The organism is Streptococcus sp. SG2 (genome assembly GCF_030439925.1).
GTDB lineage: Bacteria > Bacillota > Bacilli > Lactobacillales > Streptococcaceae > Streptococcus > Streptococcus gordonii.
This window is the reverse complement of the sequence record NZ_JAQFJD010000002.1, coordinates 460,959-576,301: the sequence shown is the minus strand read 5'-3', so window position 1 is coordinate 576,301 and position 115,343 is coordinate 460,959. Positions and strand designations below refer to the sequence as shown.

Annotated in this window: 111 protein-coding genes and 2 pseudogenes (1 of these 113 only partly in view); 18 read left to right on the top strand and 95 right to left on the bottom strand. The window is 40.7% G+C overall.

What is annotated here, in order from left to right:
- The first annotated feature begins 126 nt into the window (after window positions 1–126).
- Window positions 127–543 (top strand): HIT family protein, encoded by a 417-nt coding sequence (locus tag PCY09_RS06585; RefSeq protein ID WP_045772933.1) that lies wholly within the window; start codon window positions 127–129, stop codon window positions 541–543.
- 10 nt (window positions 544–553) lie between these two features.
- Window positions 554–856, top strand: a complete 303-nt coding sequence (locus PCY09_RS06580; RefSeq protein WP_125369385.1) for a hypothetical protein — start codon at window positions 554–556, stop codon at window positions 854–856.
- Between the two features lie 47 nt (window positions 857–903).
- Here PCY09_RS06580 and PCY09_RS06575 read toward each other — a convergent pair whose 3' ends face one another.
- The 5 genes from PCY09_RS06575 to PCY09_RS06555 all read right to left on the bottom strand — a co-directional run bounded on the left by PCY09_RS06575 (window position 904) and on the right by PCY09_RS06555 (window position 5,307).
- Complete coding sequence (locus tag PCY09_RS06575) at window positions 904–2,115, bottom strand: LCP family protein (protein ID WP_061601475.1); 1,212 nt, start codon at window positions 2,113–2,115, stop codon at window positions 904–906.
- Between the two features lie 6 nt (window positions 2,116–2,121).
- Window positions 2,122–2,646, bottom strand: coding sequence for a GNAT family N-acetyltransferase (locus PCY09_RS06570; RefSeq protein WP_061601476.1), 525 nt, complete (start codon window positions 2,644–2,646; stop codon window positions 2,122–2,124).
- The gene (gene tsaE, locus PCY09_RS06565) at window positions 2,646–3,092 is read right to left on the bottom strand and encodes a tRNA (adenosine(37)-N6)-threonylcarbamoyltransferase complex ATPase subunit type 1 TsaE (RefSeq protein WP_061601477.1); all 447 of its coding nucleotides are present in this window, start codon (window positions 3,090–3,092) and stop codon (window positions 2,646–2,648) included. Before tsaE ends, PCY09_RS06570 begins: the two co-directional genes overlap by 1 nt.
- Before the next feature lie 82 nt (window positions 3,093–3,174).
- Window positions 3,175–4,599: an NCS2 family permease gene (locus PCY09_RS06560; RefSeq protein WP_045634230.1), complete on the bottom strand. Its 1,425-nt coding sequence runs from the start codon at window positions 4,597–4,599 to the stop codon at window positions 3,175–3,177.
- A 108-nt stretch (window positions 4,600–4,707) separates the two neighbouring features.
- Window positions 4,708–5,307 carry a DUF1361 domain-containing protein gene (locus PCY09_RS06555; protein WP_061601478.1) on the bottom strand — a complete coding sequence of 200 codons (600 nt, stop codon included), beginning with the start codon at window positions 5,305–5,307 and terminating at the stop codon, window positions 4,708–4,710.
- 160 nt (window positions 5,308–5,467) lie between these two features.
- Here PCY09_RS06555 and PCY09_RS06550 point away from each other — a divergent pair, with 160 nt between their 5' ends.
- Window positions 5,468–6,280, top strand: coding sequence for a Cof-type HAD-IIB family hydrolase (locus tag PCY09_RS06550; protein ID WP_008808534.1), 813 nt, complete (start codon window positions 5,468–5,470; stop codon window positions 6,278–6,280).
- Window positions 6,281–6,429: 149 nt separating this feature from the next.
- On the opposite strand, the gene ilvA is transcribed toward PCY09_RS06550, so the two are convergent.
- The 7 genes from ilvA to PCY09_RS06515 form a co-directional block, all read right to left on the bottom strand.
- Window positions 6,430–7,680, bottom strand: a complete 1,251-nt coding sequence (gene ilvA / locus PCY09_RS06545) for a threonine ammonia-lyase IlvA (RefSeq protein WP_046165127.1) — start codon at window positions 7,678–7,680, stop codon at window positions 6,430–6,432.
- A 186-nt stretch (window positions 7,681–7,866) separates the two neighbouring features.
- Complete coding sequence (ilvC, locus tag PCY09_RS06540; RefSeq protein WP_008808531.1) at window positions 7,867–8,889, bottom strand: ketol-acid reductoisomerase; 1,023 nt, start codon at window positions 8,887–8,889, stop codon at window positions 7,867–7,869.
- Between the two features lie 65 nt (window positions 8,890–8,954).
- Window positions 8,955–9,431, bottom strand: a complete 477-nt coding sequence (gene ilvN, locus PCY09_RS06535) for an acetolactate synthase small subunit (protein ID WP_048778851.1) — start codon at window positions 9,429–9,431, stop codon at window positions 8,955–8,957.
- Entirely contained in the window at window positions 9,424–11,124 is a 1,701-nt protein-coding gene (locus PCY09_RS06530) for an acetolactate synthase large subunit (protein ID WP_046165126.1), read from the bottom strand. The genes ilvN and PCY09_RS06530 overlap by 8 nt, the downstream gene beginning before the upstream one ends.
- 471 nt (window positions 11,125–11,595) lie before the next feature.
- The gene (locus tag PCY09_RS06525) at window positions 11,596–12,282 is read right to left on the bottom strand and encodes a Bax inhibitor-1/YccA family protein (protein WP_008808528.1); all 687 of its coding nucleotides are present in this window, start codon (window positions 12,280–12,282) and stop codon (window positions 11,596–11,598) included.
- Window positions 12,283–12,299: 17 nt separating this feature from the next.
- A complete protein-coding gene (locus PCY09_RS06520) occupies window positions 12,300–12,791 on the bottom strand; it encodes an HD domain-containing protein (protein WP_012000029.1) in 492 nt (163 codons plus the stop codon).
- A 44-nt stretch (window positions 12,792–12,835) separates the two neighbouring features.
- A complete protein-coding gene (locus tag PCY09_RS06515) occupies window positions 12,836–13,576 on the bottom strand; it encodes an RNA methyltransferase (protein ID WP_061601480.1) in 741 nt (246 codons plus the stop codon).
- A gap of 68 nt (window positions 13,577–13,644) precedes the next feature.
- On the opposite strand from PCY09_RS06515, the gene PCY09_RS06510 reads away from it, so the two are divergent.
- A complete protein-coding gene (locus PCY09_RS06510; RefSeq protein WP_008808525.1) occupies window positions 13,645–13,923 on the top strand; it encodes an acylphosphatase in 279 nt (92 codons plus the stop codon).
- A gap of 76 nt (window positions 13,924–13,999) precedes the next feature.
- Window positions 14,000–14,932: a membrane protein insertase YidC gene (gene yidC / locus PCY09_RS06505; protein WP_046165123.1), complete on the top strand. Its 933-nt coding sequence runs from the start codon at window positions 14,000–14,002 to the stop codon at window positions 14,930–14,932.
- A gap of 656 nt (window positions 14,933–15,588) precedes the next feature.
- On the opposite strand, the gene greA is transcribed toward yidC, so the two are convergent.
- The 14 genes and pseudogenes from greA to nrdR form a co-directional block, all read right to left on the bottom strand.
- On the bottom strand, window positions 15,589–16,071 hold the full coding sequence (gene greA, locus PCY09_RS06500) for a transcription elongation factor GreA (protein WP_008808523.1): 483 nt from the start codon (window positions 16,069–16,071) through the stop codon (window positions 15,589–15,591).
- A 97-nt stretch (window positions 16,072–16,168) separates the two neighbouring features.
- Window positions 16,169–17,812: an endolytic transglycosylase MltG gene (gene mltG, locus PCY09_RS06495; protein ID WP_185760611.1), complete on the bottom strand. Its 1,644-nt coding sequence runs from the start codon at window positions 17,810–17,812 to the stop codon at window positions 16,169–16,171.
- A gap of 63 nt (window positions 17,813–17,875) precedes the next feature.
- A complete protein-coding gene (locus PCY09_RS06490) occupies window positions 17,876–18,376 on the bottom strand; it encodes a GNAT family N-acetyltransferase (RefSeq protein WP_125396907.1) in 501 nt (166 codons plus the stop codon).
- A 3-nt stretch (window positions 18,377–18,379) separates the two neighbouring features.
- Entirely contained in the window at window positions 18,380–18,889 is a 510-nt protein-coding gene (locus PCY09_RS06485; RefSeq protein WP_125396906.1) for a GNAT family N-acetyltransferase, read from the bottom strand.
- A 12-nt stretch (window positions 18,890–18,901) separates the two neighbouring features.
- Complete coding sequence (gene murC, locus PCY09_RS06480) at window positions 18,902–20,233, bottom strand: UDP-N-acetylmuramate--L-alanine ligase (RefSeq protein ID WP_125396905.1); 1,332 nt, start codon at window positions 20,231–20,233, stop codon at window positions 18,902–18,904.
- Window positions 20,234–20,389: 156 nt separating this feature from the next.
- Window positions 20,390–21,040, bottom strand: a complete 651-nt coding sequence (locus PCY09_RS06475; RefSeq protein WP_125396904.1) for a cystathionine gamma-synthase — start codon at window positions 21,038–21,040, stop codon at window positions 20,390–20,392.
- A 51-nt stretch (window positions 21,041–21,091) separates the two neighbouring features.
- Window positions 21,092–24,181: a DEAD/DEAH box helicase gene (locus PCY09_RS06470; protein ID WP_125396903.1), complete on the bottom strand. Its 3,090-nt coding sequence runs from the start codon at window positions 24,179–24,181 to the stop codon at window positions 21,092–21,094.
- A 326-nt stretch (window positions 24,182–24,507) separates the two neighbouring features.
- A pseudogene (gene engA, locus PCY09_RS06465) lies at window positions 24,508–24,693 on the bottom strand (ribosome-associated GTPase EngA); the annotation flags it as partial.
- Between the two features lie 2 nt (window positions 24,694–24,695).
- Window positions 24,696–25,034 (bottom strand): hypothetical protein, encoded by a 339-nt coding sequence (locus PCY09_RS06460; protein ID WP_125396902.1) that lies wholly within the window; start codon window positions 25,032–25,034, stop codon window positions 24,696–24,698.
- 47 nt (window positions 25,035–25,081) lie between these two features.
- Window positions 25,082–26,392, bottom strand: a complete 1,311-nt coding sequence (gene der, locus PCY09_RS06455; RefSeq protein WP_105026264.1) for a ribosome biogenesis GTPase Der — start codon at window positions 26,390–26,392, stop codon at window positions 25,082–25,084.
- A gap of 42 nt (window positions 26,393–26,434) precedes the next feature.
- The gene (locus tag PCY09_RS06450; protein WP_125396901.1) at window positions 26,435–27,151 is read right to left on the bottom strand and encodes an NADPH-dependent oxidoreductase; all 717 of its coding nucleotides are present in this window, start codon (window positions 27,149–27,151) and stop codon (window positions 26,435–26,437) included.
- The gene (gene dnaI / locus PCY09_RS06445) at window positions 27,148–28,047 is read right to left on the bottom strand and encodes a primosomal protein DnaI (protein ID WP_125396900.1); all 900 of its coding nucleotides are present in this window, start codon (window positions 28,045–28,047) and stop codon (window positions 27,148–27,150) included. The genes PCY09_RS06450 and dnaI overlap by 4 nt, the downstream gene beginning before the upstream one ends.
- Entirely contained in the window at window positions 28,048–29,202 is a 1,155-nt protein-coding gene (locus PCY09_RS06440) for a DnaD domain protein (protein WP_105026261.1), read from the bottom strand.
- On the bottom strand, window positions 29,203–29,676 hold the full coding sequence (nrdR, locus tag PCY09_RS06435) for a transcriptional regulator NrdR (protein ID WP_012000014.1): 474 nt from the start codon (window positions 29,674–29,676) through the stop codon (window positions 29,203–29,205). It abuts the gene before it with no gap.
- 178 nt (window positions 29,677–29,854) lie between these two features.
- Between nrdR and PCY09_RS06430 the strand changes: the two genes are divergently transcribed.
- Together PCY09_RS06430 and PCY09_RS06425 are read left to right on the top strand one after the other, a co-directional pair.
- Window positions 29,855–30,271 (top strand): hypothetical protein, encoded by a 417-nt coding sequence (locus tag PCY09_RS06430; protein ID WP_012000013.1) that lies wholly within the window; start codon window positions 29,855–29,857, stop codon window positions 30,269–30,271.
- A 149-nt stretch (window positions 30,272–30,420) separates the two neighbouring features.
- Window positions 30,421–30,837 (top strand): hypothetical protein, encoded by a 417-nt coding sequence (locus PCY09_RS06425; protein WP_046165112.1) that lies wholly within the window; start codon window positions 30,421–30,423, stop codon window positions 30,835–30,837.
- Between the two features lie 142 nt (window positions 30,838–30,979).
- On the opposite strand, the gene PCY09_RS06420 is transcribed toward PCY09_RS06425, so the two are convergent.
- The 6 genes from PCY09_RS06420 to PCY09_RS06395 all read right to left on the bottom strand — a co-directional run bounded on the left by PCY09_RS06420 (window position 30,980) and on the right by PCY09_RS06395 (window position 38,741).
- Window positions 30,980–31,795 carry an endonuclease/exonuclease/phosphatase family protein gene (locus PCY09_RS06420; RefSeq protein WP_125369375.1) on the bottom strand — a complete coding sequence of 272 codons (816 nt, stop codon included), beginning with the start codon at window positions 31,793–31,795 and terminating at the stop codon, window positions 30,980–30,982.
- Between the two features lie 17 nt (window positions 31,796–31,812).
- Window positions 31,813–34,005, bottom strand: coding sequence for a PTS transporter subunit IIBC (locus PCY09_RS06415; protein ID WP_046165110.1), 2,193 nt, complete (start codon window positions 34,003–34,005; stop codon window positions 31,813–31,815).
- A 359-nt stretch (window positions 34,006–34,364) separates the two neighbouring features.
- The gene (locus tag PCY09_RS06410) at window positions 34,365–35,054 is read right to left on the bottom strand and encodes a response regulator transcription factor (RefSeq protein WP_012000010.1); all 690 of its coding nucleotides are present in this window, start codon (window positions 35,052–35,054) and stop codon (window positions 34,365–34,367) included.
- A gap of 12 nt (window positions 35,055–35,066) precedes the next feature.
- Window positions 35,067–36,491, bottom strand: a complete 1,425-nt coding sequence (gene gndA, locus PCY09_RS06405) for an NADP-dependent phosphogluconate dehydrogenase (RefSeq protein ID WP_061601492.1) — start codon at window positions 36,489–36,491, stop codon at window positions 35,067–35,069.
- Between the two features lie 135 nt (window positions 36,492–36,626).
- Window positions 36,627–38,108, bottom strand: coding sequence for a flotillin family protein (locus PCY09_RS06400; protein WP_061601493.1), 1,482 nt, complete (start codon window positions 38,106–38,108; stop codon window positions 36,627–36,629).
- A gap of 102 nt (window positions 38,109–38,210) precedes the next feature.
- Window positions 38,211–38,741, bottom strand: a complete 531-nt coding sequence (locus tag PCY09_RS06395; RefSeq protein WP_045505786.1) for a DUF177 domain-containing protein — start codon at window positions 38,739–38,741, stop codon at window positions 38,211–38,213.
- A gap of 97 nt (window positions 38,742–38,838) precedes the next feature.
- Here PCY09_RS06395 and PCY09_RS06390 point away from each other — a divergent pair, with 97 nt between their 5' ends.
- Both PCY09_RS06390 and PCY09_RS06385 read left to right on the top strand, forming a co-directional pair.
- Complete coding sequence (locus PCY09_RS06390) at window positions 38,839–39,708, top strand: Rgg/GadR/MutR family transcriptional regulator (protein WP_061601494.1); 870 nt, start codon at window positions 38,839–38,841, stop codon at window positions 39,706–39,708.
- 339 nt (window positions 39,709–40,047) lie between these two features.
- Window positions 40,048–41,283: an MFS transporter gene (locus tag PCY09_RS06385; protein ID WP_125396899.1), complete on the top strand. Its 1,236-nt coding sequence runs from the start codon at window positions 40,048–40,050 to the stop codon at window positions 41,281–41,283.
- Between the two features lie 151 nt (window positions 41,284–41,434).
- On the opposite strand, the gene PCY09_RS06380 is transcribed toward PCY09_RS06385, so the two are convergent.
- The 4 genes from PCY09_RS06380 to PCY09_RS06365 all read right to left on the bottom strand — a co-directional run bounded on the left by PCY09_RS06380 (window position 41,435) and on the right by PCY09_RS06365 (window position 48,971).
- Window positions 41,435–46,168 carry a glycoside hydrolase family 70 protein gene (locus PCY09_RS06380; RefSeq protein WP_125396898.1) on the bottom strand — a complete coding sequence of 1,578 codons (4,734 nt, stop codon included), beginning with the start codon at window positions 46,166–46,168 and terminating at the stop codon, window positions 41,435–41,437.
- A gap of 63 nt (window positions 46,169–46,231) precedes the next feature.
- Window positions 46,232–47,125: an XRE/MutR family transcriptional regulator gene (locus PCY09_RS06375; protein WP_081105994.1), complete on the bottom strand. Its 894-nt coding sequence runs from the start codon at window positions 47,123–47,125 to the stop codon at window positions 46,232–46,234.
- 381 nt (window positions 47,126–47,506) lie between these two features.
- Entirely contained in the window at window positions 47,507–48,400 is an 894-nt protein-coding gene (gene htpX, locus PCY09_RS06370; RefSeq protein WP_008808500.1) for a zinc metalloprotease HtpX, read from the bottom strand.
- 1 nt (window position 48,401) lies between these two features.
- Complete coding sequence (locus tag PCY09_RS06365; RefSeq protein ID WP_012000000.1) at window positions 48,402–48,971, bottom strand: LemA family protein; 570 nt, start codon at window positions 48,969–48,971, stop codon at window positions 48,402–48,404.
- Between the two features lie 215 nt (window positions 48,972–49,186).
- Here PCY09_RS06365 and PCY09_RS06360 point away from each other — a divergent pair, with 215 nt between their 5' ends.
- The 3 genes and pseudogenes from PCY09_RS06360 to rsmG all read left to right on the top strand — a co-directional run bounded on the left by PCY09_RS06360 (window position 49,187) and on the right by rsmG (window position 51,880).
- Window positions 49,187–49,789, top strand: coding sequence for a TetR/AcrR family transcriptional regulator (locus PCY09_RS06360; protein WP_061601497.1), 603 nt, complete (start codon window positions 49,187–49,189; stop codon window positions 49,787–49,789).
- A 13-nt stretch (window positions 49,790–49,802) separates the two neighbouring features.
- Window positions 49,803–51,088, top strand: a pseudogene (locus tag PCY09_RS06355) (MFS transporter).
- A gap of 78 nt (window positions 51,089–51,166) precedes the next feature.
- Complete coding sequence (rsmG, locus tag PCY09_RS06350; protein WP_045634254.1) at window positions 51,167–51,880, top strand: 16S rRNA (guanine(527)-N(7))-methyltransferase RsmG; 714 nt, start codon at window positions 51,167–51,169, stop codon at window positions 51,878–51,880.
- 75 nt (window positions 51,881–51,955) lie between these two features.
- Here rsmG and PCY09_RS06345 read toward each other — a convergent pair whose 3' ends face one another.
- The 4 genes from PCY09_RS06345 to PCY09_RS06330 are packed head-to-tail and all read right to left on the bottom strand — an operon-like array spanning window position 51,956 to window position 56,115.
- Window positions 51,956–52,816, bottom strand: coding sequence for a CPBP family intramembrane glutamic endopeptidase (locus PCY09_RS06345; protein ID WP_061601499.1), 861 nt, complete (start codon window positions 52,814–52,816; stop codon window positions 51,956–51,958).
- A gap of 18 nt (window positions 52,817–52,834) precedes the next feature.
- Window positions 52,835–53,671, bottom strand: coding sequence for an energy-coupling factor transporter transmembrane protein EcfT (locus PCY09_RS06340; RefSeq protein ID WP_011999995.1), 837 nt, complete (start codon window positions 53,669–53,671; stop codon window positions 52,835–52,837).
- Complete coding sequence (locus PCY09_RS06335) at window positions 53,658–55,343, bottom strand: ABC transporter ATP-binding protein (RefSeq protein ID WP_048777453.1); 1,686 nt, start codon at window positions 55,341–55,343, stop codon at window positions 53,658–53,660. Before PCY09_RS06335 ends, PCY09_RS06340 begins: the two co-directional genes overlap by 14 nt.
- 10 nt (window positions 55,344–55,353) lie before the next feature.
- Entirely contained in the window at window positions 55,354–56,115 is a 762-nt protein-coding gene (locus tag PCY09_RS06330) for a nucleoside phosphorylase (RefSeq protein WP_048777452.1), read from the bottom strand.
- Window positions 56,116–56,330: 215 nt separating this feature from the next.
- On the opposite strand from PCY09_RS06330, the gene PCY09_RS06325 reads away from it, so the two are divergent.
- The 3 genes from PCY09_RS06325 to PCY09_RS06315 are packed head-to-tail and all read left to right on the top strand — an operon-like array spanning window position 56,331 to window position 58,869.
- A complete protein-coding gene (locus PCY09_RS06325) occupies window positions 56,331–56,957 on the top strand; it encodes a GTP pyrophosphokinase family protein (RefSeq protein ID WP_061601501.1) in 627 nt (208 codons plus the stop codon).
- A 3-nt stretch (window positions 56,958–56,960) separates the two neighbouring features.
- Window positions 56,961–57,647, top strand: coding sequence for a response regulator transcription factor (locus PCY09_RS06320; protein WP_061601502.1), 687 nt, complete (start codon window positions 56,961–56,963; stop codon window positions 57,645–57,647).
- Window positions 57,637–58,869 carry a cell wall metabolism sensor histidine kinase WalK gene (locus PCY09_RS06315; protein ID WP_061601503.1) on the top strand — a complete coding sequence of 411 codons (1,233 nt, stop codon included), beginning with the start codon at window positions 57,637–57,639 and terminating at the stop codon, window positions 58,867–58,869. The genes PCY09_RS06320 and PCY09_RS06315 overlap by 11 nt, the downstream gene beginning before the upstream one ends.
- 152 nt (window positions 58,870–59,021) lie before the next feature.
- Here the strand turns inward: PCY09_RS06315 and PCY09_RS06310 are convergent, their stop codons facing one another.
- From PCY09_RS06310 to PCY09_RS06125, 38 genes are all read right to left on the bottom strand, one after another.
- Window positions 59,022–59,930: a DUF4299 family protein gene (locus PCY09_RS06310; RefSeq protein WP_061601504.1), complete on the bottom strand. Its 909-nt coding sequence runs from the start codon at window positions 59,928–59,930 to the stop codon at window positions 59,022–59,024.
- Between the two features lie 150 nt (window positions 59,931–60,080).
- Window positions 60,081–60,701 (bottom strand): DJ-1/PfpI family protein, encoded by a 621-nt coding sequence (locus tag PCY09_RS06305; RefSeq protein WP_061601505.1) that lies wholly within the window; start codon window positions 60,699–60,701, stop codon window positions 60,081–60,083.
- A 425-nt stretch (window positions 60,702–61,126) separates the two neighbouring features.
- Entirely contained in the window at window positions 61,127–61,486 is a 360-nt protein-coding gene (locus tag PCY09_RS06300; protein WP_061601506.1) for a TfoX/Sxy family protein, read from the bottom strand.
- An 8-nt stretch (window positions 61,487–61,494) separates the two neighbouring features.
- Window positions 61,495–61,911 carry a VOC family protein gene (locus tag PCY09_RS06295; RefSeq protein WP_125396897.1) on the bottom strand — a complete coding sequence of 139 codons (417 nt, stop codon included), beginning with the start codon at window positions 61,909–61,911 and terminating at the stop codon, window positions 61,495–61,497.
- Window positions 61,912–61,967: 56 nt separating this feature from the next.
- A complete protein-coding gene (locus PCY09_RS06290; protein WP_125396896.1) occupies window positions 61,968–62,771 on the bottom strand; it encodes a helix-turn-helix transcriptional regulator in 804 nt (267 codons plus the stop codon).
- A gap of 239 nt (window positions 62,772–63,010) precedes the next feature.
- The gene (locus PCY09_RS06285) at window positions 63,011–63,997 is read right to left on the bottom strand and encodes a rhodanese-related sulfurtransferase (protein ID WP_002898096.1); all 987 of its coding nucleotides are present in this window, start codon (window positions 63,995–63,997) and stop codon (window positions 63,011–63,013) included.
- 127 nt (window positions 63,998–64,124) lie between these two features.
- Complete coding sequence (locus PCY09_RS06280) at window positions 64,125–64,613, bottom strand: DUF6773 family protein (RefSeq protein WP_125396895.1); 489 nt, start codon at window positions 64,611–64,613, stop codon at window positions 64,125–64,127.
- A gap of 9 nt (window positions 64,614–64,622) precedes the next feature.
- Window positions 64,623–65,300 carry a CPBP family intramembrane glutamic endopeptidase gene (locus PCY09_RS06275; protein WP_125396894.1) on the bottom strand — a complete coding sequence of 226 codons (678 nt, stop codon included), beginning with the start codon at window positions 65,298–65,300 and terminating at the stop codon, window positions 64,623–64,625.
- A complete protein-coding gene (locus PCY09_RS06270) occupies window positions 65,297–65,782 on the bottom strand; it encodes a DUF6773 family protein (protein WP_227250341.1) in 486 nt (161 codons plus the stop codon). The genes PCY09_RS06275 and PCY09_RS06270 overlap by 4 nt, the downstream gene beginning before the upstream one ends.
- 231 nt (window positions 65,783–66,013) lie before the next feature.
- Window positions 66,014–66,208 (bottom strand): helix-turn-helix transcriptional regulator, encoded by a 195-nt coding sequence (locus PCY09_RS06265; protein ID WP_020992784.1) that lies wholly within the window; start codon window positions 66,206–66,208, stop codon window positions 66,014–66,016.
- The gene (locus PCY09_RS06260) at window positions 66,192–66,389 is read right to left on the bottom strand and encodes a hypothetical protein (protein WP_045634269.1); all 198 of its coding nucleotides are present in this window, start codon (window positions 66,387–66,389) and stop codon (window positions 66,192–66,194) included. Before PCY09_RS06260 ends, PCY09_RS06265 begins: the two co-directional genes overlap by 17 nt.
- Window positions 66,390–66,527: 138 nt before the next feature.
- Window positions 66,528–67,088 (bottom strand): ECF-type riboflavin transporter substrate-binding protein, encoded by a 561-nt coding sequence (locus PCY09_RS06255; protein WP_060553018.1) that lies wholly within the window; start codon window positions 67,086–67,088, stop codon window positions 66,528–66,530.
- A gap of 23 nt (window positions 67,089–67,111) precedes the next feature.
- Window positions 67,112–67,957: an S-adenosyl-l-methionine hydroxide adenosyltransferase family protein gene (locus PCY09_RS06250; protein ID WP_082307170.1), complete on the bottom strand. Its 846-nt coding sequence runs from the start codon at window positions 67,955–67,957 to the stop codon at window positions 67,112–67,114.
- Between the two features lie 187 nt (window positions 67,958–68,144).
- Window positions 68,145–69,572, bottom strand: a complete 1,428-nt coding sequence (locus tag PCY09_RS06245; protein ID WP_125396893.1) for an ATP-binding cassette domain-containing protein — start codon at window positions 69,570–69,572, stop codon at window positions 68,145–68,147.
- Window positions 69,533–70,213 carry an energy-coupling factor transporter transmembrane component T gene (locus PCY09_RS06240; protein WP_045772885.1) on the bottom strand — a complete coding sequence of 227 codons (681 nt, stop codon included), beginning with the start codon at window positions 70,211–70,213 and terminating at the stop codon, window positions 69,533–69,535. The genes PCY09_RS06245 and PCY09_RS06240 overlap by 40 nt, the downstream gene beginning before the upstream one ends.
- Window positions 70,210–70,806 (bottom strand): MptD family putative ECF transporter S component, encoded by a 597-nt coding sequence (locus tag PCY09_RS06235; protein ID WP_060553022.1) that lies wholly within the window; start codon window positions 70,804–70,806, stop codon window positions 70,210–70,212. The genes PCY09_RS06240 and PCY09_RS06235 overlap by 4 nt, the downstream gene beginning before the upstream one ends.
- Complete coding sequence (locus PCY09_RS06230) at window positions 70,803–72,473, bottom strand: amino acid ABC transporter ATP-binding/permease protein (RefSeq protein WP_061601515.1); 1,671 nt, start codon at window positions 72,471–72,473, stop codon at window positions 70,803–70,805. Before PCY09_RS06230 ends, PCY09_RS06235 begins: the two co-directional genes overlap by 4 nt.
- Entirely contained in the window at window positions 72,463–74,226 is a 1,764-nt protein-coding gene (locus tag PCY09_RS06225; RefSeq protein ID WP_125396892.1) for an ABC transporter ATP-binding protein/permease, read from the bottom strand. The genes PCY09_RS06230 and PCY09_RS06225 overlap by 11 nt, the downstream gene beginning before the upstream one ends.
- A 123-nt stretch (window positions 74,227–74,349) precedes the next feature.
- Window positions 74,350–75,042 (bottom strand): methionine ABC transporter permease, encoded by a 693-nt coding sequence (locus tag PCY09_RS06220; RefSeq protein WP_096754740.1) that lies wholly within the window; start codon window positions 75,040–75,042, stop codon window positions 74,350–74,352.
- 1 nt (window position 75,043) lies between these two features.
- Window positions 75,044–76,108: a methionine ABC transporter ATP-binding protein gene (locus PCY09_RS06215; protein ID WP_125396891.1), complete on the bottom strand. Its 1,065-nt coding sequence runs from the start codon at window positions 76,106–76,108 to the stop codon at window positions 75,044–75,046.
- Window positions 76,101–77,474, bottom strand: coding sequence for a M20/M25/M40 family metallo-hydrolase (locus tag PCY09_RS06210; protein WP_125396890.1), 1,374 nt, complete (start codon window positions 77,472–77,474; stop codon window positions 76,101–76,103). Before PCY09_RS06210 ends, PCY09_RS06215 begins: the two co-directional genes overlap by 8 nt.
- A 123-nt stretch (window positions 77,475–77,597) precedes the next feature.
- Window positions 77,598–78,461 carry a MetQ/NlpA family ABC transporter substrate-binding protein gene (locus PCY09_RS06205; protein ID WP_046165078.1) on the bottom strand — a complete coding sequence of 288 codons (864 nt, stop codon included), beginning with the start codon at window positions 78,459–78,461 and terminating at the stop codon, window positions 77,598–77,600.
- Window positions 78,462–78,494: 33 nt separating this feature from the next.
- On the bottom strand, window positions 78,495–79,334 hold the full coding sequence (locus PCY09_RS06200; protein WP_301556699.1) for an amino acid ABC transporter substrate-binding protein: 840 nt from the start codon (window positions 79,332–79,334) through the stop codon (window positions 78,495–78,497).
- 206 nt (window positions 79,335–79,540) lie between these two features.
- Entirely contained in the window at window positions 79,541–80,674 is a 1,134-nt protein-coding gene (locus PCY09_RS06195; RefSeq protein ID WP_125396889.1) for an amidohydrolase, read from the bottom strand.
- 110 nt (window positions 80,675–80,784) lie between these two features.
- Window positions 80,785–81,894, bottom strand: coding sequence for a DUF4352 domain-containing protein (locus PCY09_RS06190; RefSeq protein ID WP_125396888.1), 1,110 nt, complete (start codon window positions 81,892–81,894; stop codon window positions 80,785–80,787).
- Between the two features lie 121 nt (window positions 81,895–82,015).
- Window positions 82,016–82,732 (bottom strand): YebC/PmpR family DNA-binding transcriptional regulator, encoded by a 717-nt coding sequence (locus PCY09_RS06185; RefSeq protein ID WP_011999961.1) that lies wholly within the window; start codon window positions 82,730–82,732, stop codon window positions 82,016–82,018.
- Window positions 82,733–82,961: 229 nt separating this feature from the next.
- A complete protein-coding gene (locus tag PCY09_RS06180; protein ID WP_125396887.1) occupies window positions 82,962–83,792 on the bottom strand; it encodes a hypothetical protein in 831 nt (276 codons plus the stop codon).
- A gap of 70 nt (window positions 83,793–83,862) precedes the next feature.
- On the bottom strand, window positions 83,863–84,954 hold the full coding sequence (locus tag PCY09_RS06175) for a nucleotidyltransferase (protein ID WP_061583342.1): 1,092 nt from the start codon (window positions 84,952–84,954) through the stop codon (window positions 83,863–83,865).
- 1 nt (window position 84,955) lies between these two features.
- A complete protein-coding gene (locus PCY09_RS06170) occupies window positions 84,956–85,690 on the bottom strand; it encodes a class I SAM-dependent methyltransferase (RefSeq protein WP_045505701.1) in 735 nt (244 codons plus the stop codon).
- A gap of 75 nt (window positions 85,691–85,765) precedes the next feature.
- On the bottom strand, window positions 85,766–86,131 hold the full coding sequence (rsfS, locus tag PCY09_RS06165; RefSeq protein ID WP_125396886.1) for a ribosome silencing factor: 366 nt from the start codon (window positions 86,129–86,131) through the stop codon (window positions 85,766–85,768).
- Window positions 86,132–86,140: 9 nt separating this feature from the next.
- Entirely contained in the window at window positions 86,141–86,644 is a 504-nt protein-coding gene (locus PCY09_RS06160) for a cysteine hydrolase family protein (RefSeq protein WP_125396885.1), read from the bottom strand.
- On the bottom strand, window positions 86,641–87,240 hold the full coding sequence (gene yqeK, locus PCY09_RS06155) for a bis(5'-nucleosyl)-tetraphosphatase (symmetrical) YqeK (RefSeq protein WP_125396884.1): 600 nt from the start codon (window positions 87,238–87,240) through the stop codon (window positions 86,641–86,643). Before yqeK ends, PCY09_RS06160 begins: the two co-directional genes overlap by 4 nt.
- Window positions 87,237–87,869 carry a nicotinate-nucleotide adenylyltransferase gene (locus tag PCY09_RS06150; protein WP_061597263.1) on the bottom strand — a complete coding sequence of 211 codons (633 nt, stop codon included), beginning with the start codon at window positions 87,867–87,869 and terminating at the stop codon, window positions 87,237–87,239. The genes yqeK and PCY09_RS06150 overlap by 4 nt, the downstream gene beginning before the upstream one ends.
- 28 nt (window positions 87,870–87,897) lie before the next feature.
- A complete protein-coding gene (gene yhbY, locus PCY09_RS06145) occupies window positions 87,898–88,209 on the bottom strand; it encodes a ribosome assembly RNA-binding protein YhbY (RefSeq protein ID WP_002896287.1) in 312 nt (103 codons plus the stop codon).
- A gap of 107 nt (window positions 88,210–88,316) precedes the next feature.
- A complete protein-coding gene (gene yqeH, locus PCY09_RS06140; protein WP_061601522.1) occupies window positions 88,317–89,423 on the bottom strand; it encodes a ribosome biogenesis GTPase YqeH in 1,107 nt (368 codons plus the stop codon).
- Between the two features lie 2 nt (window positions 89,424–89,425).
- On the bottom strand, window positions 89,426–89,953 hold the full coding sequence (locus PCY09_RS06135) for a YqeG family HAD IIIA-type phosphatase (protein ID WP_061601523.1): 528 nt from the start codon (window positions 89,951–89,953) through the stop codon (window positions 89,426–89,428).
- Between the two features lie 174 nt (window positions 89,954–90,127).
- Window positions 90,128–90,817, bottom strand: coding sequence for a hypothetical protein (locus PCY09_RS06130; protein ID WP_227250342.1), 690 nt, complete (start codon window positions 90,815–90,817; stop codon window positions 90,128–90,130).
- 43 nt (window positions 90,818–90,860) lie between these two features.
- Window positions 90,861–91,556, bottom strand: a complete 696-nt coding sequence (locus tag PCY09_RS06125) for a hypothetical protein (protein ID WP_227250343.1) — start codon at window positions 91,554–91,556, stop codon at window positions 90,861–90,863.
- Between the two features lie 194 nt (window positions 91,557–91,750).
- Between PCY09_RS06125 and PCY09_RS06120 the strand changes: the two genes are divergently transcribed.
- Window positions 91,751–92,377, top strand: coding sequence for a TVP38/TMEM64 family protein (locus PCY09_RS06120; protein ID WP_046165068.1), 627 nt, complete (start codon window positions 91,751–91,753; stop codon window positions 92,375–92,377).
- Window positions 92,378–92,436: 59 nt separating this feature from the next.
- Here PCY09_RS06120 and PCY09_RS06115 read toward each other — a convergent pair whose 3' ends face one another.
- From PCY09_RS06115 to PCY09_RS06065, 11 genes are all read right to left on the bottom strand, one after another.
- Window positions 92,437–93,348 carry a DMT family transporter gene (locus PCY09_RS06115; protein ID WP_061601524.1) on the bottom strand — a complete coding sequence of 304 codons (912 nt, stop codon included), beginning with the start codon at window positions 93,346–93,348 and terminating at the stop codon, window positions 92,437–92,439.
- Window positions 93,349–93,446: 98 nt separating this feature from the next.
- Window positions 93,447–94,493, bottom strand: a complete 1,047-nt coding sequence (locus tag PCY09_RS06110) for a 2,3-butanediol dehydrogenase (protein ID WP_125396883.1) — start codon at window positions 94,491–94,493, stop codon at window positions 93,447–93,449.
- Between the two features lie 231 nt (window positions 94,494–94,724).
- Window positions 94,725–95,018, bottom strand: coding sequence for a hypothetical protein (locus PCY09_RS06105; RefSeq protein WP_061601526.1), 294 nt, complete (start codon window positions 95,016–95,018; stop codon window positions 94,725–94,727).
- 93 nt (window positions 95,019–95,111) lie between these two features.
- A complete protein-coding gene (gatB, locus tag PCY09_RS06100) occupies window positions 95,112–96,545 on the bottom strand; it encodes an Asp-tRNA(Asn)/Glu-tRNA(Gln) amidotransferase subunit GatB (protein ID WP_061583333.1) in 1,434 nt (477 codons plus the stop codon).
- Window positions 96,545–98,011: an Asp-tRNA(Asn)/Glu-tRNA(Gln) amidotransferase subunit GatA gene (gene gatA, locus PCY09_RS06095; RefSeq protein ID WP_061601527.1), complete on the bottom strand. Its 1,467-nt coding sequence runs from the start codon at window positions 98,009–98,011 to the stop codon at window positions 96,545–96,547. Before gatA ends, gatB begins: the two co-directional genes overlap by 1 nt.
- On the bottom strand, window positions 98,011–98,313 hold the full coding sequence (gene gatC, locus PCY09_RS06090; RefSeq protein WP_005591696.1) for an Asp-tRNA(Asn)/Glu-tRNA(Gln) amidotransferase subunit GatC: 303 nt from the start codon (window positions 98,311–98,313) through the stop codon (window positions 98,011–98,013). Before gatC ends, gatA begins: the two co-directional genes overlap by 1 nt.
- A gap of 203 nt (window positions 98,314–98,516) precedes the next feature.
- A complete protein-coding gene (gene aspS / locus PCY09_RS06085) occupies window positions 98,517–100,253 on the bottom strand; it encodes an aspartate--tRNA ligase (protein ID WP_061601528.1) in 1,737 nt (578 codons plus the stop codon).
- Window positions 100,254–100,655: 402 nt separating this feature from the next.
- A complete protein-coding gene (locus PCY09_RS06080; RefSeq protein ID WP_061601529.1) occupies window positions 100,656–101,213 on the bottom strand; it encodes a cysteine hydrolase family protein in 558 nt (185 codons plus the stop codon).
- Entirely contained in the window at window positions 101,213–102,001 is a 789-nt protein-coding gene (gene codY / locus PCY09_RS06075) for a GTP-sensing pleiotropic transcriptional regulator CodY (RefSeq protein ID WP_008808441.1), read from the bottom strand. The genes PCY09_RS06080 and codY overlap by 1 nt, the downstream gene beginning before the upstream one ends.
- Window positions 102,002–102,287: 286 nt before the next feature.
- Window positions 102,288–104,936 carry an SEC10/PgrA surface exclusion domain-containing protein gene (locus tag PCY09_RS06070; protein WP_227250344.1) on the bottom strand — a complete coding sequence of 883 codons (2,649 nt, stop codon included), beginning with the start codon at window positions 104,934–104,936 and terminating at the stop codon, window positions 102,288–102,290.
- A gap of 379 nt (window positions 104,937–105,315) precedes the next feature.
- Window positions 105,316–106,530: a pyridoxal phosphate-dependent aminotransferase gene (locus PCY09_RS06065; protein WP_008808439.1), complete on the bottom strand. Its 1,215-nt coding sequence runs from the start codon at window positions 106,528–106,530 to the stop codon at window positions 105,316–105,318.
- 389 nt (window positions 106,531–106,919) lie between these two features.
- Here PCY09_RS06065 and PCY09_RS06060 point away from each other — a divergent pair, with 389 nt between their 5' ends.
- On the top strand, window positions 106,920–107,372 hold the full coding sequence (locus PCY09_RS06060; protein ID WP_011999938.1) for a universal stress protein: 453 nt from the start codon (window positions 106,920–106,922) through the stop codon (window positions 107,370–107,372).
- A 37-nt stretch (window positions 107,373–107,409) separates the two neighbouring features.
- On the opposite strand, the gene PCY09_RS06055 is transcribed toward PCY09_RS06060, so the two are convergent.
- A complete protein-coding gene (locus PCY09_RS06055) occupies window positions 107,410–108,801 on the bottom strand; it encodes a Cof-type HAD-IIB family hydrolase (protein ID WP_045505670.1) in 1,392 nt (463 codons plus the stop codon).
- A gap of 63 nt (window positions 108,802–108,864) precedes the next feature.
- Between PCY09_RS06055 and PCY09_RS06050 the strand changes: the two genes are divergently transcribed.
- Window positions 108,865–109,827, top strand: coding sequence for an asparaginase (locus PCY09_RS06050; RefSeq protein WP_061601532.1), 963 nt, complete (start codon window positions 108,865–108,867; stop codon window positions 109,825–109,827).
- A 248-nt stretch (window positions 109,828–110,075) separates the two neighbouring features.
- Here the strand turns inward: PCY09_RS06050 and recG are convergent, their stop codons facing one another.
- From recG to secA, 5 genes are all read right to left on the bottom strand, one after another.
- Complete coding sequence (gene recG, locus PCY09_RS06045) at window positions 110,076–112,091, bottom strand: ATP-dependent DNA helicase RecG (RefSeq protein ID WP_125396881.1); 2,016 nt, start codon at window positions 112,089–112,091, stop codon at window positions 110,076–110,078.
- 72 nt (window positions 112,092–112,163) lie between these two features.
- A complete protein-coding gene (gene alr, locus PCY09_RS06040; RefSeq protein ID WP_125396880.1) occupies window positions 112,164–113,270 on the bottom strand; it encodes an alanine racemase in 1,107 nt (368 codons plus the stop codon).
- The gene (gene acpS / locus PCY09_RS06035; protein ID WP_061412083.1) at window positions 113,260–113,622 is read right to left on the bottom strand and encodes a holo-ACP synthase; all 363 of its coding nucleotides are present in this window, start codon (window positions 113,620–113,622) and stop codon (window positions 113,260–113,262) included. The genes alr and acpS overlap by 11 nt, the downstream gene beginning before the upstream one ends.
- Before the next feature lie 115 nt (window positions 113,623–113,737).
- Window positions 113,738–114,769 carry a 3-deoxy-7-phosphoheptulonate synthase gene (locus tag PCY09_RS06030; RefSeq protein ID WP_125396879.1) on the bottom strand — a complete coding sequence of 344 codons (1,032 nt, stop codon included), beginning with the start codon at window positions 114,767–114,769 and terminating at the stop codon, window positions 113,738–113,740.
- A 22-nt stretch (window positions 114,770–114,791) separates the two neighbouring features.
- A protein-coding gene (secA, locus tag PCY09_RS06025; RefSeq protein WP_008808430.1) for a preprotein translocase subunit SecA crosses the window boundary here: on the bottom strand, window positions 114,792–115,343 show its 3' portion. The gene runs 1,965 nt beyond the window's last position; 552 of the gene's 2,517 nt are visible here — the last part of the coding sequence; its start codon lies beyond the right edge, outside the window; the stop codon is at window positions 114,792–114,794.

The window sequence follows — 115,343 nt, the reverse complement described above, 5'->3', positions numbered from 1 at the left end:
TTCTGGTATAATATCTGTATTGTGGGTACTGCTCTTGAGCCAACAAGACGTCTCCTTTTTAAGACGATAAGCTCAGTATTGCAGTCTCCTCTATTATATCAAAATCTAGCCAAAGAGGTGCATTTTATGACAGATTGTATTTTTTGTAAAATTATTGCAGGAGACATCCCTGCGGCTAAAGTCTATGAAGACGAAGCCGTCCTAGCCTTTCTTGATATTTCACAAGTAACGCCTGGTCACACACTTGTTGTCCCAAAGCAACACTTTCGTAACCTTCTGGAGATGGACGGAAGCAGTTCTAGTCAACTCTTCGAACGTGTGCCTCAAATCGCCCGTAAAGTTATGAAGGCAACTGGTGCAGCAGGCATGAATATCATTAATAATAACGAAGAAATTGCTGGCCAAACTGTTTTTCATACCCATGTTCATTTAGCGCCACGCTATGATGAAAATGACGATTTAAAACTAACCTTTGTTGCTCATGAACCTGACTTTTCTGAACTAAGTCGCTTGGCAGCAGAAATTTCTCAAGCTATAGATTAGGAGGCTTAAAATGAAATTATCTAACCTCTTCCTCTTTACTGGAGCAGCCATCACTAGTTACCTACTGGTAAAAAATCGTGAAAGCATTACAGACGAAATCAGTGATACTGGCCAACTATTACACAAAGCACAAGACAGTCTATCTGAAATCCAAGCTAACTTAAGTTACCTAAGAGAGCAAAAAAGCACACTGGAAGATATAAGCAAAGACCTCCAATATAAGATCAATGTTTTTAATCAAGAAGCGCAAGCAAGATTTTCTGAAATTCAAGATATTTGGGAATCTTCTCCTATCAAACAAAAAAATAATTAGAATCAAAAAGAGTCAAGTTTTCATACTGAAAGCTTGACTCTTTGTTCTTATTGCGCTTCTGTCCCAGTTGTAGTAGATTGTTCCTGGCCAGTAGGCGTTGCCGTTGCCGTCTGATCCACTGAACTAGGTGATGTAATTGTATTCCCCTGACTGGTACTAGCCGGAGTTGAATAAGAGTAAGTATTATTTGAATAAGTCGTTTCTGTGTCCGTCGCATCCGATAAGGACGAAGAATAGCCGGCAGAAGAACTTGTTGAAATTCCACCACTTCCATCTATTTCATCATACAAGACTGCATTCGTCTCTAATTTTGACAAAGTACTTAATCCAAGTGACTTACGCAAGAGATTTTGCATTTCTAACAAGTGGTCTCGTGTCACGATTTGGTAACTTCCACCATCAGCTAGAGTCGCATCTTCGCCTCGTAATTGCTGGCTATCAATTCGTCTGAATGCATCCTTGTAGCCCAGAAGCTGAGGTATACTTCCAGATGTTAATTCAATATTGGTTTGCATATTTGAACTAACAGCCTTCAAAATAGCTTGATAGTGACTCACGCTATTTAGACTGAGAACCTTCTCAACAACTTTTTTGATAACTTCACGTTGGCGTTTTTGACGACCATAGTCTCCTTCTGGATCTTGATAGCGCATCCGAGCGTATACCAAGGCTTGGTCCCCATTAATCTTTTGAACACCCGGCTCAATCTTAGCTGTGTATTCTGGTTCATTTTCTTCGATAGAAATCGGAAAATCAAAGGTATTATTAACTGTAATGCCCCCGACAGCATCCACCAATTGAACAAGGCCCTTCATATTAATCAAAACATAGCGATCGATATGAATATTCATCATCTCCTGGATAGTGGAAATAGCCAACTTAGCACCGCCTGAAGCGTAGGCTGAGTTTAATTTTGCCTCAACTGTTTCACCATCTTTATCCTTAAATTTGGTAAGAATATCTCTTTCCAAACTCATCATAACTGTCTTCTTAGTTGTTGGATTGACGGACAGTAAAATCATACTATCACTATTTCCAGCCCATGTATCTTCACGCGAGCCACTACCTGTATCCACTCCCATCAGGAGAATCGTCATAGGTTTCGTAGCAGAGATAACATCTGTTTCTCCTCCCAGACTCTTATAGGTCTTCGAGAGTTCTCCAGTAGACTGATCATAAATAGTCCAGGCATAGGCCCCCACTCCCATGACTGTCACCAGCAATAAACTTAAAAACATTAATAAGGTCTTTTTAAACATATATTTTTAATCTATCAGTTTTCCCATGAGGTAAACATCTAGAAATTTCCCTTCGTTTAGATAGGCTCCACGTTTTTGTAAGCCTTCAATCTCAAAGCCTAAACTTTGATAGAGATGCACTGCTCGTTCATTTCTTACTTGCACACTTAGAGCCAATTTGCGAATCACACCAGACCGGCTAGCCCAATCAATGGCTTCCTCCATGAGAACCCTACCCAAACCTTGGTTCCAATATGATTTTCTTACAGCAATGAACAGATCACCAATATGGCAAACACGCGCATGACGATCAGCAGTAATATTGATTAGTCCGGCCAAGTTTTCATCTAGGAAAGCCAGAATAGAAATTCGATTTTCCAAGGAAGCCTGCAAGTCTAAAAATTCAGCCATTTGCTGCACACTCATCATGACTCCCTCATCGTCCAAAGTCGTATAATCAGACTCTTGACCAATCTGGCTGAGAAAGTCAATCAGAAGTTCCGCATCACTAGCTTCAGCTTCCCTCAATAGCAAATCATATTCTCTCGGCATTAATGGATTTCGCTTTCTATCTTTTGCAAGAGACCCTTTGAAGCTTGTCCAACAGCCTCGAACAAAATCCGCCTTCCGTCTTCTTCTTTGACAAGCTGAATCTTCAGGTAATCTTGTGGCAAACTATCTTCCAAAAGCTCTCCCCACTCGATAACAGTAACACCATCACCAAAGAGGAAGTCATCTAGGTCAATCGAATCGGGATCTTCTCCAATCCGGTAAACATCCAGATGATAAAGTGGCAACCGTCCTTCGTACTCTCGAACAATGGTATAGGTAGGACTCTTGATCATTTGCCTAATATCCAAACCTTGAGCAATCCCCTTGGTCAGGGTTGTTTTACCAGCCCCCAGATCGCCCGATAAAATCAGCACATCTCGTGCTTGAAGTAAGCGGCCTATTTTCTGACCAATAGCAATCAGCTCATTCTCATTATGACTAAACATAAGTCTTATTATACCAGAAAAAATTTTTTCATGCATAAAATCGCAACATAAAAAAAAAGCTGGATAAATCCAACTTCTCTGATTATTTTGCCAAAGCCAGACTCACGAAGTTCAAAATGAATAGAGCATCCAAAATCCAAATCATAGTATGAACTTCTTTGGCTTGTCCCTTTACTGTTTTAACCAGAGCGTACATGATAAAACCAGCTGCGATACCATGAGTAATGCTGTAGCTGAATCCCATGAATATTGAAGTGAAGAAAGCAGGGATTGCTTCAGTCAAATCATCCCATTCGATGTTTTTCAGACTACCCAGCATCATAATTCCAACAACAATTAAAATCGGAGCTGTCGCAACAGTTGGAACGATTGCTAAGAGAGGGCTAAAGAAGCTAGATATAGCAAAACAGATTGCTACGACTAGAGCTGTCAGACCAGTTCGTCCTCCCGCTCCAATACCTGCTGCTGACTCTACATAAGTAGTAACGTTTGAGGTTCCTGCAATAGCCCCAATAGAAGTACCAATCAAGTCTGAATACAAAGCCTTATCCAGCCTCTCAGATTCATGGTTTTCTCCAGAACTTGCCACAATTCCAACCTTTTCACCTGTACCGATTAGGGTTCCGATTGTATCAAAAATATCTGTCAAGGAGAAGGCCAAAATAGCCATAAATGTCTGAGGTAAACGAGCCGTATCAGTAAAGAGAGCACCTAAACCTTTTGGACCAATTGCTACACCAAAAATTTCTCCCAACTCTTTAAAGGCAGTACCAAGATTATTTTGACTCAAGTCAATTAAGGATAGGTTTACCAAACCAACAGAAATGGCAACCACAGTTGTAGCAAAGATGGATAGGATAACTCCACCCTTAATTCCTTTTACCACAAAAAAGACAGTAATCGCTAAACCTACCAAGGCAACTAAAACAGCAGGGTCATTAAAAGCAACTAGGCCTGGTGTAGCAGATGAGTTAGCGGTGATAGCTGATTGAGCTTTCTCTACACTTTCGCCAGCAACTGTATAAGTCCCTGGATCAATAGAAAATTTCAATAAGCCTGCATTTTTAATCCCTACATAAGCTAAGAAAACACCAATACCTGCTGAAATTGCAGCTCTTAAGGATCCTGGAATAGACTCAATAATGGTCTTCCGAATCTTGGTCAAGGTAATAATCAAAGAAATGATTCCACAGATGAAGACCATTCCCAGAGCTTCCTGCCAAGTATAGCCTAAACTAAAGACAACTGTAAAGGTGAAAAAGGCATTCAGACCCATCCCAGGTGCTTGTGCGTAGGGCAGATTAGCATAAAAGGCCATCATCAAGGTACCAGCCACAGCACCAATAATCGTTGCTAAAAATACTCCTTGTGCTGGCATACCAGTTTGAGATAGCATTGCTGGATTGACAAAGAGAATATAACTCATCGCAAAAAAGGTTGTTAATCCAGCGAGAATTTCTGTACGAACGGTCGTACCATTCTCCTTTAATTTAAAAAGTTTGTCCAATTCATATCTCCCATCTATAGACAAAGATTTTAGTTCGTTTTAAACGAACAACGAATCCATTATAACAAAAAAACATTCACCTTTTCAAGACAAATGTTTATATTTTTATTATTTTTTATCATCTCTTGCCATAAAAACCAAACTCATAAATTGAATAAATGTAAATCCCAGAATAAAAAACAATCGTTCCCTTTGAAAAGTCGCTAGTAATTTCTCAACTACTTGACTGGGATTATTAATTAAATCCCAAGTATTTAAGCGGTCATAACGACCAATATAAATTGCTAGACTAGAGATAAAAGAGAGGCCACCCGTTACGATTAAGTCCAGCCACCAAGTTAATCTCAAACGTTCTTTAATAATGATCCAACTTTCAATTCCACAGTATACACCAAATAAGATGCTTGGAACAAAAGCCATAAACAAGTGCAAACTGGTCTTATTCCACAAGGTATCTCCAACCCAATGCATATGAACAATATCAGTTATCATATAAAAAGTATTGGGATAAAAGACCAGCCAAAGGATGAAAAATACAGGAAATAACCAGGCCTGTTTAAAATAACGAGTCAAAATAGCAAAATCATAAGCAATCAAAGCCAGCATCATATTCCAGACTAAGTCAGGGCCTGACTTAGTTATTCCTTCCATGTATACTAACAAGGAAATCAATAGAAAAAATAAATGAATCATGAAAATTTTACGCATACAAGAAAACTCCTCACTTAGAAATAAAAAGTCCGACCAGATGCAATTGTTCATTACAAGCATCTGACTCGACCTTTGGAAGTACATTATAACACAAATCACTACCATTAAACTTAAAATCTGCTATAATAGGAACTATCATACATGAAGAGGATTTAACATGGCGCATAAAATTATTGCTGTAGACCTTGATGGTACTTTGCTCAATTCGCAAAGCCAATTGTCAGATTTTACTAAAGAAACCATAAAAAAAGTAGCTCAAAAAGGACATAAGGTAATCATTACAACTGGTCGCCCCTACCGCATGGCTCACCAGTACTATGAAGAATTGGGGCTGGATACTCCTATGATTAACTTCAATGGCTCTCTAACACATCTACCAGGTAAGAAATGGAAATTTGAAAAATCTTTGACAGTCGATAAATCATATCTGATTGATATGGTTGCTCGAGAAGAAGAAATTGAAGCAGACTTTATTGCCGGTGAGTACCGCAATAAATTTTATATTACCAACACTAACGAAGAAATTGCCAATCCTCAATTATTTGGCGTAAATGCTTTTGTTCCCGAGAATCAGTTTAACCCTCAGCTCGTCACTAAGAATCCTAGTGTCATTCTCTTGCAGACACGAGCAGAAGATAAATATGCCCTAGCCGATCAAATGAGTTCATTTTATCAACACGAGCTGACCATCAATACCTGGGGCGGACCACTCAACATTCTTGAATGTACTCCCAAAGGAGTCCATAAAGCTTTTGCCTTGAAGTATCTTTTAAATATCATGAATGCTGACCGTAAAGATTTGATTGCTTTTGGTGACGAACACAATGACACTGAAATGCTAGAGTTCGCTGGTACTGGCTATGCTATGAAAAATGCTAATACTAGTCTTCTGCCTTTTGCTGATCAACAACTGGGGCTAACAAACGATCAGGACGGTGTGGCCCATGAACTAATGAGATTATTCCTTTAAGCCTCTAACCTATAAATAAAAATCAACACCACAAGACAGAGATTTTGTGGTGTTTTTCAATGTTCAAAAAACTTAGAAGATCAAAAAAGATCTGGCCTTGTATGCAACAAAACCAAACCTTCCTTTCCTAATCGTAATCAAAGACTCAATCAGACTAAGAGGTTATACAAACTCTCATTACCATGAAGATTAATGTATCCAGGGTCGAACTCTGATAAGCGTGAAAGCAAAGCTTCATAATCATTCTTATCGCCCAGAGCAATACCGATTAAAACCGGACCTGTTCCCTTGTTGGCACGTTTTATATATTCAAAACGCGTGATATCATCATTGACACCTAAAATGTTATTCACAAATTCTCGAAGAGCTCCTGGGCGTTGCGGGAAATTAACCACAAAATAGTGCTTAATCCCGTCATAAATAAGAGCACGTTCTTCCATTTCCTGCATCCGGTTGATATCATTGTTTCCCCCTGAAATAATGCAGACAACATTTTTGCCTTTGATTTCTTCTTTCATTACTTCTAAAGCTGCAATAGAAGCTGCACCTGCTGGTTCAGCAATGATCCCTTGTTTGGAATACATATCAATCAAGGTCTCTGAAATCAGGCCTTCATCCACACCAACCAGTTTATCAACATATTTACGAGCTACTTCATAAGTTGATTGCCCAACCTTTTGGACAGCAATTCCGTCCGCGAATTTGTCAATTTCCTCTAACTTAACTGGCTCTCCATGATCAAAGGCGGCTTGCATACTCTGAGCACCCGAAGCCTCAACCCCAATCACTTCCATTCCAGGTGCAACATACTTAATATAAGTTGAAACTCCTGAAATCAGACCTCCCCCACCAACTGGAACGAAGATCTGATCAAAATCAACACCTTCCTCTTGGGCTTGTTCATGGATTTCGTAAGCCACCGTTCCTTGACCGGCCTGAACATTAAGATCATCAAAAGGATCAATAAAGGTCAGTTTTTCTGATTTGGTAAATTCTTGTGCGGCCTTAGCAGAGGCATCAAAGGTATCTCCTACCAACTTAATGGTTACATAATCGCCACCAAAAAATCGCACTTGTCCAATCTTTTGCTGAGGTGTCGTAACAGGCATAAATATAGTCGCCGGAATTTTCATCTCATGGCAAGTAAAAGCTACTCCCTGCGCGTGATTTCCCGCCGAAGCACAGACCACTCCTCTTTTTTTGTCCTCTTCAGATAGCTGGTGAATGGCGTAATACGCACCACGAATCTTAAAAGAGCGTACCTTTTGCATATTTTCGCGTTTCAGATAAACAGTCGCCCCATATTTTTCAGATAAATAACGGTCAAAGTCCAGTGGAGTCCGTTCAACTACATTTTTTAATACTTGATGGGCTTTAAAAATATCTCTAGCTGCAAGCATACAATTCCCTTCTTTATGTATTATCCTTGTAAGCGTGGAAATCAATTAACCACACCAAAGCCAATCCCAGCTGTTACCATTTTTTTAACAAGGAATCTGGCATCATTAAATACAGCAAGTTTTCATTTGATAAGAAAGGAGGCAGGAAATTCATTTCTCTGCCCCATCTGTTTCTTTCTTTACCGATTAGTTGTAGATTTTAAATGCGTCGTCGTCATTTTTACCAACAAATGGCATTGCTTTACGCAATTCAGCACCTACTTTTTCGATTTCAAGGTTGGCTGCTTGTTCACGGTAAGCAGTGAGTTTTGGACGGCCAGCCTTGTAGTCATTTACAAAGTCATTTGCAAATTTACCATTTTGAATGTCTGCCAAAACAGCCTTCATGTTTTCTTTGACTTGCTCAGTAATTACACGTGGGCCTGATACGTAATCACCGTATTCAGCAGTATTTGAAATTGATTGGCGCATTTTTTTGAATCCACCCTCGTAGATCAAGTCAACGATCAATTTCATTTCATGAAGAACTTCAAAGTAAGCCAATTCAGGAGCGTAACCTGCTTCTGTCAAGACTTCAAAACCTGCTTCGATAAGGGCAGTCAAACCACCACAAAGAACAGCTTGTTCACCAAAGAGATCTTCTTCAGTTTCTTCTTTGTAAGTTGTTTCAAGCAAACCAACACGAGCTGCACCAACACCTTTACACCAGTCCATAGCAATGTTTTTCGCATTTCCTGTTGCATCTTGGTAGACTGCATAAAGAGCTGGAACACCAAATCCTTCTTCAAAAGTACGACGAACCAAGTGACCAGGACCTTTAGGGGCACACATAAAGACATCTACATCAGCAGGAACTTTGATAAATTCAAAATGGATATTGAAACCATGGGCAAATCCAACTGCATTACCAGCTTCCAAGTTTGGAGCGATTTCTGCTTCGTAGAGTTCTTGTTGAATTTCATCTGGCGCCAAAATCATGATGACATCAGCCAACTTAGCTGCCTCTGCTACTGTGTAAGTATCAAAGCCATCTTCTTTAGCCTTATCGAATGACTTACCAGGGCGAACACCGATAATCACATCATGGCCTGTATCACGCAGATTTTGTGCATGAGCATGACCTTGTGAACCATAGCCGATTACGGCAATTTTCTTACCGTCAAGCGCTGCTACTTTTACATCTTTTTCGTATTCCATTTGAACTGCCATAGTTTTTCTCTCTTTTCTATTTTTTATTGCCTTATAGGCTGGTTTAACAAATTTAAGTAGGATTTTTAATCACGGGTAAATCCAGTTGCACCCGTACGAGCGATATTTTTGATCCCATATGGCCGAATCACTCGCAATAAAGCTTCACTCTTTTCAGCATTTCCAGTCATCTGGATAGTGATTGAGCTTGGAGCCACATCTACTACCGTTGCACGGAAAGGTTGGATAATGGCTAGGATCTCTGCACGCTTCTCAGCTGGAGCTGAAACCTTAACCAGAATCACTTCACGCTCTAAGTGAGGACGGTCTGTGATATCACGAACTCGAATCACATCAATTTGACGATTAAGCTGCTTGATAATCTGCTCTACTTCTGCCAATGAGGCCACATCAATGATGATGGTGATACGTGATACTTCAGGATTCTCCGTCGTTCCGACTGATATACTCTCAATATTAACCTGACGTCTGGAAAGAACACCAGTGAAGCGATTTAGAACACCCGAACGGTTTTGGAGTTTAGCGGTCAACATTCTACGCATGGAACTTCACCCCCAACATCTCATGATTGCTCTTACCAGCTGGTACCATTGGCAAAACGTGCTCCTTACGAGAAATGTCCACCTCGATAAACATTGGTATATCTTCCTTCAGCACTTCCAAATCCTGAGCAATAGTCTCTGGATTGTCAAATTTATAAGATTTAACACCATAGGCCTGAGCCATGAGCTGGAAATCTGGCAAAGTATCAAAGACTGACTCAGAGGTACGACCATCATAGAAAGCTTCCTGCCACTGCCGCACCATTCCTAGTGAATGATTGTTTAGCATGATGACCTTAATCGGAACCTTATAGATATTGAGAATAGCCATCTCTTGGTTTGTCATTTGATAGCCACCATCACCAACAAAAAGAATAACCTCCTTTTCTGGGTTAGCAATCTTGGCACCAATAGCAGCAGGAACTCCAAATCCCATGGTTCCTAAACCACCAGAAGTAACCAATTGACGCTCGTTTTGATAAGGATAATATTGAGCTGCCCACATTTGGTGTTGCCCTACGTCTGTGACAACAATGGCATCCCCATTCGTCAACTCACCGATGCGTTCAATTACCGCCTGAGGCTGAACTACGCGCTCCTTCTTATCATAAGACCGAACACGATTCTTGTCCTTCGTAACTTTTTCAATCCACTTTTCAGTATTGTTATGAACTGTTGGCTCTGCTAGAAGCATCTGTAAAGCTTTTTTAGCATCGCCCACTACAGGAATATCTGCACTGATAATCTTACCAATCTCAGCTGGATCAATATCGATATGAGCAACCTTGGCATTCTTAGCAAAAGTCTTAGGATTTCCTGTCAAGCGGTCATCAAAACGACAACCGATGCTAATCATAAAGTCTGTTTCTGTCATGGCAATGTTAGCCGCAAAGGAACCGTGCATACCCCCCATCCCAAGAAAAAGTGGGTGGCTCGTTGCAATAGTCCCTTGACCCAAAAGGCTGGTCACAACAGGAATTTGATAGCGTTCTGCAAATTCATTTAATTCTTTAGAAGCTTCCGCGTAGCTGATACCACCACCTGCCAACAATACTGGTTTCTTAGCTTTAGATAATTGTTTCAAGATTTTCTTGATCTGCATATCATTAGGAACAAGCGTTGGTTGGTAACTTGGTAAATTCACCTCTGGAGAATAGATGAAGTCTGTCTCCAAGGCAGATACATCCTTAGGCAAGTCAATGACGACTGGACCAGGACGACCAGTTGTTGCAATATGAACAGCTTCAGTGATAATTCGTGGAATATCAGCCGTCTCACGTACCTGGTAATTGTATTTGGTAATTGGCATCGTAATACCAACAATATCCGCCTCCTGAAAGGCATCCTTCCCAATCCCTGCTCGAGCAACTTGTCCAGTAAAGACTAAAAGAGGAACGCTATCGCTCATAGCATCTGCAATCCCTGTAATAGCATTTGTTGCTCCAGGTCCACTAGTGACAATGGCGACACCCAACTTTCCAGTTGATTTGGCATAACCTTCAGCTTCATGCAAGCAACCTTGCTCATGACGACCTAGAATATGACGAATGCCTTTAAAATTATAAATCGCATCATACAAAGGCAAGACTGCACCACCAGGATAACCAAAAACTGTGTCTATACCAAGTTCTAACAAGGTTTCTAAAACCAGTTCAGAACCATTTTTAGGTTCTTTTAATTTGATTTGCTTCACAAGTTCCTCCCTCATAGATAAATTCCGAATTGTCAAAAAATTCTAACTTCTGCTACCAATAATAACATTTTTCCCCAATAAATCAAGAAAAAAGTAGCTATTCTTTTTATTTTTTAATAAAGCACAGAAGCAAGTCTCACATCCTAAAAGTCTTTATAGATATATCTCTCAAGCTCTTAGTCCTATCTTGACATCACTTTTTTCAAAAACGTATACTTTATGTTACCATTTTTCACCATAATGTCAAGGAATTTTCAGAAAATTTAGTATTTTGGGACAGATTGTTTTTTCACAAACTTTGATTTGCCCCTAGTTAAAAAATTCTAAAACCACTAGACTCCTTCCCCTACACACAAAAAAGAGTCAGGACTAAAAACTAGTCCTAACTCTATTATTCATATAACAATGAGAAAGATTTCCCCTCATACAGTATGGAATTCTCTACGCAAGCAGAAATTCATTTTTCATTAATTAGTCGTTTCGACCAAATAAACGAAGAAGGCTGAGGAAGAGGTTAATAAAATCAAGATAAAGACTCAAAGCAAGAGATACTGCCCAGCCATTTTCAACTTGACCATTTGACCGTTCATACACGTAACGAATCTTTTGATTATCCCATGCAATCAAACCTGAGAAGATGATAACACCTGCGATACTAATCAAGAAGTCAAAACTTCCATTTCTTAAGAAGATATTCACAACACTAGCAATAATCAAACCAAACAAGGCAGCTCTCAATGCTCGTCCCATTCCAGAAAGATCTTTCTTAGTCACCTTCCCAATAAAGGCCATCGCAAAGAACATAGCTGATGCCGTTACAAATGCAGATAAGACAGATGATTGAGTATAAAGGGCAAGAACAATACTCAAGGTAAAGCCATTTAATGCAGAATAAACTAGAAAGAGTGGTAAAGCTGCAGGGCTATTTTTAACTGCCATACCAGAAGCCGCAAAGACTAAAATAAGTTCAGCAGCAATAGCCACATAGAATATCCAAGTAGAGCCCATCAATACAGACACAATAACTGACTGAAACATACTCAACATCAGTGCCGACACTATCGCTGAAATTCCAAGTCCGACTCCAACAAGAGAATAAATTTTTGCATAAAAAGTATTGATGCCACTTGCATCTTGAATGATTGTACGATTGTTCATAACATCTCGTCTCCTTTTTAATTCTTTAACATCTTACGATGAAATAACTTTCGATTACGAATCTTTTGTCTCCACGGAGAGGTTGCTTCTTTGATTGCCCAGTATTTATCAACAAGAGTTACAATATAAGCTTCCTTGTAACGGGGTGGCGCAATTGTTAAGCCCCACATATGCTTAATGATAATATCCTCTTCGACTTTATTCAATTTGGTTAGCTTCCGAGCATTTCGAACCGCCAAACGGGGATGAACCCAAGCATGGCTTTTCTTAAATTTAGTCACCCGCCAATCATAATAGAACAAATCATGAAGAAGAGCACCTCTAGCTGTACTGCGCTTATTCCAGCCCAATTTTTTCGCAATCTTATAACTAGTATAACTTACATTGATAGAATGTTCAAGCCGATTGGAATGCAAATGATGTGGAATACCCTTCAAGCGCTGGACGCTGGGCTTCTCAATCAAATGTCCCACGTAGGCCATAAATTCATCATCATTTTGATAAGGCATAGAATCACCTCCATTTGCCTTTATTATAACCTAATTCCTAAATTTTAGCTTAAATAAAAGATCAGAATTCCAGCTGCTACCGCCACATTTAAACTTTCAGCCTTCCCCTTCATAGGGATATGAACTAACTGATCAGCTGCAGCTTCTATCATAGAGCTAATCCCCTGTCCTTCATTGCCCATCACCAAGATAAAGTTTTTGCTCCCCTTTAATTTTTGGTAATCGATTGAATCATCAGAAAGGGTAGAAGCAAGAATAGGAAGATCTGATTTTTTTGCCAAGTCAATCAAGTCAGCTGTTGCTAGACGATAGATTGGAAGATGAAAATGACTCCCCTGCATGGACCGTAAGGTCTTCAGATTATACAAATCAGCCGAATGTTCAGAGATAAAAATCCCATCAAAACCTGCTGCATCTGCAGTCCGAATAATCGTCCCTAGATTCCCTGGATCCTGAACATCTTCTAGAAAAAGATATTTCCCTGACAGTTTCTCTGGCAAGACTTCTTGTTGGAGCCTAACCTCGGCAACAATTCCTTGCGGGGTCTTACTATCAGCTAAATCCCTCAGTAAGTCAGGGCTCAACCAATTTACTTGTTCACATTCAGACAGGCGATCTGCATATTCTGGCAAAGCAAAAATAGAGATAACTTCAGCTCCACTTGAAAGAGCCTCTTCAAACAAATGCCAACCTTCTATCAAATAGGAATCTGTTCTGTATTTCTTTTGATGGAGTTTTTTAGCTTTTTTTACCACATTATTAGCTTTAGAGGTTATAATATTCATAAGAATAGTATAGCATAAATTTTAAGAATAAAACTCATGCTCAAGTCGGATATATAAAGGAGGCTGACATGCAAAAAGTTAAAATGATTGCTCAAGGACGGGTCCAAGGAGTTGGTTTTCGCTGGGGGGTCTATTCCCTTGCTTTAGAAATCGGTGGCATTACAGGTCGTGTATGGAATAATGAGGATGGGACTGTCAGTATTCTTGCCCAGGCAGACAGCCCTGCTTCTATGGCTAAGTTTATTCAAGAAATCCGAAAAGGTCCTACACCATTTTCTAAGGTAAGCTATCTGGATGTAACAATGGCCAATTTTGATTCTTTCTCAGATTTCAAAATTTCAAATTAGGTCTAGGGAACTATTGTATATTTAAGAAAAAAACAGTAGAATAGAAAGGTATCATTTTAAAAAGGAATATAGAATCGTGAAAACATTTAAACGTTTATTATTTTCAGGAATGGGCTTAACCCTTCTTCTGATTCTCTCTGGTTGTGTCCAGACCAATAAACAAGGTCAACCAACAGGTCAAGGCTTTGTTTATCAATTCTTGGTTGCTCCTATGAGTCAAGTCATCAAATACTTTGCCAGTGATTTAGGCTTGGGCTTTGGTCTTGCTATCATTTTGGTAACAGTTATCGTCCGCTTGATCATTTTGCCTCTTGGACTTTATCAATCTTGGAATGCAACCTATCAGTCCGAAAAGAGAAATTATTTAAGTCCAATTTTCACTCCTATCAATGAGCGCATGAAAAATGCGGAAACTCAGGAAGAGAAATTAGCAGCCCAACAAGCTTTAATGGCCGCTCAAAAAGAAAATGGACTCAGCATGTTAGGCGGTGTTGGATGTTTACCTCTCTTAATCCAAATGCCTTTCTTCTCAGCACTCTTTTATGCAGCTCGCTACACTAAGGGAATTGCGGAAAGTTCATTCTTAGGAATCAATCTTGGTCAACAAAGTATGATTCTTATAGTTGTCGTCGGAGTTCTTTACTATGTTCAATCACTTCTATCACTCGTTGGACTAGATGAAGAACAAAAAGAACAAATGAAGAAAATGATCTATGTGAGCCCACTCATGATTGTCATCTTCTCCCTCACTGCGCCAGCTGGAGTTACTCTTTACTGGGTAGTCGGTGGTTTTGTTCAAATCTTGCAACAGTTCATCATTAACTTCTTTATCCGCCCTTATATGAAGAAACGGGTAGCAGAGGAGTACGAAAAGAACCCACCTAAAACCATGTCAGCCAATGCTTATTTGAAAGACGTTACACCAAAAGCAAACCAGGCTATTGATAACCGTCCTAACAATAACAAAAAGAAAAAGAATCGTAACGCTGGCAAACAACGTTCAAGATAAAGAAAAACCTTTCCGTTAGTAGCGGAAAGGTTTTTTCTTTACACAAGTCCCTGACTGGATGGCATTGTCTATAGATACCCCAAAATGGTAAGTAATTTCCTTTTTTTAAGCGAGAGAACTATTAAGAAAATTGTCGATTCGACTAGCGACCACTAAGAATTGACCCGATCCTAAAAAGAAGTGGGGTTAGCGTCTTTTTACCCTAATACTTGAAAATACGATACCTAGATTTCTTCCAATAGCATAAAGCCCCTTTACAACAAGTTCTTCTCTTTATTGATTGTATTTGATTAAGACAAGCACACCGGAAGCAAGTACCGTTAATAGGCTAAAGGCGTTTAACTTTAAAGGACTGATCTTATAAAAGCAGGATAACAGCAAAAGAACGCCATTACTGAGGATTAGTAAACGATAAAATTCTCCCTGTATTTGTTGCCACTTTTTTAGCGAAGAAAAAGCCGTAGGAAAACGCAGGCCTATAGCTGCATTTCGACTCGGAAAATATCTATTGAGGATCCATAAAATAAGTGAGAACAAGAAGACAAGCTTGACTAGCATCAGCATCCCTTTCGTTTAATCTTTTTTCAGGAACATTATACTCTTTTTATGTGAAAGTTCAAGACAAAAAAAAACGAGCAGAAGCTCATTTTTTAGAGTTATTTGGTTTTTTCAACCTTAAGAATTTTAACATCGTAGCTTCCAACTGGCGTTTCAACAGTTGCGATATCCCCTTTTTTCTTACCAATCAAAGCTTGGCCAATAGGACTTTCATTTGAAACCTTACCGGCAAAGGCATCTGCACCAGCTGAACCTACAATGATATAAACCTCTTTTTCAGTTTCACCGACTTCTTGAATCGTTACAGTCTTACCTATTCCTACTTCATCTTTAGCAACTGCATCGCTATCTACAATTTCTGCATAGCGAATCTTAGTTTCTAAACTTGAAATTTGACCTTCTACAAAGGCTTGTTCATCTTTAGCTGCTTCGTACTCACTGTTTTCAGACAAGTCACCGTATGAGCGAGCAATTTTTATTCTCTCTACTACCTCAGGTCGACGGACCAATTTCAATTCTTCTAGTTCTTTTTCTAGTTTTTCCTTTTCCGCAAGGGTCATTGGATATGTTTTTTCTGCCATTTTTATTTTTATCTCGTTTCTATAAAATCTTTAAAATAAAATTGAGGGTGGACACAACAAACTAATAAGCCTTAGAGTTCTGTCCCACTCCCAATTTTTAATTTGAACTGCTTGATTGTGTTAATTTGCTATTGACATGCTCTTCAACATTTTTTGCATGCTCTTCATAAGTTGTCGCGAAGTAGACTGTTCCAGTCTCAGTATTGGCAACAAAGTAAAGGTAATCTGTCTTGTTTGGATTAACAGTTGCTTCAATCGCTGAAAGACTTGGACTATCTACAGGTCCTGGCATCAAACCTGGATTTTTATAAACATTAAATGCTGAATCAATATTAGTATTGATCGCCGCATCTTCTGCTAAGGTCGTTTTTTTGCCAAGTTTGCCTTCCGCATAAAGAATCGCAATATTACTTTGAAGTGGCATACCTTGGTTCAAACGGTTATAGAAGACACTTGCAATATTCTTACGGTCTTCATCCGTTGAGCCTTCTTTTTCAACTAAGGAAGCCAAGGTCAGAACATCATTCACTGTTAGATTTTTACTTTCTAACACTTCGTAATAGGTGCTCAACTTGCTATCCATAGTTGCCAGCATTTGATCAATCAGAGTTTCTGCTGTTGTGTCACTCGTGTAATTATAGGTTGCTGGGAAGAGATAGCCTTCCAAACGGTATTTGACCCCACTATCCTTGGCCGGAAGACCGCTCAGTAATTTAGGATATTTGGCTACCATTTTGCTAATAAAGCTTTCATCCTGTACTTTGGATAGAAAATCCTTCGCACTAATGGATACTTTTTTATTACCACTTTTCTCAACCGCTTCAGCTATTTGATTCAAAGTATATCCTTCTGGGACAACTACCTTGCCAAGAGTTGGTGGCTGAGGAGTATCAGTCCCACCTTTTTGCAAAGCTTTCGCAATGGTGTCTAAGTCCATACTCTTTTGAAGATTATAGTAGCCAGATTGGAAGTTAGCATAGCTCTTAAACTTACTGTAGTAATTGAAGACTTGACCGCTCTTAATCAGTCCTTTCTTCTCCAAAATCGAACCAATTTCCTTAGCACTTGATCCGGCAGGAATCTCAAGAGTTATATATTCAGTATCATTAGCATTAACTGGCTTTAAAGCGGAATCAATATAGCTGTACACAAAGGCACCTGTCACTGCCAAAGTAACCAACAAGAGGGCAATAATCGTCCATACAATTTTTTTAGCTACATTGTTTTGACGTTTTTTCTTATTAGCTTGTCTTTCTTTTGCAGAACGAGACAAGGTTTCCTTAGATGTCAGATCATCTCTTCTATATGTCGCAGTCTTCGCCAATGGCTCTTCTTTTGACACGTTTGGTTCCTTTGATTGGTTTTTATAGGAAACCTTTACTGGAACTTTAACGGATTCAGGCTCATCCAAATAACTTTCTGATTTTTGCAAAGCCGTTGTCTCAGATTGACTTTCACTTGCTGAATCAGCTGATAAAGAATCTTTTCCTAGAACCTCAGCTAGTGAAGAATCTCCCTTCTGCAGTAGTTCAGATAGAGAAGGATCCTCTTTGGTTCTTTCTTCCGCCAATGCTTTATCTACTTGTTCAGATAGAGAAGGACCTTCTTCCTGGGAAGATACTTCATTTTTTTGAGAGTTAGCAAACTCTTTTAAAATCTGCTCTTTAAAGCTCAATTTTTTTTCGTTATCTTGTGAATTTTCAGTCAAAAATTTGACCTCCTTCTTCATAATCCTTAACATTATATCTTAAAACTTTGATAAATGCAATAAGATTAGGCTTTCTTTCATAATATATTAAACTAATTAGTCCTTAGAAGAAACTTCCCAGACCATATCATACCAAACCTCATCTGCATAAGTTGACTTAGACAGTCCATGATTCCTAAAGCCATGCCTTTCATAATAGGCCGTTAAATAATCATGACAGGTCAGATTGATGCCATCACGTCCATTTGAAATGGCGATTTCTTTCATTGCTTCCAGAAGCCTACGACCAACCCCCATACTCTGAGCTTCTTTAGAAACCGAGAGACTGGTTATTGAGATATAGCCCCCAGCTTGATGGCTGAAATCTTCAATCTCCATTGTAAAGGAGATATCCAAGAGGTAGCGTTCAGGTCTCACTGGACCTTCAAGAAAGCCTAAAATCTGATTACCTTTCTCAGCAACAAGAAATGTTTCAGGTAAGAGTTCGATGTGCCTAGCCAACAATTCCTGACTCATAGCCTCTTCAGGACTAAAATTTTCACATTCAATCTTGTAAATGGCAGGTAAATCCGTTAAGTCAGCAGTCCTTATCTTCATGATTTACTCCTTAAAATAGGGATTCTCCCAAATCATCTCAATGTGTGGTTCATCTCCATAAGTAGTCTCAAAAATTCCTGAGTCAGAAAAACCATTCATGACAAAATAGGAAAGCAAATGATCCTTACAAGCCAGATAGATTCCTTGGTTTTGAAGATCAACTACTACTTCCTTCATAGCCGCAAGCAAGAGAGTACCAACTCCCTGACCCTTGAAATCTGGATTAATCGAAAGTCTCTGAAGAAATATGAAGTTAGATTTGTCTAAATTTCTCATTCCCTTGACTAGGCAATCTGCTGACTGGTGATGTGAAGAAACCGCTGACCCAATGATGTAGCCAGCGATTTCTCCATTCAAATCAGCGATTAAAAAAGTATTTGGAATCTTTTCAATTTGTTCTTTTAGTTTCTCAGGGCTAGTAGCTTCTTCTCCCAAGAAATTGGCTTGCTCAATCCGAACTATTTCCTCCAAATCAAGCAAGTTGGCCTGTCGAATTCGCATTGGTGATTCCATGACGACTCCTTCTTATTGAACATTGCTAGTCAAATTAGACAAGAGACGTTCAAATGAATATTCATAGGTCTGGATATCTCCAGCTCCCATAAAGACATAGACAGCATTGTCATGGTCTAAAAGTGGAGATACATTATCCACACTTACAACCTGAACACGTTTAACAATTTTTTCAGCCAGGTCTTCGACTTTAACATCTCCATGATCCACCTCACGAGCTGAGCCGTAGATTTGAGCTAAATAAACGGCATCCGCTTGATTCAAAGCCTCAGCAAATTCATCTAAAAGGGCAATAGTTCGAGTGAAGGTGTGCGGTTGGAAGATCGCTACGATTTCCTTGCTTGGATATTTCTGACGAGCTGCATCTAAAGTCGCAATAATTTCAGTTGGGTGATGAGCAAAATCATCAATAATGACAGTGCCATTAACAACCTTTTCAGTGAAGCGACGTTTTACACCAGCAAATGTTTTCAGGTGTTCTCTGACCAAGTTCAAGTCAAAACCTGATACATACAAGAGTCCAATAACAGCTGTCGCGTTCATAATATTATGACGTCCGAAAGTCGGGATGTGGAATTCACCTAACTCTTGACCACGGTAAGAAACTTTAAAAGTAGAACCTGTTGTTGAACGTAGCAAATCATGGGCAACAAAATCGTTTCCCTTTTCAAAGCCATAATAATAAATCGGTGCTTCTGACGTGATACGACGTAATTGCTCGTCCTCTCCATAAATGAAAAGCCCCTTAGTAATTTGCTTTGCATAATCATTAAAAGCGTTAAAGACATCTTCTAGACTAGTAAAGTAGTCAGGATGGTCAAAGTCAATATTCGTAATAATAGAGTATTCTGGATGATAAGGCATGAAGTGGCGCTCGTACTCATCAGACTCAAAAACAAAGTACTTAGCACCTGCTGAACCGCGACCTGTTCCATCTCCGATCAAATAACTCGTGTCGGTAATGTTGGATAAGACATGAGAGAGAATTCCTGTTGTAGAAGTCTTTCCATGGGCTCCGGCCACTCCAAAACTGACAAAATCACGCATAAAGCTACCCAAAAATTCGTGGTAACGTTTATAGCTAATTCCGTGTTCATTTGCATAGGCAATCTCTACATTATTATCTGGACGAAAGGCATTGCCAGCAATGATTTCATAATCAGCCTGAATGTTCTTTGGATCAAAAGGCAGAATTTTTATCCCTGCCTGCTCAAGTCCTCTTTGAGTGAAATAGTATTTGTCCACATCACTCCCCTGAACCTTGTGGCCCATTTGGTGCAACATCAAAGCCAAGGCACTCATACCTGAGCCCTTAATTCCGATAAAATGATAGATTTTTGTCATGAGTATGATTCTTTCCTTTCCTGTTGAGGGAGTCCTCCCCCAAACTCCGAATAATTCAAATGCCTCTTAAAAGCAAAACGAAGAAACTAGAAAGCAGACGCTCTAGTTAAAAATTTAGCTAATAATCTTCTAGATAGATATTAAGGTCTATTGCTACTAAGCTTGATCAAAGCGTGTCAAATTCAATTCAGCCGCAACTTTATTTTCTTTTTTATCGCGCAACTCTTTTTTATTGTAGACTTGGCTAGTCTTCAAAAAATCATAGTTGTTTTTCTTTTCAGTCTTTGGCGTTTCGACTTGGACAACTGGCTCTACAGATAAATCAGCTACAATATAGTCTTCTTGCTTCAAGTGCTGACCATATTTTGCAAATTCACCTGGGTTTTCTTTTTGGAAAAAGGCAGTTGGCTGAGTTTTTGTCGCCGTATACTTCCGCGCGGAAAAGCCGATTCTGCTACGGTGTTTTTTTGAAACGGCATCACTGGTCAAGTAGGAAGCAGAGCGTTTCTTTTTCAAATCAGCTCTAGCCTCTTCTCTTGCCATCTCGGCATAACTTTTTTCTTGAACTTTAGGCGAGATGGATTGATTCACCTTGTCGGCAATTACTTGTTTTCGTTTTTCTGACTGTGAAGATGGAATAGGCTGAGCTACTGTTTTACTCGACGAAGAAGAATCAGCAAAAGTCTTCTCCTGATAGTCACCTTTGATATTACTAATAAAGTCAAATTCATCATAGAGATCCATATGAGGAACTTCTGAAAAAATTGCTTCGTTGTCAGAGATTAGAGGAAACTTGGTCTTTGTCATGCTTTTTTCCTTTCAACACTTCATTATAAACTATTCTGGTCGATTTGAAAACTATTCTATTGAAATTCCTAGGATTTCTCGGATATCTGCTAGCGTCAGACTTGAGCGTGATTCCGTTCCATCCAAAATAGTAGAAATTAAATTTTTCTTACTTTCCTGCAACTCTTGAATTTTTTCTTCTATAGTTCCACGAGTAATCAGGCGATAAACTTCCACATTTCTCTCCTGCCCCATTCGATGCGCTCGCCCAATCGCTTGGGCTTCAACAGCTGGATTCCACCAAAGGTCAACCAGAATAACGGTATCAGCACCTGTCAGATTGAGACCTACACCACCAGCTTTTAAGGAAATTAGAAATGCATCCTTTTGACCATCATTAAAAGCGGTTGTCATTTCTTGACGATCCTTAGCCGGAGTAGAACCGGTTATTTTATATGATTCCATTCCAAGACTTTGAAGTTCCTGCTCAATCAGATCTAACATACCTCTAAATTGAGAAAAAATCAATACCCGATGATTGCTGGAGTGAATTTGTTCTAAAAGCTCTCTCAAACTATCTAGTTTTCCGCTATCCCCCTGATACTCATCTAAAAAGAGAGCAGGAGTGTCGCAGATTTGACGCAGGCGCATGAGACCAGATAGGATCTCTATCTTATCTCGGTTCAGTTCTTCATCCGTTGCAGAACGCACGCGTTCCTGCATTTGCTGCAGTTGTGCCAGGTAAATCGCCTTTTGACTATCCTGTAAGTCGTTTCGATAAACAACTTCTGTCAGATCAGGCAACTCTTGAAGAACATCTTCTTTCTTCCGACGCATGATAAAGGGTTGAACATAACGCGCTACCAGATCTGCTGGCATTTTTAAAAATTCCTTTTTAGCAGGTAATAAACCAGGGAGAACAATTTGAAAAATAGACCACAATTCGCCCATATGGTTCTCAATTGGCGTCCCAGATAAGGCAAAAGTATTTTTCACCTCAAAATTTCGTAAATGCTGAGCAATCTTCGTTCGATCATTCTTCATGACCTGTGCTTCGTCTAAAATCAGATAATCAAAGCTCAGACGGCCATATTCTTCTACATCCTGACGAAAAGATGCATAACTGGTAATCATCACCTGATGTTTTCCATCTATTATATTATCTCGAAGAGGCTTGGGCCCATAGACAACTGCTATATCCAAATGTGGAGCAAACTTACCAAATTCATCCTGCCAGTTGTAAACCAGGCTTGACGGTGCCAAGATCAAAGCATTTTTAGACTCTCTTAATACTGCCGTCAAAAAGGCAATAGTTTGCAAGGTTTTCCCAAGCCCCATGTCATCTGCTAGTATCCCTCCAAAGCCATAATGATTAAGCATGCTGAGCCATTTTACTCCCAGCTCTTGATAATCTCTCAATTCGGCTTCAACCTGTAAGGATGGTAGTTGAAATTCTTCTGGGTGCCTCAGATCATAAGCTAACTGTCGAAATCCTTCTGAGAAAGAAACATTTTCTTGATCTTCTAGGATATCTGTCAGCTGAAGGGCAGCCAAACGGTTAGTCCTTATCTGACCCCCCTTTAACTTTTTGGCCCTTAATTTTTGCAAGGTTTGACTTACTTTTTTAGTCTCTTCATCAAAAACCAATACCTTGCCTGATTGACTGACAAAATAATCACGAGATTCAAATAGAGCAGATAAGGCATCGTCCACTTCCGCTGGGGCAATATTGGCAAAATCAAAACCAATTTCCAACAGGCTTCCTTTTGTTTCAATAGCGATCTTCGGTTTTTCTACCTGATAAAGAGCTAATAAACTAGGGCTAATCCCTACTCTTCCTAAGAAGCGGAATTTTTCCATGGTATGAGTAAAAAAAGTGTAGACATCCTGAGGCAATAAAGCAGGTCTACGACTTTCAAAAGCTGCTTCAAATCCTGCTTGTAGTAAAGTTTGAAACACCTTTTGTTCCATTCTAAAATCGCTGGCAAAAGGAAGGTTATCTAGTTCTTCTTGACTAGCTACAGTTAGAGATTCGTAGACAAAGACAAGCTTAGCTTCAATCTCACCTGAAGCCAGCAGATCAAAAGAAAAATGAGGCTGAAACTCATGAATCATGAGTTCTTTAGGTGCTGATAAACTACCCATTTTCTTGAATTCTAACAGACTAGTAGCCAGTTTACCTTGATCAGAACTATCAAATTGCAGACGTTTTTTCCTGTCTGAATCTATAGGCAAATCTCTCAGGGCGGCCAGTATACGTTGCTGCTGATGATTTAGTTGAAAGAAGGTATCTCCATAAAATAGGAATTCACCATTGTATAAAAGTTTATAGTACTGCTCAGAAATCACAAGCTCTAAGTAATCAGCAGACTCCTCTAGTTCAAAGGAGAAAATGCCCGCATCTTCATGCAAATCTTGGAAAAAGACCTGCTGGAAATCAAAGACACTATACGCCAAATGGAAACTGTTTAACTCCATCAATCGTGTCACTCCCTCTTCGAGCAAAGAAGCAGGAAAGGCTATATGTCGGCCAGCATTTTGAAAAATCAAAGAATCATCCTTAGTCGTCAAGAATCCCCGTAAGAACATTAATAGGTCTTGACTAGGTCTGTCAAATTCCTCAAAACGAAGGGGTTCAAAGTAGCTTTTACCAATCTGGTAAGGAGCTTCTTTTTGGATAGTTTGTAATAAAGCGCGAATATCCCTTACCACATAAGATTTCTCATCCGGTAAACGACTGAGACGCAAAGTCCACAAAAATTCTCCTGTATATGCATCTTCTTGGCCAACTGCTGATAATTTGTACTTAGGATTTTCTTGATCCAGCGGTAAAATCTTATCTAAAAAGAGACTCCCAAATGAAACCTTTCCTTGTGTCTCTTGCTGACTCGTTTCCTCCAACTCCAACTTAGCCAATACTTCCTTGCCTTCTGCATCATTTTTTAGGAAATACTCTAGTCCAGCTAAATGGGCGCAATATTGTTTTTTCTGGAAAAATTCACAGGAACAGAATACAGCATCATCAGCCAAACTGTATCTCAAATTATAGTCTGAAACTCGACTATAGATAATCCGATTTTTGACTTCACTAATGCTGATTTGACCTTTTTCATAAAAGCCTATTCCCTCAGTTCGAATTTTCCCTGGAATTAATTTCGCCATACTTACCACCTTATGTTTATCTCTTCATTATACCATAGTTTTCAGGCAAAGAAAAAAGTAAGCCTTTTTGCTTACTTCTTTTGTTCTAAACAATTTAATAATCAAACCGATTCTTGATTCTTATTTTTGCTTTTTTGATGGCCAAAGCCTTGATAAATAGTTGCGAGATCCAGTGACTCTATTCAAAACATCATTCCTCGACAACCTTCATAGCTTGGCCAGTAAAATAATTTCTTTGAAACTCAGACACCCCAAAAAATGTAAGGGTCAAAATTAATGTTCTACCAAAAAAGCCATGAACCATAAAACTAGAGGAGCTCTGCCCCCTATTTTCTCTTCCTTGCAATCAAGTGAATCGGGGTTCCTTCAAAGACAAAAGCCTTGCGGATTTGATTTTCCAAGAAACGTAGGTAAGAGAAGTGCATGAGCTCTTCTTCATTGACCAAAATGACAAAGGTCGGAGGTTTTGTCGCTACTTGGGTCGCATAGAAAATCTTGAGACGCTTGCCCTTGCTTAATCCGCTGTACTTTGGGACGAATTTTTCACTAAGAAGAAACCTATTATACCATACAGCGATACCACTAGAATAATCTTAAACAAAGACCATAACATAAACAAAAATAGAATAGATTTCTCATGAAAACTATAATAACTTTCACTAAAATAGTATCCTAGCTCTTGTACTTCAATTCCACCGAAAAAAAGTTGCCCAAGCAGAAGAAAGAAGGCCAGTAAATAAATAGTTGCAAGCGTCCAAAAAACTATATTATTCTCTAGATATCTCCTTAATACCCAAACTAAAAGCAGGATTACAGACAAAAAAATTATTGTAAAAAATTCAAAATATGACATTTTCTGTCTCCTCACAGTGAAAATAGGAATCGCTAGAATTCCAACCCCTACTTCCGCTTCCTTGCAATCAAATGAATCGGGGTTCCTTCAAAGACAAAGGCCTTGCGGATTTGATTTTCCAGGAAACGTAGGTAAGAGAAGTGCATGAGCTCCTCTTCATTGACAAAGATGACAAAGGTCGGTGGTTTGGTCGCTACTTGGGTCGCATAGAAAATCTTGAGACGTTTGCCCTTGTCAGTTGGTGTCGGATTAATCGCGATAGCATCCATGATGACATCATTGAGCACCGCTGACGGAATACGGGTATTCTGACTCTGACTGATTTGCTTAATCATGTCCGGCAGCTTATGGAGACGCTGCTTGGTCAGAGCAGAGACAAAGATAATCGGCGCATAAGACAGATACTGGAACTGGTCACGAATATTCTCTTCCCAGTCTTTCATGGTATGATTGTCTTTTTCCAGTGTGTCCCACTTATTGACAACGATGATTATTCCTTTTCCTGCTTCATGGGCGAAGCCAGCGATTCTCTTGTCGTACTCACGAATTCCTTCTTCAGCATTGAGTACCATCAGAACAACATCCGACCGGTCAATCGCCCGCATAGCCCGCATGACAGAGTATTTCTCTGTGTTTTCATAGACCTTACCTGACTTGCGCATACCAGCCGTATCGATCATGGTAAACTCCTGACCTTCACTGTCCGTAAAGACTGTATCAATAGCGTCACGCGTAGTACCGGCAACAGGACTGGCAATAACACGCTCCTCGCCCAAGATGGCATTGATCAAGCTAGACTTTCCGACATTAGGACGACCAATCAGACTAAACTTAATCATATCAGGATTTTCTGCCACTTCTTCATTTGGCAGATTTTCAACGATAGCATCGAGAACATCCCCTGTACCAATCCCGTGGACTGAAGAAACCGGGAATGGATCGCCCAAGCCCAGCGCATAGAAATCAAAAATCTCATTACGCATTTCGGGGTTGTCCACCTTGTTGACTGCTAAAACAATCGGCTTATGGGTCTTGTAGAGCATGCGAGCCACATACTCGTCCGCATCCGTAATACCTTCCTTGCCAGATACGACAAAAACGATGACATCTGCTTCGTCCATGGCGATCTCAGCCTGGTGTTTGATTTGCTCCATAAAAGGCGCGTCAACATCGTCTATTCCGCCCGTGTCAATAATACTAAACTTACGATTAAGCCAGTCTGCTGTCGCATAAATTCGGTCGCGGGTCACCCCTTCGACATCTTCCACAATGGAAATCCGTTCACCGGCAATCCGATTGAAGAGCGTTGACTTGCCGACATTGGGACGGCCGACAATGGCAATAGTTGGTAAGGCCATGTTTTTCCTCTTTCATTCTTTAGGACAGAGCCAGACTCCGTCCTATTTTTCTAATTTCTTTTCTTTGAATAGTTGATCAATAGCCTGATTTGGCTCCTGACCAAATTGAGCAGCTAGGCGCTGACTCCAAGTTTCCTTAGCTCGCTCGCCGGCATATTCAGTCTGAACGCGGTCATAGGCTTGAATAATGGAATCATCCTGTTCACGATATTCTTCCTCAAAGACCACTGCTTCATAAGGCAAACGTGGCTTAACTGCATGGTTCTGGTTGGGAGTCCCCAGAGCAATCCCAAAAACCGGGTAAGTGTAGTCTGGTAATTTAAAAAGCTCCGCTATTTGACTGGCAGCATAACGAACCAGTCCAATGATTACTCCGCCATAACCCAAACTTTCAGCTGCTAAGAGAGTATTTTGCCCCGCCAAAGCGGCATCTACTGAGCTAATCAGGAGATTCTCTGTCCCTTCAGGGTAAAATTCCTCCGTATGCAAGCAAACACCCTTTTGAGCTCGATTAAGGTCGCCAACAAAAAGCAGGAAGGCCGAAGACTGCCGAATGGCTTCTTGGGGCACCAAGTCAAAGAGGGCTTCTTTTTTCTCTTTGCTCCGCACCACAATGATAGAATAAGACTGGAAATTTTTCCAGCTGGACGCTGCCCGCCCCGCATCAATGATGGCACGTAATTCCTGATCCGAAATCTGCTCCTCCGTAAAGCGGCGGACAGACGTATGAGCTTTCATCAAGTTAATTGTTTCATTCATCGGCGGTTCTCTCCTTCTAGGCGCACCTCCTGAGCCAGAAACTTAATCCTCTCCATAACCCGCTTGGCCTGCCAAGTCTCATCGCCATTCTTAGAGCTGGCAAAGTGACGCTCCAAATCCGCAAAACTAAAGTTAGAAGTAAAGAAAGTTGGCAGATTTTCCTGCATGCGGTGCTGTAGAATGACCTGCAAGATCTCATCACGCATCCAGGGGCTAGACTGTTCTGCACCGATATCGTCCAAAATCAGAACTTGAGCTGTCTTGACCTGGTCAATCTTCTCCTTTACCAAGCCGGAACTGATTGCATTCTTAACATCCAAAACAAAACTTGGATAGTGGAGCAAAGTCGTTGAAACACCGCGTTTTTCTGACAAATCATGCGCCAGAGCAGCCATCATGTAGCTTTTCCCGACTCCAAAATCTCCGTAAAGATAAACAGCCTTCTGATAATGAGGAAACTCAGCAACAAAGTTGGTCAACAGTTCAAAAGCTTTATAGCGACCAACATCATCGAGATCTACCTGTGCCAGACTAGCTTCCTTGAGGCTACTTGGCAGATTGATCAGGTTAAGCCTACTTTTAATCGCTTCATTCTTTTGCTGCTCGACTAGCTCAGCTGTTTCCTCATAAGAAACATCCGCATAGCCTGCATTTTTTATCAAAATCGGTTTGTAGCCTTTAGCAATATAGGCTTCATCTCCCAGTAGAAATCGATTTCGTTCACTGATGTACTGATTGAACTTCGAGATGCTACGGGAAATTTCAGATTGACTAAGTTTCTCCTGTTGGATAAAATCCGCTACGTCAGGATCTTCTACGATTTGACGGACTAACTCCTCATAGTTGAATTGGCGGGCAGGATTTTTATGTGAAAGGGTCTCTCCAATCTTTTCCATTTAGTCACCTCCTTGTTCTAATTTAGCAAGCAAGCGGCGTTTTTGCTCCTCAAGCTCGGCCTGCTTCTCTGCACTCGTTTCATTTTTATAATCCGGCTGGCTCCAGTCAGGAACATTGCTTTTAGCAACTGGCTGGCTAGATTTAGCTGGTCTGCTCTGGATTTGCTGATTGCGCTCGCGAATTTTCATCACAGCTTCTTCAGCACTAGTCACCTTTTGATAGGCAAAATCATTGGCGACTTTTAGAGCGTACTTCTCATTTAGATTGGCTGAATCAACCTTATTTAAAGTCAGAAGTAAGACAATATTGATGACCTCATCTAAAAGACCTAACTTAGCCAAGTCCAATAAAAGCTGTCTTTCTGATTGGGTAATTGTTGCCTGACGCTTTTTTTTAAGCTCTGCTAAGAAAAGCATTGGCACCTTACTTTTGGCAGCGCGGATTATGATTTGTTCATCCTGAGTAAATTTCTCATCGACACGTTTTTGAGCCAATTTTTGCTTCATACGCTTGACAGAAATAACATGTGAAATCGCGGTTTCTCTAGCCAAGACATAGGTTTCATACCAGGTCCAATTTTGTTGCTCAGCAATAGCAAACAAATCTAGTAAATCTTCTTTTTCATCAGCAAAACGTAAATTTTCCTGAGCCATTCTTCGCTTAAAGTTAGTCAGATCAAAGTCTGCTTGCTTCTTCTTAATCACTCCGACTTCATCTTCCACATCAAAGACTGTCGATAATTTCCTGGCCAAAGGTTGTCCCTGAGGATGACTTCCCATTAAAGCTTCAACTGCCGTTTCCCCTATTTTCTTTTCTAAAAGTCGTTTGTAAACGTTATGCTGGAAAAATTCATCCGCCGAAAGCAAACTAAAAAGTTTGATCTGATAAGTTGACTCTCCTTGATAGAGTTCTAGCAAGTTCATGGCACTTAAGCGTTCAAAGCTCGTCTTTAAGACTTCCATTCCCATATTCAGATGATTCAAAATATGACCAAATGTATAGGCCTGATGACCGTTGTCCCAAAAAGCCAGACAGTACAGATAGAGACTGACTGCTTCTCGACCAATAATCGGCAGATAAAGACGGATCAGATTGTTTGTATCTTGACTAACCAGATTGTTTTTCAAATAAGAAAACTGATCGTTTGGCCTCATCTATTCTTCTCTCTTCTTTTTTACACCCTTAGTAATTTGCTGGAGCAGACTTTCTAATTCACCAACATCTTTAAAACTACGATAAACACTGGCGAAGCGAACATAGGTAATCTCATCCAATTCTGCTAGTTCATCCATAACAAGATTCCCGATAAAGTCACTGCTAATTTCATTATCACTGCTACTTCGTACTTTCTGTTCAATACGATTGACCAAAGCTTCTATCTCATCGCTTGAAACCGGACGCTTCTGAGCTGAGCGAATAATGCCATTAAAAATCTTGTCTCTTGAAAATTGCTCACGTGTCCCGTCCTTTTTGACGACGACCAGGGTTCTTTCTTCTACCCGTTCATAAGTTGTAAATCGATGCTGGCAATCTTCGCATTCACGACGGCGACGAATAGTATTTCCATCCTCAGCTTGACGGCTATCAATAACACTGGATTTGCTCCCGCCACATTTTGGACAACGCATACGATTTCCTCCTCAAATCTTAATACTCTATTTTACCATAATTTTGCCCATAACAAAAGTAAGGCAAATCTAAATTAGTACGCAGAAGAGTTAAAAGTATTTCCCCTACATTTCATACTTAAAAAAAGAATTCACTTATGTTATAATGCTAGAAAATTCTCTTGGTATAGGAAAAACAATGAAAAAAAGAAAAATGCTCATCCTTGCAATCGCATCAGCTCTTATCATTGGAGGAACAATTGTGGCAGTCAAAAATAAAGATTTATTCGGTGGAATCGCTCAACAAAAATATCAAAGCACCAAAGAAAAGCAATTGGCTTATCTAAAGGAGCATGAAGAAGAGATTAAAGAGTTTGTAAAATCTCAAAATCCAAAGATAGAATCGGTTCAAATTGATTGGGAACAAACACAATGGGATCAGATAGGAAATGGAACGCCCCAAGGTGGAGGTGATATTGTTCAAGTTTATGGAGGCTTTAATAATATAGCAAAGTCAAGCTGGAGTGTTATTATTAGAATTGAAGATGGAAAAATTCTAATTAATTCTATTGGAATTGGTAGTCCTTTACGTATTGGGGGTAAGCTTTTTGAGTAATAGCAATTTAAAAACATTTGATAATTTTTATGCGGATTTGGCTTATCTCCTCGTTTCATAGTGAACAAGAATACTTTGTGAAAGTATTTTTTTTATACTTTTATGCTAAAATAATAGTAAGAACCTATCGCTCGCTAGGAGGAATTACAATGAAAAAAAGAAAAACACTCATCCTTGCAATCGCATCAACTCTTATCATAGGAGGAACAATTGTGGCAGTCAAAAATAAAGATTTATTCGGTGGAATTGATCATCAGAAATATCAAAGCACCAAAGAAAAGCAATTGGCTTATTTGAAGAAGCATAAAAAAGAAATAGAAGATTTTGTAAAATCTTTAAATCCTAAAGTGGAATCTGTTCAGATCAATTGGAATGAAACCAAGTGGGAAGAAATTGGAAATGGTACACCGCAAGGAGGAGGTGAAGTTGTAATCGTTGGAGGTAGCTTCAATAACATAGAAGGATCGACATGGCAAGTCATGTTTGAAATTAAAGATGGACAAATTGTTTTTGATACCATGATGCAAGGAAGCCCATTGCGAGTAGGAGGTAGAATTTTTGACTAATAGTAATTTAAAAACCTTTGATAATTTCTCCCAAAATGATATTCTCTTATATAAAAAAGTTCCAAGTTGAACTGAAACTCGAAAGTTAGACTTTTAAGCTAACCTCGCTAGTACAGTTCATTTAACTTGGAACTATTTTTTTCTAAAATTTTGCTTCTACTTCTAAACCGAAATGGTCACTGACAACAGGGGTTTCCTTTCCGTCAAAGACCACGGAAGAGCTTTCAATTTGGATGCCTTGACTTGTAAAGATATAATCAATCTTCAGAGCGTCTTGGTTGCCATCCCAGCCAGCAATTTCGCCTTCAACTGTTGCCCTACCACTAATCTTTTGAGCAACCTTATGACTATCCTGCAATTTGAGTGGGCTCTTTAAAATATGCTGATATCCTTCGTAATCGACAGGATTATTAAAGTCACCCATGAGGACCAGAGGAGTTTTGACCTTGAGAAGCTCTTCTTCAAGCTTTGACCACTCCCCTTGGAAGCCCTTGTCCCACCAAGATAGATGGCAAGAGGTGATGGTCATCAATTTACCCTCTACCTCAGTCTCCACTAACAAGACCTTGCGAGTGTGGTAATCCCTAGGATCATTCTCTTCAGAGACCAAAATTTCTTTAGGAGCTATCGGTTTTCTGGACAAGATTGCCACACCTTCATTGTAAATGTCAAAACCGATATGATTATAAGCCCAAGACCAATGATAGTCCAGTCCTGCTTTTGCCAATTTTTTTACTAGACAAAGGGCAAAGTGATCCTGATGAATCGAAATCGCTCCTTCAACAGCCTGATAGAAAGGAGCCTGAACAACCTGTTCAGACTCCATTAATTGATTGACTTCCTGCAGGCAAATGACATCATATTTTTCTTGAAGAATACGTTCTGCAAGCTGATTTAGCTTGGTTTCTTGCTCTTCTTCCATCCAACTATGAGTATTTAATGTCAGGAATTTCGCCATGATTTCTCTTTTCTATTTTACAATTCAACCTTAGCAACAACTGTCTTAGCAGATGCTTGACCAAGTTTTTCTACAGTCACAGACTTGATAGCTGCCGCATTTGTGAAGACCACAACTGTTGAAGTTTCACGACCAGCTGCCTTGATAGCTTCCAAATCAGCTGTCACAAGTAAATCACCTGCAGCAACCTTTTGGCCTTCTGAAACATGAACTTCAAATGGTTGACCTTCTAAGCTGACAGTGTCTAAGCCGATGTGAACCAACACTTCTAAACCATTATCTGTCAAAAGACCTAAAGCATGTTTCGTAGGGAATACGCTTGTTACAGTACCAGAAACAGGTGAGTAAATCTTACCATTTTCTGGCTCAACAGCAAATCCATCTCCCATCATCTTTTGTGAGAATACTGGATCTTTAACATCATCAATTGCGATGACTTGACCATCTGCAACAGTTTCTACTTCTTCTGTTACACCTTTGTAGGCAACTTCAGTAGCTGCTGATTCTGCTTTTTGGCTAGGAAGAGTTTCAGGAATCACTTCACCAGAATCCAGCAAGTCTTGGATATCAGATTTAAGAACGTCAGCTTTTGGTCCATAGATAGCCTGAACACCTTGACCTTTCATAACCAAGCCCATAGCGCCTTCAGCTTTCCATTGCTCTTCAGTTCCAACTTTTTCAGCATCCTTGACAGTCACACGCAGACGAGTCATACATGCATCTACGTCAACGATATTAGCACGACCACCCAGCAGATTGATAACATTGACTGCTTGAGATGCTGCTGCAACCTTGCCACTGCCAGCTTCTGCTGAAGATGATTCATCTGATCCATCTGCAGTTTCATAGTTACCATTACGTCCTGGAGTTGCGTAGTTGAATTTCTTAATCATGAAGTTTGCGATGAAGTACATGATAACTCCAAAGAGGATTGTTACCCAGATAAAGTTAATGATATCCATTCCCAAACCAGCATTGATTGCCAATGGTGTACGAGTTAAGAATTCGATAGAACCGAATGAGTGTACACGAAGGTTAACGATGTCTGCCATTGCAAAAGCAGCACCTTGAACAAGTGAGTAGATCAAGTAAAGCGGAGTCGCAACAAACATGAACATGTACTCGATTGGCTCAGTAACCCCAGTCAAGAAGGTTGCCAATGCAGTCGCAATCATCATACCTTTATATTTGTGCTTCTTGTCAGCATCTACATTGCGGTAGATAGCTGCAGCTACCCCAATCAAAATACCAAATGAACCAATCATTTGTCCAACTTTAAAGCGTGCTGGATGGTATGCTTCAAGTAATTGATTATAGCTTGCCATATTTGAACCTTTAAGGTTAACAAGGTCAGTTACCCAAGCAAGCCAAAGTGGGTCTTGTCCGAATACTTGTGTACCTTTTGCAGCACCAGTTAACACTTCATATGTTCCACCAAGAGCAGTATAGTTCATTGGGATTGTCAACATATGGTGCAATCCAAATGGAAGCAAGAGACGTTCCAAAGTACCATACAAGAACGGTGCAAAAACTGGTGCAGTATCTTGTGAATTAGCGATCCAAATACCAAAGTTATTGATTCCAGTTTGAATAACTGGCCATACAAATGAAAGTGCAATCGCAACAATCGCAGAACGCAAAATTACAACAAATGGAACAAAGCGTTTACCGTTAAAGAATGAAAGTGCGTCTGGCAATTTACGGAAGTTATAGTATTTGTTGTAAGCAGTTGCTCCAACAAAACCAGCAATAATTCCGACAAATACACCCATGTTTAGGGCAGGCGATTCTAGAACGCTGATAAAGTAATCAGAAACCTTAATTGTTCCACCTAAAAGAGTGTGAACAGTTGCATCTGGTTTTTTTAGCAGGTCACTAGTAACACCAAACATCACACCAGTGATACGGTTAATCAGGATAAAAGATAAACCTGCAGCAAAGGCACCACCGGCACGCTCTTTAGCCCAGCTTCCCCCAATTGCAAGAGCAAATAGAACGTGGAGGTTCCCAATAACACCCCAACCGATTTGCTCTAAAACACCACCTGTCGTTACCAACACACCAAAATTAGGATTAATCATTGGAAGCGACTTACCAATACTAATCATTAGACCAGCTGCGGGCATAACCGCAACGACCACCATTAAAGCTTTACCGAATTTCTGCCAAAATTCAAAGCTAAAAATGTTCTTGAATGAATTTTTCATCATCCAGACCTCCTTCTTTTTTACAAACTTCTATATGAAATCGTTTGCATTGCACACTACTATTTTATCACTTTTTTTAATTTTGTAAAGGGTTTTCATAAAAAAATTTTAAATTTTATTATTTCCTCTTTTATTATCACTTTTTTTACCCTAATTTTCATCTACTCGCAAAAAAAGCTGATTTACCAGGCTGCGCGAGGTCTATAGTCAACATAATAATATAGATTATGACTTCTTTTTTGTCTTTCAACAAGTAAACCCAGTCTATAAATTTTAAGCAAACGATTGCGTGAATTAGTCTAATTTCTACTAAAAATCATATTAAAAAACTCCAATTCTCAAAGAATTAGAGTTTTTATAGATTAACCCTGCATGGAATAACCAATTCCACGAACGGTTTTAATATAACTTTCTTGTCCTGGAAGATCGATTTTACTACGGAGGTAACGAATATATACATCCACTATATTAGTCTCAGATGCACTTTCATACTTCCACACTCGATCTAACAGTTGCTCACGGCTCATCACCTTATTACTGCTCATTAGAGTCACTAGTAAATCATACTCTCGTCTCGTCAAAGCAATAATTTCTTCCCCTCGATAAACCGTATGATTTTTCAAATCAACCCGCAGATTTCGATAAGCAGTAGGAACTTTTAACTGGCTACATTTCTGATCAATAAAATCTCGTCCACGAAAAATAGCAGATATTTTATCAACCAGATCACTAATAATAAAGGGTTTTACCATATAAGAAACTGCAAACTGCTGAATCTCTTCAGCCGAATCCGCAATCTCCTCTCGGCTCACCATTACAATGATTACTGCAGCTGGTTTTAATAAACTTAATTGTTGAGCAAAGGCAAAGGCTGTTCCATCAGCAAACTGATTATTTAGTAAAAGTAAATCATAATCGTTTTCCTTTGCTAGAGCTAGTCCCTCTTGCCCTGTTTCCGCTAGGTCTACTTGATAACTTTCCTTTTGTAATTCCAGCATGATAAATCGTGCTAGATTCTTTTCATTTTCAACTAATAAAATCCGCTTCGCCATCGACCTGTCGTCCTATTTTTCGTCGTACCAAGAATAGTGGAAGGTACCTTCTTTGTCTTTACGTTGATATGTGTGTGCTCCAAAGTAGTCACGTTGTGCTTGGATCAAGTTAGCAGGTAGATCTGCTGAACGATAGCTATCAAAGTAAGTAATGGCTGCTGAGAAAGTTGGCACTGGAACACCTGCTTGAACAGCAAGAGCTACGATATCACGCACAGATTGTTGATATTTAGCCGTTACATCAAGGAAGTATTCATCCAAAAGCAAGTTAGCTAAGTCAGCATCACGGTTGTAAGCATCTGTAATCTTTTGCAAGAAACGAGAACGGATGATACAGCCATCACGCCAGATTGAAGCAATATCCGCAAATGGTAGGTTCCAATTGTTTTCACGTGAAGCTACGCGCAATTGAGCAAAACCTTGTGCATATGAGATGATTTTTGAGAAATAAAGAGCTTGACGGATCTTTTCGATCAACTCAGCTTTATCTCCTTCAAATTTGAAAGCAGCTGGTTTTGGAAGTACTTTGCTGGCGTGTACACGTTCTTCTTTGTAAGCTGAAATATAGCGGGCAAACACAGACTCAGTAATGAGTGACAATGGCACGCCTAAGTCAAGTGCTGATTGGCTAGTCCATTTACCAGTTCCCTTGTTACCTGCAGCATCAAGGATATAGTCTACGATTGGTCCTTCTTGGCCTTCATCGTCTTTACGGCTCAAGATATCAGCTGTGATTTCGATCAAGTAGCTATCAAGCTCGCCCTTGTTCCACTCAGTGAAGATTTCAGCCATGTCTTCTGCAGAAAGTCCGAGCAAATGTTGCATGAGGTCATAGCTTTCTGCGATTAATTGCATATCACCATACTCGATACCGTTGTGGACCATTTTCACATAGTGACCCGCTCCATCAGGACCGATGTAAGTCACACATGGTTTGCCATCTTCTGGTGCTTTAGCAGAGATTTCTTCGAGAACATCTGCTACCAATTCATAAGCTTCTTTTTGTCCACCAGGCATGATAGAAGGACCTTCGAGGGCACCTTTTTCACCACCAGAGACACCTGTACCGATAAAGTTGATGCCTGAGTTTGCTAACTCTTCGTTACGACGGATAGTATCTTTATAGAAAGTGTTTCCTCCGTCAATTAAGATATCGCCTTTATCCAAGTGTGGAAGAAGGGCTTGGATGGTTGCATCTGTACCAGGTCCAGCTTGAACCATCAGCATGATACGACGAGGTTTTTCGATTGAATTTACAAAGCTTTCAACGTCATAGCTTGGCACAAAGTTCTTTTCTGGATGGCAAGCAATTACATCTTCTGTTTTGTTTGCTGAACGATTGTAGATGGCTACTGTATAGCCACGAGATTCAATATTGAGAGCAAGGTTACGACCCATAACGGCCATACCAACAACACCAAAATTTGCTTTAGTCATTTTTTTCTCCTATAGTTAGTTTGTTTTATTTTATCATGTTTAAGCTATAAAATAAAGAATTTATCTTGAAATGTTCGAAGAAGAAAATCCCCTGGGTAAAAATAGGATGAAGGCGAGCCTCATCCTAATCATTTTTTATTTCTTGTCATCAGTCGTAATTTCTTTAGCTTCAATCACTGGCTGTTCATCTTGTTTAAGCTTATTGACAGTCATATTAACACCAAGAGCGCCTGCTAGGAGTTGGCGGATATCGAAGCCTGCACCTTGCGATACTTGGTCAATACTCTGCATGATATCACCAACCATCTTAGAAGCATTGCCTTCACCATACATGGTGATTTTGTCCACTTTAGTAAGCGGCTCTGCTACAGCACGGGCAATTTCTGGCAGTTTGTCTACAATCATCTCAGTAATGGCAGCTTCCTGCATCTTCTTCATAGCTTCTGCTTTTTTATCCAAACCTTGAGCCTCTGCTTCTAGCTTAAGACGAATAGCCTCAGCTTCAGCACGTCCTTTGGCTTCAATGGCTTCAGCTTCTTGCAATTGTGCAAATTTTTCAGCCTCGGCTTGAGCCTTGCGAGCTTCTGCTTCTTTTTGAGTTTCAAAAAGTTCTGCTTCAGCTTGACGTTGACGCTCAATCAATTGTGCTTCCGCTGCTTGTTGACGAGAGTATTTTTCTGCCTCAGCCTGTTTGCGGATGTTAGCATCGAGTTCTTGCTCACGAACCTTAACTTCACGTTCCTTGACTTCAGCTTCTTTCTCTTGCTTCATGATATTAGCTTCAGCAGCCACGCGCTCTTGCTCACGACGTTGAATTTCTGCCTCGATCCCTTTAGCTGCATCAGCCTTAGCTTGCGCAATGTCCGCTTCCTGCTTGAGAGCTGCTTGCTTCAGTTTCAACTCATTTTGCTTTTGAGCAATTTCCAAGTCAGCTGCTACCCGCTTGTCGTTAGCCAATTTGTCTTGCTCAGCTTCTACTTCCTTGCGCTCACGTTCCGCTTTGGCCTTTGCAATTAAGGCATCTTTTTTGATGGTTTCGACATTTTCAATACCGAGGTTATCAATCACGCCACCCTCGTCAGAGAAAGACTGAACGGTAAAGGCGATGACTTCCAAGCCCATTTTTGCCAAATCAGGAGCTACGTTGTCCTGCACCTTTGAGGCAAATTCCTGACGGTCATTGACCATCTTGCGTAATTCCATCTGGCCAATTACTTCCCGAAGATTTCCTTCCAAGACATCTTGAACAGAGTTAGAAATGTCAGTTGTATTCCAATTAAGGAAGTTTTCTGCCGCACGGGCAATCATTTCGTCAGTCGTTCCGATTTTCAGCTTCACAGCTGCATCAGCTCGCACATTAATGAAGTCTAGAGTTGGCACCGCCTCAGATGTACGAACATCTGTTGAGAATTGCTCAATATCCAGATAAGAGCGCTGTTCAACAAAAGGAATCATAAATCCAGCTTTACCTCGTAAATGGCGTTGTTTACGAAGCCCTGTGATGACGACTACTTCGTTAGGGCGAGCATTGACATATCCCTTAGCCAAAAGAACAAGTACAATAACTAAAGTAATTGCACCGAGGATTAGCCAAGTTGGAAAGAAAAATGTATCCATAATAACTCCTTTTTCGACAAGAAAGCTTGTCCAATTTATTTTATTATCTTAGTATACCAAATTATTCTTTAATTCCAATTTTTTTCTAGAAAAATTTATTCCTCATTCATCAAAAAGGCCTTGTAAACCTGCAAATGGACTATTCTCTTCTTTTTTATCCGCTTGGTACTTCTGATAATCTTCCTCTGTCATTACCTGCCAATCTCTTCCTGTTGGCAAGTCTGAACCAGCCTCTTCAGCAGCTGTCAATACTTTTAGAGGAATATTCAAAAGGATATTGTCCGCTACACTCTCTGCAACATTAATCTCACCATTTTCAATGGGAAGCACCAGATCCTGATCAATCATTTCCTGCGAAGCGACTTGTCCATCTTCCATGAAAATTTCATTAACCAGATAAGACTCTTTCCTCTCTACGGGTTCCATACTGCGACTAGAAGCCAAAGTAATAGTATAAGAAAGTTCATAATCTAAGAAATAGAGTCCATCCTCATACTGGGCTCTCCCACTAGCAACAATATCCTGAACGTCTAAAATCTCAGCATTTCGTTCTTTTAATTCTTCAGCCAAGTCTAGCTTCTTTTCAAAAGCCAAACCATCTGGATTCTTGCGAATTTCTTGTATATTTAACATAAGTTCCTCTTTGTTTTTTCTTTTATTATATCATGTTTAGGCGCTCCGATGTTATTAAAAATTATTTTGTTATAATAAATTGTAAGGAGGAAAAGCAATGGCACAACTAGGACAAGTTTTTAGGTTTTTTCGAGAGGCAAGGCACATCTCTTTATCTGAAGCTACTGGTGGAGAATTCTCAAAGTCCATGCTTTCCCGTTTTGAAAATGGGCAGAGCGAGCTATCAGGTCAGAAACTTTTCAGCGCCCTCAGCGCCATTCACACAGAAACAGAAGAATTTACAGTTGCAGCTGGCATCCAGGATCATCATTCTCACAAGGAACTCCAAAGTCAAATTCAAGACCTGCTGCAAACCAATCAGCTTGAATTATTAGAAGAACTTTATCTGGAAAAAGAAAAAATCACTCAAAAAAGCAAGGATGCTAATGATTGGGTTGAACGCCTGATTGTAAAGGCCTATCTCTGCGCCCTCAAGGAGTCCGAAAAGGCCAGCCCAGACGAGCTAGATTTCCTCCATGATTACCTCTTTTCAGTTGATATTTGGGGTCGCTATGAACTGAAGCTTTTTTCTATCTGCACTCCGGTTTTATCTCTAGACTTGTTTTCCCAATACACCAAAGAAATCCTCTCTAGAAATGATTTCACAGCCTTATTTACCAATAATCGCAACACCTTGCATACCACTTTTCTGAATGGTTATCTTCTAGCCATCAGTCAGGAAGATATCACCCATGCAGACTATTTCCAACAAGTCATTGAGCGACACTTTTATGAAGAAAATGAGACTTACTTTCGAATTGTCTATCTCTTTGCTCAGGGAGAATTAGCTTGTTTGAAAGGACAAAAGAAAGAAGGATTCGCTCAAATGAAGCAAGCAGTCGATATTTTCCAAATCTTGAACTGTCAACATAGCGCTGATTACTACCAAGAAGCTCTCGAAGCTGCTTTTCAAAAATATAGCAAATAAAACAAACCTCCACTTTTAAACTCGCCGATTTTGAGTTAGAAAGTGGAGATTTTTTGATATTAGACGATCTCTAGCTTACTAATTTCAACAACTTCCATCAAATTCGTTGAATATATGCAACATTTTCTGCTTCTTAAATCTTTTATTTTATACTGAAACTAGAAAGAGCTCTCGCAAGTCACTTTTAGAACCTGACCACTTACCTAAGAGACTTGACCACTTGCGGAAAAGCTATTGAAATCAAGACTTTTCCTGCTATAATCAAAACTATCAAGGCCTTGTAGTTATTGACTATTTTTGAAAAATCTTTCAAACCATTCATTACTAAAGGAGATTTTTATGAAACTTGCCTTACGGAATAAATTATTTTCTTTTATTAGCCTCTCCCGAATCTTCAACACTCTGGGAGCTTCTATTTTCAATATTGTTTTTGTTGTATTTGCCTCCAGCATGCCTAGCCCCAAGTTTGCTATTGCTGTTGCTAATTTTATTGTCCTGGTTCCGACCTTCTTTACTATTTTCGTCGGCATCAAAGCAGATAAGACCATCCATAAAGCTCGCTGGCTGATTCATTTTGGTTATGTACAAGCCCTGCTATTTGTTCTTGTCGCCTTTATGACTCGCTCTAGCTCATATCTAGCCTTTTCAGTGGTCTGCTTCATGAATATTCTTTCTGATATTATCAGCGACTATCGAAGTGGTCTGCAAATGCCAATTTTGAAAAAGAACATTCCCGAGCAAGATCTAATGGAGGCCTTCTCCTTTACCCAGCTTATCAGTTTTCTTTGTAGTCTAGCTGGTCAGGCTTTAGGAGTTTGGCTCTTAGCGATCAGCCAGCAAAACTTTTTCCTAGTCGCTTTAATCAATTCTTTAACCTTCCTACTCTCCTCTACTACCCTCTATCTAGTCCGACGTCGATTGACCCATGATCCGGTAACCATTTCTGAGAATAAACCTCCTCTCAAGGAAGAACTGAAAAAAATGTATTCATCTTCCAAACTCATCTTTGAGCAGGAGGGATCTAACAACTTTCTCAAGTTGCTGGCTCAAATCTTGGTCATTAACGCTATGGCGGGTTCGCTTATAGCACTTTATAATCTCTATTTGCTAGACAACCCCATCTTTCATCTATCTTTTAGCCAGTCGCTCTTGATTCTTCAGACGACGCTTGTCCTAGCTATGATCATTGCTAGTTTGACTCCCAACGATTACTTCAGCCGTCTATCACTAAATCAGCTCATCATCTGGGCTGCTGTTATGATGATTCTGCTTGCTATCAGTAACTTCTTACATCTGCCCGTTTTCGTCGGTATTATTTTTGGATTTTTTCTTGCTTATGCTTCCGGCAAGATCAATCCCAAAATCAACACCCTCTTGCTAAGTAAGCTACCTTCCGATGTTCTCGCTCAGACTTCCAGCTTTCTGAGTTTGCTCTTTTCCTTCTCCGTTCCTCTGGGAACTATGATTTTCTCAAGTCTAGCTCTTTGGAATATGAATGCTAGCTGGCTAATTTTCAGCTTTATCGGCGTGATTGCTCTGCTCTTATCTATTGAAAAAAAGAATGAGATAAAATAAGTCAGATGAATGCAATTCTATTGACTTTGAGTTAAAAGCAGTCTTATTTTAGACAGTAAAAAACGACAACTTCCAAATAAGGAGTTATCGTTTTTTTTGAGTCATGGAAAGCTAAAAGATCAAGTGTCATTTAGCTTATGCTCTTTCTTGATTAGTTTCTGCCAAAGCGTCTGCCTCTACCATTTCGGTCAAAGTACATCCAGGTTCCGTCTTCTAGACGAATCCATTTGTTTCGAACCATATCACCTGACTTCGGATCAAAGTATCGTTCAGCACCATCAACATAGACAACTTGGCCCTTGACCTGCTTACCATCTTGGCCGAAGTAGAGAACTTGATTGTTGATTGTCTTAAGACCCGTTACAGCTTTTCCGTCTTGGTCAAAGTAATACCATTCATTTTTAGCACCTTCTGCAAATTTGTTGACGGCCATCTCACCTGAATTGGCATCAAAGTAACGGATGGATTTATCATCCAAAGTCACTACTTGACCCTTGACTTGCTTGCCATCTTGGCCGAAGTAAAGAACCTGTTTGTTGATCGTTTGAAGACCTGTTACAGCTTTGCCATCTTGGTCAAAGTAATACCATTCATTTTTAGCGCCTTCTGCAAATTTGTTGACGGCCATCTCACCTGAATTGGCATCAAAGTAACGGATGGATTTATCAGCCAAAGTCACTACTTGACCCTTGACCTGCTTGCCATCTTGTCCAAAGTAGAGAACTTGCTTGTTAATTGTCTTAAGACCTGTTACAGCTTTGCCGTCTTGGCCAAAGTAATACCATTCATTCTTTGCACCTTCCGCAAATTTGTTGACGGCCATCTCGCCTGAATTGGCATCAAAGTAACGGATAGATTTATCAGCTAAAGTCACTACTTGACCCTTGACCTGCTTGCCATCTTGGTCAAAGTAAAGAGTTTGCTGACCAATCTTTTGAAGACCTGTTAGAGCGACACCATCTGCTCCGAAATAGTACCAATCACTTGGATTGTCACCCTGAGCAAAACGATTCATGACAGCATTTCCTGAATCCTTGTCAAAGTATCGAAGTTTGCCATCCTTAGCACGTACAACCTTGCCCTTAACTTGATAACCATTTTGGTCAAAGTATTGCTGGCCATCGCCTATCTTGACAAGCCCGCGAGCCATAACACCTTTGTCGTCAAAATAACGCCAGTTTTGGCCATCAGAAGTGTAGTAACGGTTGAGAACCTTGGCACCAGTCTTATCATAGTAGTACTGATTGCCATTTTCATCTTCTTGTAAAGCATCACGCAACTGAACCCCATTCTTCATGAAGTAAAGCTGCTTGCCATCAATCTCACGAGCTCCTGTTACTAGATAGCCTTGATTATCAAAGTAATACCAATTGCCATTTTCATCCTGGATAAAAGTGTCTTTAGCTTGATTACCACTAGTTGAATAGAACTTAAAGCCATTTGTGTCTTTTACAAATCCTGTGGAAGCTTCTTTATTGACCAGCTGTTTAGGTAATGCTGTCTCTCCATTCTTGTTAGACAGGTATTCTTTGCTTCCCCAGTCTTTAAGAACATAGTAAGCACCACGACCTAAGATATTGGTTCCGTTGAAGTACTTAGCCGACCACTTAGTAATCTTCTCGTCCGTTGTCATCTTTTGACCATTGGAAATCTGTACTCTTTCAAAGATTTCTGGATACTTAGCTTTAAGCTCATCTAGGAAGGCCCCACCATACTTACCTTGGTAGTCGGTCCCATTGGTCTTACTATTAGCTACATAAAGTTTTTCTTTTATTTCTGCGCCTTCACGATAGGTTCCGTAGTTATTGACACGAGTTGCCGTTACCACTTCCTTACCTGGCAGGTTGTAGATTTGGTCTGGCACCCAGTCCGCAATGGCTTGGATATTGACACTGTGAAGAGCACGGAGAGCATTGAGCAGGTCATCTAAAGAACCATATTTATTGTTCTTGCTCATTGCCATATCATAGCGATCTTCAAAGGCATAACCATTTTGGATGATAGAATCTAGGAAAGTACCATCTTGGCTAGATACATACTGAGGCGGCAGCTCAAATGAAGTCACTCCCCATTCCTTGAAGAGGTTGACATTTTTAGCAATGACTTTATTGGTATACTGGTCATCGCGAGTTGCAAAGTCTTGGAAATTAGAGAAGCCTTCGTAAATCAGCTGTGAATCAAGAGCGGGACTAGATTCATAAACCTGACCGCTAGCATTTTTCTTCTTGCTGGCTGTTACACGAGCATCCTGATTCTCTTTAGCACCAACTGGTACCCAAACAGCCAGATAACCAGAAACTTGGACATTGCTGTAGCCTGCGATATCATTCATATCAAAGGTCAAAATACCATTGGCATCCGTCTTCTTCCAGAGCGATTGTGGCACTTCTTCGTCAGTTAGATAGCGAGAAATGCCATCTTTGGTCGTCAAGAGCACAGGACGGTAGTATTGATTCTTATGGGCTGCTCCCATATTGACTTGCAGTTTATCCCACTCGTTCAGTTTAAGATTCGGGTTGTTAGAAGCAATAACTGCCATCCCTTGGGTACGGGTTTCTGCTGTACCTTCATCCGTAGCCTCATTAGCACCAGTACCGTAGCGAACAGAAGTCAAAATACCATTGTAAGACCATTTATCAGCCTCGCGAGGCACACCCATATATGTTACCTTCATGTCCTGTCCACCAGCTACATACTTAATCCGAGCACGCAACAAGGCATCAATAGCGTCATGGTATGGAGATTTTTTCTCCATGTATTGGCCGTCATCAGTATAGAGGTCGCCATAGTAGACCCGAGTGATAGAGTCTTTATTGGAGAGCATGAGAGCATGGGCAGTTGGGATATTGAACTGCGTATACTTCTTGTCTGCCTTGCGCATATCTTCGTTGTAGATCTTGAAGGCTTGCTTGAGCTCATCCATGGTAAAGGTCAAACCATCCGTATTTGGATTGATATTTTCTCGGATGATGTCGGCAATAACGGTTTGTACTTCACTATCATGAGCCCGAACAAAGATATAGTTGGCCATCCGCTCGCCATTTTTCTTTTCAGTAGAACGGTCATTCAGACTGTTCGTAATCGTTGGCTCTACACCACTACGGATAGAAAGCTTACGCATGAACGAATAAAGCAAGGACAAGCGTAGCTTGTTATCAATTGCTAGTTGAGCGCCCTTGGTATCCTTATTATAATCAGGATCGTTATCAGACCAAGCCTCCAAGATAGACAGATGCTTGAGGGCTTCTTCTTCACTCTCTCCAACCTTGTAGCGAGACTTGAAGTAGTCAGATGCGATTTGGAGCAAATCTGCGTTGACATTGTCCACCGCATCAACACGAACTCCGTCAAAGTTAGCAGTTGGATCATTGGCTACGATGCTTCCAAAGTTCATCATATAGTGGAGCCAGTTAAGTTGCTCAGCTTGAACAGCTGGATTAGAGTTATCAAAATCATTGGCTAATAGGAATTCATAACCACCATTTGACTTGTCGATGAAGTATTTAGGCGTACCGGTCTGGCTGGTTGGTGTGCGGTTAAGCAGACGATATCTAGAATTGGCATGAGATGTCTTATCACTATTTGTATAGAGTAGAGCCCCACCTTGCAGATGGTCCTTGTTCGTCCCAGTTGTTTCAGATTCTGTCTTGATATTCCAATTTGGCTGAGTTTTGACAAAAGCACTCATCAGAGTTCTCAACCATTTCGTGTCGCCTTCTTTACTAATTCTTTCTTCGATTTTTCGCTGTACCTGCTGAACAGCATTTGTTAAAAGAACTTGCTCGGTCTTGCTTTCAAAGGCACCGATCCCCAGATTTTCTTGATTCATATAGTTGAGGTAATTAATCTGAGTCCGCTTGTCAGGCCACCAAGCCATTAAAAGGGGACGCAAGTCTGTTTCTGTCGAGGCCGTCCATGTTTTTCCATCTTTTAAGATGAACTTTGGACGATACCAGCTATCTGCTGTCAAATAGCCATCTACAGTCTCAATATCCTTGTCAGTCGTACCATAAAAAGCATTCTTTTGGGTGAATTCATTATTAAGACTGCTGGTTCCTTGCTGGAACTGATATTCATTTGAATCAACCAAAGCCCCGGTTTCTGCATCAAAATAAAGAATTTTTCCGTTTAGCTCAACAGCAAAGTTTTTCTTAACTGAGCCATCATCCTGAACATAGTATTTCTTACCATCAATCGTCTTGATATGGGCCAACACATCGTCATCATGCTCAGTATTTACCGGCGCCGCTTGTGCTTGAGCAGCCAACATTTTTTCGGTTATTGATTCTTTTCTTTGGGCAGGTTCTGGCAAATGACCTTTCTTTGGTGTCGCTATAATCTTGTCAGAAACGGTAGCTTTTGCTACATTTTCGGTAGTTTTTTCTTGATCATTGCCTCTACTTTCTTGTTTAGCCTGTGGTGTAGCTTGAGTTTTGTCAGTTGCCTCAGCCTGATCGGCTACTTTAGGCTCTTGGGAGGAATCATTCTTTTCAGAAGAGTCATCACTTACTTTCTGAGTCAATTCCTGTCTGGAGTCAGTTCTTGTAGTTTCAGCTTCTTTATCCTGTTGCGTCGTCAGTTCCTTAGCTGTTGGATTGGTTGCCGCACTAGCTTGATAAGTTTCTTTGCTAGAAGAAGCCTGTTCTTTTGCTTCCAGCTGAGAAGGTTCAGCTCCTTTATCTGAAATAGCTTGCTCCGTGTCCTTGCTCTGAACAGCGGACTGTTCTTTTACATCGGCCACTTGATCAGCATCATCCGCATAGATCACATCTGATTCAAGCCCTAAAGCCTTTGGAGCCACAAGAAGGGCCAGGGAAGTAACAGCAATCGCTACCCAGTTCTTCTTAACCTTATGCATTTTATAATGAACTTTTTTCTCCATCATAAAACCTCCTTCTGAAAATAGTATAAAGTTTTACCCTTATTTTAATCTTTTTCAGAGGAGGTTCTATTCTATTTGCAAATCTGCAACTACTGTTAGTTGAATTCGCTCAAATTGTTCTTTGAGTTTTTGAGCAACACCAAAAGAATCTAAATATTCAAAAGTAGACAAACATTGTTCGATATCATTGCGAGCGTGAGGATTGCCAACCTTATAAGAATAAAGAGCCTTATGATATTTGATCAGCACCCGGTCATAAAGATCCGTCTCAGGGATTTTTGTATTATCAATATAATTAAGAAATTTCATAGCTACTTGTAAATGATTGTCCTCTATACAAGCACCTACAACATTAAGTAACATCTTAATAATCCGTCGACGATTCTCCGGCAGGTTATTGTAAAATTGAGTGCGGTTAATCATTTCACTGGCAAAAGTTTCCAATGTTTCTAAGGTCAATAGGTTCACACTGTTTGTAAAGAGCCAAAGCTCATAGCGGCCCCATTCTTCAACAGAAAAGAGGTAATCAGTCAAAAACTCAATATCTCCCTTACTGACTTGATAGTCTGGATTATAGGAAGTTAAGGTAGCCCTGATCACAATGGTATTTAACTTGTAGTTCTTTTTTTCTGGAAATTCTTGAGCCATGGCTTCAGAATTAGCTAAAATACTTTCTAATTTGACGATATTATTCTCACGTTGAGCCTCAGAAAGTTTTTGAGACAACACAACATCATCAGCTTCCCTATAATTATGATAAACATACTGAAATTCAGCCAAAGAGACCGACATGTTCCTGAGGCAACTATAAAAAGAATCAACTGTAAGGCTACTAATCCCTCGTTCATATCGAGACAGCTGGGCAACAGAAATATCACCTGCCGCCACTTCTTTGAGGGACATATTCTTTGATTCTCTAATGATTTTTAAAATTTTTCCCGACGACTTTACGATAAGCATACCTCACTTGCATATATGTAATAAAAATCTATTTTTAATATACTAGTCCTATTTTACAGTTATGTTAAGGGCTGGCAACAAAAGATTTCTCAGTAATTCCAACCTATTAAATTCGATACTAAAACACCTGAAAACGTGGTATTATAAAAGACTTTTTGCTAATCTCCGTCAATAAAAGATATCTAATCTTGTTTGTTTTCCTTAGTCAAAAGGAAGAACTGCACATACCAGGTAATTAACACTTACACAATTCATCAGCTAATCTCATCCTTTTTGTTTTGCGACCACTCTGGCTGTAAGGTTGATCATACTATCTACAACTACATTCCTCCTCAATTTGAAGCATTGTCATAATAAAAAAACTGAGAAAAATCCCAGTTTTTACATTTTTCTTAATCTTTCTACCCGCTCAGAGATTGGTGGGTGAGTGTAGAAAAGTTTTTGCAGACCACCTTTTTTCTTCGGATCGCTAATATACAAGGCTGCACTAGCATCATCCACATGTCGATGCATGGGCTCACTATTATCTAATTTTTGCAGGGCTCTAATCATTCCTTGAGGATTTCTAGTCAGCTCAACACTTGAAGCATCTGCTAAAAATTCACGCTGACGGGAAATGGCCAACTGAACCAAGGTAGCTGCCAAAGGTGCTAATATAATCGCAATTAATGAAAAGACTAACATTAAAAGACCAAGACCACTATCATCATCACGGTCATTCCTTCTTCGTCCTCCACCATACCACATCATCCGACCAGCAATACTAGAAATCATAGTAATAGCACTAGCTAGGGCGACTGCAATAGTTGAAATACGAATATCATAGTTGCGAATATGACTAACTTCATGCCCTATGACACCTTCTAATTCCTCGCGATTCATCAGTTTTAAAAGACCAGTCGTCGCTGCGACAGCAGCATTTTCAGGATTAGAACCCGTCGCAAAAGCGTTGGGAGAATCATCTTCCACAATATAAACCCTAGGCATTGGAATCTGAGCAACCATCGCCATATCTTGAACAATATGATAAAGTTCAGGTGCTTCTTGCTCAGACACTTGGCGAGCACCATTCATGGACATGACTACCTCAGTAGATTGAAAAATCATCGTGATCGCATAAATAAGGCCAATAATGAAGGCAATAATCACCCCACCCAGAGGAGAATTCATCCAAAGATAGCCAGCAGCCGCTCCGATAAGAGCTAAAAGAGCAAAGAAGGCGACCAAGAGAAACCAGGTCCGCCTTTTATTTGCAGCAATTTGTTCAAATAACATATTACTCACCTAAACCATTGCTACCAAAATCAACTTTAGGCACAGCTTTTTCTTCTTCAGGAGTAGACAAGAAATCAGCAGGTCTAAAGGCAAACATTCCAGCAATAACATTACTTGGGAAAGCTTGCAACTTCACATTATAGTTACCAGCAACAGAGTTATAAAGCTGGCGTGAGTAAGAAATCTTATTTTCAGTGTTTGTCAATTCTTCTTGCAACTTCAAGTAATTCTCATTTGCCTTCAAATCAGGATAACTTTCCGCAACAGCAAAAATTCCTGAAATCTGACGAGTCAAAGCATCGCTGGCCTTCATCGCATCGGCAGGCGAAGAAGCAGACGCCACTTGAGCACGTAACTGAGTCACTTTTTCCAAAGTAGCTTGTTCATATTTCCCATAGCCTTTAACAGTTTCAATCAAGTTAGGAAGCAAGTCATTCCGACGCTTAAGTTGAACATCGATCTGACTCCAAGCTTCTTGAGTCTGCATACGTGCACGAACAAGTGAATTATAAACAGAAATCACAAACAAGACTATAACGACAATAACTGCAATAGTAATAATAAATGACATAAGAAGTCTCCTTTTTAACAACATTGTAGGAATGGAATAGCCACTGTAAGTCCCCATCCCTAAGAGATATGAATAAACAGAAAATCTACTGTTTTAGTCATTATATCAAAATTTTGAAAAAGTGGCTAAATTATTGACAATCTTTTACAAAAAGAGTAATCTGTAGATAGAAAACAATCGACCGACGGTCGGTTGATAAACTTCAGGAGTTTCTCATGGCAAATAAAAAGGAATTTATCTTAGATACCGCAGAAAAAATGTTTGTAGAACAAGGATTTGACCAAACTTCTATCGCTCAGATTCTAGATGCAACCCAGATTGCAAAAGGAACCCTCTATTATTACTTTATTTCAAAAGAAGAGATTATGGATGCCATCATTGAACGTTGGATTGATCAATCTTTTGAGCAAGTGCGCATTTGGGTGGAGCGAAAACAGCTTCCAATACTTGAAAGATTAATGGGTGCTCTAGCTTCATTGAATATGCAAAAAGATGGCCAAGAACTTCTAGACCACTTACACGCGCCCCAAAACGCACTTCTTCACGAAAAAACCAATCAAATCTTATTGAGCAAGGTTCCTGAAATCCTCTATCCCCTTTTTCAAGAAGGCTTTCAAACAGGCGAGATGCAAACGACTTATCCTTACGAGAGTATCGAGATGATGCTAACTTACTCCTTGCAGATTTTTAACAGCTCCTTCCAGAAATTAGACCAAGCAGAAAAAAATCATAAAATTCAAGCTTTCATCTACCTATTAGAGAAAATTTTTCAAACAAAAGAAGGGTATTTTGCTTCTTTGGCACAATTAATCCACTAAAGGAGGCTCCTGTATGAAACATAGTGGCTTTAAAATTTATCTCCTGATATGGCTAGGAACTTTTATTTCGGAAATCGGAACAGGTATGACTTCTTTTGCACTAGGAATTTACATCTACCAGCTGACTGGTCAAGCTGCTTCTTCTGCCCTAGTCACCCTTTGTGCTTTTTTACCCGGGCTCTTAATGACTCCCCTTGCAGGGATTCTAGCCGATCGTTATGACCGTCGTCTTCTAATGGCTCTGGGTGATGGTCTATCAGGTCTGGGAGTCCTCTGGATTTACTTTAGCTTACAGACTAGCCAACCCTCCCTACTAAACATTTGTCTTGGTGCTGCAATCAGTTCTGTATTCTCCGCTTTAGTGAACCCAGCTTTTCGAGCCACTATTTCCGACCTGGTTCCTGAAGACCAGATTTCCAAGGCAACCGGTCTGTCACAGATCAACGGCATCGCTCGTTATCTCATTTCCCCTAGTCTCGCTGGACTGATCTTAGCTCGGGGGACCATCGGTCAGATCCTCTTAATTGATTTTTCAACTATTTTTGTAACTGTCATTTGTAGCCTAATCGCTCGCCGTCACATCAAAACTCCGAGAAAGTCTACACCTCATCCTTTCTGGAGTGAATTTATACGAGGCTTTCAGATTATCCATGAAAAGAGAGGAATCTGGCTCTTGGTTTTACTAGGAACGGCTTTTTCTTTCTAGGCACTGTTGAGATTTTGCTTTCTCCTATGATTCTGGGCTTTGCCTCTAGTCAGGAAGTCGGCTGGACAATGGCCGTTTCCAGTAGCGGTATGCTCCTTGGCGGACTTATCTTAGGAATCTTTTCCATTAAAAGGCATTTTCATTTGATTCTTAGTCTGTCATTAGGTTTACTAGGAATCTTTATGGCAGGTATGGGCAGTAAAGAAAACCTAGTCTGGATTTGCTTTTTTGGCTTCTTACTGTTTATGTCTCTGCCCTTTGCGAATACGGCTATTGATTATTTGATTCGCTTAAATATAGATAAGAGTGAACAAGGGAAAGCCTGGGGGACAATCGGCATCATCTCTCAGTTTGGCTACGTCATCGCCTATGCTAGTATGGGCTGGGTGGCCGATAGCTTCTTTAAACCACTACTTCTACCTAAAGGAGCATTATCCACTTGGCTCGGCTCCATCATCGGAATAGGAAGTGGCCGAGGTTATGGACTTCTTCTCATCCTTGCAGGTTTTTGTATCAGTATTAGTGCACTCTTTCTCTACCGCCAACCCGCAATAAAGGAGCTCGAATACGTTTCTAAGATTAATCCGGAATGATACAAAAGATCCCCTCTTGAACGGGGGTCTCCTTTTTATGATATAATAGGATGAATACTGACAAACAAGGATGAAACTATGACACCGCAAGAATTTTACCAGCTATTGGGCCAGCATGGAATCGAGCTGACCGACCGCCAGAAAGATCAGTTTGAGCTTTATTTTGAACTCTTGGTCGAATGGAATGAAAAAATCAATCTGACAGCTATCACCGAGAAAAATGAAGTCTATCTCAAGCATTTCTATGATTCAATTGCCCCTGTTTTACAAGGCCTGATTGACAATCAAGAGCTTAAGCTGCTGGATATCGGAGCCGGTGCTGGCTTTCCCAGTCTCCCTATGAAAATCATCTGCCCTCAGCTGGATGTGACCATCATTGACTCGCTCAATAAACGAATCAACTTCCTCAAACTGCTGGCAGAAGAGATCGGGCTGGACAAGGTTCACTTCTACCACGGTCGTGCAGAAGACTTTGCTCAGGATAAGGCCTTTCGAGCTCAATTTGACCTGGTCACTGCCCGTGCAGTCGCTCGCATGCAAGTCCTGTCTGAACTGACCATTCCCTATCTAAAAGTTGGCGGGAAATTGCTGGCGCTCAAGGCTTCCAATGCTCCGGAGGAACTGGATGAAGCAAAAAACGCCCTCAACTTACTCTTTAGCAAGGTCCAAGACAACCTCAGCTATGCCCTACCAAACGGCGACCCCCGCTTTATCACAGTGGTAGAAAAGAAGAAAGAAACCCCCAACAAATACCCCCGCAAAGCCGGCATGCCAAACAAAAGACCATTATAAGAAGAAAAGCAAGCAATTCAGAAATTGCCTGCTTTTTAAATGTCTCGTTGAGATTAGTTGAAAAAATCCGATGTACTAAAGAACTTCGTTACGCGATCGCTTTCGTATTTGATAGATGATCAAAAGCACCAAAAATGACAAGGTCTGAGCCACGGTGATTCTAAGACTCAATAGCTGATCCACTCCGCCTTTTGACAGAACATGAAGCAGATTAACCACCGTATTATTAACAAAATGAACGGCCATCCCCATATAAAGGCTGCCTGTCATCTTGGCCATAAGAGCAAACTGAAAGCCAATCAGAAAACTAGTGAGAATTAAAATCAAACTATTAATGCAGAAGCCTGTCAAGCTCATTTCCCCATCGAGAAAACTTCTGAATGGCCCCATAATATGCCAGAAGCCAAAAAGAAGATTGGAAAAAAAGGCTGCTTTCAAAAAGCTGTATTTTCTTTCAAAAACTTTTTGAAAAAGTCCACGGAAGATTCCTTCTTCCATAAGGACATTGATGAGATTGCCCGCCAGACAGATCAACAGAAAAAGAAAGTCCCTTTGTTGACCGATATTACCACTGACTGAATAAGCAGATACATAGAAATCAAGTCCTAAAAGATTGCCTTGACTCAGCAACAAAGTGATTTCTATAAGATAAGCTAAGGCAAAAAACAGACTCCCCCAGACTAGACCCAAACTAGCATAAGGGAACAAACCTTTTGTCCCAAAGCCGATCTGTTTTGAATTCAAACCATAGAAATGCAAAGCCGAAACCAGTAGCATTAGCCCCAGAAGCTTGTGGACAAATGATTCTCCCCAGAATGTCTGATCTGTCCTCAAAATCAGGTATTCTGCAATCCGCAGTATAAAGCAAACCAGATAAATAACCAAAACAAGCTGAATCTGTATCCTGTATTCTTCTTTCATTCTCTTGTTTTCCATACTTTCTTTCCCCGTTTTCTATCTCCAAGGGTTATAAAATCGTCCATGGTTAACAAAGAATAAACCTAAACTAATCAACAAAAAAGCTAGAGACAAAGTAATAACAAGGATGTCTAACTTAGTAAAGGCTTGGTAGGTATACCAGGTTCTCTTTTTATTTTTTCCAAAACGGCGGAGTTCCATGGCTGTCGCAATCGTTTCGATTCGTTCTAAAGAGCTGAAAATCAGAGGAATAATGATCTGTAAATTCCCCTTAATCCGCTGGCTCAATTTGGCCTTGCTTGACAATTCTAAACCACGCGCCTCTTGTGACATCTTAATCAGATAAAACTCTTCTTGTAAATCTGGAATATAGCGGAGGGTAAGGCTGACAGAATAGGCGATTTTATAAGGAATACCAATCTGATTGAGACTGGAAGCAAATTGACTGGGATGTGTTGTCATTAGAAAAATAACTGCCAAAGGAATGGTACAGAGGTACTTCAAACATAGATTGAAGAGATAAAACAATTCCTGCAAGGAAACATTATAAATACCGAGACCATCCAGCAGAACCGTACTGCTCCCATAAATATCCTGGCCATATTGGGGCGCAAAGAGATAAACCATCAGTATATTGAGAATGGCAAAGACTCCTGCAAAAACCAAGACAAAGCTAACATCTCGCAGACGAATTCCTGACAAGCGAAAAAGTGACAGAGATAGGATAGCGATCACTAGCAAAAGTCGCGTATCATAGCTAATCATGGCTGCTACAGACACAAGGATGAAAAATAATAATTTACTGGCACCTGACAGACTATGAACAAAGCCAGTTCCAGCATGATAACCAATGATTTTCTTATCTTGAAACATGGCTTGCTCCCTTCTCTTTCATATAAAACTCTGTCAAGGATAGAGGATCAACTCCGAACTTTTTAGCCAGAGTAAAAATGGAGGTTTCCTTCAGATTCGCTGCCGCAATCAAATCTTTATCAGTCAGTACTTGGGCAGGCGATTTGTCCGCCAAAACCTGACCATCCACTATTACAATCGCACGGTCAGAATAATCCAGCATCAGTTGCATGTCATGGGTAATCATGATAATAGTATGACCCTTCTGATTCAGCTCATCCAAGAAGTTCATAATTTCCGTATAATTGCGCTGATCTTGGCCCGCCGTTGGCTCATCTAACAGGATGACTTCTGGCCCTAAGACCAAGATAGATGCTATGGTCACCCGCTTCTTCTGACCGAAAGACAGGGCTGAAACAGGCCATTTCCTAAATTCATACAGACCACAAGTCTTCAAAACTGCCAAAACCCGCTCTTCAATTTCCTCCTCAGGGAGACCTCGCAAGCGAAGACCTAGGGCAACTTCATCAAAAATCATGGTTTCTGAAATCATCTGATTAGGATTTTGTAGCACATAGCCTATCCGTTCTGCTCGCTCCTTAATAGAATCACCCTTGATATCCTTGCCCCGCCAGCTGTAGTTGCCTTCTGTCTGGATAAATCGGCAGAAAGCCTTAGCTAGAGTGGACTTACCAGCCCCGTTCTTGCCGACAATAGAAATCCGTTCTCCCTTAGCAATCTCAAGAGAAATATCCTGCAAAACAGGTCGCTTGCCATAAGAAAAGCTGATATTCTCAACGGAAAATAGGTTAGAATCCCTTTCTTGAGTCGCCTCTACAACAGCCTCTTTTGAAAATGGCAAAGCTGGTAACTCTAGACTGGCCAGATCAGACAAATGATCCATCTCAGCTATATCAAGTCCCAGCTGGCGCAAGGTAGTCAGATAGAGGGGCTCTCGTATCCCATTTTCAGCCAGTAAAGTTGTCTTCAGCAAAAGATCGGGGTGATCATCAAAGAGAATCCGACCATCATTGACCAAGACCAAACGGTCTACTGAGCGATAAAGGACATCCTCTAAACGATGCTCGATAATAATAGTGGTCGTTCCAGCTTCCTTGTGAATCTGATCAATCAAATCAATTGCATCCTGGCCAGATTTCGGATCTAGATTGGCTAACGGTTCATCAAAAAGCAAAATGGGACTCTCATCAATTAAGACACCTGCCAGGCTGACCCGCTGCTTTTGACCGCCAGACAAATCCTGAGGCCGATGCTGAAGTAAGTTCACCAAGTCTAATTTTTCCGCCCAATGCTGAACTTTTTCTTTCATGACGGGTAATTCAACCATGTCGTTTTCCAAAGCAAAAGCCAAGTCTTCCGCCACACTGAGACCAATAAACTGACCATCTGTATCTTGTAGGACTGTACTGACTAAATTGGACTTGTCATAAATGCTAGACGCAAAGGCATCCTGTCCCTGAACCTTTAAGTGACCGCTAGCTTGGCCTTTATAGATATTAGGAATGATACCGTTTAGACACTGGCCCAGAGTTGACTTTCCTGACCCGGAAGGACCGACAATTAAGACCTTTTCGCCTTCGTAAATGGTCAGATTAATCTCTTTTAAGGTCGGCTCCAGCTGGGCCTGATATTGAAAAGTGAAATTTTCAAACTGAATTATAGGTTGTTTCATTGTATTCTCATTATAAAGCTAGGGCGATTTGCACCGCCAGATTTGCAATCTTATCTTTTTCATCCAAGTCGGCATGATTGGACAGATTTCTCATATCCCATTTTTCCTCTGACAAATGGTCAGCAGCATAGAAAAATTGGCAGACAGTTACAGAACGAAAGGCTGCCAGAGCAGCAACAGCAGAACATTCCATATCGACGCAAATAGCTCCTGCTTCTTTTCTCCTTAAGAGTTTCTCTGCTGTCTCTCGGTAAATACCATCTGTGGTCCAAACCTTGCCCCGACTATGGGAAATGCCTCGTTCATCTAAAAATTCTAGCAGAAAATCCTGCAGACCATCATTCACCACAATTTCATCAGATGCTGCTTGGTAATGATAACTAGTCCCCTCATCTCGTATGGCAGCTGTTGGCACAATGATAGACGTCTCACTAATATCCTCATCCAGCACCCCACAGGTGCCAAAGAGGACTAGCTTCTTCATACCAAAAGCAATAAGATCTTCTAGAATGGCAACACAGGCCGAGGCCCCCACCGGAGCATTAAAAAAAGCTAGTTCCTGATCAGCCACAAAAACTCTGTATATTGGAATCTCTATATTGGCCATACTCGTTGTTGTGATAAGCTCATGATTAAAATTTTCCAAGAGTCTTTTGAAAGTTTCTCTAGCAAAGCAGGAAACTGCTACTGAAGGAAAATCGGGAATAGGCTCAATCAAATCTTCAGGATTGATAATAGCCTTGGGATTTTGGTCAAATTCTTCTAGTATCACGCCTACTCCTTTCACTTTCGCATTTGTTCTTTCTATTGTATCATAAAAAGCTTGGATCCTTCAGCTTTATCAATTAAATTCATCCATTAACAGAGCAAAAGACGAATCTTTCCTTTCACAAAACTTAAAGTAAATCACTTCCTGCTAAAGGCTGATATGTTTACCTGTCTTTCGTGGTATAATAGAAAGACTAAAGCAAGCAAAGAGAGAGAATCATGACGAGTATTTATGAAGCTTACGAGCAGTACCTGCCTCTTATCCTAGAGGACTTTACTCAAAAAATCAAAACAGCCGCATTAGAGCACAAAAAAACAACTTCTTTCAAACTCTATGAACATTTTCACGCCCGTATTAAGACCTCTGACAGCATGGCAGAAAAATGCCAACGAAAAAATCTACCTCTGTCTGCTGAATCGGCTCTCAAACAGATTCGAGATGCTATCGGCATTCGTATTATTACAGGATTTGTGGATGACATTTACCAAATTATTGACTTTATCCGTCAAATGCCTGGCATTCATATCTTCAAGGAAAAAGACTACATCAATCAAGTCAAACCTAATGGCTACCGCTCCTACCACCTCATTTTAGAAGTAGAGACCCCCTACCCTGACTGCCATGGAAAGACTCCTGGCAAGTACTTTATTGAGGTCCAACTACGAACCATTGCTATGGACTCCTGGGCCAGCCTTGAGCACCAGATGAAATACAAACACGAGATCAAAAATCCAGAACGGATCGAGCGGGAACTAAAACGCTGTGCCGATGAACTCGCTTCCTGCGACTTGACCATGCAGACGATTCGTAATCTCATTCAAGAATCTAATGAAAGAGAGGACTAAGCAATGAGAATTTTGTTAGCTGAAGATGAAGCTCAACTCAACCGTGTTATCCTAGCTGCTCTTGAGCATGACGGCTATCAAGTTGATAGTGTCTTTAATGGTCAAGAGGCCTTAAACCTCGCCAATCAAAATACCTACAATGTCATCATTCTTGATATTATGATGCCTATTATGACTGGATTAGAAGCGCTCAAAGAAATCCGAGCAACTGGTAATACTACCCATGTCATCATGCTGACTGCCATGGCCGAGGTCGATGATCGAGTGACTGGACTAGATGCTGGGGCTGATGACTATCTAACCAAGCCCTTTTCTCTTAAAGAACTCTTGGCTCGCCTCCGCTCAATGGCTCGTCGAGCAGATAATTACAGTCCAGTCCAGCTCCAAATTGGCAACACCGAGCTTCGTCTGGACGAACAAGAACTTCGTGCTTCCAATAGTATCCGCTTAGCCGGAAAAGAGCTCAAACTTCTTCAATACTTTATGCAGAACTCAGATAAAGAACTGAGTCGTAGACAAATCCTTGAACGAGTCTGGTCAGATGAAGAAACAGACCAAGAGCTTGCTTTTATTTATGTATCTTACCTTCGTCAAAAATTGAAAAGTGTCCATTCTAATTTAGAAATCCTTGGTGATGAAGCGGGCCCATTCCAACTTACTGAAAAGGCAGGTGAGGATTATGTTTCGTAAGCTCCAACTCCGTTTTATCGGGCTTGCCACTCTGGTTGTCGCCTTAATCTTGGGAATGTTTTGGCTCTTGATTAACTCTGCTGTCTACGCTCAAACGGAAAGCAATATCCAAACCGTCTTGTCTGTACTAACAGATAATGACGGCCAATTACCCATGACAGAAGAAATTAAGCAAGATTTGACCGATAAAAATATCCAAGAAGGTATTATTTACAACTTCCAATATTTCTCAGCCAGCCAAACAAAGCAGGCTACCAGCATCAACCTAGGCAATATCCAATCACTCAGTGAAAATACTATTTATCAGATGGCTCAAAAGGCCTTAAAAACAGGTGGTAAATATGGCCAAATGCAAGCCAACAATCGCTACTTCTCCTACCAAATTAGTAGCAAAGGCCAAAAACGCCTAGTTGCCTTTTTAGAAACGACCAACTACAATCGTGAACGGAGTATTTTAGCTCAATTTTCTACCTGGATTGCTCTTGCAAGCCTCTTTTTCCTAACGCTCATTATCGCCTTGGTCTCTGGCATTGTAATTCGTCCTTATATAAAAAGCTACGAAAAACAACGTATTTTCATTACCAATGCTGGTCATGAACTCAAAACGCCTTTAGCCATTATCGCAGCCAACACTGAACTGCAAGAGATGATGACAGGTGAAAACGAATGGACAGAAAGTACCAAGGCTCAAACGGAAAGATTAAACAAACTAATTGCCCGCTTGATCAGGCTGTCTCGGATGGAAGAACACGAAAATCTCGAGCTAACCAGCGTCAATCTCTCAGAATTGATTGAAAAAGTTGGGAAAGATCATTCATCCCTCATCCAGCAGGAAAACAAACATCTAGAACTAGACGTTCAGCCAGATTTAAAGGCTATGATGTCAGAAGATGAAGGCTACGAATTAATCAGTATTCTCCTGGATAATGCGCGTAAATACTGTGATGATAAAGGAACGATTATGATCAAGGCCTACAATAACCGTCGATCCTTTAGACGCAAGATTCGCATTGAAATTTCAAACGACTATGCTACTGGAACAAAGATTGATTACAAACGTTTCTTTGACCGCTTTTACCGAGCCGAAACTTCCCACAATAACCAAGCCGTTTCTGGCTATGGCATTGGTCTCTCCATGGCCCAACATCTGACCAGCCTCTTCAAAGGGAGAATCTGGGCTTCTTACAAGAAAGGTCGGATAACCTTCAACATTTCTCTCTAACTTAACAAAAGGAATCTCCAATAAACTCAAAAAGCAATCTGAATAGAACAGATTGCTTTTCTTGATATGACAAGTGAACTGCTTGGAAGAAATTTTAGAGTATCTTATACAAGGCTTTGCAAAATGAATCGAGTAAAATGACCAAGTCTCTCTTACACAAACTCAGGACAGCTGTCAAAAAGATCCTTCATTTGGGCAAAAGTCATAGCAGGAACATAAATTTTCTCACCATCAAATACTTGAGCCATATCCTTAGGGAGCCTTTCCAAGAAATCTGAATAAGAAATTCTCTTATAAAAGAAGAACTTTTCAACATTATCTGGATCCGTATCATCACATCCCACAAGATTGCAACACCAGCTTAATTTTGACTCATCGATATACTCTACATCTTCCGGAGCTAGACTAAGTTCAAAGGGTAGAATCGTGTCAACACCAGCAGTTAGAGTATATACTCCTAAAATTTGTTGATTCTGCTCATTCCCATAAAATTTACTTTGCGCATCGTAAGCGTCGAGGTACTGTCTAAGTGTAAAGAAATCGCTATAACTCTGAGCAGGATTATCCTCTTTTAGGAATCCTTCCACCATCTGAGGGCTCAGAGCAATTCTCCTGCGAACTCCATCTTGATACACTAAGGGATATCCTGATTTTAGAAAATCCTCCAAGCCTAAGAGTATATCTTCTTGATATGGGAAAGCTAATACACTTGAGCTACTATATTCCCTGCCATGCTCATCATGAATACTAGTGCCCAGATAAGCTGATAGCTTAGAAACCAAAGTTAAGGCATACTCCCAATCAGCAATTGTTGAAGGTGTCAAAATCCTCACATTATAAGTTTTGTGGGTTTTGTCATATTCTACGTCCATGTAACGTCCAGACTTAGCAGGAACCCAACACTTCAACAAAGGAAGCTTATCCAAGCCAAGAGTCAAAGAATCCTTCTGAGCAGGGTGAGGTTCAAGTCCGTCGACCAATCCAAGTAATTCGCTGATTTTTAAAACTTTTTGAAATCCTAGAAGACTTCGTTTATTCAAAACGGAAAATGTTATACTCATAAAATAATGCCCCTATTATATTTTAACTATATTATAGCATAAATTGCTATGGGGAAAATTAGAATCTGAAACAAGCTTTTCCATTTTTAATTCTTCATTTTGACATAGCAGTACAAATTACACAATCACTAAAAAAACAATCCGATCTCCTCAGATTGCTCTTGATTTATCAGAAAAAGGATCTTGGTCAGCCTTGTTTTGCCACACGTATTCTGCTTTTTTAGCCAGCTCTTCTGCCAAGTCCTGACCCCAAAAATCAGCTACAAAGCCCAAGGACATATCCATACCGGCCGAGACACCTGATGAAGTGTAGAACTTTCCATCTAGGACCCAGCGAGCTTGATCTTGCCAAAGGACTTCTCTATCATGTGAAGCGACCCAAGACAAGGCAAGCTTGTTGCTAGTGGCTTTACGCCCCTTGAGTTGACCAATCTGAGCTAAAAGAGCTGCTCCTGTACAAATACTTAAGACCAACTCAGCTTGCTGGACAGCCTTTTCTAGCGAAGATAGGAAAATCTTATCTTCGACCATCTTTCTGACACCTTGACCACCAGGTAATAAGAGAAGAGAATTGGGAGGTAAGCTTTTAAAATTATCCGTCATGATTTGAAAACCTTGACGACTAGAAATCAGACCACCAGCAAGGGAGACATATTTCGTCTCTACATTGGGTAAAGTAGCTAAAAACTCTACTGGCCCCATCAAATCTAGGGTCTCAAAATCATCAAAAAGAAATGAAATAATCGTAATTGGTTGCTCTATTTTTAACATTGATCTCCTCTCATTTTCCATTGGTTCATAGCAGTCACTTACTCTACTTTCTAAAACGATTCAGCAGAAATAAAAGTACTACCAAACCAATAACAAAGACGACGATCCCTAGAATCAACTTAATTATAAAACCTACAAAATAAAATAAAAAGATCAAAGCTAAAAGAAATAGAAATATTAGAATTCCCATAAGATCACCTCTGGCTACTATTATACCTAAAATCACGAGATTGGGATAGTTTTTGCTTATTCATAGCATGTACTAGAAAGGTAAAACTCATTTTTTATACTAATAACTCGAACAATCCTCTAAACTTTTGATTAAATAGGTTTATATAGTGAGAAAGTTTAAAATTTGTACTTAAAAAGAAGATAGGCCAACTAAATCAAAGTTTAGTTAGACCCTCTTCTTTATTATTTTATTATTAATCTTCAGACGATAGGGTCAACTCCTGATTGTAGGCCAAAGCTAGCTTGATCCAGTAAGACAGTTCCTTTTGTGCTTCGCCATCTAAATCAATATAGCCATGATAAAGCCTCCCCTTCATTAACGTCACACTAGCACCATTTTTAGGCAGAACCTGCTTTTCCATGTCCTTACCAATGCGAACCATGACAAGCTCTTTACCTCTCGAACTCACAGTAACGGTCATCTTACCACGGACCATAAAAGCCAAGCCACCAAACATCTTCTTCTCTTCTACCTCTTCTTCAAAAACATGAGGAGGAAGCTCAGTAGCTAAAATGGTACGAATCTGTTGAGCTAAAGATTTACTATATGCCATCGCTCCCCCTACTTCATCATCACATCCCAGCCGATACCAAAGCGGTCAATCAAGCGGCCATAAAACTTAGCAAAAGCCTGATTCTCTAGAGAATAGAGAATCTGCCCACCTTCAGCAAGCTTGGCAAAGAGCTCATCAGCTTCTTCTCTACTGTCTGGGCTAAGAACTAACCATTGATTGGGCTGATGATTGCTAGGAATAGATAGGTCGTTAAAAATGCCTACATCTTCACCATGCAGGGTTAAGTTTTCCGTATCTAAGGCAATCCAGGCAAGCTTATCCCGTTTTTCTGCAGGAAGGTCAGCTGGATTCATCATCTCACTGGCTCGGACAAGTCCCTTTATCTCTGTCTGAAAAAGATCTGCATAGAAACGAAAAGCTTCTTCGGCCTGACCATTAAAACTTAAAAACACGTCTAATTTCATTATTGTTCCTCCAATTTTTTATATCTGAGAATAAATCTCTAGTATCAGTTTATCAATTAGGATAAAAATTTTCTTATTCTCAATTGCGCTTGTTTGGCTAGGGAACGCATGATTAAAACTGGAAGATTAACTGTAATAGGGGGATCGCTGGGCAAGGGCCTGCGCATGCTGATTTCCTCCTGATAGATGCTATCGCCTGAAAAAGTTAGAGGCTCATCGCTGCCCCAGCGAAAGTTATGCTTCAAGACATAGTTTTTAGTTAGGCGTAAATCCTCCAGCAATTCACAGGCCAAAAGATAGTAGTGGCCATCCGGTACATTTTCAAAAGTAAACTTTCTCTTCTGACTCAGTGCTACTCCGATAATCGGCTCTTCTTTGGGAATGCGGGTTTTAAAAAGCCCGACACAGCTAATACGTGGTTCATAGCCCTCAGGATAAGATAACTCTACGGTCAATCGATTGCCACTTTTACAGTCGGGATCCTGATGCAAGAAAGCTCCCTTCTCATCTAGCTGCTTGATCATAAAATCATAAGCCTTGGTTGATTCCTGATAGTATTTTTTAGGCGAAAGTCCAGTATGCCGCTTAAACGTATTGGAAAAACTACCTAGACTATCATAACCAGCTTCCATAGAGGTCTCGGTCACATTTTGTCGGCCTTCTACAATCTCCTGAATCCCTTTTTCCATCTTAAGAGCTTCCATATATTGCTTGATAGAAAAGCCCATCTTTTTCTTGAAAGTTCTGGATAGATGGGAAGGACTATAATGGAAATGCTGAGCTAAATCGGTCAGACTCAGCTCTTCATCTGCATGCTGACGTAGATAGGTTGCCACCTCTTCCATGATAGCTTTAGACACGGTCTTGCTCCTTTCCCATTTATTAAGCCCATTATATCACATCAAAAAGAAAGGACAAAAAATCAAAACCGCAGAAAGAAAATCAGAAATCAAGTGATGCTCCACGAGATGTCCCAAGAACATGATGAAATAGTCCGCTTTCCCAAATCTCTGTCCAACAAGACTTTTACCTGTAAATAAATGATGAAAAAAACTTTAGACGCTTGAATCGTCTAAAGTTTTTGGTCTTTACTATGCGATTACTGAGCTACCAGTGTTTCCAAGCTTTCTCCAATCGCAGCCAAACGCTCCACTACTTCTGCCTGGCTCAGCCCGTTTTCAGCCACATAGCGGTTGCGAGGGTGAACACGGCATTCGTGAGAACAGCCACGGAGATACTTGTCTTCATTTTCTTCTGAAGTCAGGATGCGGCGGTTACACTCTGGATTGCCACAGTTGACATAGCGCTCGCAAGGAGTACCGTCAAACCAGTCTTTCCCAATCACAACTGGATCAACATGGTTGATATCAACGGATATACGCTCATCAAAGACATACATCTTGCCGTCCCAAAGCTCACCTTGAACTTCTGGATCCTTGCCGTAAGTCGCGATACCGCCATGAAGCTGACCGACATCCTTGTATCCTTCACGCACCATCCAGCCTGAGAATTTCTCACAGCGAACACCACCTGTACAGTAAACAACCACGCGCTTGTCCATGAACTTCTCTTTGTTATCACGGACCCATTGCGGCAATTCGCGGAAGTTGCGGATGTCTGGACGAATGGCTCCTCGGAAGTGACCTAGATCGTACTCGTAGTCGTTACGAGTGTCTAGGACGACAGTGTCCTCGTCCAAGAGTGCTTCCTTAAATTCCTTAGGTGACAGGTAAGCTCCTGTCGTCTCCAGCGGGTTGATGTCATTGTCAAAATCATTGTCTTCCAAGCCCAAGTGCACGATTTCTTTCTTGTAGCGAACAAACATTTTCTTGAAAGCTTGCTCATTTTCTTCGTCAATCTTGAACCAAAGGTCTTCCATGCCCGGAAGGCTGTGCACATAATCCATGTATTTTTGAGTGGTTTCATAGTCACCAGAAACCGTTCCATTGATTCCCTCATCTGCTACCAAGATACGGCCTTTAAGACCGATAGATTTACAGAAGGCCAGATGATCAGCTGCAAATTTCTCAGCATTCTCAATCGGAACATATTTGTAGTAAAGTAGGACGCGAATATCTTTTGCCATAAGATTTCAACTCTCTTTTCTCTATAAAATTTTCTGAATTTTTAATTCATCTATTTATTATAACCTGATTGAAAAAACTGGGCAAAAAATTTGTTTGGAAAATAGCAAAGCTAAATTGCTAAATACTTCACTCCTCCTCAAGTTGGTTCAAATAGCGTTCAAAACGCTTCTTTTGATTCTTGCTTATAGCCTCTAAGAAAATATTGGCCACTAGTATCAAGGGAAGATGAATGCAAAATGTAACCAAAATGACCAAAAGAAACATGGGGTGAAAAACACTATTATGATAAATAGCATGATTCAGTTGGAAATTCTGGCAGGCAATCAAAAGGGTCAGAAAGGCTGTTGTAGCCAGCACACCCCAGATAGTCAGACTGAAACTATTGTAATAATTAGCTCCTAGATACTGAGCTCGACAGAAAAAATATAGACATGCAATCGCAATCAGGATCAAGAATGGTTGATAGTGAATGGCTCCCGCATTCATAACCACCGATCCAACATATAAGGCTAAACTACTAAATAGCAAGAAACTAAAAGTTTCCATGCCAGCCTTGTTGACAAGTTGCTCTTCACGTTCGTCTAAAATTTGACGATGAATTAGTTTTATCTTCATTTTAAGCTCCTATACTTCCATTCCAAAAATACCAATTAACAACATGATAATGGCAGGAAGTCCATTATTAATCATGTGAACTGCAATACTGACTTCCAAGCGACGAGTTCGATAGGCCAGCAATGTCAAAATCACAGAAGAAACAGCATAAATTACAAAAGACACGATATTGGTTGGCCCGTGAAAAAGCGCAAAGAGGAGTCCACCTACGATATAGCCCCATCCCTCATAGCCTTTAAAGATTTTTAGTGGGAGGATTCCACGGAAGACAATTTCTTCTACAATAGGTGCTAAAACTCCAAGCATGATGGGTAACAAAATCCCATTTCCTCTTTGAAACTCCTCTATCAAAGACGCCTGATTAGCCGTTGTAACTTCTCCGTTTAGCCACCGTAATAAAGCCGTTCCAAGGATAGATATAAGAAACATGCCTAAGATGCTAAGAGAAATTCGTTTCCCGTCTCCTTTTTGAAAGACTTTCCCAGACTGAGATAAGATTCCAATCTTCTTTGCCACCACGATAAAGACCAGTAAAGCGAGGAAAATCAGCAAAATACCAATGCCAATAGTCCACTGTTTTGAAATTTGATAAGTTTCTGCTTTCTGCTGAAATACCATAGGTAGCACATACAAGGCTAAGGCTAAGAAAGCACAACCACTCCACATCAATCTTTTCCAGCAAGTCATTCTTCATCCTCCAATTCCTGATCTAACTTTGCCTGACGTTTGCCGTTTAGGAAAAGACTAACCTTATCCATGGTCAAGCTTCCAAATATAAAAAGAACCATTGCAAAAAACATCTTAAGCAGATACAACATACTCAGCATGCTAGCTATACTTTCTCGCTGTCCAAAGAAATCAATAGCCACAAGAATTAAAGCAAAAATAATTCCACTACCAACACGTTCTGGCCATTTTTCCTCTCTCACCATATCACGAACATCAATGCCTAGGCTTAAGCGACGAAGCAAAGCATAGAGACCTACTAGGATAAGGAGAGTCCCTTCTGGCAGATAAGCTAGCAAGCTTAGACGGAGAATATAGACTTTGAAAAACACAGATATAGCTAAGAAGAAAAACATTCCTAACACTAATTCTCCTGCAACTTTTCCGTCCAATTTCTCTATTCGTTCATCTTTATAGATCTCTTGTCTATTTTTAGATTTCATATGCATTCTCCTCTTTTACTTAAATTTCATCCCCATTTAATCTTTATGCGAAAATTGCTCTTCAACTATTCTAGGATATTCCCTTGCTTTCGAGTTCTTTGGCTCGGGCTAAAAATGTCCCCCGGACATTCCCTCGCTTTCGTGTTTTTCGGCTCAGGCTAAAAATGTCCCCCGGACATTCCCTCGCTTTCGTGTTTTTCGGCTCAGGCTAAAAATGTCCCCCGGACATTTTTACTCCCAAAACAATTGATCCAGCGTTTTATTGAGACATTTGCAAATCGCTATGCATAAACTGAGGCTGGGATTGTACTTACCCGCCTCAATCAAGCCAATGGTCTGGCGAGTCACTCCGATAGCATCTGCTAAGTCGCCCTGAGTCATATCATGCTCCACTCGCGCCATCTTTAGCTTAAGATTTTTTGCCATGATCATCGTCCTTATCATTTTTCTTCTTAGTTGCTATGCTTAAAAGTGCACAACCAATTGCAATATCACAGCCAGCAAAAATAAGAAAAGTATGATTTTGATTGTTCAGTCCTATAACCAAAAAAATTACACCCAAAACAAGCCAAATAAGTGGTGAATAAATATTTTTGATGTTTTTCATATCGGTTCTCCCTTCATTTTTATAAGTCTATTATACAATATATTTTTCAAAATGCAATATATAAATTGCAAAAAGTATTTTATTTTTAACAGAAAAAGATCGAGATATCTCTCGATCTTTTTATTCTTATCGCGTGATTTAATCTTTTTTAAGGCTGCCACTCTTTGTCTGAGTACGTGCATAGGCAATTAAAAGTAAGGTTCCGGCAACTGCAACAGTCAGACCATTGGCAACAGTTGCGACAACACCTTGAGCAAAGACCTTATTACTTGGTTCATTATAGATCAAGATATCCCCAAGTGGAGCGATGACTACCCATACCAAGGCATTAGCCACAAACTGAACAACATTAAATGTAATAATATCTCTTGATTCAAATACTCCCTGAGCCACACGTAGGTAATTCTTAAGCAAACCGACTACAAGTCCAAACAAACCACTAGCCAAGATCCAAGTCCACCAAGGGTTTCCAGATTGGATGGAGTCTTTTAGGGCATGGCCAATAAATCCTGTTAAGAAACCAACGATTGGACCAAAAACAACGCCAAACAAAGCTTGGACAGCATATTGCAACTGAATGCTAGTGTTTGGAACAGGCGTTGGAATGCTGACCATCCCAATCACAACGAAGAGTGCTGCACCAATACCAGTTGCCACGACTTCTTTAATCGTAAAAGTTGTATCAAATATTTTTTTCATGTTTATCTCCTCTTTACAAATCACTAATTTTCAATACGCTTGATTTCAATATGCCACTGGGCACCAACACCAACATTATAGGCTTTTGCAAAAGAACCTTGGTTGATTGCTAGACCAACCCGATAGAGCGAATTGATATAAATAATCGGCTGACCGATGCGAACATCCGCAAAGGACTTCCCATAAGTCACTTGATTTTGGTAAACCAACATATCGTTATTATAGATCGTTACCTCAAAGCGTTCTCCAAACTGAGGTTCTAACTCTTGGAACTCTTCGCGAGTAATAGAAGTCCAAAGAGATCCAAACCGAACGTCTAAAATATCGATAGCTCCGCTGACAGAACCTTCGCCAAAAGTAGTCTCCACAACTGGAATCTCGACAATGTCATCCACGCTTAATTCTGGTCCTACTTCTTCAAAAGTGATGTGGCCACTAGCCAATTTAGCTCCTGTGTAGGCATAGACATCACGACCATGGAAGGTATAGGAATGTTCGGTATTCTTTCGACGATTTTCGACTTCAGAAATTTCCCGAATAGCCACAATACCAACGTGTTTCTTAATGAAAGACAAGGTTCCATTGTCTGGAGTGACGATGTATTGGTTTTGCGCTGTTTTTGCAACTACGCTCTTCCGCTTAGAGCCGACACCCGGATCGACCACTGAAACAAAGGTTGTCCCTTCTGGCCAGTAGTTGACCGTTTGAAAAAGACGATAGCTACCTTCAAAAATATTATAAGGCGTAATGTCGTGTGTTAAATGGTGAATCTTTAATGTAGCAGACTCCTCCAGAGCCACACCAATCATCGTAGATACCGCACCATCCACAAGACCAAAATCCGATTGCAATACAAGTAAATTGTTCATGTATTCTCCCTCTTATAGTCCTGTACTTTAACTTATTTATCTACTATCCTACCAGTCTAATCAACTCTAGAAACAGAAAAATAGCAAAGCCAGAAGCTACATTACTGTTCTTCAATCATACCAAAAATAGGAGGGGAAATCTAGATAAACAACTGTAAAAGCTATAGTTTTTTTGTATAGCGAGTAATTAATTTAAGGTAAAAAAGTAATCAGCTGTTTTCTCAAGTAATTCTTCATCATGAGAAATGAGCAGAATAATTTTTCCCTGCTCTTTTAATGCCTTCAGTAAGTCAGCCACTTGTAACATTTGCTGGTAATCTAAACCTGAACTAGGTTCGTCAAAAATAAACACTCTTTTTTTAGTAAGGACTTGACTTGCTATGACTAGCCGTTGCATCTCTCCGCCTGATAGAGTCATTGGATGCCTATCTTCTAAACCTTTTAATCCTAAGTTTTCTAAGATATTTGATGCATCGGCAGCTTTTTTCAAACCCAAGGTCAACTCCTTTTGGACGCTGTCTGAAAAGAGCTGAAGAGCAACTTCTTGCAGAACAAAAGCAGTGTCTTTCAGACGTTCATGAGCTGACAGAGCATGCCCATTTAAAGAAAAAGTTGCATCTTCATCGTCTAATAAACCAGCCAGATAAAAAGCTAGAGTCGATTTACCTTTCCCATTAGGACCCACAAGGGCTGTAATCACTCCTGACTTGAAGTTAGCTTCTTCAAGAAAACTCAATTCCTGGTCCCCTGACTGTAAGCAAAGATTTTTTATGGTCAAATCCCCCGTCAGTGGTGAAGGAGCAATTTGCTTCTTTGCCTCAAGTTTAGAAATAGAGCTAGATAGATCCTGACTTCGAAGCCCTAAATCATGTCGTTCTGTTTCCGTTAAGCTATCAAACTCCTTTTTTGAATAATCTCTTTTAAGAGCACCTTGATCAAAATAAAGATAGCGGTCAGCCAAGTCCTTTAAATAATCCAAGCGATGCTCCGCTATAAGAATCGTTTTCCCTTCTTGTTTTAAGATAGAAAGATAACTAGCTACTTGCTCAATCCCTGACCTGTCCAAATTAGCTGTCGGTTCATCTAAAACCAAGATATCTGTATCCTGCATCAGGGCCGTTAAAAGGGCAATTCTCTGCTTTTCTCCACCTGATAAAGTAGAAATGTCACGTTCAAGATAGTCTTCTAAAGCAAAGTCAGCAGTTAATTTTTCTAATTTATTCAAAATTTCTGCTGCTGATTCAACATGATTTTCACCAGGCAAAACCAATTCATGCTTAACGTATTTATGAAAAAACAGACTGGAGGGATTTTGAAAAACTGAAGCAACTCGCTTGGAACATTCTTCAACCGTCTGTTTTCCTGCTGACTGATCGGCTATTTCTAATTGACCATCTAATTTTCCCTCATAGTAATCTGGGATTAAGCCATTGATCAACCTTAAGAAGGTTGATTTGCCACTCCCACTCTTGCCACATAAGACGACCAACTGGCCTGATGAGATTTGTAAATCTTCAACCAGCAAGCTACTAGCTCTGCTATTTTCATAAGTAAAACGAAAGCCGGTCGCAGTAATCAGCCCCTTATCATCCACAAGGTCATGATAAACATCCATGCACAGGTACTCCAATCTGCTAAATTAAAGGTTGATGAAAAAGTTTCTGTCGGTCTTTTTCCTAGTGCCAATCCTTTGGTAAGGCTAGCTATGGTCAACTCTTGAACCGTTCGCATGAGTGACATGAGTAGTGGTACCAGGAGATACTCAAAGTAGGTCACTGGACGAAAGATAAAATCTCTTTTTCTAAGGAAAATCCCTCGAAGACGTAAACTTCTATGAATCGTTTTCGCATCTGCTGGTATAGCTGGCAAAAATCTCATCATTACTCCTAAGGTTAAAAGAAAAGATTCCGGTAGGTGCCATTTTCTAAGGCCATGAACCAGTTCGTAGGCTGTCGCAGTTGTCAAAAGCAAACTCCCAGCCATAAAAGAAGGAAGCAAAAAACGTCCAGCCGTGAGCAGAGTTACGAAATTTCGTATCAGTTGAAAAGAAAAGAAATCAGTTAGATAAGCATCTAGAGTCCAAAAAAGGACAAAAGCCAATAAACTATATAAGGCGATTTTACCTTTTCCAGCAAAGTATAAGAGCATCGCCAAGCCTGAAACGATTATCAGTTCAAGCCAGCCGGATACTCTAAAAAGAAAGGCCATATTGGCAAATAAAACCAAAAGGACCTTACTTCGTACATCTAATTTCATGAGACCATCCCTGACTTTATAAAGTGCTTCTTGACCATATATTGACCAAATAGTCCCCCTATAATAGCGGCAATAACAACCATAATTACAAAACCAAGAACCACTTGTGGATTCACAGGAACCATAACCCGGTCAATATACTCTTGAGTTTTACCACGCGCTAGCAAGCTTTGAACATAAGTCTCCCGAGCCAGCCACATCATAATAATCGGGCCTGAATTGGCAAAGGAGAAAAGGACAAATGACGCTAAACTTAGCCATTTATTTTGGTAATTTCCTTGTTTGGCTAACAAATCAGCTAGAAAGCCAAAAATCAAGCCTGGCAAGAAGGCCACAAAGAAATGGCCAGATAAGAAGAAAAATCCTCCCATCACGATTCCCAAGAGACTGATAGCTCCGAATTTTTTGATCTTGCTTTGTAGAAGCATGTAAACCGTCCCACCAAAGATTGCTGCTCCAGCTGGGGCATAGAACATATTCCCTGACCGGTCGAAAATCAGACCAACCAGGACGCCTAAACCGACGCATAGAAAATAGAGGGCTGCAAAAGCACCTGTCATCACAAGGTCTTTTACTTGTAGTCCTTTTCTCATCCTTTTATCCTCCTTACTTGTGAATGATTTAATTCATAAACCTCATCTGCAAAAGCAACCGTTGACAAGCGATGGGAGATGAGAAAGACCATGCCACGGCATTCTTCTTTGACAATAGATAGGAAGGCTGCTTCATTCAGTGAATCGAGATTGCTGGTGGGTTCATCAAAAATATAACAATCTGCCTCCTTAAGCAGGGCTCGCATCAGCTCCAAACGCTGGGTTTCACCAGCAGAAAAAGTTGTTTCTCCATCAATTACAGTATCTAGCCCCTCTGGCAAGCGCTCTAAACGATCCTTAAGACGACATTTAGCTGCCAAGGTCCAGATTGCCTCATCACTGATATCCGTTCGACCCAAGACTAGATTTTCCCGAAGGCTTTTATGGAAAAGCTGAGCAACTTGGGGAACATAAGCGAAAGAGCCTTGTAAATGCTGGCGTTGGAAGGTTTGATGATCCTGTCCAGACAGCAAAACTTGTCCTGCCTTAGGATCATACCAGCGCATGATGATTTTCATGAGGGTGGATTTTCCTGTTCCACTTCCACCTACAATACCAATTATTTTACCTTTCTCAAATCGTGCTGACAAACCTTGAAAAAGTCCTTGCTCTCGCCCCTCATAATCAAAGTTTAAATGATTAACATCAACTGATTCGATCTTGATATCAGTCTCTAAACCACTGCTATCTGCCTCTGGCTCATCCAAGAGCGAAAAGACCTGCCGACTGGCATTCATTGCTCTTTTAAAACCTAGAGGCAGTCGCCCTAATTCTAAAAATGGAGCAAAAGAGCTTGAGAAAGCTACCAGAGCTAGTCCTGCTTGAGTCAGATTAATATCACCTTGATTAAGTTGGAAGAGAGACAAGATGGCAAAGCCCATAACAGATAAGCCCACCACTAAAAAGGTTAGAGCTTGTTCAAAAAATTGCTTCTGAGCAACCTGTCTTTCTATGCTATTTAATTCTTTACTTTTTTGTTCTAAACAAGCAAAATGTTTTGAAGTTTGTCCGAGCTGGGACAAATCATGTATTGCCTTCAGGCTCTCCAAGAAATAAGAAATGTATCTTGTCCGATCATCCGCTTGTTTTGATAAGAGTTTTTGTAAATGTCGAGCAAAATTTTGAGGCAAGACCACCGCTAAAAGCAGGTAAGTCAGCAAAGCCAGAAAACCTAGAGCTGGGGATATCCTAGAGAGAAAGACCCACATAATGAAAGCAGAGATAAGCCCTGTACAAACTGGTGCAACTGTATGGGCAAAAAAGACTTCAATTGCTTCAATATCCTCCCCGATCATTTTTAATAAGCTCCCACTATCTTGTCGGTCTAACTTAGCAGGTGCAAGACGTCGTAGTTTAGCAAAGACAAGCTTTCGCAAGTCCGCTAGGGAATGAAAAGCCACATAATGACCAAAATAATGCTCTCCATAGCGGAAGAGTCCTCGACCAATGGACAAAGCTAAAAGAAGAAACAGAAAACCTAGAGTCGGAGCTTGCCCTCCTACAGCCAAAAATCCTTGATTTACCAATAAAACAGGAATCGCGACTGAAACTGTAAAGCCTGAAACTGCAAAAATAACAGCTAACCCTAGAGCAGGCAATAGATGCTTCATGATCTGAAACAGCCTAAAAAGAAGTTGCTTGCTTGGATAAGTTCTTTTAGCTTCCATGAATTCTCTCCTCCTGTTCTCTTTGTCTATCCACTAAAGTTCTGTACTCCTGATTTTCCCAGTAAAGCTTGGTCGGACTAGCCAAAACCATTCCCTCTTTGCTCATAAAAAGAACTTGGTCAGCCTCAGCTACTCGCTTCATTTTATGAGTAATTTCAATGACAAGGGCTTCTTTTGCAAGCGCATTTAGCTGCTCATAAAGAAGAGCTTCATTGTCCTTATCAACACTAGAAGTGATTTCATCAAAGATATAGAGCGATTTTTGAGCAAGAATGGCTCGAGCACAAATCACTTGTTGTCTCTGGCCTGGAGACAACTGGTTGCCATCTTCACCAACAAGGGTATCTAGACCCTCAGGCAAATTTTCAATAAAAGATAAAAGCTTCTTCTCGCTCAGCCATTGCTGAATTTTGTCCCGACTCCAATTCCTTGCCAACTGCAAGTTCTCTAAAATGCTGGTATTCAAAAGAAAGCTGTTTGACGACACATACATTATCTCTTTATAGAGAGCTGATTGTGTCAAATTTTCATTGGAGGTCTCTCCAAAGAATATCTGACCTTGCTCGGGTTGCAATTTTCCTAGTAGAATCTTGCCCAAAGTCGTCTTACCGCGCCCACTTTCCCCAGCAATAGCAAATACCTGGCCTACTTCTACGTCAAAAGAGACCCTATCCAAAATCTTTTTATCTCCATGGGAGAAGGACAAATCCTGCACACTCAAGTGCTGAAATGGTGCTAAATCTTGTTTTGTTTTTACTTTAGTCTCTTGGACCGAATCCAAAAAACTAAAAATCCGATCAGCCATCTTTGTATTCATCATGACCAAGTGCATACCGTAGCCTGCTTCTCGGATCGGTGTGAAAAATTCTGTCGCAATTAAGATAAAATAAATCATGCTGAACAAGGATAATTGCCCAGCAGACAGCCAGGAAAGGGCTAAAAAACCTGACAGACCGATTCCCAGATACATAACAGCATCCATATAGCCCACTGATTGTAGTTGAAAACCTAGCAGTTCCATAGTGGCATCACGAAAATCTTCGGCCTGCTCCGCAAATTCCTGCTCGTATTTCTCATCGGCCTGATAAGAATACAATGTATTTAATCCCTTTAAATCATCCAGAAAAAGGTTGCCCACATCCATATAAGAGCCCCAATATCGATTCATAATCCTACGCGATCGCTTCTGCATCAGGATGATAGACACAGGAATAAAGGGCAAGGATAATATAAAAATTAAACCACCCAAGGGAAAGAGCCAGAAGACTAAGATAAGGACTGTTAAACAGTTAAAATAGGTTCGTAGATTTAAGGGGAGATAATAAGAATAGTAGGTATCCAAGCTATCAATTCCCTGAGCAGCAACTGTTAGAATATCTGATGCAGTTCGGCTATCTTGAAACTCACCATCCTTAGCAACAAATGCCTGAAAAAATTCTCTCTTTAGCTTGTTTCGTGCAAACTGGGAAGCCAAGCCTTGAAATCGTTTGGCAAATAGAGCAATTCCAAATCCTAAACCGTTTAAGGCCAGTAAATAAAGAAAAAGGGAATATAAGTCAACTTGTTTTCCTTCGTAGAACTCTGTCAATGCTTGGGCAATCAAAGCAAAACTTGTAATTCTCGTTAAAAATTGAATCCATGATAAAAAAGCAGCCAGATAAATCAAGCCCTTCTTTGGTCGAATTTGCTCTTTCAAGCGAGCTAACAGCTGCTTTTTCTTGCTTCTTGATATCTTTTCCTCTTCTTGAGCCATAGCTTTCCCTTTTCCGTAGGTTTTTTCTCCTTATTATAACATTCACAAAGTCGAATGTAAATTAAATTTTCAGAATATTTAATTCAAAAAACAAGCTAGCCAAAATGGCTAGCAAATTAACTTCTATTTATGACTTAATTTTTTAGTTAAAAAGTCTCCTGCAAATTGAATTGTAAAGATAATGGCTACGATAACAACCGTCGCAAGAATGGTAACGTCATTATTATATCGGTTAAAACCATAAGCAATCGCTACATTACCGATACCACCTGCACCGACTGCACCCGCCATAGCAGTTTCACCAATCAAAGAAATCAAAGTGACTGTCGTTACACGGATTAAATCTGGTAGACCTTCAATAAGATAGACACCAATAATATCCCATAAAGTTGCACCACTGGCCTGGGCTGCTTCAATCACTCCACCGTCCAACTCAGATAAAACCACCTGAACTTGACGTGCAAAAAAGGCATAAACGGCAAATGAAAGTGGCACAATAGCAGCATTTGGTCCAATTCCTGTCCCAACAATCAAGTGAGAAAAAGGTGATAGGACAGCCAACAAAATGATAAAAGGAATCGCACGGAAGACAGAAGTCACTTTATCCAAAATCCAGAAAGCCACCTTATTTTCCAGAACCCCACCTGGCTTGGTTAATACAAGAAAAAGTCCAGTTATCAAGCCAAAGAAACCACCAATCAAGAAAGAGATCGCTGTCATATAAAGGGTCGTATAAATAGCTGTTCCCCAGCCTGCTTGACCAGTCCAGCCCATCCTATATACATTTGGCAAATAAGTTTCGATTAATTTCAGCATCTTATGCACCTCCCTTTAGAACAGTCAAACGAACGCCTGCTTCACTAATAGCCGTCTTAGCCGCAGTAAGATTTTCTGATTCGCCAGACAAGACAACTACCAAAGCACCTACAGGGGTATGATCCAAAATTTCGATATTCCCATATAAGATATTGGCAGTAACTTGATATTTTTTATAGATTTGATTCAATAAAGGCTCATCTGTTGCTGTACCCGCGTACTCCAACTGCACCAAGATACTATTTGGAGCCAGATTCTGCACAATTTCTTGCTTTTCGATTTTAACCATAGCTTCATTAATTCCTGTTGCTGTTGTAATGAAGTCTTTCGTCAAATCCTGATTAGGATTAGAGAAAATATCGAGAACAGAACCCTCTTCAATCAATTGTCCATCCTGCATTACTGCTACTCGATTAGCAATATCCTTAATGATTTGCATCTCGTGAGTAATAAGCACAATCGTTAAACCTAATTTTTGGTTCAAGTCTTGCAAAAGAGCCAAGATTTGCTTGGTCGTCTTAGGATCTAGAGCTGATGTTGCTTCATCTGAAATCAAGATTTTTGGATCATTAGCTAAGGCACGAGCAATCGCTACACGCTGCTTTTGTCCACCTGACAGCTGTGAAGGATAGTTCTCAGCTCGATCCGCCAAACCAACCAAGTCTAGTAGCTTCTTCACCTTCTCTTTTTTCTCTTCCTTAGACAGGCCTGAATGCTTTAAGGCAAAAGCAACATTTTCTTCAGCTGTCAACTGACTCATTAGATTGAAGTGTTGGAAGATCATCCCAATATCCTGACGCTTTTGACGTAACTGAGCTACAGAAAGTTGAACCTTTTTATCCTTGAAAATGACATCATTGTCAACGGTAATAGTTCCTCCAGTAGGTACCTGTAATAGGTTAATCACCCGAACCAGAGTAGATTTTCCAGCTCCAGAATAGCCAACAATTCCATAGATATCTCCTTGGTTAATGCGGATACTCACATCTTTTACAGCTTGGATTTGACGTTTCTTCTGTTGGAAGGTCACATCAATCCGATCTAATGTAATAATCTCTTTACTCATAGCTTGCAATCAACTCCTTTACTAATTCTATATGGGTGTAGTAATCGGCTAGGCGAACATTCTCATCTCCACCATGGTCCCGACTGTTAGCATGGCCCAAGCCAAAGGCCATCATTGGTGCCTTTAAAGCATCATAAACAGTAAACATAGGTCCAGTCCCGGCAGAAGTAGGCAGCACTGCTACTCCTTCGCTGTAATATTTCTTGGCCAACTCAATAACACTAAGAACAGACGGAGCACTCATGTCGCTTCTGTAGCTCATTTCTCCCAAAGTATAAATAAGCTCTACCTTAGGATAACCGTTCTTGATCAGTTGTTTTCGAATCTTATCAAGCACATCTTGTGGTTCTAAACCAGGTACAAGTCGCACCTCAAGCTTGGCCTTAGCTTCTGAAGGCAGGATCGTCTTGACTCCCTGACCTTGATAACCTGAGGATAATCCCTCAATATTGATAGCTGGTTCAAAAAAATAGCGTCGTAGGAACTTATGCCCTTCCTCCTCAAGCAGAGGCAATTCTAAACCATAAATTTGCTTTAGCTCTTCTGGGTTACGTCGTGCAAACTCCTCAACCAGGGCTAGTTCTCGTTCGTTTGGCTCGACAATTTGTTCATAGATGCCTTCTACCAAGATGCGACCGTCAGCTCCTCGCAAGCTAGCTAGCGCATTTAAAAGATACCAGCTACTTGAATCAATTACGCCACCAAAACTCGAATGTATATCTACATCAGCGCTTTTCACCTTGGCATCAAAGGTTACAATGCCCTTATTTCCGCCTGTGATTTCTAGCTGTCCTAGTGCATTCCGGCTCCCCTGTTCCCAGATGAGGAGATCAGCACCAGACAATTCTTCCTTGTGTTTTTCCAAATACCGATCCAAGTCAGTCGAAGCAGACTCTTCCGCTCCCTCTATGATAAAAGTAACATTTACAGGTAAATCCTTCTTACCTTCCCGATACTTCTGCAAGGCTGTCAGGCGAGCTACGATATGCCCCTTGTCATCATCAACTCCTCGACCATACATGACCCCATCTCGGACAGACAAGGTAAAAGGATCTTCTGTCCAAGGTTGATCACTATCTGCAGGTACTGTATCATAGTGATTGTAAAAAATAATACTTTTAGCTTTAGGATTTGAACTCTTAAAACGAGCAATGACAAAAGGAGCTCTGTAACTTGCATCAACAGTCACTTCTGCACCAGCCTCTTCAAAAACTTCTCTCAAATAATCTGCTACTTCTTTCAAGCCTATCTGCTGAGCAAAAATAGATTTTTTAGCAATCAATTCTCGTAAAATCTCAAAATAAGCCTGTGCGAGGTCATCCTCTTCAAATTTTTTCAACTGCTCTTTTTCACTGAAAAAAGCCATAATTCCTCCCCATAAATAAGGCGATAAAACTCAGCTGGTCATCCCAACTGAGTTTTATTAAACACGTTCAGTCTTGCATGCTTGATAAATCCATTAAGACTTGTGCCTACTGTCTTTTACTTCTTACCAAACTGGCTCAAGCAAGCCATCTGAAGTTTTTTCTGTTAACTCTTTAACATCGTCAGAATGGTAGGCTGCAATCAACTTCTTAATTGCATCAGCCTTGTCAGATTTTTCCCAATCTTTCTTAGCCGCAATGATGTTGTACCATTGTTTAGAATTTTTATCTTTTGGTTCGATAAACAAAGCTTTCTTATAGTCTAATTTTGCTTCGTTTACAAAAGTATTGTTTACAACAGCAGCATCTACTGATGTCAATGAACGAGCTGTTTGGCTAGCATCCAATTCTGTAATTTTCAATTTCTTTGGATTTTCTTTCACGTTTGCAACTGTAGCAAGTTCATTTCCAGATTTGTCCAATTTAATTAGGCCAGCTGCTTGAAGCAAGTTCAATGCGCGGCTTTCGTTAGTCGCATCATTTGGTACAGCGATTTCTGCTCCGTCCGGAAGTTCGTTAACTTTTTTATACTTATTTTTACCGTCTTTTGTACCTGAGTAGAGACGGATTGGTGCGATGTAAGTATCCGCAATCGCAACTAAATCTTGATTATTTTCCTTATTCCAGTTGTTAAGGTAGTAGTAGTGTTGGAAAGCATTGACATCAAGCTCACCATCTGCCACGGCTTTATTTACTTGTGGGTATTCTGTAAATTGAGTAAATTCAAGTTTCACATTTTCTTTTTCAAGTTTCTTTTGAATGAGATCCCAACGCTGTTGTTCGTCGTTGTCAATTGTCATTGTACCAATTTTAATGGTTACTGTTTTATCTTTGCCATTTCCTGCTTCTTTATTAGAAGCTCCACAAGCTGCCAAACCAAGGACTGCAACCGCAACTGCAGCAGCTCCAAACCATTTTGCTAATTTCATATTCTTATCTCCTTATAGTTTAAGTCTTATTAATTATTTAATATCTTTTGCCTCTGGAAGGTAACTGCCACCAAAGTATTTTTGAGAAAGTTCTTCAAGAGTACCGTCTTCGTATAGCTTCTTAATACGTTTGTCAACAAAAGTTTTTAATTCTTCTTGTCCCTGAGCAAATAAAGGATAAACATATGGCTGTTGATCGCTAGGAAGTTCAATGACTTCTAGATTTTCCAAATTTTGTTCTTTGATAATAGTATCAACAGAAATACGTTCAAAAATCTTGTAATCTGCACGACCCTCATTCAGATTCACTAGGATTTGTTGAATCGTTCCGTCCGTGTAGTTAATTTTCGTCTCCTTTTTAGGATGCTCTTTGTTGTAATCTTCCAGCTGTTTCGCTGTAGAAGTTCCTTGTACCACTTCCGTCGATTTACCACCAATATCATCTAAAGATTTAATATCTGTTCCCTTACGAACCACTAAAACCGTTGGGTTTTTAGCATATGGATTTCCATAAAGATATTTACCAGCACGTTCTTTTGAATAACTAATATTGTTGGCACCAATTTGGAAGCGATCGCTATCTAAACCAGCAAAGACAGAAGTCCACTTAGTTTTATTGAAATTGATTTCATACTTATCTGATCCCTTAAAGACCTCTTTAAGCACTTCAATTTCATAGCCCGTTAATTTCCCGTCTTCATCATCATATGAGAAAGGTCGGGTTGTTCCAACGGTTGCAATTTCAATTGTTACCTTCTTCTCATCTGATTTACCTGATTCAGACTTGCTATTTGAAGCTGAACAAGCAGCTAAGGTTCCGACAGCTGCAAAAGTAAGAGCAAGAAGGGCAGAATATTTTACTAATTTTTTCACAGATATTCTCCTATTCATTTATAAACTATGTCCTATAATAACAAATATCCCTAAGCTTGCCTAGTATATATTTTTTATCAAGGGTATAAATTTTATTTATTGCAGGCACATAATAAAGGCACAATAAAATCTCCTTGCCACTGTTCTATCTTAACAAAAGGAAGGAGATTTGCCTAGTTTCATTTTTTTATATAGGGATATAGTTGTTATTTATAGCATTTTAATAAGCAGAGGGCGCCTTCGACATAATATGGAACAGATACTTTAAAAGCTTCGTCATCAATAGTCATAGTGTCATGGTGGAGATCTGGTGCATCATCTGCTCCATTTGAACCAATAAAGGCAAAAACTCCCGGAATCTTCTCCTGATAAAAAGCAAAGTCTTCTCCAGCTGTGGAAGGTCTGGCTTCCACCACCTCAGCAAATGTTTTAGAATTTTCAAACAAGAGTTCGGTCAAATCCGGATCATTATAAGTCACAGGTGGTGTTTGATCCCAAGTAATAGAAACTCGTGCACCAAAGTTTTCTGCTGTATTTTCAACAATTTTAACAAAGTCTTCTTTTAATTTTTTTTGAGAGCTTGGGCTAAAGGATCGAATAGTTCCTTCAAAAAAACCATTTTGGGGCAGAACATTCCAAGTAGTCCCTGCCTCGATATGGGTGATAGAAAGAACATTGGCCTCAAAAGGGGAGACCGTTCTGGCCACCAAAACTTGCAAAGCTTGGACCATACTAGTCAAAGCTAAAACTGTATCAACACCCAGATCCGGCCGTGCAGCATGGCTACTAATCCCTTCCACTTCTACCTTGAATTTCTCTACTCCAGCCATCATAGCCCCTGGCTTTAGGGCTAACTGATTTGCTTTTAGCTGAGGCATATTGTGAAAACCAACAATAGCTTTCACATCAGTCAAATAGCCTGTTTCTATAACTTCCAAAGCTCCGCAAGAAGTCTCCTCAGCAGGTTGAAAAATAAGACGGATTGTTCCTTGCAAATCTTCCTCCATAGACTTGAGCAGTTCAGCTGCCCCTAAGAGACTTGTCTGATGAAAATCATGTCCACAGGCATGCATGACACCTGGATTTTGACTGGCATAAGGCAGATTAGTCTGTTCAAAAATGGGAAGTGCATCTATATCAGCTCTCAGGGCAATTATAGGCTGTCCGGAGCCGATTTCAGCAATTAGACCTGTTTTCAGATTAGAATCTAATATTCTAATCTCAAGGTCTTCCAGATATTTTTTTAAAAAATACGTTGTTTGATATTCCTGACCAGACAGTTCTGGATGACGATGAAGATAGTGGCGGGTTTGTATTAGTTTGTCATAAAATTTCTTCATAGCAGGCTCCTTTTCCTCTAACTTATCTATTCTCCAGTATAGCACAAAGCTTAAGGAAGAAACAAAAAAGAGAGACCTGATGGATGAATCAGGCTCTCTTCTTTTACTTTTTATGATATATCACCTTCAAAAGCGATAACAATGGAATCATAGGTATAGTCTGGTTCTACAACCCATTTCCCATCTGTCTTAACAAATGTTAACTGGTATTCAGATTCAGTTGTAAGAAGAGGATGAGAATCTAAACCAGCCGTCATCACGTCAGCATAATTCTTGTCAATTGCCTTATTAATTTCGGTCAAATTGGCATATTCTGAACGGTGTTTTTCATAAAATGCTTTACGATGGTTTAAAATCGTTCTGCTTAGACTGATCGTTTTTGGTCTAATCTTGATCACAACCGCATTCGGCAGGTACTGAGTTACCCTATAAGAAATCTCAGCCCTTTTGGCATTCATTTCTACATAAGAATCGATAAAAGCATTAACTTCGTCATCAGTAAATGGATAATCATGTAATTTACGCTTGAAATCCTCTGTAAACGCTGCCCTGAAGTCACTTTCATTTTGGGACAGGTCGCCTCCCAAAACAAAATCTTCCTTACCACCAGATGATTTATCTTCATCCTTACTTTTAGCTTTTCCGCCCAAGAAAACGGTATTGAGATAGTCAAAAGCAAGTTTCTTACTTTCTGCCACCTGATTAGGATACTTAGCTGGATCAATAGTCAATTTAAATCCTTTGATTTTCTGTTTTGGGTTATAAATCTTTTTCTCATACTCAAGTTCATACTTACCGTTGGTTTCAACCTCAAAGACTAAATAACCAGAAAGAGATTTTCCTGCCGAGAGATTATCGAATTGTATTGTCTCAAAACCATGCTTATAATCACTGACTCTGCTTAACTTAACTTTTTCACCATTAGGATTATAGATATCAATATCAGAAGGGGAAATTCTAACTGTTTCGTCTGATTTATTCTTAATTTCCAATTCCAAGGCTAAATATTTTGAATTTTCTTTTCCATCACTTGGCAGAATATACTGACCGCCCTTTACTTTCATTTCTATCTCTTTGTTGCTTGCTGATAGGGCACCTGATTTAGCCTCTTTCTGCTCTGCTGGAGTGCCCCCACCCTTACTTTGGCCAGGAAGTAGGTCACAGGCCATCAAGCTAAATCCAGCTACAAGTATGGCTACATATTGAAAGATTTTCTTCATCCTTATCTCCTTGAAATAATATATTCTCTTTATTTTATCATAATCGCCTTAACTGGTAAACGTCATTTGAAGTTTTTCATTATAATAAAAAAACCTGCAGCCCAACTGCAGGTCCAGTAGATTAAAAGCCTTCGACGTTTGTGTAGACCTTTTGAACGTCTTCATCGTCTTCAAGGACATCTACTAATTTTTCAAAAGTTGCAAGATCATCACCAGAGAGTTCCACTTCTGACTGAGGAATCATTTCTAACTCTGTCACTTGGAATTCTTCGATACCAGACTCACGCAGAGCTACGATAGCCTTGTGAAGATCCGTTGGTGCAGTATAAACCGTAATTGTTCCTTCTTCTGCTTCAACATCATCTACATCGACATCTGCTTCCAAAAGCAATTCAAAGATGCTATCTGCATCATCTCCCGCAAATACAACAACCCCTTTATTATCAAAAAGGTAAGAAACAGAACCACTTGCTCCCATGTTCCCGCCGTTTTTACCAAAAGCAGCACGAACATTCGCCGCAGTGCGGTTCACATTTGAAGTCAAAGTATCCACGATTAGCATTGAACCATTAGGCCCAAAACCTTCGTAACGACCTTCTGTAAAGGTTTCATCTGTATTTCCTTTTGCTTTATCGATAGCTTTATCAATAACGTGCTTCGGTACTTGTGCTTGCTTAGCTCGGTCGATAACAAATTTCAGAGCTGTATTTGTTTCCGGATCTGGATCACCTTTTTTCGCTGCTACATAGATTTCAACACCGAATTTAGCATATACTTTTGAGTTTGCGCCATCTTTGGCCGTTTTCTTTGCCACAATATTGGCCCATTTACGTCCCATTGGAGGTTCTCCTTTTAATAGTTTACATTTTAATCTTTCTTATTATAACACAGGAACAAGGAAAAATCACTAAGAAAAATAGTCTAATTGGCTCTCTTTTATATCTTTTCTTTCACAGAAAAGGAGATCATTACCTGTTAACCTTAAACTTAAAATTCCCCATTGACTTGGTCTTTCTGAACTTAGCCTTGGAAAACTGAAATAGAATAGCGAAGTTCAACTCACCAGCTTATTGTTCTTTTTTCTCATCAGAGATAGTTGGAATATCTTCCTTTTTAACCAAGTTCCAGTCTGAGTAACTCGTTTCACTCTTGATAGCAAGTGTTCCTTGATCACCAGAGGTAGATATATTCATCTTAAATTCTTTGAGGAATTTGCTTTTTTTGTCAATCTTTACGGTCAATTCTTTTTTGAAGTTGGATTTAGGAAATTGAGAAAAGTTAAACCGAAACTCTTTCCCATATACTCCTAAAATATCCGCATCTTGAGTTTTCAAAGTAAAGACATAATCGTTATCTGTCTCTTCTAGTTTTAAGTCTTGTGCTAGTTCATTTAAGCCGTTTAAGAGTTGAAAATAGTCTGGATAAACAATATACTTTCCTCCTTTTTCTTGGACCTCTTTATCCCATTCACCAGTTTTATTATAACGGGTATATAATGGAGTATTTTCACCACCCGGCATCAAGAGTTCTTTAAAATTCTCTTCTCCATTCTCCACAGTCTTAACTGTAATGCTTGCCATCTCGACTTCTTGCTTTTCGGTCTTATAGATAACTTGCGAAGTCATATTTTGTTCTTTTTGAATCTTTTTATCTGTTGTTCCCAGCAAGCCACCTATATTGGTTTTTTGACGAACACTGTTCATTTTTTTGTTGGCCGTCTGGATTTCTTCCAATAGACTATCTATGTCTTTTGTTTTACTAGAACTTTGACTAGTTTTTTTCTGAGCACTGTTTTCTTGACCATTGGCCTGCTTATTATTGCTTGAGTTTGAGCAGGCACCTAGGCCAAGGGCAATAATAGCCAAGAGAGAAAGTAAGATTGATTTTTTCATTCTCATAAAAGAAGACTCCTTTTTCTATTTTTATATTCTTTGACTTCTATCTTTCTAGTTTAGATAGAAGTTTTCTTTACAATAAAATCACCGGAACCCGTCCAAAATTCTGTTCCTTAAGTGCAGGATTTCCTAGCTGATAGACCTTATCAGCCTGCTGGGTCAAACTGTCCCACGGTACCTTGCCGATACGGCTGACCAATTCAACTTTTCCCTTAAGCTGGGACAAATGCTGGCGCCCCTGCTCGGAAAAGCCTAAAATATGAACACCTGATGGAAGCTCTTCTTGCCTAGCTCCGACCAGGATATAGGTCAGCAGACGACGGACCCGAGCCTTGGTATAGCGCTTGGTCGCCACCTGCTCAACCAACTCTTCTATAGTCTCACTGTTTTTCAAGGCCTCTCTAATCCTAACGGCCAACTCTTGGTTGGCCTGGTAAAAATCTGTCAAATCCGGACAGGTCACTATCTGGTAACGGAGATAAGGAAAAAACTCCGACCAGGTCACCTTGGGAGCCGCTTCAAGCAAGTGATGGGCTGGGGTGAATTTCTTGAGAAAGTCTGGCTGATCCAGATTCTGGCGAAGGGCCGTTGCGGAAGCAAATTCTTCATTAGCTGACAAGGAATGATAGCCAGCTCCCTGACGTTGAATCGGGCACAGCTTTATAGTTTTTCCCGCCACAGCCTTGGCATAGGCCAAGCCCAAAATATGATTGGGAGTGGAGCCTGAGAAATTGAGCCCTGCAAACTCCTGCCACATAGCTTGAGTCTTCTGGGGATAGGATAGGGAATCAGGCAAACCAGCCAGATAAGCCTCCATCTGCTCTGCCTTTTGACCATAGACCCCAGAAATACTCTCATAATCCAGTACTTCCTCAGTTCCAAACATTAGATGATCAATGCCCATTCTCTCTAAGATGTCTACTGCCCCCTTAGCGAAAAAGTCCGCCGCCTGAACACTGACCAAGAAAGGTAGCTCAAGGACCAGATCCGCTCCAGCTTCCAAAGCCATCTGAGCCCGAGTCCATTTGTCCACGATAGCCGGTTCACCCCGCTGAACAAAATTGCCGCTCATGGCAATAATTTTCAGCCCAGAAGCCCGCTCCAGCAGATATTTGTGCCCATTATGAAAAGGATTAAACTCTGCGATAATACCGGTAACTGTCATCTCATTTCTCCGCCACAAAGAACCAGCGAGCACTCTTATCTGTCGGCTCCTTGTCCTCAAAGTCCGCATAAACCTTGACATTCTTAAATCCAGCCTGCTCCAGCAAGATATCATAGGTCAGAATCTCATAGGTTCGCTCCTCATGTACCTCGTCATGGCGGGTGAAGCGTCCATCCTCGTCTTGGACAAAGAAGGTCAGCTCATGCACGATGGAATGAGGCGGTTCGTCCGCATAAGAATCCCAGACCATAGCAAAGGTTTCAGCATTTTCGTGATAGGAATAGCCAGGAAAGACCTCGTCAATCTGGTAAATCGAGTGCACATCAAAGATAAAGCGACCGCCCTCATTTAGATGCTGGTAAACTTGAGTGAAAACCTGAGCAACATCAACTTCGTCCTCCATATAGCAAATCGAGTCTGAATAGCAAGTCACCAAATCAAACTGACCAATATCACTCAAATCCAGCATATTACCCTGAATAAAAGGAATGTCCAAACCGGCCTCTCTGCTACGCTTCTCTGCCAAATCCAACATTTCCTGACTCAGATCCAGCCCTGTCACCTCGAAACCTGCCCGCTTAAAATAAATGGACTGAATACCCGTACCACAGGCCAGCTCCAGCAGCTTTTTCTTATCCTTTGGAAAATGACGCAGGCTGAAATCCGTCCACTTCTCATACAAAGAATCATCCATAATCGCATCGTAAACCGACGCGAAGGTTTCATAAGTTGCCATACTTTTCCTTTCAAAAACAGCCCAGCCAGCAGGCTGACTGAGCCGAATTCTGCTTTCTTACCTAAAGGCAAAAAATCACTTATTCTTTTCTTCCAATAAGGCTGCAACATCCACACCAGTTGCTTCGTGCCACAACTTTTCCAGATTGTAATGCGCCCGCATTTCCTCAGAAAAGACATGTACGACGATGCCTCCCAAGTCTAAGAGTACCCAACCACCAGCTGCGTCACCTTCAACATGACCAGCAGAAACCCCAGCCGCAGCAGCTTTCTCACGGATATTTTCAGCGACCGCATCCAGCTGACGACTGTTCATAGAGCTGACGATGACAAAGTAATCTGTCACAGTAGTCAGAACTTGCAAGTCCAAAGCCACAATATCTTCTGCACGCTTTTCATCGGCCGCCTTCACGACCAGTTCTAATAATTCTTGTTCTTTCATAGTTCCTCTTTAATTAAAAATGTTTTTGTAATCTCGAACATCCGCAAAACGCTCATCCCAAATGTCCTCATAAAATTCATTTATCGTTTCTGCTGGAATGCCATCACCATCAAACGTTGTGCAAGTTCCTTCTGGAACAATAAGCTTATAGCCATATTCAAAAGCAACCTTGACAGAGGTATCCACACAATATTCCGTCTGCATTCCACATAAAACTAGACGACCAATATCTTCTTTATCCAAGTAGTCTTTTAAACCAGTCTCTTTAAATATACTATTATACTTCTTCTGAAAGACCTTTTCGTCTGACTTTCGATTCAAGAGAGGAGACAACTGCCAAACTTCCAATGCGCTGTCTTCTGGATTTTCAATATGCTGAATATAGATAATTTCGACACCTTTACTCCTAGCCTGATGCTGCAGAAAGGAAATTTTATCCATCATTTTATCAGACTGAAAACCTGTCTCCACTAAGATATTTTGTACATCTATAATGATTAGAGCTGTTTTCATTCTTCTATTTCCTTCAAATATCCTACAAAGGCATTATAGGTCTCCAAGGTCTGCGGATAGATGGGCATTCCTTTGTGAGCCAAATGCTCCACAGTCCTTGCGGTTTCATAGGCCACAGCTTGGTTGAGCGACCGCTTAGCCAGCTCTCTGGCCTTGTCCACTCCCGGAAAGTCCCGATTGTGCTCAATGTAGTCAGCTACGTAGACCACCTTGTCCAGCTCAGACATGGTGCCACTACCCACTGTATGGATTTCAATGGCCCGCAGTATCTCAGCATCTTCGATGCCTAAATCTTCCTGAATCTTGTAAATACCCACCATCCCATGCCAGACATTATTGCCCCAGTTTTTTAAGTCCGGATCCAGCCGGTATTTGTCAATCAAGGATAGAAAATCCTCGTCCGAGACCTTCTTAGCATAGTCGTGCAAGAGTCCTGCCAGACCTGCTTTTTCGACATCAAGACCGAAGCGCTCCGCTAATTCACGGGCAGCCTTTTCCACACCCAGACAATGGCGCAGGCGTTTCTCAGGCATGACTGTTTCCATCTTAGCCAGCAAAGCTTCACGGCTCATGCTGATATAGCTTTCATAGGTCATAGGTAAAGCCCTTCTTTCTCGATATAGTCTAAGACTGGCTGAGGCAGTAGGAAATTAGGAGTCCGTCCCTGAGACAGGAAATCCCGCACCATGCTGGAGGAAATATCCATAAGGGGCACATCCACCCAGATAACGGGGTAAGAAGTCCCCGCCTTGTAGCGCGGCCGCTGAACACCAACAAACTGAACCAGTTCAACCAGCTCATCAATCCGGTACCACTTGGGCAGGTAGTCCACCATATCCGCACCGATGATAAAGTAATAGTCCGTATCTGGATGCTGCTCTGTCAGTTGCTTCATGGTGTCGTAGCTGTAAGAAATTCCCTTGCGCTCCAGCTCAATAGTTTCAATCCCTAAGCCTTCAATGCCCTCAATAGCCAGCTCCAGCATTTTCAGCCGATGCTTTTCATCAATGGTCTCTTTCTTGTCCACATGGGGTGGCTCGTACTCAGGCATGAGTAGGACCTGATCCAAGCCTAACTGTTGCCGGACCTGATCCGCCACGACCAAATGAGCATTGTGGACAGGGTTGAAATTCCCACCTAAAATGCCAATCTGCTTGCGTTTTTTATCTTTAACTTCTGGTTCTAATTCCACCTTGGTAAAGGGGGTCAGTAATTCAATAGCCATAGGCTGACATCTCCACAGAAATTTTTCCTTAAATTTGTTTCACTTTAACAGAGAGTTTGCGATTTTCCTTCTTGCTGGACTGCTTGTAGAGAATCAAGATCCGGCCAATCTTCTGTACCGTATCCACTCCGATTTCTTCTTCCAGAATCTCAGCGACCTCGTGGATATTCTCATCTGTATTCTGCAAAAGTGTGACCTTAATCAGTTCTCGAGCATCCAGTGCCTGACGGACGCTGGTTTTGATTTGGTCGTTGAGTCCATTTTTCCCAATCTGAATGATAGGTTTGAGACTATGTGCCTGACTGTTGAGAAAGGCCCGTTGTTTTGATGTTAGTGTCATGTTCTTCTATAAGGCTTGAAACAGCTAGGATTCGCTTTACTCCCCACTATTCATGGCCTTTTCCTTCCTTATTTTAAGGAGATTTATTCCCCTTTGTTTCTTGAGTATTATATAATCGCTTTCCGAGTGACAACCGCCACACCTTCTGGTGCCCATCCAGCTACTCGAGCAGGACCACTGACGCGAATCCAACCCAAACCTGAGAAGACGATATCTGTCTTATCCTTAATGATAAATTCATGCTTGACTAAGGCTGGAAATTCTTCCTTTTCCTTGCCAACTGGCGGCACCAAGAGACTGCCGACATGCTTGTCATAAAATTCGCTAGCACCTTGCAACTTGGTACGGTGGAGCTTAAGCTCATTGTCAAAATAAGCCGTGAAGCCTTGCTTGTCTCCTGCCACAAAATCAAAACGGCCTAAACCACCCAAAAAGAGGGTTTGTTCTGGATTGAGCTGGTAGGTTTTGGGTTTGATTTCCTTTTTGGGACTGACGTATTTGAGATTCTTAGCAGATAGATAGTGAGCCATCTGGTGACGATGGATGATACCCGGCGTATCATAGATATGACTGCCATCCGCCAAAGGGATCTCGATTTTATCCAGAGTCGTACCTGGGAAGCGCGAAGTCGTAATAATATCCTTGTCGCCTGTGATTTCCTGAATAATCGCATTAATCAAAGTGGATTTGCCCACATTGGTCACGCCGACCACATAAACATCACGCCCCTTACGGCAGTGCTCAATTTTGTCAATCAAGTCCTTGATTGCCTGCTTGTTCTGAGCAGAGGTCAGGACCACATCGACTGGACGCAGACCTTCTTCGTGAGCCCGCTCCGTCAGCCATTGGGTCACCTTGCCATCCTTGACCGACTTAGGCAGAATGTCCTTTTTATTCCCAACCAAAAGAACATCGTTTCCAGCAACAAAACGAGGCAGGCCAGGAATAACCGAGCCATTAAAGTCAAAAACATCGATAACATTGACGACCAAAGCATCACTATCTCCAACCTCATGCAGAAGCCGTAGAAAGTCATCATCCGTCAGCTGGACGTCGCTGATTTCATTATAATGGCGCAGGCGGAAACAGCGTTGACAATAGAGTTTGCCTGTCTCCAAGCCTTTTTCTAGAGCTGACTGAGGCGTGTAGCCTAGCTTGCCCTTATCTTCTGTCTGAATAGTGGCTCCGCAGCCGATACAGAGAAGTTCTTCCATGCTTAAATTCCTTTTTTGTATTGAATTGGACCGTATTTTTCATTGATTTTCTTGAGCACACGGCGTTCACGCGCCCGATTGATCTGAGTCTTGATAGAGTCGTGCTCAACCAGTGGTTTGACCAAAATCGAACGAATCCCAGCCCGATGAGCCGCCCGAATATCCGTCATGAGCTGGTCGCCCACCATGACCACTTCCTTTTTTTCAAAATGAAAAAGCTTGAGCGCTCGGTCAATTCCCCAAGTGAAGGGTTTCATGGCCCAGTAGACATAGTCAATTTCAAACTTTTCAACAGCCCGCTTGACCCGTTTTTGGTTATTATTAGACACTACGATAATTCGAATACCCGCGTCCCGTAAATCATTGAGCCACTTCTTCATTTCTGGGGTTCCGTCAGGATTATTCCAAGCAATCAGGGTGTTATCCAAATCCACCAAAACCGCTTTGATCCCCTGTTTTTTCAAACTCTCTACTGTCAAATCGTAAACTGCCTCAACCGCAAAGTCCGGCATATAATCTTCAATCGCCACATCTCTCTCCAAAAATTCGTATTCTCATTATTATAGCATAAAATAGGCTTTTTGGCACTCATGGTCCTCTTTCTTCTAGAGTAGCTAGGTGATGTTCACTTTTCTATTTTCCAAGCAAATAAAAATAGCTCCCCAAATGGAAAGCTTTATTTTAAAATGGGACAAAGATTATGCTCACAGTTTAGGCCCGTGACCATCTTTTTCTTTCCGTAATTTTAATTCATAAAATTTTTGAAGATCGAGAATAATGCCGGTAGCACCCTCTGCTTCATCTTTTTTAATGTGAAGCACCTTAGAAAATTTCTGAAAATCCTTCTCCTCAACACCCGGTGCAATACGAATGTCAACAGATTGCCATTCACCGTTTTTCTCTTCGTAGCCCACTAAAGCAACTAGAAATGCTTTCCCTATCGTCTGCTCACCAGCTAAAGAGTTTGCGATATCTGCAAACAGAGCGTCATAATAGGTAGGATTAGATAGAGCAAATACTAAAATATCATCTCTCTTTAGCTTCCCATCGACACTATCTAAGGGGATTTCATCTACATGCTCCAATATCGGTAGAACAGTTTCATGCCTTAGTGAAGCGACCATCAAAGAATCGTTGTATGGTGAATCTGGATTCATAATTTTATCATAACTGTAGGCATACTCGGCAGCTATACAAAGAATGAACATTAAAAATGGAATACAGATAAGAACTAAAATGAGTTTTTTTCTTCTGACTAAGGAGTTAAAAAAAATATAAATAGGAAGAATTGATAGAACTAACAAAATGACGAAAAAAACGCCAAATACTTTCTCAACATGACCGAAAGCAATCTCCCATAATTTTTGATGATATAAGTTTAAATATTCTTCCACTATAACTCTCCTAACTCATAGAATTCTTATCTTGGACACAAACTTACTCACAGTCCAGACAGTAGCCGTCTTTTTCTTTCCGTAATTTTGATTCATAAAAATCTTGAAGTTTATAAATAATACTGGTAGCACCCTCTGCTTCATTTTTTTTTATGTGAAGAACCTTAGAGAATTTCTGAAAATCCTTCTCCTCAACACCTGGTGCAATGCGAATGTCAACAGATTGCCATTTACCATTTTTCTCTTCGTAGCCTACTAAAGCAACTAGAAAATTTGTCCCTACCCTCCACTTGTCTACTAAAAACGGTGCTATACCACCAAACAAACTATCATAATATGTAGGATTAGGTGCCGCAAATACTAAAATATCTTCTCTCTTAAGCTCCCCATCAATACTAGCTAAGGGGATTTCATCTACATGCTCAAATATCGGTAGAGCTCTTTCACTTTTTAATGAAGCGACCATTAAAGAATCGTTGTATATTGAAGCTGGATTCATAATTTTATCATAACTATGGGCATACTCCGCAACCATACAAAGAATGAAGATGAGACACAACGGAATACATGTAAGCGATAAAACGAGCTTTTTTCTTTTTACCAAAAAGTCAAATGAAATATAGATAGGAAAAATGGATAGAACTAACAAAATGACGAAAAAAACGCCAAATACTTTCTCAACATGACCGAAAGCAATCTCCCACAGTTTTTGATGATATAAGTTTAAATATTCTTCCACTAGAGCCCCTCCTGACACTCTGAAATTTTAATCTAGATATATGTAATCTTTCCAATTTTTGCACAATTATAGATTATTGTCAATTGCTTATATAATTTTATCATCTTTTAGAATTTTGGGCGCTCACAGCCCAAAGCTTACAAAAAACGTAAAACATGCTATAGTAGAATTAGTTTATTTCATTGGAGGAGAGTATGTCAGAGAGAAATCGACAATTACAGGCTGTGTCCCCTTTTTTACAAAAAGTTATTAATTGGTCTTCTATTATTGGAGCTGTTGGGACTATCGCCTTTTGTATCTGGGCTTATCAAGCCGGAGTTTTACAATCAAAAGAAACACTCTCTGCTTTCATCCAACAAGCAGGCATATGGGGACCCCCACTCTTTATTTTTTTACAAATTTTGCAAACTGTGGTCCCAATTATTCCTGGTGCTTTAACCTCAGTTGCTGGTGTCTTTATCTATGGGCATATTGTAGGAACCATCTATAACTACATCGGTATCGTCATTGGTTGCGCCATCATCTTCTACCTGGTTCGAATCTATGGCCCAGCCTTTGTTCAATCCGTTGTCAGCAAGCGAACTTACGACAAATACATTGGCTGGCTTGATGAAGGCAATCGTTTTGATCGTTTTTTCATCTTTATGATGATTTGGCCAATCAGCCCCGCAGATTTTCTTTGTATGCTGGCTGCTCTGACCAAGATGACTTTCAAGCGCTATATGATTATTATCATTCTGTGCAAACCCTTCACACTAGTTGTTTACACCTATGGTTTGACTTATATTATCGATCTCTTCTGGCAAATGGTCCCCAAATAAACAGACCAAAATCAGAAAACTAAAAGACCGAGGCAAATGTCTCCGTCTTTTTTGTATCTTTATAAAATTCCTTTTTTCCTTTGAATAAATAAATCTTTCAGGGAAATTAACATAACAGCAGCTAGAATTATAGCCATTCCCAGAAAATCCAAGGCATAAAAATGTTCTTGCATAATTAGAAAGGCAAAGAAAACAGCAGAAATCGGCTCAATTGAAGCCAGTAAGCTTGATTTTACCGGGCCTACCAAACTCGTCCCTTTCAAGAAGACGGTGTAGGCAAAAATCGTTCCAATCACGATAATACCGAGCAAGGCAAAGAGAATATCCAGGCGAAACTGCCATTGATGCTGAATGAGCCCACTGAAAGGAAATAACAAAAGACCTGCCATGGTCATGCCAATTCCAATGACCAACATACTGCCCCATTTCTTAATCAAATCAATGGGCAAAAGGATATAGAGCGAATAAGTAAAGGCCGAAAAGAGACCAATAAGCAAACCTTTAGGAGTCATAGAAAGCTGATTGAGCTGACCATGAGTGGCAATCAAGAAAGTCCCCCCAATCGCTAAAAACATGGAGCATACTTCGGAAACTGTTGGGGCGACCTTGTCTTTGATACAGGTGTAGGCTAAAATTCCCACAGGACATAAATATTGTAGCACTGTTGCTGTTCCTGCATTTGTTTCATGAATAGCCTCCAAATAGGCGTATTGATTAAGAAAAAGACCAAACAAAGCAAAAACAAAGATCATCACGAGTGATTGTTTATCCTTCCAGATCTGACCAAATGACTTGGGATCAGCAAAATAAGCCATCCCCATCAAAGCAAGACCCGCCACTAATAAGCGAAAGTTGGTCAAACTCAGAGCAGAAAATCCGTGCACCATTAAATATTGACCACTTGTTCCAGACAGCCCCCAAGCTGTCCCAGCCACTAGTGTATAAATGGTCCCTCTTACTGTCTTAGACATCCTAAATTTCTCCCCTATTACTTTGTTTATTATAGCATAAACCATAAAGAAAAATCAGCCAATTTTGACTGATTTTCATATCATAGTTAAGCAAAAATTTATTCAGGGGATACCAAAATTTTAATCTGAGCCTTATCCTGAGTCAGCTCGATAAAGCCTTCTTGCACAATATCCTCCAGCTTAATCTTCTTGGTCACAAGCTTATCCGCAGAGAAGTAGCCTTGCTCCATCAGCTCCAGCACCTTAGGGAATATATGCCGATAGGCGATAATACCCTTAAGCGATTTTTCTTGAATGGCAAATTCATTAGGGTTGATGCTAGCTTCTCGTTCCCAGATAGAAACAACCATACATTCTCCAGCCTTGTGGACAGAAGCCAAAGCTTGTCCCAGCACAACTGGCACCCCAGTTACTTCATAAGACACATCTGCTCCACCACCCGTTAAACGCTGGATAGCAGCTACCACATCTTCACCTTCTTCTGGTCGCACAATGATGGCCCCAAGCTCCTCTGCTTTTGCTTGGCGCTCTGGAGATAACTCGACACCATAAATCTTAGAGGCACCGGCCGCCCGCAAAGCCTCTACAATCAAGAGCCCGATTGGTCCCAAACCAAATACAACCGCTGTATCGCCCGTCTTAAGAGCTGACTGACGAACTGCATAAACTGCCACAGCAGCAGGCTCTGTCAAGGCTGCCTGCTCATAGCTAAGACTATCTGGAACTTTGTGAACAATGTCTCCATCCAAAACACAATATTTAGCAAAACCACCATCAGCCGCCAAACCGACAAAGTTTAGATTGGGGTCCAGATTGTAATCACCGACAAGATTATGCTTAGCTAAAATAGGCTCAACTGTTACCCGATCGCCAACTTTGACCCGTGTTACGTCACTTCCAACCTCAACAATTTCCCCAGCAAACTCATGTCCCAAGGTTACAGGCGCTTTCTGTCCAGAGTAGACATGCTCTGTTTCTGTCGGAATAAAAATTGGTCCGTCCAAGTATTCATGCAAGTCAGTTCCACAGATTCCTGTATACTTGACCGCAATCTTGACCTGATGCGGTTTGACTTCCGGTACATCCACCTCTTCAATGCGAACATCTTTAGCGCCATACCAACGAGCAGCTTTCATTTTTGCCATAAACATACCTCGCTTTATAAATTATTAGCTAAATTGTAAGCCTTTTCATTTTTCTTGTCAAATGATTAACACAATCTCAGAAAAAAAGTTTTAATTTTAAAAATTTGATACTTCTAATCATATCACTTTATTTGTTATAACCGTAGATGAGACAAAAAATCAGTCACTTTTGACTGATTTTTCTATAGTTTAGAAAATCTTAAATACCGCTCCTGCTACAATTTGGAAATATTAACCCTCTATTTCAAGAAGTAAATAAGGTAAGCCTAAGATAGTCCCAAGAATTCCTAGCATAACACGAATTCCAGAAGCTTTAACAAGTACTTTTTGCCCATTTTTTACTTGAATTTTATGAGACTTCATAAAACTTTGTCCAACCTGTAGCTCAACACTGTCTCCCTCAAATGCCAGAGTTTTGCTTTCATTATTAGAAAGTTTATCTACAAGTTCACCATTCAGATATACTGCTACTTTTTGTGCAACACCAACTATACCCGTATCACGCGTTATTGTAATTTCCGACATAACTAACTCCTTTGATTTTTATCTATTCTATCATATCTGATATTCCAAGAAAAAGCAAAAAAACCAGCCTCACGACTGGTTTTCTACTTATCTCTAAAGTTTCTCCAACTCTTCGTTCAGCAGTTTTTGTGCTACTTGTGGGTTGGCTTGGCCCTTGGTTGCTTTCATGAGCTGACCGATCAGGGACTTAGCCGCATTCTTATTGCCACCCTTATAGTCATTGATAGCTTTTTCGTTGTTGGCAAATACTTCTTGGATGATTGGCAGAAGCTGGGCAGGGTCTGAGATTTGAATCAATCCTGCTTTCTGTACATACTCTTTTGCAGAGCCGCCATTTTTAGCCAGATGAACAAAGACCTTCTTAGCAATCTTAGAAGAAATCGTTCCGTCTGCAATCAAGTCAATCATTTCAGTTAGGTTCTCAGGCGTCAGCTCAATCTCAGAGATGGTCTTACCTTCGGCATTGAGGTATTGAGCCACTTCTCCTTGGAGCCAATTAGAAACAGCCTTAGCGTCACCACCTGCCGCAACAGCTGCTTCAAAAAAGTCTGACACAGCCTTGGTCGCGGTCAACTGCTTGGCATCATAGTCAGACAGACCGTAATCGCCCACATACTTAGCCCGGCGTTCTTTTGGAAAGGCTGGCAGGCTGCTGCGTACTTGCTCAATCCAAGCATCCTCAATCTCAAAGATAGGCAGATCAGGCTCTGGGAAGTAACGGTAGTCCGCTGAACCTTCCTTAACCCGCATGAGTAGGGTTTCGCCAGTTGCTTCGTCATAACGACGGGTTTCCTGACGGATTTGGCCACCGCTGCGTAGGATTTCAGCCTGGCGTTTTTCCTCAAATGCTAGACCCTTGCGGACAAAGTTGAAGGAGTTAAGGTTTTTCAGCTCAGTCTTGGTACCAAACTCTTCTTGGCCGTAAGGACGGATAGAAATATTGGCGTCAACACGCATGGAGCCCTCTTCCATCTTGACATCAGAGATCCCAGTATACTGGATGATTTCCTTGAGAGCAGTCAGATAGGCATAAGCTTCTTCTGGACTGCGCATATCCGCTTCGGATACAATCTCAATCAGTGGCACTCCTTGACGGTTGAGGTCCACATAAGAGTAGCCATCGCTGCCGTGGGTATTCTTTCCGGCATCTTCTTCCAAGTGGGCCCGCTCGATACGGATTTTCTTGGTCGTCCCATCTTCTAGCTCAATCTCAATCCAGCCATTGTAGCCAATGGGCTCATCAAACTGAGAAATTTGATAGGCTTTTGGATTGTCCGGATAGAAGTAATTCTTGCGGTCAAAGTGCATCTTCTGGTGAATATCCATGTTCAAGGCCAGAGCAGCCTTGATTCCATAGTCAACGACACCCTTGTTCATAACAGGCAGAACACCTGGGAAGGACCAGTCGATGATATTGGTGTTGGCATTAGGATCTTCACCGAAGTGAGCTGGAGCTGGTGAGAAAATCTTTGAATTGGTCTTCAATTCAACATGGACTTCCAGTCCGATAACTGTTTCAAAGTTCATTATTTTTCACCTCCAAAGATAACTGGCTGCTGTTTGTGATAGTCAGTCGTCGCTTCAAATGCTGCGGCTGCCTGATAGATGGTCGCTTCATCGAAGTGGTTCCCAATCAGCTGCAAGCCAACAGGAAGACCATCTGCAAAGCCAGCTGGGATTGAAATGCCAGGTAGGCCAGCCAGATTGACTGGAATGGTCAAAAGGTCAGCCAGATACATAGCCACTGGATCTTGGTTTTGACTGCCCAAGTCATATGCTACTGTTGGTGCAGTTGGACCTAAGATCAAGTCATATGTTTCAAAAACCTTAGCAAAATCTTGCATAATCAAGGTCCGAACCTGACCAGCTTTCTTGAAGTAAGCATCGTAGTAACCAGATGACAAGCTGAAAGTACCCAGCATGATCCGACGTTTCACCTCTTCACCAAAGCCTTCGCTGCGAGATTTGACATAGACATCTTCTAGATTTTCAATGCCTTCTGCACGATAGCCATAGCGAATACCGTCAAAACGTTGCAGGTTAGAACTAGCTTCAGAAGAAGCAATGATATAGTAAACAGCCACGCCGTACTTGCTGTGAGGTAGGCTGACTTCTTCAACGATAGCTCCCAAGCTCTCCAAGTGCTTCGCTGCTGCCAGTATCGTTTCCTTGACCTTGCTGTCAATTCCCTCACCCATGTATTCCTTAGGCAGGGCAATCTTCATTCCCTTTATGTCTTGGCCAATCTTGCTGGTAAAGTCTGGCACTGCTTCTTGTGATGATGTAGAATCCTTAGGATCATTACCAGAAATAACATTCAGAAGCTGTGCATTTTCCTTAACCGTTTGAGAGAAAGGCCCAATCTGGTCTAAAGAAGAACCAAAAGCAATGAGCCCAAAACGGGAAACCCGTCCGTAAGTTGGCTTGAGGCCGACTACACCGTTAAAGGAAGCCGGCTGGCGAATAGAACCACCCGTATCAGAACCCAGTGATAGACGGACCTGACCAGAGGCAACAGCTGTCGCTGAACCACCAGATGATCCACCAGGAACCTTGCTGCTGTCCCAAGCATTCTTAGTCGTCTTAAAGTAAGAGTTTTCGCTAGAACCACCCATGGCAAACTCGTCCATGTTGGTCTTCCCAACGATAATCATATCCTTACCATAGAGCTTCTCTACACTGGTCGCATCGAAAATCGGCTTATAGTTGTAGAGCATTTTAGAGGCAGCCGTCGTCAAAATCCCCTTGGTTGAGATATTGTCCTTAACTGCCAGCGGAATTCCGCTCATGAGATTGTCAGCATCAATGCCCTTGGCATCTAGAGCCGCAGCCTGAGCCAAAGCCTCCTCTTCGCTGACAGTAATGAAGCTGTCTACAGCTCCTTCACGTTCTTTGATATCCGCCAAAGTTGCCTGAGTTAACTCTACCGCAGAAATTTCTTTATTGACCAGCAAATCATGCAACTCTTCAATGGTCTTGTGATTAAAAGTCATTAGGCATCTCCTCCGTCATCTAGGATGGCAGGCACTTTGATGTACCCCCGCTCTTTTTCAGGCACATTTTGGAAAAGCTCTTCCCGATTCCAGCCTGGCTGAGCCACATCTTCTCGCATATAGTTGATATTAGCAGCTACATTAGAAGTGAAAGGCACACCCTCTGTATCCACTTCATTGAGCAATTCAACCATATCAACAATCTTAGACAAGGTCGTTGCAAACTCAGCTGTTTCTTCTGGTGAGAAAGCCAGTTTTGACAACTTAGCTACATGACTTACTTCTTCTTGAGTAATCTTCATCTCTGATTCCTTTCGTAGAATATATGAGTTTTAGCGACTGAAAATAAGAATTTGAGATGAGTTCTTTATTTCCAGAGCTTAGCTCACGTTTGATTTGATAAGCTAGCGGACACCGATTTGTTTAGCATCCACTAACTCCTTTCTTGGGCTTATTCCTGCTATCTTTCAGGAATTCGCATCATTTCATTTTACCATATTTGGCTCTATTTCTTCAATTCCAAATGCAATTCTTTTACCTGTCTTTGGTCAACCAGACTCGGACTTTCCAGCATAGGATCAAAGCCTGTACCATTTTTTGGAAAGGCGATGACCTGGCGAATATTTTGCTCTCCAGCCAAGATCATAACTAAACGATCCAATCCTAGAGCTAAACCACCATGTGGCGGGAATCCGTATTCCAAGGCTTCCAAGAAGAAACCAAAGTCACGTTCATAGTCTTCTCGGCTCATGCCTAAAAGCTCAAACATAGCTTCCTGAGCCTTCCGATCATGAATCCGCAGACTTCCTCCGCCAATCTCATAGCCGTTCAAGACGATGTCGTAAGCGTGGCTGCGGAATTGACCTGGCTCCTGGCCTTCTTCAAAGATTCCCTGTGTGAAAGGATGGTGCATAGCTTGATAGCGATTTTGGTCTTCATTCCACTCCAGCAGTGGCCAATCTACAACCCAGAGGAAATGAAGCAGACTCGGATCAATCAAGTCTAAAGCTTTTGCGACTTCTAGGCGAAGATGTCCCAATGCTTCCTGAGCTCGACGCTTCTTAGCCATGACTAGCAGAATCAAATCTCCATCCTTGGCCTCAAAACGTGTCAGTAACTCCTGACTTTCAGCTTCAAAGGTGCTAGCCAAATCACCAACCAACTGGCCATTTTCAACCTTGAGGCTGGCAAAACGGCTACAACCAAATTCCTTCATTTCCTGATAGTAGTGACTTAGTTGCTTTTTGCTAAAAGCACTAGCCGCATCTGGCACACAGATTCCCATCACTTCCTCTTGGTTATCCAAGGCTTTCTTGATAAGAAGCGATTCATTGGACTGGCATAAATCCGTCAAATTCTTCAGCTCTAAACCAAAGCGTGTATCTGGCTTATCAGAGCCGAAACGACTCATAGCTTCTTCATAGCTGATCGTCGGAAAAGCTTCCGTCAGCTCTAAACCATGAGTTTTCTTGACAACAGCCTTGAGCATAGCTTCAACCAGAGCTCGGATTTCTTCCTCGCTTGCAAAACTCAACTCTAAATCCACCTGGGTAAACTCTGGCTGACGATCGCCTCGCAAGTCTTCGTCACGGAAGCATCGAACAATCTGATAATAGCGCTCAAGGCCAGCTCCCATAAGCAACTGCTTGAGCATCTGCGGGCTCTGTGGCAAGGCGTAAAATTGATTTTTAAAGATCCGACTAGGAACTAAGAAGTCTCTAGCACCTTCAGGAGTTGACTTAGTCAGATAAGGCGTCTCAACTTCCAAAAAGTCCAAACCATTCAAATATTCTCGAATAGTTGAGGTGACCTGATGACGAACTTTAAGGTTATGTGTCATCTTCTCACGGCGCAAGTCCAGGTAGCGGTATTTCTGACGCAGGTCTTCCCCTGTATGAGCATGCTGATCTAGCTCAAAAGGCAGGGCCTTGCTACCAGCAATGACTTCAATCTTTTCAGCCCTCAGCTCTACCTGACCAGACTTAATGGCCTTATTAACAAAACGCTCTTCACGCTGAACTACTTGTCCAGTCACTGCAATAAGATCTTCCTTGCCGATTTCTTCCAGCTTAGCAAAATCTTCAATCTCTCCGCTAACAAAAACCTGAAGTAAGCCCTCACGGTCCCGCAACTCAATAAAGGCCAGCTTACCGTGATTGCGGATATTTGCCACCCAGCCTTGTGCTGTCATAGTCTGTCCAACTTGCTCTAAACCATAGTTTCCGATAAAAATTTCTTTCATCTCTTCCTCTTTCTTTATACTCTCATTTGGTGAAAGTTTCTTTTTCTATATTCTTGCATTCCCATACCAATAGCCCACCAAATCATTATAGAAATCCATTGTCGGCTTCCTTGTTGGTTGATCAAAAAGCCTTGGATAGAACTTCGTTGTCTATTTTGAATGAAATCTTAGAGATATAGAAAAAACCACAGCTTCCTCTGTAAAAACAGACGAAAACCGTGGTACCACTGTTATTTGCCACCTAAAAAGGTAGCCTCTAAGCTCGTAACGTGAGCAACGTTTGCGCTTTATCACGCAAAAGATTATGAAACATGTTCTTCGAATTGTGCTTTCTTGGCGCTGCTCTCAGCTTCCAGCGCTCTCTGTGCAAGTTAGCATACCTACTCTGTTTCTCTTTTACTTTTAAATTGTTTCTATTATAGTCGAACCTAGTACATTTTGCAAGTGATTGAGGGCAAATTTGTGATTTTCCTCTGAAATCGAAGCAACAGCCGGCTCTATCACTTGGATATGGTAGCCTAAATTATAGGCATCAATTGCCGTATGCATAACGCAAATATCCGTCAAGACTCCTGTCAAAATGACCGTATCTACATGCCTTTCTCTCAAGCGAATATCTAAATCCGTCCCAGAAAAAGCAGAATAGTGGCGCTTATCCATCCAAAAGACCCGAGAATCTCCTTTATGTTTCTCATAGAAATCTGCCAAAGGTCCATATAAGTTTCGACCACTAGTTCCCTTGATATTGTGGGGTGGGAAAAGCTTGCTTTCAGGATGAAAGGCATCGTTCTCATCGTGGGCATCAATAGTAAAGAAGATATAATCTCCACGCTCAAAGGCCGCCTCAGTTACTTGGGCAATGGCTTCAGAAATTGCCTGAGCAGGCGCTCCTGCAGTTAATTTACCCTCATCTGCTACAAAATCAACTGTATAATCAATGGAAATTAGCGCTTTTGCCATCAGTAGTCCCTCTTTTTTATTTCCTCAAAAACATCTGGAATCAGCACTTTCAGATAGGTCCCTTTCATTCCCAAAGACCGGCTCTCAATGATCCCAGCACTCTCTAGCTTACGCAAGGCATTGACAATAACAGACCGCGTAATTCCAATACGGTCAGCAATGACAGAAGCTGTCAAGTGGCCTTCATTCCCATTTAGTTCTCCTAGGATGGCTGAAACAGCCCGTAATTCTGAATAAGACAAAGTGTTTACTGCCATTGTCACTGCTGTACGACGACGGATATTCTTTTCATCTTCTTCTCTTTGGAAATTCAATAACTGAATGCCCACAACGGTACTTGAAATTTCTACTAAGACCAAATCATCATTATCAAATTTCTCGTCATTTCGCCAAATAATCAAGGAACCCAAACGAATCCCTGAAACATGAATTGGTGCAATAGTTGTCAAACCATCTGGAAAATCCGACTGTGTCTCAACCGGAAAGATGGATAATTCATGCTCGACTGGCAAATTAGCCTCTGTATCGTAAATTAAATTAGCAGAACGAATATAATCATCTGGGAACATTTTAGTTTGGTAGAAGGCCTCTACACGGTCATTATTTGTTTTGTACCGCATAAAGTAACCCAACAAACGTCCCTTGCTATTAACAATACAAGCATTACAGTCCATAATTTCTGCCAACTGTCTTGTAATGTCATTGTATGGCAACTCTTCTTGAAGTTGCTCTTCAGAGCGCTTCAAAATAGATGTAATTTTTCTTGTTTTTTCTAATAAATGTGCCATAAGCCACCTCGTATTTAGTCCGATTGATTATATCATAAATTGACAGAAATTTCAATAATTATCTGAAAATTGCCTATTGAATAATAATTCTTTACATTTTATCCAGCGAACGATTTTAGTTCCTTCAAAACCAACATATTTTTGAAAACAGCGCGAGGTCCTGATTTAAATTTATTGGGATTTCAACGCTTCTTTTTTTGAAAGATAAAAGGAAGCTAGGGTTTTAACTTACCCTAACTTCCGGCCTATTATCTTGTTTGCTATATCTATAGTTTTTTCAAAAAATCTAGTTTTTACTCTCTTTTTTATGCTTCCAGACCAGCAATGCAAAACCAGATACCAAAGCGAGAATTCCGCTCATCATCGCCCAGACCGAAAGTCTGCTTCCAGTATTTGGCAATTTTGAAGAGCCTACAGACGTCTGCATAGAATGATTTTCACCAGGGTCTGATGACGTCGATGCCACTCTGTTAGCAGGCGCTTTGCGAGTAGCAACTCCTTTAACAATCGGCTCCTCTTTCGTTTTCACTAGCGGATCTGGGCTAGGTTCTTGCGTCTGCATTTCCACGCTTGGATTAGACTGGACAGAGCCATTCAAGCGCTTCTCTGTCTGATCCAAAATATTTCGATAGTGATCATCGCGTTTTTGTTTCTCTTGAGCTTGGAGTTGAGCAGCTAAACTGTTATAAACTTTCTCTGCTTGGGCCTGAGCAGCTTTCAGCTCTGATAGAGTCTGCTGTTTAGCTGCTAGATCGCTAGTCTTATCAGTTAAATCCTTCTCAGCTGCTACCAGATTGGCTTGAGCTTGTTCCAGATTCGTTTGAGCATCCTGCAGGTTAGCTAAATTCTTTTGGGCTTGATCCAAAGCGGTCTGAGCTTGAGCAACTGCCGCTTGGGCGGCATCACGCTTTGTTTTAGCCTCTTCCAAAGCCTGATTGGCCTGAGCCAATGCTTTTTCTTCTTGAGCTAGTCTATCTCTGGCTACAGCTTGGGCGGCCTGAGCAGCTGACAAGGTCACTTGAGCTTTTGAGAGGGCAGCTGCCTTATCTGCCTGATCCGAATTCGCAAGATTCAGTGCCTCTTGAGCCTTAGATAATTTTTCTTGATTCTTTTCTAATTCCTGTTTAGCACTTGCTAGGGCGGCTTGGGCAGTTGCAAGTTCTAGAGGCGCTTGCTTGGCTTCATCTAATTGTTTCTGCGCTGCTTGCACCGCAGTCATAGCTTGGTCATAAGCAGTTTGAGCTGCTGTTTTTTCTGCTTGTGCTTGATCATGAGCGCTTTTAGCTTGATCATAGGCTGCCTGAGCTTGGGCTAAAGCTTGCGGATCACTAGAAGTAGAATTTCCACTAGCTGTTAAAGGTGTAGCATCAAAGTTATTTTTTGTCGCATATTTAACTTGATCTTCAGAAACCATGGTGAAATGAGCTACCGTGATATCACTCTCCATCGAGAAATCAACGCCTAGATAATTTTTCTGGCTTCCTGTATTAAGTCCAGAAATTGATTTGGCATGAACCCATTCATAGCCATTATACATAAATTCAACAAGAGAGAAGTAGATGTCGCGCTTCATATCTGCCACGCTCATCTGAGCTGTATTAGCTCGCCAGATATAGGCATTTTCATAGTATTGAAGCCCTTGTTGCTCTTGCTCAGAAGTGGTCGTGACCAATCCATATTCACGAGCCACCCGATTTATACCCCAAGTATCATGGTGATAGCGATTCATCAAATCCCAGTTCCAATTGTCATTTCTGTATGCTTGGGAAACTTTGTCAGCAAACTCTAAAGATGATGGCGTTAGTAAGGTTTCACCTGTTCCCATTTGAGCACGCAATTGGTTAATTAATTCTGAAGCAAACTGTGATAACTCTCTACGAACCTCATAAGGAATATTATTGGTATCATACATTTTAGTGCTATCATTCGGATCTGCTATGTAGTTATTGTAAGACTTGGCCTTATCGTTAACTGCTGTCAACGTTGCTTCAATCTGACTGATTTGAGACTGTGGTGTATTTGGATCAGCCAACTGTTTCAATGCAGCAATATATTCCGGCGTCATGTAAAGCCTGTTTTTGTTGTTAGAAACAGATGGTTTAAGACTGTCATTTTCAGTATCCAAATTTGCCTGTGCCTGACTGAGCTTAGCTTGAGCTTCAGTTTCCTGAGAACTTGCTTTATCCAAAGCTTGTTTAGCCTTTTCAGCATCAGAGTCTGCCTGAGCTTTATTTGAAGCAGCCTGATTAATTTTTTCTTGACGCTGACTATCTGATTGCTCAGCCTTGTTCACTTCCTCTTGTGCCTCATTGACTGCAGCCTGACTATTGGCTACATCTGCTTTTGCTTGTTCAAGATTTGCAGAAACTTCTGCACTCGATCCTGCTTGAGTTTTTTGGGCCTGTTCCAAATCAGCTTGAGCCTGACTAACCTTTTCGTCTTCTTTTTTCAGAGCTTCTTTAGCCTCTTGAGTTTTTTGAGCTTGAGAGTTTGCCTGATTCTGACTTTTATCAAGTTCAGTCTGACTTGCTTGAGCTACTTTTTCTGCTTCCTTCACGGCTTCGGTCTGATTAGCTACAGCCTCTCTTGCTGCTTCTTTAGTAGCAGAAGAAGCTTGAGTTCCTTCTTCAGCAGTTTTAACCGCCTCTTTTGCCAATTCAGCATTCGCTTTGGCAGTGTCTACAGATTTTTCTGCTTCCTTGACTGCAGCTTCCCCTTCTTTGACCTGCTCATTCTTTTGATCTAAGCTATCTTTAGCAGCATCAACTTCAGCCTTATTTACCGCTGAAACAGCTTGGGCACTTGTCCCTTGATCAGTCGCGTCTTCTGGCGCAGGCCTGCCTTCTGCTACCTGATCAGCTTTGACCTCTTTGACAAAGAGCAAAGACAAAGCAAGGGCACCAACAGAAAATGCACTCAGCATTTTTTTAAACATAAAAACTCTCCTTTGTGTTTAAATCTTTTCATCATTAGTAAAATAATGATGGAATTATTCTACCATCTTTAGATTTGACAGAAAAGTGGGGATGAGGTTCATTTGGACTTCAAACAAGAGAATCGAAAATTTTGTCATTAAAATGTTACATAAAAAATATATGAAAACTTGATAAAAACAAACAAAATTTCCATTCCTATTTTTTTAGACCAGCTTTTATGTCATTTATTTCAATTTTTTAACAATTTTAAAACTAGAATTATTTACTAGAAAAAGAAGTTAATTTCAAGGTCATTCGATACGGTGATTGAGGCTCGTTTCATTTAAGCAACAAAAAAAGAAGAACATTTCGTTCTTCTTTTCACTTTTATTAACTTAATTAGCGCCGGTATTGTTGCAAGAAACGAGTCATTTTTTCTTGCACTTGGGCCAATTCATCCACACGTGGCAAATATACAATCCGGAAATGATCAGGATCCTTCCAATTGAAGCCTCGGCCGTGTACTAGTAGAATCTTTTCTTGTTTTAAGAAATTTAAAACAAACTGCTCATCATCATCGATCTCATACATTTCGCGATCAATCTTAGGAAAAATGTATAGACCTGCCTTTGGCTTGACTGCAGAAAGACCCGGGATGTCATTGATAGCTTTATAAATGAAGTTACGCTGTTCGTAGATACGACCGCCTGGCAACAATAACTCATCTACAGACTGATGCCCTCCCAATGAAGTTTGAACCACCTGTTGGGAAAGAACATTGGAACAGAGACGCATATTGGATAACATATTCAATCCTTCAATATAGCCTTGAACATGCTTCTTAGGACCTGACAACGCCATCCATCCAACCCGGAAACCAGCAATGCGGTGAGATTTTGACAAACCATTCATACTAACACAGAACAAATCGGGTGCTAGGCTTGCAATAGCTGTGTGCTTCTCACCGTCCATAACCAAACGGTCATAGATCTCGTCTGCAAAGATAATCAAATCATTCTGACGGGCAACTTCAACAATGTCTTCTAACACTTCCTTCGGATACAGGGCTCCTGTTGGGTTATTTGGATTAATCACAACGATAGCTTTGGTGTTTGAAGTAATTTTTGATTTAATGTCATCAATATCTGGATACCAATCCGCTTCTTCATCACAAAGATAATGAACTGCATTTCCGCCAGCTAGGCTCACTGCTGCTGTCCACAATGGATAATCCGGCATAGGAACCAGAACTTCATCTCCATTGTCTAGCAGGCCTTGCATAGACATTACAATCAGCTCACTGACACCATTTCCTAGGTAAATGTCTTCAATTCCAACGTTAGGAATATTTTTGAGCTGGCAATATTGCATAATAGCCTTCCGAGCTGAGAACAATCCCTTAGAATCAGAATAGCCTTCACTACTACGAGCATTGATAATCAAGTCATGAATGACTTCATCTGGAGCAGTAAAGCCAAACTCAGCTGGATTTCCAGTATTTAAACGCAAAATCCGTTCACCATTCGCTCGCATGCGCATAGCTTCTTCGAGAACTGGGCCACGAATATCATATGCTACATGCTCTAGTTTGACAGATTTATTGTATTCTTTCATTTTGAACTCCTCGTTTCAATCAATCGTCTTATTATAACTCAATTTTTCTCAAAAATCCAAAAAATATCACAAAAATATTGATAGAAAAAATGATTATAAATTCCTGTAAGGGAAGCTCTTTGCTCTTCGTTCAGCTATTTGAGCCTTGATTTCTTTTCATTTTTTAACGAGAATTTCTCCCCTTCTTACCGAAAATTGCTTTACTTCTTTCATGAAAAGGTTTACAATATAAATATAAGAGAATTTTCAGCAAGGATTGGAACTCTTAAAACAATCTTCATATTTTATGAAATAGAATTCAAGTTGAAAGCCAGGTTTTTCTTAACCATCGTTTTCAACAGGTTCCTAAACTGCTGAAACTTTCTTAGCATCTTTATGGAGGTAGGCTTATGTTACAAAAATATGAAAATATTCTAGTTGCAATTGACGGTTCCCGTGAAGCAGAATTGGCATTTGAAAAAGGAGTCAATGTTGCGCTTAGAAACAAATCTCGCTTAACCATTGCTCATGTTATTGATACTCGCGCTCTTCAAAGTGTATCAACATTTGATGCTGAAGTATATGAAGAACTGCAGGAAGATGCAAAGAAATTAGTCGCTGGCTATGAAAAGAAAGCTCGTGAGGCTGGTGTTGGTGATGTTGTTACTGTAGTTGAACTTGGAAATCCTAAAACTTTACTAGCAACAGAAATTCCAGATGAACAAAAGGTTGACTTAATCATGGTTGGAGCAACAGGTCTCAATGCTTTTGAGCGTTTATTGGTCGGTTCTTCATCTGAGTATATCCTACGCCATGCTAAAGTTGACTTGCTCGTTGTCCGTGATAGCGAAAAAACCTTATAGACATTTTGTTTTAGATTAAAAAAAAACTGAGATTATCTCAGTTTTTTTCTTTGGAGCCACAATTTTTCTCGTAGGCTTTTATCTGTCTTTCTAATTCTTCTTTAATGGCTGGTTCTGGCGCGTATTTCTCTTCCCAATCATCCGGTTTTAAAATTTTATGAGTTACTGGATCAAAATGGGCTTTACCGTCAGGGAAAATTTTACCCATATTGGCTTGATGGACAATTGTAAAAAGTCGCTCTGGGTCCACCCCCATTAAAACAAAACTTCCATAAGTAAAGTAGAGTGTGTCAATCAAGGCATCTACTTGACCAACTAAAGAAATCTCTGCTGGATTCTTTCCCTTAACTTTGGTAGCTGCCTTGTCTAGAGCATCGTGCAAGTGGGCAACTGCCTCGTCAAACTCTTCTTCTGAACTACTTGAAGCACGCAAAAATTCCACTAATTCTTCAAGTTTAAAGGCTGCCCGATGGCGAGCTCCTTCAGGCGTCCATGCGATCGGTTCTTCCTGAGTCTTCTTATCCATGACTCCATGAAATTCTTTAACCTTATTAAAATGATGGTCACTACTAGTAAAGACTTTCTCACTTGCTAAAATACCAAAATGCTCCAAGGCTTTATGAATCCCGTCTTGACTATTGCTGGTCGTTGTATGCTTGGCAACTTCTTTAACCTTACTAGTTCCATTTCCCATTGCAATCGACATGCCTACTCCCGACAACATTTCAAGATCATTGTCTGAATCGCCGAAAGCCATCACTTGGTTAATATCAAAGCCATATTCTTTTCCTACACGCGCGATTCCCTGCAACTTTGAGGTATCCCCATTGATGATGTCTGCCGCATAGGGACTAGAACGAGTAAACTTCAAATCTGGGAAATATTCCTCCATAGCCTGAGTTTCTTCAGGTGTAGCCAACATCACCACTTGATAAATGGGCTCTCGCGAAATATCTAACAGATCGTCTTTCTGTTGTGGAAGAGCTTTACTAACAACCCTGTTAAAGCCATAACTAATATAACGTGCAAAACCTTTAGGCACAAAGCGACTGCTCCACTGAGAGAATTTGCTCATGCCAAAGCGCATAATATGACTGCCAACCATATCTGTTTCTGTTCCAAGAGCAATTTCCTTTTTATGCTTTTTGGCATAATCAATGATTTCTCGAAGACTAGACTTATCAATAGGGGTCGCAGAAATGACCTTTTCCTTTGAAAATATATACTGGCCATTATAGGTAACTGCAAAATCCAAATCCAAATCTTTCATGAAAGATTGGACGAAAAAGGGACCTCTTCCTGTGGCCAAACCGACAAAAATACCTTGTTCTTTCAGACTCTGAATAGCCTGCTCTGTTGATTTGAGGACAGTTCGGCTGTCATTGACCAGGGTACCATCAATATCAAAAAAAACAGCTTTTACTTCCATACTTCTTATTCTTTCCTTTTATGATAAAATAAATTATAACACAATTTGGAAAGAAGCTCATCTATGAACAAAAAAATATTGGTATTGCATACTGGTGGCACCATTTCTATGCAGGCTGATGGAACTGGTAAAGTCGTAACAAACGACGAAAATCCTATGAATCATGTTACCGTCCCCTTGGAAGGTATCCAAGTTACGGCTCTCGATTTTTTCAATATCCCTAGCCCCCATATGACACCAGAACATATGCTTCAACTCTATAAAAAAATCAAAACCTCTTCTAAGGATTTTGATGGAGTCGTCATTACCCATGGGACCGATACCCTTGAAGAAACAGCATATTTCCTAGACACTATGGAAATCCCTGACATCCCAGTCGTCCTCACAGGTGCCATGCGTAGTTCAAACGAGCTAGGTAGCGACGGGGTCTATAATTACCTTTCTGCCTTGCGTGTAGCTGCTGACCAGAAGGCTCACGGCAAGGGCGTCTTAGTCGTTATGAATGATGAAGTTCACGCAGCCAAATACGTTACCAAGACTCATACCACAAATGTCAGCACCTTCCAAACTCCAACCCACGGCCCCCTTGGACTTATCATGAAACAAGAGGTTCTATATTTTAAGACAGCTGAGCCACGTGTTCGTTTTGACTTAGACAAGATCACCGGTTTTGTCCCTATCATCCCTGCTTATGCTGGCATGAAGACTGAATTACTAGATATGCTTGATTGCAACCGTCTTGATGGCTTGATCATTGAAGCTTTCGGGGCAGGCAACCTGCCTCAGGAAGTCGCTGAAAAATTAACCTATTTTATCAATCAAGGAATTCCTGTTGCCTTGGTATCCCGCTGTTTCAATGGTATAGCTGAACCTGTCTATGCCTACTCAGGTGGAGGTGTGCAACTTCACGAAGCAGGTATTTATTTCGTTAAAGAGCTAAATGCTCCTAAAGCCCGTCTTAAACTCCTTATTGCTCTCAATGCAGGACTTTCAGGCCAAGAACTAAAAGAGTATCTAGAAGGATAAACAAAAACCAGCCGAGATTAAATCTCGACTGGTTTACTATTTTTCATCAGGATTATGAAAGGAGGGGTAATGAAAAATAGATATTCTACCTACTTACCGTATGTAGAAAAAATCTTTTCTGAATCCTTGAAAACTTTTTTATAATCTACGTGAATATTTACTGTCATGATCAATACCTCATTTCTTTTGATTGACTTTATTATAGGCAGTAAAACTTAAGACATTCTTATAAAAAACTTTCAAAAAGCTTAATCCAAATAATCTTGTTTATCCAAATGAAGAGCCACTAGATGCCAGTTAGGATCCCTCCTCCATTCTTTATTCTGCACAATTTGGCTAGCTACCTTTCTCGCTTCTTCCAAGATAGGGTAGTCCTCTACGATATCAGCCACTTGAAATTCAGGAATGCCGGACTGACGGGTTCCAAAAATCTCTCCTGAACCACGCATTTTTAAATCTTCCTCAGCAAGTACAAAGCCATCTGTCGTTTCCGTCATGATTTTCATACGTTTCTTCCCGGACTCTGTTTTTGGATTTGCGACAAGAACGGCATAGGATTGTTTATCACCACGTCCCACACGCCCGCGCAACTGATGGAGCTGGCTGAGACCAAAACGATCAGCATCCATGATGACCATAATCGTTGCATTGGGCACATTAACACCCACTTCAATGACTGTTGTGGACACTAAAATATCTACTTCTTTATTCTTGAAGTCCTGCATAATAGCCTCTTTTTCGTCACTCTTCATCTTCCCATGAAGGAGAGAGACTCGGGCATCTCCTCCAAAGTAAGCTTGCAGTTCTTCTTCTAAGTCAATAGCATTTTTTAGATCCAGAGCTTCTGATTCCTCAATCAAAGGAGAAATAAAATAAACCTGAGCTCCCTTTACTAATTCTTTTTTTATCCAATCGAGTACGATCTCGAGTTGCTCATGCTTGACCCAACGGGTAATAATGGGCTTTCGTCCCGCCGGCATTTGATCAATAATGGACACATCCATATCCCCGAAAGCCGTAATGGCCAAAGTTCTGGGAATGGGAGTAGCAGTCATCATGAGAACATCAGGATTATCTCCTTTTTCTCGTAAGATACGACGCTGAGCAACCCCAAAGCGATGCTGTTCATCTACAATAACCAACCCTAGATGATGGTATTGAACACCATCTTGGATCAAAGCATGGGTCCCAATTACCATATCTACCTGACCGAGCTCTATAGCCGACAAAGTCTCTTTACGCTCAGCTGCTTTCATACTACCGGTTAATAAGGCTAGTTTTAAATCAGGAAAGAGCTGACTGAGGCTTTCAAAATGCTGTTCAGCTAAGATTTCTGTTGGAACCATTAAAGCCGATTGATAACCAGCCGTATGCACAGCATACATGGCCAATCCCGCCACTACTGTCTTCCCACTTCCAACATCTCCCTGTAAGAGTCGGTTCATGTGGGCAGGCGACTTCAAATCAGACAAAATTTCAGCCAAAGCCCTCTCCTGAGCTCCTGTCAGAGGAAAAGGTAGCTGACTTTTTTTCTCTTGTAGCTGCTCTTCCTGCCAATCCAGTACCAAACCATTGCTGACATCCTTCGTTTCCATTTTAAGCACCTGAAGTTGCATTTGGAAATAGAACAATTCTTCGAATTTTACACGACGTAGTGCCTGTCTGTATTCTGACAAATCTTTTGGAAAATGCATGGCTCTCACTGCTTCTGCTCGAGACAGCAAGTGGTAGCGTTCCAACAAGACCTGGGGTAAATTTTCTTCAATCAGTAAATCCAAGCCTTGGTCAAAAGCTGTTTTAATTAATTTAATCAGGCTTGTCTGGCTAATCCCCTGAGCCACCCGATAAACTGGCTGCAAATCGTCTTCGACCTGAGCCAAGAGCTTCATCCCAGTCAAGCTAGCTTTAGCCTTATCCCACTTTCCAAAAATAGCAATATTTGCCCCCACTTCAACCTTATCCGCCAAATAAGGCTGGTTAAAGAAATTGACTGCTAGAATGACTTCCCCTTGCTTGATTGAAAAGCGGAGACGATTGCGCTTAAACCCGTAATACTGAACATTTGCTGGTGTCGCAACTATACCAGAAATGACGGCTTTTTCTCCATCCTCTAGATCAAGCACCTGCTTGCTTTGAAAGTCTTCATAGCGAAAAGGCAAATACAGTAATAAATCCTGCAAGGTCTCAATACCAAGCTTGGCAAACTTTTCTGCTGATTTCGGTCCCACTCCCGGCAGAACCGATAAAGGTTGGTGTAAATTCATAGTTCCTCTTTCAGTTCTAGCATCAAATCGCTTTCTCTAACTACATATTTTCATCAAGGAGACTTAAACTAATTAATTCTTGTAAATTCTTGGTACCCGATCACTAATCAAACAAACTACTTCATAGTTAATCGTCCCTCGTTTCTCAGCAACATCAGTCGCCGAGATACTTTCTGTTCCGCTCTTACCAATGAAAACAACTGGTGTACCTAGAGGATATTTCTCCGGCAAGCGAACTGTAATCTGGTCCATGGATACTCGACCAACTATTGGACAACGTTGACCATCAATGAGAACGTCAAAACCTTGCATATCCCTAGTCCAGCCATCGGCATAACCCAGTGGAATTGTTCCAATAAATTGTCCTTCATCCGCTGTGTAGGTTGCTCCGTAACCAACATCAGCTCCCGCTTCCACTTCTTTGACATGAACCAATTCTGAAACCAAAGAAAGAGCTGGTTTTATATCATAAGGCAGTTCCAAAACACTACCGCTAGGATTGAGACCATAAATAATATCTCCCAAACGAACAGCATTCATAACAGTGTCAGCATGCCAAAGAGAAGTAGCTGAATTGCTAGCATGAATAATCGGCGGAAGATCGTCTAAGTCTGCTAAGATTCCCTTAAAACAAACTAATTGCTCTTTAAACTTACTAGCATCTGCCTCATCAGCTGTCGCAAAGTGAGTAAAAATCCCTTCTACTTGAACACCAGCTGACTGGAGACGATTGATAGCTATCTGAAGTGACTGGCTATCCCTAAAGCCAATCCGGCCCATACCAGAGTCCACTTTCAGGTGTGCAACCAGACCTTGCAAAGGCAAGCCTGAAGCCTCCAGTAAGTCCAGCCATTCTAAGCTAGCCACTGTCAATGTAATCTTGTGTTCAATCGCCAGAGGGACTACCTCTATGGCTGAGACACCTAAAATTAAGATTTTTTTGTCCAGGCCGCCTTCTCTTAATTCCAAAGCTTCGTCAATGTTTGAAACACAAAAACCGTCTACAATATCATCAATATAACGTGAAACAGCTACTGCACCATGGCCGTAGGCATTAGCTTTAACGACAGCCCATTTTTCAACATCTTGAGGCAAATGAGCTTTTAATTGCTGAATATTAAAGTGAATTGCTGACAGATCAACAAGTGCTTGACTTGGCCTATGTATACTAGTTTTCATCTCTTTCCTCCAAAATAACGCTAGCCATTACTAGGGTACCTGCATGGCTAATAGACACCCAAATCTTCCCAGAAAAAGGGGCTTTTGTGAAGACTGGAGCACCTCTTTCATCATTCAAGACTTCTAAATCTTGAAAACTAAGCTTGCCAATTCCTGTCCCCCATGCTTTAGAGAAAGCCTCTTTAGCTGACCAGCGACCGGCCAAATATTCTATCTTTCGCTTGCCAGAAAGTTCTTCAAAACGAAGCCATTCCTTGTCTGTCAAGACTTTTTTTGCAAAGCGAGCATGTTTTTCGTAGGCCCGCTGAATAGAAGATAACTCCTCTATATCAATTCCATGTCCTATAATCATCTTTGTTCTCAGAATGAGACAAAACTCAGTTGGAAATCCAACTGAGCTTGCTGCATTCCGACCAATTGGCGACATTTTCTTTTGCCAAACGGTCCCTTTCATTTCAATAATAGAGTTATTTTTCTAAATGGCTATAAATTTCTCGAATCAACTGTTCAGTCTTGTCCCATCCCAAGCAAGGATCTGTAATGGATTTTCCAAAGACCTCTGGCTGATCTTGTCGGCCATCTTCCAAATATGATTCAATCATAAAGCCACGAACACTCTGCTTGATCTTTTTATTCCAGTCTCGATTTAAAAGAGTCTCGCGAACAATCCGCACTTGCTCTAAATATTGCTTGCCTGAATTGTCATGGTTCGTATCAACCATGATGAAAGGATTGGACAAACCTAACTTTTCATAAGTAGCAATCGCTTCAAGAAGATGTTCATAATGATAATTCGGCTCATTCTTACCATTGGCATGAATTGCACCACGAAGGATGGCGTGGGCCAGAGGATTTCCTGAAGTCTCCACTTCCTGAGAGCGATAGAGAAAAGTCTGTTTATTTTGTGCGGCGTAAATGGCATTAAACATCACAGATAAATTACCTGAAGTCGGATTTTTCATTCCTGCAGGAGTAGACAAACCTGAAGCAACAAAACGGTGTTGTTGATTTTCAACCGAACGTGCTCCTACAGCCATATAAGAAACCAGGTCATCCACTAGAGATACATTTTCAGGATAGAGCATTTCATCAGCTGTAGTAAGGCCAGTCTCTGTAATAACTCGGTAGTGCAGATGGCGAACTGCCTTAATACCAGCTATTAAATCTGGAGCTCCTGCTGCATCAGGCTGATGAATCAAGCCTTTATAGCCGTCACCATTTGTACGGGGTTTGGCTGTATAGACCCGCATAACTATGAAAACATGTTTTTTTACTTCTTCCTGAAGGGCAGCCAGACGTTTAGCATATTCTAAGACCGCTTCTTCATTATCAGAGGAGCAAGGACCTATGACCAATAAAATCCGCTTGTCTTCTCCTCTGAGAATAGCAGCCAACTCCTGGTCGCGAACTTGCTTCGTTGCCAAAGCTTTTTCATCAAGCTGAGACAAGGTACGAACCTGCTCTACGTCAACAATAGGACCTCTTGTTGTAAATGTCATTCCAACTCCCCCTCAATCTTTTTTAACGACGGCCGTGGCAATTTTTAAACTTCTTACCTGAGCCACATGGGCATAATTCATTCCGGCCAACCTTTGCCAAATCAACATCTGCTGGCAGATCGGATTCTTGCGCTGAGATATTTCGTGTTGCTGTTGTTACAATATTATGCTCCGTACGAGGACGCTCTTGCTCGTGAATTTGTGCTTTCATCATGAGACGGGTCACATCAAACTCGATTGAACCAATCATATCGTTAAACATTCTGAAACTTTCAGATTGGTATTCAACAACAGGATTATTTTGAGCATAACCTCGAAGACCTACAGCATTACGAAGCTGATCCAATGCATCAATGTGATCTGTCCACTTGTTATCTACAACACGTAGAATCAATACTTTTTGGAATTCTCGAACAGCTTCTTCATCACGAAGTTTAGCAATTTGGCTATTGTAGACTTCTAAAGCACGTTCGTATAAGTTAGCCTTTATTTCCTCATCAGATAAACCTTGAAGGTCGCTCAAAGAAATTGACTCTTCTGGAACCAAGTTATACTTAGCAAAGTACAAAATTGA

Bases quoted from the DNA above. Each gene is read 5' to 3' on its own strand.
- PCY09_RS06470 (WP_125396903.1), bottom strand. From the start codon at position 24,181: ATGGCGAAATTAATTCCAGGGAAAATTCGAACTGAGGGAATAGGCTTT.
- yqeH (WP_061601522.1), bottom strand. From the start codon at position 89,423: ATGGAAGAACTTCTCTGTATCGGCTGCGGAGCCACTATTCAGACAGAA.
- nrdR (WP_012000014.1), bottom strand. From the start codon at position 29,676: ATGCGTTGTCCAAAATGTGGCGGGAGCAAATCCAGTGTTATTGATAGC.
- PCY09_RS06555 (WP_061601478.1), bottom strand. From the start codon at position 5,307: ATGCGTAAAATTTTCATGATTCATTTATTTTTTCTATTGATTTCCTTG.
- rsmG (WP_045634254.1), top strand. From the start codon at position 51,167: ATGACACCGCAAGAATTTTACCAGCTATTGGGCCAGCATGGAATCGAG.
- greA (WP_008808523.1), bottom strand. From the start codon at position 16,071: ATGGCAGAAAAAACATATCCAATGACCCTTGCGGAAAAGGAAAAACTA.
- PCY09_RS06475 (WP_125396904.1), bottom strand. From the start codon at position 21,040: ATGACAAAGACCAAGTTTCCTCTAATCTCTGACAACGAAGCAATTTTT.
- PCY09_RS06215 (WP_125396891.1), bottom strand. From the start codon at position 76,108: ATGAGTAAAGAGATTATTACATTAGATCGGATTGATGTGACCTTCCAA.
- recG (WP_125396881.1), bottom strand. From the start codon at position 112,091: ATGAATTTACACCAACCTTTATCGGTTCTGCCGGGAGTGGGACCGAAA.
- PCY09_RS06260 (WP_045634269.1), bottom strand. From the start codon at position 66,389: ATGAAAAACATCAAAAATATTTATTCACCACTTATTTGGCTTGTTTTG.
- PCY09_RS06380 (WP_125396898.1), bottom strand. From the start codon at position 46,168: ATGATGGAGAAAAAAGTTCATTATAAAATGCATAAGGTTAAGAAGAAC.
- ilvA (WP_046165127.1), bottom strand. From the start codon at position 7,680: ATGCTTGCAGCTAGAGATATTTTTAAAGCCCATCAAGTATTAAAAAAT.
- PCY09_RS06265 (WP_020992784.1), bottom strand. From the start codon at position 66,208: ATGGCAAAAAATCTTAAGCTAAAGATGGCGCGAGTGGAGCATGATATG.
- PCY09_RS06285 (WP_002898096.1), bottom strand. From the start codon at position 63,997: ATGGCAAAAGATATTCGCGTCCTACTTTACTACAAATATGTTCCGATT.
- dnaI (WP_125396900.1), bottom strand. From the start codon at position 28,047: ATGGAAAAGATTGGAGAGACCCTTTCACATAAAAATCCTGCCCGCCAA.
- rsfS (WP_125396886.1), bottom strand. From the start codon at position 86,131: ATGAAAGAACAAGAATTATTAGAACTGGTCGTGAAGGCGGCCGATGAA.
- PCY09_RS06065 (WP_008808439.1), bottom strand. From the start codon at position 106,530: ATGAAAGAATACAATAAATCTGTCAAACTAGAGCATGTAGCATATGAT.
- PCY09_RS06180 (WP_125396887.1), bottom strand. From the start codon at position 83,792: ATGAGAATGAAAAAATCAATCTTACTTTCTCTCTTGGCTATTATTGCC.
- PCY09_RS06150 (WP_061597263.1), bottom strand. From the start codon at position 87,869: ATGGCTATTGAATTACTGACCCCCTTTACCAAGGTGGAATTAGAACCA.
- htpX (WP_008808500.1), bottom strand. From the start codon at position 48,400: ATGTTATTTGAACAAATTGCTGCAAATAAAAGGCGGACCTGGTTTCTC.
- PCY09_RS06365 (WP_012000000.1), bottom strand. From the start codon at position 48,971: ATGTCATTTATTATTACTATTGCAGTTATTGTCGTTATAGTCTTGTTT.
- PCY09_RS06210 (WP_125396890.1), bottom strand. From the start codon at position 77,474: ATGGCTTTTTTCAGTGAAAAAGAGCAGTTGAAAAAATTTGAAGAGGAT.
- PCY09_RS06115 (WP_061601524.1), bottom strand. From the start codon at position 93,348: ATGTCTAAGACAGTAAGAGGGACCATTTATACACTAGTGGCTGGGACA.
- PCY09_RS06240 (WP_045772885.1), bottom strand. From the start codon at position 70,213: ATGAAATTAGATGTACGAAGTAAGGTCCTTTTGGTTTTATTTGCCAAT.
- PCY09_RS06320 (WP_061601502.1), top strand. From the start codon at position 56,961: ATGAGAATTTTGTTAGCTGAAGATGAAGCTCAACTCAACCGTGTTATC.
- murC (WP_125396905.1), bottom strand. From the start codon at position 20,233: ATGACAAAAATCTATCATTTTATCGGAATTAAGGGCTCAGGTATGAGT.
- aspS (WP_061601528.1), bottom strand. From the start codon at position 100,253: ATGAAAGAAATTTTTATCGGAAACTATGGTTTAGAGCAAGTTGGACAG.
- PCY09_RS06205 (WP_046165078.1), bottom strand. From the start codon at position 78,461: ATGAAATTAGCAAAATGGTTTGGAGCTGCTGCAGTTGCGGTTGCAGTC.
- PCY09_RS06080 (WP_061601529.1), bottom strand. From the start codon at position 101,213: ATGGCAAAAGCGCTAATTTCCATTGATTATACAGTTGATTTTGTAGCA.
- PCY09_RS06510 (WP_008808525.1), top strand. From the start codon at position 13,645: ATGCAAAAAGTTAAAATGATTGCTCAAGGACGGGTCCAAGGAGTTGGT.
- PCY09_RS06440 (WP_105026261.1), bottom strand. From the start codon at position 29,202: ATGAGGCCAAACGATCAGTTTTCTTATTTGAAAAACAATCTGGTTAGT.
- PCY09_RS06585 (WP_045772933.1), top strand. From the start codon at position 127: ATGACAGATTGTATTTTTTGTAAAATTATTGCAGGAGACATCCCTGCG.
- PCY09_RS06315 (WP_061601503.1), top strand. From the start codon at position 57,637: ATGTTTCGTAAGCTCCAACTCCGTTTTATCGGGCTTGCCACTCTGGTT.
- mltG (WP_185760611.1), bottom strand. From the start codon at position 17,812: ATGTTAAGGATTATGAAGAAGGAGGTCAAATTTTTGACTGAAAATTCA.
- PCY09_RS06520 (WP_012000029.1), bottom strand. From the start codon at position 12,791: ATGCCTTATCAAAATGATGATGAATTTATGGCCTACGTGGGACATTTG.
- alr (WP_125396880.1), bottom strand. From the start codon at position 113,270: ATGAAAACTAGTATACATAGGCCAAGTCAAGCACTTGTTGATCTGTCA.
- PCY09_RS06485 (WP_125396906.1), bottom strand. From the start codon at position 18,889: ATGGAATCACCAATGCGAATTCGACAGGCCAACTTGCTTGATTTGGAG.
- PCY09_RS06175 (WP_061583342.1), bottom strand. From the start codon at position 84,954: ATGACAGTTACCGGTATTATCGCAGAGTTTAATCCTTTTCATAATGGG.
- PCY09_RS06250 (WP_082307170.1), bottom strand. From the start codon at position 67,957: ATGAACAATTTACTTGTATTGCAATCGGATTTTGGTCTTGTGGATGGT.
- PCY09_RS06050 (WP_061601532.1), top strand. From the start codon at position 108,865: ATGAACAAAAAAATATTGGTATTGCATACTGGTGGCACCATTTCTATG.
- PCY09_RS06030 (WP_125396879.1), bottom strand. From the start codon at position 114,769: ATGACATTTACAACAAGAGGTCCTATTGTTGACGTAGAGCAGGTTCGT.
- PCY09_RS06275 (WP_125396894.1), bottom strand. From the start codon at position 65,300: ATGACTTGCTGGAAAAGATTGATGTGGAGTGGTTGTGCTTTCTTAGCC.
- PCY09_RS06490 (WP_125396907.1), bottom strand. From the start codon at position 18,376: ATGAAGATAAGGACTGCTGACTTAACGGATTTACCTGCCATTTACAAG.
- PCY09_RS06390 (WP_061601494.1), top strand. From the start codon at position 38,839: ATGGCACAACTAGGACAAGTTTTTAGGTTTTTTCGAGAGGCAAGGCAC.
- PCY09_RS06575 (WP_061601475.1), bottom strand. From the start codon at position 2,115: ATGTTTAAAAAGACCTTATTAATGTTTTTAAGTTTATTGCTGGTGACA.
- gatC (WP_005591696.1), bottom strand. From the start codon at position 98,313: ATGAAGATTACTCAAGAAGAAGTAAGTCATGTAGCTAAGTTGTCAAAA.
- PCY09_RS06055 (WP_045505670.1), bottom strand. From the start codon at position 108,801: ATGGAAGTAAAAGCTGTTTTTTTTGATATTGATGGTACCCTGGTCAAT.
- PCY09_RS06335 (WP_048777453.1), bottom strand. From the start codon at position 55,343: ATGAAACAACCTATAATTCAGTTTGAAAATTTCACTTTTCAATATCAG.
- yhbY (WP_002896287.1), bottom strand. From the start codon at position 88,209: ATGACACTAACATCAAAACAACGGGCCTTTCTCAACAGTCAGGCACAT.
- PCY09_RS06395 (WP_045505786.1), bottom strand. From the start codon at position 38,741: ATGTTAAATATACAAGAAATTCGCAAGAATCCAGATGGTTTGGCTTTT.
- PCY09_RS06415 (WP_046165110.1), bottom strand. From the start codon at position 34,005: ATGATGAAAAATTCATTCAAGAACATTTTTAGCTTTGAATTTTGGCAG.
- PCY09_RS06340 (WP_011999995.1), bottom strand. From the start codon at position 53,671: ATGTTTCAAGATAAGAAAATCATTGGTTATCATGCTGGAACTGGCTTT.
- ilvC (WP_008808531.1), bottom strand. From the start codon at position 8,889: ATGGCAGTTCAAATGGAATACGAAAAAGATGTAAAAGTAGCAGCGCTT.
- PCY09_RS06160 (WP_125396885.1), bottom strand. From the start codon at position 86,644: ATGAAAACAGCTCTAATCATTATAGATGTACAAAATATCTTAGTGGAG.
- ilvN (WP_048778851.1), bottom strand. From the start codon at position 9,431: ATGCGTAGAATGTTGACCGCTAAACTCCAAAACCGTTCGGGTGTTCTA.
- PCY09_RS06410 (WP_012000010.1), bottom strand. From the start codon at position 35,054: ATGGCGAAGCGGATTTTATTAGTTGAAAATGAAAAGAATCTAGCACGA.
- PCY09_RS06120 (WP_046165068.1), top strand. From the start codon at position 91,751: ATGTCAGAGAGAAATCGACAATTACAGGCTGTGTCCCCTTTTTTACAA.
- PCY09_RS06515 (WP_061601480.1), bottom strand. From the start codon at position 13,576: ATGAATATTATAACCTCTAAAGCTAATAATGTGGTAAAAAAAGCTAAA.
- gatB (WP_061583333.1), bottom strand. From the start codon at position 96,545: ATGAACTTTGAAACAGTTATCGGACTGGAAGTCCATGTTGAATTGAAG.
- PCY09_RS06245 (WP_125396893.1), bottom strand. From the start codon at position 69,572: ATGGATGTTTATCATGACCTTGTGGATGATAAGGGGCTGATTACTGCG.
- yqeK (WP_125396884.1), bottom strand. From the start codon at position 87,240: ATGACCTATGAAAGCTATATCAGCATGAGCCGTGAAGCTTTGCTGGCT.
- PCY09_RS06425 (WP_046165112.1), top strand. From the start codon at position 30,421: ATGAAAAAAAGAAAAACACTCATCCTTGCAATCGCATCAACTCTTATC.
- PCY09_RS06400 (WP_061601493.1), bottom strand. From the start codon at position 38,108: ATGGATACATTTTTCTTTCCAACTTGGCTAATCCTCGGTGCAATTACT.
- der (WP_105026264.1), bottom strand. From the start codon at position 26,392: ATGGCCTTACCAACTATTGCCATTGTCGGCCGTCCCAATGTCGGCAAG.
- PCY09_RS06190 (WP_125396888.1), bottom strand. From the start codon at position 81,894: ATGAAGAAAATCTTTCAATATGTAGCCATACTTGTAGCTGGATTTAGC.
- PCY09_RS06235 (WP_060553022.1), bottom strand. From the start codon at position 70,806: ATGAGAAAAGGACTACAAGTAAAAGACCTTGTGATGACAGGTGCTTTT.
- gndA (WP_061601492.1), bottom strand. From the start codon at position 36,491: ATGACTAAAGCAAATTTTGGTGTTGTTGGTATGGCCGTTATGGGTCGT.
- PCY09_RS06185 (WP_011999961.1), bottom strand. From the start codon at position 82,732: ATGGGACGTAAATGGGCCAATATTGTGGCAAAGAAAACGGCCAAAGAT.
- PCY09_RS06225 (WP_125396892.1), bottom strand. From the start codon at position 74,226: ATGGCTCAAGAAGAGGAAAAGATATCAAGAAGCAAGAAAAAGCAGCTG.
- PCY09_RS06195 (WP_125396889.1), bottom strand. From the start codon at position 80,674: ATGAAGAAATTTTATGACAAACTAATACAAACCCGCCACTATCTTCAT.
- PCY09_RS06460 (WP_125396902.1), bottom strand. From the start codon at position 25,034: ATGTCATATTTTGAATTTTTTACAATAATTTTTTTGTCTGTAATCCTG.
- PCY09_RS06360 (WP_061601497.1), top strand. From the start codon at position 49,187: ATGGCAAATAAAAAGGAATTTATCTTAGATACCGCAGAAAAAATGTTT.
- PCY09_RS06305 (WP_061601505.1), bottom strand. From the start codon at position 60,701: ATGTTAAAAATAGAGCAACCAATTACGATTATTTCATTTCTTTTTGAT.
- PCY09_RS06105 (WP_061601526.1), bottom strand. From the start codon at position 95,018: ATGTCGGAAATTACAATAACGCGTGATACGGGTATAGTTGGTGTTGCA.
- PCY09_RS06220 (WP_096754740.1), bottom strand. From the start codon at position 75,042: ATGCTGAAATTAATCGAAACTTATTTGCCAAATGTATATAGGATGGGC.
- PCY09_RS06375 (WP_081105994.1), bottom strand. From the start codon at position 47,125: ATGCTTATCGTAAAGTCGTCGGGAAAAATTTTAAAAATCATTAGAGAA.
- PCY09_RS06345 (WP_061601499.1), bottom strand. From the start codon at position 52,816: ATGGAAAACAAGAGAATGAAAGAAGAATACAGGATACAGATTCAGCTT.
- tsaE (WP_061601477.1), bottom strand. From the start codon at position 3,092: ATGTTTAGTCATAATGAGAATGAGCTGATTGCTATTGGTCAGAAAATA.
- PCY09_RS06385 (WP_125396899.1), top strand. From the start codon at position 40,048: ATGAAACTTGCCTTACGGAATAAATTATTTTCTTTTATTAGCCTCTCC.
- PCY09_RS06325 (WP_061601501.1), top strand. From the start codon at position 56,331: ATGACGAGTATTTATGAAGCTTACGAGCAGTACCTGCCTCTTATCCTA.
- PCY09_RS06270 (WP_227250341.1), bottom strand. From the start codon at position 65,782: ATGAAATCTAAAAATAGACAAGAGATCTATAAAGATGAACGAATAGAG.
- PCY09_RS06280 (WP_125396895.1), bottom strand. From the start codon at position 64,613: ATGAAGATAAAACTAATTCATCGTCAAATTTTAGACGAACGTGAAGAG.
- PCY09_RS06110 (WP_125396883.1), bottom strand. From the start codon at position 94,493: ATGGCAAAAATGAAAGCTGCTCGTTGGTATGGCGCTAAAGATGTTCGC.
- PCY09_RS06060 (WP_011999938.1), top strand. From the start codon at position 106,920: ATGTTACAAAAATATGAAAATATTCTAGTTGCAATTGACGGTTCCCGT.
- acpS (WP_061412083.1), bottom strand. From the start codon at position 113,622: ATGATTATAGGACATGGAATTGATATAGAGGAGTTATCTTCTATTCAG.
- PCY09_RS06430 (WP_012000013.1), top strand. From the start codon at position 29,855: ATGAAAAAAAGAAAAATGCTCATCCTTGCAATCGCATCAGCTCTTATC.
- PCY09_RS06525 (WP_008808528.1), bottom strand. From the start codon at position 12,282: ATGAACAATCGTACAATCATTCAAGATGCAAGTGGCATCAATACTTTT.
- codY (WP_008808441.1), bottom strand. From the start codon at position 102,001: ATGGCACATTTATTAGAAAAAACAAGAAAAATTACATCTATTTTGAAG.
- PCY09_RS06310 (WP_061601504.1), bottom strand. From the start codon at position 59,930: ATGAGTATAACATTTTCCGTTTTGAATAAACGAAGTCTTCTAGGATTT.
- PCY09_RS06570 (WP_061601476.1), bottom strand. From the start codon at position 2,646: ATGCCGAGAGAATATGATTTGCTATTGAGGGAAGCTGAAGCTAGTGAT.
- PCY09_RS06230 (WP_061601515.1), bottom strand. From the start codon at position 72,473: ATGGAAGCTAAAAGAACTTATCCAAGCAAGCAACTTCTTTTTAGGCTG.
- PCY09_RS06255 (WP_060553018.1), bottom strand. From the start codon at position 67,088: ATGAAAAAAATATTTGATACAACTTTTACGATTAAAGAAGTCGTGGCA.
- PCY09_RS06295 (WP_125396897.1), bottom strand. From the start codon at position 61,911: ATGAAATTAGACGTGTTTTTAAGTTTTAATGGTCAGGCCGAAGAAGCT.
- gatA (WP_061601527.1), bottom strand. From the start codon at position 98,011: ATGACTTTTAATCACAAGACCATTGAAGAGTTGCATGATTTGCTGGTC.
- PCY09_RS06550 (WP_008808534.1), top strand. From the start codon at position 5,468: ATGGCGCATAAAATTATTGCTGTAGACCTTGATGGTACTTTGCTCAAT.
- PCY09_RS06420 (WP_125369375.1), bottom strand. From the start codon at position 31,795: ATGGCGAAATTCCTGACATTAAATACTCATAGTTGGATGGAAGAAGAG.
- PCY09_RS06170 (WP_045505701.1), bottom strand. From the start codon at position 85,690: ATGGCAACTTATGAAACCTTCGCGTCGGTTTACGATGCGATTATGGAT.
- PCY09_RS06300 (WP_061601506.1), bottom strand. From the start codon at position 61,486: ATGGCATATAGTAAATCTTTAGCTCAACAGATTCGTACCATTTTAGCT.
- PCY09_RS06580 (WP_125369385.1), top strand. From the start codon at position 554: ATGAAATTATCTAACCTCTTCCTCTTTACTGGAGCAGCCATCACTAGT.
- PCY09_RS06070 (WP_227250344.1), bottom strand. From the start codon at position 104,936: ATGTTTAAAAAAATGCTGAGTGCATTTTCTGTTGGTGCCCTTGCTTTG.
- PCY09_RS06450 (WP_125396901.1), bottom strand. From the start codon at position 27,151: ATGAATGAAACAATTAACTTGATGAAAGCTCATACGTCTGTCCGCCGC.